Here is a 114,458-nt window from a genome sequence, read left to right as displayed (position 1 = left end):
TCGGCGTACCGGCCTGGCCGATCAGACAACCCGGCCGGGTGGATGCTGCTGGAGCTGATTTCCTAAAAATCCGCCCGGGCTGCGGAAAAACCGCACCCGGGCGCGAGCGCTGACGTCAGGTGAAACGACGCGTCAGTCCCGGATTACTTCACTTCCTTGAAGTCGGCGTCGACCACGTTGTCGTCCTTCGCGGCTGCACCACCGGCACCGGCCGCCCCCCCCTGGGCGCCTGCAGCACCGGCTGCGCCACCGGCGGCAGCGGCTTGCGCCTGCTGGTCGGCGTACATCTTCTCGCCCAGCTTTTGCGCCGCGGTCGACAGGGCAGCGGTCTTGGCATCGATGGAGGCCTTGTCGTCACCCTTCAGGGCCTCTTCCAGCTCCTTGATGGCCGCTTCGATGACTTCCTTCTCGCCGCCTTCGAGCTTGTCGCCGTACTCGCCCAGGGCCTTCCTGGTCGAGTGCACCAGCGCGTCGCCCTGGTTGCGGGTCTCGGCCAGTTCCTTCAGGCGCTTGTCTTCCTCGGCGTTGGCCTCGGCGTCGCGCACCATCTTTTCGATCTCTTCCTCATTGAGGCCAGAGTTGGCCTTGATGGTGATCTTGTTTTCCTTGCCGGTGGCCTTGTCCTTGGCGCCCACGTGCAGGATGCCGTTGGCGTCGATGTCGAAGGTCACTTCGATCTGCGGGGTGCCGCGCGGTGCCGGCGGGATGCCTTCCAGGTTGAATTCACCCAGGGCCTTGTTGCCCACGGCCATTTCACGCTCGCCCTGATAGACCTTGATGGTCACGGCCGGCTGGTTGTCGTCGGCAGTGGAGAACACCTGGCTGAACTTGGTCGGGATGGTGGTGTTCTTCTTGATCATCTTGGTCATGACGCCGCCCATGGTCTCGATACCCAGCGACAGCGGGGTCACGTCCAGCAGCAGCACGTCCTTGCGATCACCCGAGAGGACCGAACCCTGGATCGCGGCGCCCACGGCGACGGCTTCGTCGGGGTTGACGTCACGGCGCGGGTCCTTGCCGAAGAACTCCTTGACCTTCTCGATGACCTTGGGCATGCGGGTCATGCCGCCGACCAGGATCACGTCGTCGATGTCGGAGACCTTCACGCCGGCATCCTTGATGGCGGTGCGGCAGGGTTCGATGGTCTTGGCGATCAGTTCCTCGACCAGGGATTCCAGCTTGGCGCGGGTGATCTTCAGGTTCAGGTGGACCGGCGCGCCATTGGCCATGGCGATGTAGGGCTCGTTGATCTCGGTCTGCTGCGAGGACGACAGCTCGATCTTGGCGCGTTCGGCCGAGGCCTTGATGCGCTGCAGGGCGATGGCGTCCTTGGACAGGTCCAGACCGTTGATCTTCTTGAATTCCTCGATGATGTAGTCGATCAGGCGCTGGTCGAAGTCTTCGCCACCCAGGAAGGTGTCACCGTTGGTGGAGAGCACTTCGAACTGCTTTTCGCCATCGACGTCGGCGATTTCGATGATGGACACGTCGAAGGTGCCGCCACCCAGGTCATACACGGCGATCTTGCGGTCGCCCTTCTCTGCCTTGTCCAGGCCGAAGGCCAGCGCAGCCGCGGTCGGCTCGTTGATGATGCGCTTGACATCCAGACCGGCGATGCGACCGGCATCCTTGGTGGCCTGGCGCTGTGCGTCGTTGAAGTAGGCCGGCACCGTGATGACGGCTTCGGTGACTTCTTCGCCCAGGTAGTCTTCGGCGGTCTTCTTCATCTTGCGCAGGACTTCTGCGGAGATCTGCGGCGGTGCCAGCTTCTTGTCGCGCACGCCGATCCAGGCGTCGCCATTGTCGGCAGCCACGATCTCGTAGGGCATCAGGTTGATGTCCTTCTGCACTTCCTTTTCGGTGAACTTGCGGCCGATCAGACGCTTGGAGGCGTAGATGGTGTTGCGCGGGTTGGTCACCGCCTGACGCTTGGCGGGTGCGCCGACGAGGATTTCGCCGTCTTCCTGGTAAGCAATGATGGAGGGCGTGGTGCGCGCGCCTTCCGAGTTTTCGATCACCTTGGGCTGATTGCCTTCCATGACGGAAACGCAAGAGTTGGTGGTGCCCAGGTCAATGCCAATGATTTTTCCCATGATTTTTCCTTCGATCTTTCAGCCCTGGATGCCGGGCTACAGTAGTTTTGGATGTTTTTAATATGTGGAGAAAAGATGGACTTTCAAGCGTCGAAACCACCGGAACAAGCAAAAATGATGCCTTTGGCGCTGTTCCCCCTTCGACGCCGGTCCGCTTACTTTCCCTGGGCCACCGTCACCAGCGCGGGGCGCAACAGACGGTCGGAAATCATATAGCCTTTTTGCAGCACGGCCACGACGGTATTGGCTTCCTGCTCGGCCGGCACGGCCGAGACGGCCTGGTGTTTCATCGGGTCCAGCTTGTCGCCGGTTTGCGGGCTGACTTCCTGCAGCTTGTTCTTGTCGAAGGCCGAGGTCAGTTGCTTCAAGGTCATGTCCACGCCTTCCTTCAGGGATTCCAGCGAGGCGTTTTCGATCTTCAGGGCCATTTCCAGGCTGTCCTTGACGGCCAGCAGGGATTCGGCAAAACCTTCGATGGCGAACTTGTGGGCCTTGGCGATGTCTTCCTGAGCGCGACGGCGGATGTTCTCGCCTTCGGCACGGGCGCGCAGGAAGGCGTCCTGCATCTCGGCAGCACGGGCTTCCGCGGCGGCCAGCTTGTCTTCCAGGGTGGGCTCGGCCGGAGCAGCCTGCTCGGTGGCATGGGCGGCAGCGGCGGCATCCTGCGACTGCGGATCTTGCTGGGCGGTTTGGGCTTCCTGTTTTTCCATGTCTTGCATTCCTGAATTACCTCCAACGAATCGATTGGTGACGTGCATCCGGCAAATTGCGTGCAGTATCGCCGGCGCAAGATGCGGCTCAAGTAAGGCATATCCCTGCATTTTCAAGGGCTATTTAGCCTTTTTTGAGTGGTTTTTTGCCTGATTCTGCCGTTACCGCGTGAAATCCCGAGCGTTGGATAGCGCTTTGGACAGTGTTTACCAGGCCGGCCTTCATGTTCACTCGATGCCGACCTAATATGAATTTAGCCCCCATAGCGGGCTGCCCTCGGACTTATCGTATCAACAAGGTGACATCATGAAACCGCCACTGATTGCGGCCACCATCCTCATCGCCGCCTACAGCCTCTTGGCCACCGCCTGGATCAGCTATACCCATCTGGTCGGCGAATTCACGCTATGAGACTGCCTCCGGGCTGACATCCTGCTTCTGCCGTCGCGACCGCTGGCAAGCTGTGGCGACCCGCGGAACGGCTGCTTTGTTCTTCTATAGAGCAGGCGATTGCGCAGCAGAGGGTTGCATAATAAACAACAGCGATGCATCCCGTCCGTATTCTAGCAGGCTGCACGCAGCATTCCGTCGATTCCGGGCAACTTGTTGTTGCCCCATGACAATGCATTATTGGGAGGCCCCCAGGGCCTTGGCGCGTTCGACGGAAATGAGCGCTTGCCGGGCGGCCTCGTCGCGGGCCGCCACGTTGCTCATGGTGGGCCAGCCGGCCAGGTGCTGCTCGACGATCTCCACCATGCCACCGATCCAGGCTGGGGCTTCATTCAGACATGGAATAAAGTGAAACTCCTTGCCTCCAGCCTGCAGGAAGTCATGCTTGACCTCCATGGCGATTTCTTCCAGCGTTTCCAGGCAGTCACTGGTGAAACCGGGGCACATCACATCGACCCGGCGCACACCCTGGCGCCCCAGTTCCTGCAGGGTCGGGGCGGTGTAGGGTTGTAGCCATTCCGCCTTGCCAAAGCGCGACTGGAAGGTGACCAGATATTCTCCTTCGGACAAACCCAGCGACTGCGCCAGCAGGCGGGCCGTCTTGTAGCACTCGCAATGATAGGGATCGCCCAGCAGCAGCGTGCGCTTGGGAACACCGTGGAAACTCATGACCAGCTTGTCGGGGCGCCCATTGAGCTCCCAATGATCCAGCACCGACTGGCGCAGGGCCTGGATGTAGCCGTCCTGGTCGTGATAATTGCGGATCAGGCGCAGCTCGGGGATGTTGCGCACCTGGCGGTAGTGCTCGAACACGGCATCGAAGATGGAGGCCGTCGTGGTGCCGGAATATTGCGGATAGGCCGGCAGCACCAGGATGCGGGTGCAGCCCTGTTCCTTCAGCTGGTCCAGCACCTGCGGCAGCGAGGGTGTGCCGTAGCGCATCGCATACGTCACCTGCAATTGATGATGGCCGCGCGCAGCCAGCTGCACGCCCAGTGCGGCCGCCTGGCGCTGCGTATGCACACGTAGCGGCGAGCCCTCCTCGGTCCAGATGCTGGCGTACTTGGCGGCGGATTTGGAAGAACGGAACGGCAGGATGATGCCATTGAGGATGAACCACCAGACCGCCCGCGGGATTTCCACCACGCGCGGGTCCGACAGGAACTGCCTGAGGTAGCGGCGCAATGAGGGGGCATCGGGAGCGTCGGGCGTGCCAAGGTTGACCAGCACCACCGCAGTGGAGGCCGGACTGCCGTGGGTGTAGGGAGGTTCTTTGCGGAAGGCCATGGTCGCTTGATTGGATGTTCTTGTGGTGATCGCGGACGATAAGGGATCTGGGATCAGGAGGCCAGCAGTTCGCGTGCGTGCTTGCGCGTGGTGGCGGTGATTTCCAGGCCACCCAGCATGCGGGCGATTTCCTCGACACGGGCCTTGGCATCCAGGCCGTCGATGTCGGACAGGGTCTTGCCACCCTCGCTGCGTTTCTTGACCTGGTAATGCTGGTTGGCCTGGCTGGCGACCTGCGGCAGGTGGGTCACGCACAGTACCTGGCGTTCCTGTCCCAGGCGCTTGAGCAAGCGCCCCACCACTTCGGCCACGGCGCCGCCGATGCCGCTGTCGACTTCGTCGAAGATCAGGGTCGGCACGGTCGTGGCCGCCGAAGCGATCACCGAGATGGCCAGCGAAATACGCGCCAGCTCACCGCCCGAGGCCACCTTCGCCAGCGCACGCGGTGCCACCCCGGCATGACCGGCGACCAGGAACTCCACCTGTTCCAGGCCGTACGCAGCGGGCTCGCCGACATTGAGCGCGATCTCGAAACGACCGCCGGCCATCGACAGGTCCTGCATGGCCGCCGTGACGGCCTCACCCAGTGCAGTTGCCGCCTTGGCCCGGGCCTTGGACAATTTCTGCGCCTGAGACAGGTAGGCGGCCTGCAGCTTGTCTTCCTGGGCGCGCAGGGCGTCGAGGTCGCTGGCGTCGGCCAGCTGCTTCAATTGTTCGGAGAGCTTGCGATATTCCTCGGGCAGTTCATCGGGCTGCACATGGAATTTGCGGGCGCTGGAATGAATCGCTTCCAGGCGCTCTTCCACTTCCTGCAGACGCGCCGGATCGAGCTCCACCCGCCCCAGGTAATCATTGAGCGCATACACGGCTTCCTGCAGCTGGATCTGGGCCGGCTCCAGGGCGTCGAGCACCGGCTTGAGGGCGGTATCGACATCCACCAGCTTGCCCAGCTTCTGCGTGATCGAGGACAGTTGCGAGAGGATCGGCGACTCCGATTCGGAGATCACGCCCAGCGCTTCCTGCGCGCCGCCGATCAGTGCTGCCGCATGCGAGAGGCGGCTATGCTCGGTGCTGATCTCGGCCCACTCACCGGGCTTGACGGACAGTTTCTGCAACTCCGCCACCTGCCACTCCAGGCGCTCGCGCTCCAGCAGCACATTGCGGGCATCCTGCTCGAACTGTTCGCGTTGACGTGCCAGGGCGCGCCAGGTGCGGTGGGCAGCGGCGACCTCACGCGCCTGGTCCAGCAGGCCGGCCTGGCTATCCAGCAACTGGCGCTGGGCATCGGCCTTCATCAGCGACTGGTGCGCATGCTGGCCGTGGATATCGACCAGCATCTCGCCGACCTCACGCAATTGCCCGGCGGTGGCGGCGCTGCCATTGATGTAGGCCTTGCTGCGACCGGCATTGTCGATCACCCGACGCAGCAGCACACCGCCATGTTCGTCGGCGAACTCATGCTCTTCCAGCCAGGCCTGGACCTCGGGCGTAGCGGTGAAATCGGCGCTGACGTCGGCCTTGGCCGCGCCCTCGCGCACCACGCTGGGATCGCCGCGCCCGCCCAGGGCCAGCGCCAGGGCATCGATCAGGATGGATTTGCCGGCGCCGGTTTCGCCGGTGAAGACGGAAAATCCGCGCGCAAATTCGAGCTCGATGGCATCGACAATCACGAAGTCGCGGATCGTTAAGGTACGCAGCATGGTGGTCTCGCAGCGGGTTGGACGGACAGGCCTGAAGAATGGCGCAAGCCGGCATGCGCCGGCCGCGCTTATTGTAATCGGCCTTCTATCGAGGGGTATTCATTCCAGTGCAGCTTCTCGCGCAGGGTGTCGAAATAGCTCCAGCCCTGGGGATGCAGGAAGGTGATCTTGTGCGCCGAACGGCGGATCACGATGCGGTCGCCATGCAGCACGCTGGTGAGCGACTGCATGTCGAAGTTGGCGCTGACCTCGCGCCCGGAAACCACCTGGATCACGATCTCGCAGGAATCCGACAGCGTGATCGGACGATTGGACAGCGAATGCGGCGAGATCGGCACCATCACGATGCCATGCAGGCTGGGGTGCAGGATGGGTCCGCCGGCCGAGAGCGCATAGGCGGTGGAGCCGGTCGGGGTGGCCACGATCAGGCCGTCGGAGCGCTGGTTGTACATGAAGCGGCCATCGACCTCGACCCGCAGCTCGACCATACCGGAGGTGGAACCCCGCGCCACCACCACATCGTTCAGGGCCAGGGCGCGGAAGATCTCGCCGCCCTCGCGATAGACCCGCGCTTCCAGCAGCGAGCGCGACTCGGCTTCGACATTGCCGTCCAGCATTTCGGCCAGAGCCGGTATCATGCGGTCTTGCGCGATGTCGGTGATGAAGCCCAGGCGTCCCTGGTTGATGCCGATCAGCGGTACGTTGTACGGTGCCAGCTGGCGCGCGATGCCCAGCATGGTACCGTCGCCGCCGACCACGATGGCCACGTCCGCGTGATGACCGATCTGCTCGGGAGTCATGCTGTCATAGCCTTGCAGGGCGATGTTCTCGGCGGTTTCGGTCTCGAAGACCACGGTGTGGCCGTGCGACTCCAGGAACACGGCGATGTCCGACAAGATCTGCGCGATGCCGACGGCCTGGTACTTGCCGACGATGGCGACGGTTTTGGGTACGGCTGCCTGAACGGGTAATTTGATGGGCCACATGCTGCGGATTAGACCATAATTTGAGATGACATTGTAATGAAACCAAGCGCTTCCACCCTGCCTCCCCCGCCTATCGAAGCGGTCCTGTTCGACCTCGACGACACCCTCTGGGCCATCGAGCCGGTGCTGGTGCGCGCCGAAGGCCTGCTCTACGACTGGCTGCGCCAGCACGCACCGGCCGTGGCTGCCGCGCATACCGTGGCCAGTCTGCGCGAGCGCCGCATGGCCCTGATGCAGACCGATCCGATCTACCGCATCGACCTCTGGAAGCTGCGCCACACCGCCTTGACCGAGGTCTTCCGCGAACACGATGTGGACCTGACCCTGGTCGATCCGGCCATGGCCCTGTTCTCCGAAGCACGCAGCACGGTCGCGCTGTTCGACGATGTGGAACCGGCACTGCTGCGCCTGAAAGACAAACTGACGCTGGGCTCGGTCTCCAATGGCTTCGCCGACCTCGAACGCATCGGCCTGGCCGGGCACTTCGGCGTCTCCATCGCGGCCCACCGCTTCGGTCGCGCCAAGCCCGATCCGGCGATCTTCCACGCCGCCTGCGAAGCGCTGCAGGTGGCGCCAGGCGCCACGGTCTATGTCGGCGACGATCCCCTGCTGGATGTGCAGGGCGCACAGCAGGCGGGCCTGCGCGCGGTGTGGATGAACCGCTTTGCGCGGACGCTGCCCGATGGCATCTACCCCGATGCCATCTGCCGCGATCTGCACGAGCTGCACGACTGGCTGGCGGCGCAGGCCTGAAGCGCCGGCTGGCGCCAATTCACCTCCGCCGTCACGTCGCTGTCACTCTTTGCATCATAAGCCGCTAGAATATGCACCATGCAACTCGATAACCGCGCCCGCACACTCCTGAAGGCACTGGTCGAACGGTACATCGCCGACGGCCAGCCGGTGGGCTCGCGCGCCCTGTCGAAACTGTCCGGCCTGGAACTGTCACCAGCGACCATCCGCAACATCATGGCCGATCTGGAAGAGATGGGCTTCGTCGCCAGCCCGCACACCTCGGCCGGCCGGGTGCCGACGCCGCGCGGCTACCGCATGTTCGTCGATACCCTCCTGACGGTCGAGGCGATCGACGAAAGCGCGCTGGAAGGCCGCCTGCAGGCTCGCCTGCAGCACAACACCTCGCCGCAGAAGATCATCACCAACGCCGCCCAGGTGCTGTCGTCGCTATCGCAGTTTGCCGGCGTCGTGATGACGCCCAAGCGTGAATCGGCGTTCCAGCAGATCGAATTCCTGCGGCTGTCGGAAAAGCGCATCCTGCTGGTGATCGTGGATCAGGGTGGCGATGTGCAGAATCGCATGCTGCTCACCGAGGTCGATTACACCCCCAGCCAACTGGTCCAGGCCGCCAACTACATCAACCAGCATTACGCCGGCCAGTCCTTCGACCAGGTGCGGCTGCGCCTGCAGGGCGAGCTGCGCCAGTTGCGCGACGACATGACCGTGCTCATGCAGGCCGCCGTGGAAGCCGGCAGCGACGCCATGAGCGAGGAAGCCGACAACAACGTGGTCATCTCCGGCGAGCGTAACCTGCTGTCGGTGAGCGACCTGTCCTCCAACATGAATTCCCTGCGCCGCCTGTTCGACATGTTCGAGCAGAAGACCGGCCTGCTGCAGTTGCTGGATGTGTCCAGCAAGGCCACGGGCGTGCAGATCTTCATCGGCGGCGAATCGCAACTGGTACCGATGGACGACATGAGCATCGTCACCGCCCCCTACGAAGTCAACGGACGCATCGTCGGCACCCTGGGCGTGATCGGCCCCACCCGCATGGCCTACGAACGCGTCATCCCCATCGTCGACATCACCGCCAAGCTGCTCTCCAGCGCGCTGAGCCAGCACTGAAGACGGATACGGCTTCCGCCGACGGAGCCAACGAAAAAAGCCACGTGGGACATCACGTGGCTTTTTCATCTTCTTTGCAAAGGATTGCCTGCGTAAATATCCGCAAGCAAGGCCCCTGGTTTATTTCTTCAGCTTCTTGCAGTTCTTGCAATGTCCGTACAACGCCAGGGCGTGGTCGGCGATTTCGAAACCGTGTTCCTGGGCAATCTTGAGCTGGCGCTTCTCGATCTCGGCATCGAAGAATTCCTCGACCTTGCCGCAGTCCAGGCAGACCAGGTGGTCGTGGTGCGAGCCTTCGTTCAATTCGAAGACCGCCTTGCCGGTTTCGAAGTGGTTGCGCTGGAGCAGGCCGGCCTGCTCGAACTGCGTCAGCACGCGGTAGACGGTGGCCAGGCCCACGTCCAGATTGTCGGAGAGCAACTGTTTGTAGACGTCTTCGGCGCTCAGGTGGCGCACGGAGGTGTTCTGGAAGATTTCCAGGATCTTCAGGCGTGGCAGGGTGGCCTTCAGGCCGCTGGCCTTCAGTTCGGATGGATTGTTCGGCATGGTAGAGTGGGTTCCCGGTTTTTACTGGTCTCAAACAGGCGCGCTGGTCCGCTGGGAGGGCCTGGGGACCGCTCCGGCCGGGCTGGTGGGGCAGCCTTTTGCGTCCGGAACGCACTCATGCCTATTTAAGAAGTAAGTTCTAGCTTATCATATAGCGCTTTAGGCTCATGGCTCAACCCGGTTGAAAACTTTATGCGCATGCTTTCCCGAATGAAGTCCCGTCATCAAACCGCCGCAATCGGCGTCGTCGCGGTCCTGGCCCTGCTGGCGGGCTGTTCCTCGACCAAGTCGCCCGAGCAGGCGGCCCCGACCGACACCTCGGGCGTGAAGGTAACCGGCAAGAGCAACAGCCTGTTCGGCTTCCTCAAGCCCTACCGCATCGACATCCAGCAAGGCAATTTCGTCTCCAAGGAAATGGTGGCCCAGTTGCGCCCCGGCCTGACCCGCGACCAGGTGCGCTTCGTGCTGGGCACCCCGCTGCTGACCGACATGTTCCACGCCAATCGCTGGGATTACGATTTCCGCCTGGCCAAGGGCAATGGCGAAATCATGACCAGCCGGGTCTCGGTCTTCTTCAAGGATGACCTGCTGGATCACGTCGAAGGCGGCGAGAACCTGCCCACCGAGAGCGAATACCTGACCCTGATCACCGACTCCAAGGTCGGCGCCAAGGCCAGTTTCGGCGCCGACAAGGACAAGGCCGACAGCGAAATCAAACCGGCCTCTCCCGTGGCGCCCTCCTCGGCCACAGGCAAGTAAGCAATACCCGTCTCCCGTCATCCGTCATTCCGAGTTTCCCATGACAGTACTGAATATCGCAGTCGCCGGCGCCTCCGGGCGCATGGGCCGCATGCTGATCGAAGCCATCCTCAACGCCGACGACCTCAAGCTCTCCGGCGCCCTTGACACCCCCAGCGCACCGGCCATCGGCACCGATGCCGGCCTGTTCCTGGGCAAGACCACCGGCGTGCTCATCGAATCCGACCTGGCCCGTGGCCTGGCCGGTGCCGACGTGCTGATCGATTTCACCCGTCCTGAAGGCACGCTGAAGCACCTGGAGTTCTGCGCTGCGCATGGCGTGAAGGTCGTCATCGGCACCACCGGCTTCGACGCCGAGGGCAAGACCGCCATCGCCGAATTCGCCAAAAAGACCGCCGTCATGGCCGCTCCGAACATGAGCGTGGGCGTCAACGTGACCCTCAAGCTGCTGGAACTGGCCGCCAAGAACTTCTCGCACGGCTACGACATCGAGATCATCGAAGCGCACCATCGCCACAAGGTGGACGCCCCCTCCGGCACCGCCCTGAAGATGGGTGAAGTCATCGCCGACGCGCTGGGCAAGAATCTCGACGACGTCGCCGTCTACGCCCGCGAAGGCGTCACCGGCGAGCGCGATCCGTCCTCCATCGGCTTTGCCACCGTGCGCGGTGGTGACATCATCGGCGAGCACACCGTGCTGTTCGCCGGCATCGGCGAACGCATCGAGATTGCGCACAAGTCGTCCAGCCGCGTCTCGTACGCCATGGGCAGCCTGCGCGCCGCGCGCTTCCTGGCCGGCAAGGAGAGCGGTCTGTACGACATGCAGGACGTGCTGGGCTTCAAGTAAGCCTGGCCCGGAACCACAGGAAATGCCCGACGCTGCCGCGCCCCACCAGGTCCGGCAGCGAATTTTTTTGGGGCAGGCCGCTCCAAGCGACAGCCCCCCTTGATTGCTTCCGATTGACCCATCGCCGCGCTGGCGCGGCGCTTTCCCGAAAGAACGCAATATGGAACCGAACGTTGGATTTGCCCACTACTGGGCGCAAGGCGATGCCGTTTCCCACTCCGTCGCCTATCTGCTGCTGATCATGTCGATCGCCAGCTGGTACTACATCCTCTCCAAGGCCTGGGCCGCCTGGCGCATCCGCCGGGGTAGCAACGCGCTGGAACAGTTCTGGCAGGCCCCCACCCTGGCCGACGCCACCGGTGCCATGCAGCGCCTCGACAGCGAGCAGATCTACAGCCCCATGGCCGAGCGCGCCGCCGAAGCCGCCGACATCGGCACCCGCCAGCAAGGCACGCCCTCGCTGAATGCCGCCACCGACCCCGGCGAACTGATCACCCGCACCCTGCGCCGCGAAATCAACCGCGTCTCGGCCCGTCTGGAACGCGGCCTGACCCTGCTGGCGTCGGTGGGCTCCACCGCCCCCTTCGTCGGCCTGTTCGGCACCGTCTGGGGCATCTATCACGCGCTGGTGGCGGTCTCGGCCAGCGGTACGGTACAGATCGACAAGGTCGCCGGCCCCGTCGGCGAGGCCCTGATCATGACTGCGCTGGGCCTGCTGGTGGCGATTCCGGCGGTGCTGGCCTACAACGCCTTCACCCGCATCAACCGCGTGGTGCTGGCCGAACTCGACGGCTTCGCCCACGACCTGCACGCCTATCTCACCACCGGCGAACGCGTCGGCGGCATGCGCAAGCCATGACACCCGGGAGCCCATCATGAGTTTCGGCGGATTCAACGACAACCAGAACTCGGCCCCGATGGCCGACATCAACGTCACCCCGATGGTGGACGTGATGCTGGTACTGCTGGTGATCTTCATCATCACCGCGCCCATGTTCACCCACGCCCTCAAGCTGGACCTGCCCACCGCGCAATCGGCGCCGGCCCCTGAAAAACCGGAAACCATCACCCTCGGCATCGATGCCGCTGGCAAGCTGTACTGGAACGACCAGCCGGTCAGCGAAGAGGAAATGGACAGTCGCCTGGCCGATGCCGCCGGCAAGAAGCCACAGCCCGAGCTGCAGCTGCGCGCCGACAAGTCGACCCGCTACCAGACCATCGCCGAGGTGATGTCGGCCGCGCAGTCTGCCGGCCTGACCAAGCTGGGCTTCGTCACCGACCCCAAGGCCAGCAGCAAGACGCAAGCCAAAGCCAACTGAAAGAGATAGCACATGGCCACCGTAACACTGGCGGGCGACCGCATCACCGACTGGGAGAGCTTCCACACCGAGAGCGCGCAAGCCTTCGGCTTTCCCGATTTCTATGGCCGCAACATGGATGCCTGGGTGGATTGCCTGTCCTACCTGCGCGATGACGAAGGCATGTGCAAGTTCAAGCTCAAGCCCAAGGAAGTGCTGGTCATCGAGATCAGCCACAGCGCCGAGTTGCATCAGCGCCTGCCGGACCTGGTCGAGGATGTGGAATTCTGCTGCACGGCCATCAATGACCGCTGCGAGGATTACGGCGAAGCGCCGGTGATCGAGCTGATCTGGAAGTAGATCGGCGCGGTTGACTTATCTTTCGTATCGCTGCGGCCGGATGAATTGATCTCTATTGCAGATCAATCCATCCGGCCCCTTCAATCACATTCAATCGACTTCAATCGATCAGTTCATCGCCGTCATAGAACGGATACGGCCCATCGAACTCACCGATGAATGCCGTATGGCTCACCAGGCTGCGCGCCTGCGCATCCCACCAATGCAACTGGTAGCCCGGCGGCTCCATCACGAAACAGGATGGCGCCTGCGGATCCAGGTCCAGTTGCACCTGATGTGACACCCCCGGACAGGTGGTGGCCAGCGTGCCCGCGAAACGCCGCTGGATGGAGCGATGCAGGTGACCGCACAGGATGCGCTCCACCTGCGGGTGCTTCTTCACCACCGCTTCCAGCACCTGCGGATTGACCAGCCCCATGTCATCCATGTGTCCGATGCCGGTCGTAAACGGCGGGTGGTGCATGGCGATCACGGTGGGCCGCTCCGGCTGCTGCGCCAGCACCTCATCGAGCCACTGCATGCTCTGCACCGACAACTCGCCACCGCTGGCACGCGGGATCACCGTATCGAGTGCCACGATGCGCACCGGATAATCCTCGACCACATACTCGATGCGTTCACCGCCCTGCTGCAGGTAGGCGTGCCCGGGAAAGGCCGCCCGCAGCGCGTTGCGCTCGTCGTGGTTGCCCGGCAGCAGGTAGTAGGGCATCGTCAGCGGCGCCAGCAGCTCGCGCAGGCAGGCATATTCGGACGGCTTGCCGAAGTCCACCAGGTCGCCGGTGATGACCAGCACATCCGGACGCTGCTTCAGGCCGTTGACCTGCGCCACGCAACGGCGCAGGCTCTCGGCGGTATCTACCACCCGGTACGACTTCTTGCCATCGGTCTTGATGTGCAGGTCGGAAATCTGTCCCAGTATCATGCATTCTCCTTCTCGGCGGCGGGCACCATCTTCACCAGGGCCTCGGCCGGCACCCGCAGCGCGATCTGCTGGCCGGCTTCCCACCAGCCACGGCGGCTGGTCTCGGCGATGACCGGGCGCTCCGCCCCGATCTCGATTTCAAAGCGGGTGCGGTCACCCAGGAAAAAGGTATTGATCAGCTTGCCGCGCAGGCATTGCGCATCGGCTTCGGTGATATCGACCACCTGCACATCCTCGGGACGGAACATGGCCCACACCGGCTGGCCCTGCTGCGTCGCATTCATCGGATTGCCGGCATCGGGCAGCGGCAGGCTGCCATTGGGCAGCAACAACCTATCTCCGGAAACGATACCTTGCACGCGATTCATCGCACCGATGAAATCGGCCACGAAGTCATTGGCAGGATGATAGTAGATCTCCCGGGGCGTGCCGATCTGCGATATCTTGCCGCGCTCCATCACCACGATGCGGTCACCCAGCGCCATCGCCTCACCCTGGTCGTGGGTGACATAGATGGCGGTGATGCCGAGGCTGCGCAAGAGCTTGTTCAGGTCACTGCGCACCGCTTCGCGCAACTTGGCGTCGAGCGCTGTCAGCGGTTCATCCAGCAGCAGCACGCGGGGCTCCATTGCCAGCGCCCGGGCCAGCGCCACACGCTGCTTCTGGCCACCGGAAAGCTGGTCCACGCGACGATGCGACAGCCCCTGCAGATGCACCATCTCCAGCAGCTTTTCCACGCGCTCGGCGCGCTCGCCGGCCGGAATCTTGCGGATCTTCATGCCGTAGGCGATGTTCTCGCCCACGCTCATGTTGGGGAACAGCGCATAGTTCTGGAATACCATCCCCACGCCGCGCTTTTCGATTGGCAGCGCGGTCACGTCATCCTCGCCGAAGAGCACACGACCGCCCTCGTCGGGAAATTCCAGACCGGCAATCATGCGCAGCGTGGTGGTCTTGCCGCAGCCCGACGGGCCCAGCAACACCAGGGTTTCACCGGGATGGATTTCCAGATCCAGCGGCTGCAGTGCCCGCGTACCGTTGGCGAAGGACTTGGCACACTGATGTAGGCGAATGGAAACGGCTTCTTTCTTGGACTTCATAGACTGACTTTCTTGCGTGTTGCCTGGGTCGCCCACTGCATGCCGATCAGGAGCGGAATGATCATGAAAAAGAAGATCAGCGTATAGGCCGATCCCACCTCCAGCCGCATCGATGCATAGGCATCGGCCAGGCCCACCGGCAGGGTCTGGGTCAGCGGCGTGTGCAACATCCAGGTGATATTGAATTCGCCGATCGACAGGGTCACCACCATCAGCGCGCCGGCCAGGATGCCGGAGGCCGCATTGGGGATCACGATGCCGAAGAAGCGACGCAGGCGCCCCGCGCCCAGGCTGGCAGCGGCTTCTTCCAGCTGCGCCAGTTGCGAGGACTGCATCACCGCCAGCACCGGGCGCACCATGAAGGGCAGCGTGAAGAGCACATGCCCCACCAGGATGAAGAGGATGCTGGCGCGGAACTGGCGATACTGCCCATAGGCCATGATCAGCGCCAGCGCAGTGGCCAGGCCCGGCACCGCCACCGGCATCATCAGCAGCTCCTCGATCACCCGTGCCAGGCGGCTATGCCCACCGCGATAGCGCGCCAGCATATAGGCCAGCGGTACCCCCGCCACCAGCGTCACCGCCAGGCAGGCCAACGCAATGAACAGCGAGCGCCAGATGGTGGGCTGGTACATCTCCCACACCTGGGCCACCCAGCGCAGCGTGAGTCCGCTGGACAGGCCCACGAAGAAATTCTCGGTGACGCCGGCCAGCATCGACAGCACCACCGGCACCACCAAGAAAGCGCACACCAGCAGCGTAAAGGCCAGTTGTACGTAAAAACGCAATCGGTTCTGCATCATCGTTCCTTGCGCGCCTTACGCCGCAGCCGCCACGCCGCTGCCGGTGAGCGAGCGCGCCAGGGCCAGCATGGCCCAGGTGATCAGGCCCAGCACGATGGACAGCGAGGCCGCTGTGGCGAAGTTGGCGTAACCGGTAAATTCGTTGTAGATGGTCATGGGCAGCACATCGATATTGGCGGCCAGGGTAAAGGCCGTACCGAAGGCGCCGACGCTGGTGGCAAAGCAGATCGCCCCCGACGAGATCAGGGCCGGCAGCAACGCCGGCAGCACCACATGCAGCAACACCTGCCAGGGTCTCGCGCCCAGCGAACGGGCCGCCTCTTCCAGCGAGGGGTCGAGTTTCTCGGCCGCCGCCACCACCGTCAGGATCACCCGCGGAATGGAGAAGTACAGGTAGCCCAGGAACAGCCCCGCCAGCGAGTACGCAAACACCAGCGATTCCCCGAACAGCCAGTTGGTGAAGCTGCCGATCAGGCCTTGGCGCCCGGCCAGCATGATCACCATGAAGCCGACCACCACGCCGGGAAACGCCAGCGGGAAGGTCAGCATGGCCAGCAATACCGACTGGCCGGCAAAGCGGTTGCGTTGCAGGAACAAGCCCACCATCACCGAGATCGCCAGCGTGGCCAGGGTCACCACCGCCGACAGCGCCAGCGTGGACAAGAGGCTGGCGAAATAATGGCGATTGGTCAGCACCGACAGATAGGCCATGGCACCGTCCGGGCCGGATGCGCCGACCCCGATCAGGCGCGCCATCGGCAACAGCCAGAAGGCGCAGAACAGGGTCAGGCCCGGTGCGGCAAACCACAGCCACACGCCGCTGCCGGCGCTGCGCACACCGGCGCCCGGTTTGCGCTCGGGCTTGAGCACGCCCGGCGCACCTGGCGTAGCGGGGATGGCGTTTTTCATGCTTGCTCCTGCGTCCCGCATTTATCGCACTTCAGCCAGGTAACGCTCGCCGAACTTGCGCTGCGCTTCGGCCATCTTGCCGTAATCGACCGACTTGGCGCGGGCGTATTCCGAGGCCGGCAGGAAGCGCGATTCGGCTTCCTTGGACATGGCCGCAGCACGCAGCGGACGCAGATAGGCGTTGGCCCAGATGGCCTGCCCCTGGTCCGACAACAGGAAGTCCAGCACCTTCTTGGCCTCGGCCTGGTGCGGCGCATTCTTCACCAGCGACACCACGTAGGGCACGGTCACGGTGCCTTCGGTGGGGATCACGAAGGCGACGTTGGCGTGGTCCTTGTACTTGGCGCGATAGGCGTCGAAGTCATAGCCCAGCAGGATGGGAATCTCACCCGAGATCAGGCGCGCATAGGAGGTCTGCTTGGGCACGATGGGCTGGTTCTTCTGCAGGTTCTTGAAGTAGCCGATGGCGGGCGAAAAGTCGTCCAGCGTGCCACCCAGGGCCTGGTTGATCGCCACCGCGCCGACGTAGCCGACGAAGGCCGAGGCCGGATCCAGGTAGCCGATCAGGCCCTTGTATTCCGGCTTCTGCAGGTCAGCCCAGGACTTGGGGACCGGCTTGCCCTTGAGCGCGTCGACGTTGACCATGATGCCCATGGTGCCGGAGTGGATGGTGAACCAGTAACCGTCCGGGTCCTTCAGGCCATTGGGAATGTCGTTCCAATTGGCCGGCTTGTAGGCGGCTACCAAATCCTTGTTCCTGGCTTCGATGCCGAAGGACACACCCAGGTAGGTGAAGTCGGCCACCGGGCTGGCCTTTTCGGCCGTCAGCTGGGCCAGGGCCTGGCCACTGTTCTTGTTGTCGGGCGGCACGGTGATGCCGGTCTTGTCCTTGATCGCCTTGATCTGGGCAGCCCAGTCGGCCCACTCCGGCGGACAGTTGTAGCAGATCGCGGTCTGGGCAGAAGCAGCAACGGAAGCCGACAGCAGCAGTGCGCCGGCAGCGGTTTGAATAACACGTTTCAGGAACATGTCAGATCCTTTCCTAGAGGTTGAACAACGAAAGCACGACAAAATTCAGGACAGCGAATGCGCAGCCGGCGGCGGCGCCACCGACCCGCCCTCGCGCAGTACATGCGGCAGGATGTGACGCAGCGCCGGCTGGGCAGACTGCGGGGACTGCGATGACGGGCCGTCGGCCGCCGCCGGCACGGCACGCTCGATGGCTTCCACCAGCGTGCGCAGGGCGACATCACCGATGCGCTCGGAAGGCTGCACCACGCTGGCCAGCACCGGAGCCATCAGGGCGCCGACCGGGATGCCGTCGAAGCCCATCACCGAGATATCGCCCGGCACCTGCAGACCCAGTGCGCGCAGGTCGCGCATGGCGCTCAGCGCCAGCAGGTCGTTGGAGCAGAACAATGCGGTGGGGCGCTGCAGCGGGTCGGCCATCATCTGCTGGTAGTCGGTGGCGGCGGTGAGGGTATGGCGCTCCACTTCGATGGCCGGCAGCGGCGCCAGGCCGGCCGCCTGCATCGCATCGAGATAGCCGTAATAGCGCTGCATGGCACGGTCGGACGCATTGAAGCGCCCCGACAGCATCTGGATACGCCGATGGCCCAGCCCGATCAGGTGGGCCACCGCATCACAGGCGGCAGCCCGGTTATCCACCGAGACCGAGGCGCGATGGGTGGTCGGGCCGGATGTGGCCAGCTGGTTATAGGTGAGGACGAAAGGGATGCGTTCACGTTCCAGCAGGTCCAGCGTGGCATTGGAGCCGGCATCGGCCACCGTCAGGATCACCCCGTCCACCCGGTGCCCCAGCAACAGCTCGACGGCCGCCGATTCTTCCTCCGGCAAGTATTCGGTGGTGGTAAACATCACCGAGTAATCCAGCGCGCGCGCCGCCAGTTCTATGCCCTGCAGGCACTGGGCGAAGACGGTATTGGACAGCGTCGGCACCACCACCCCCACGGTGCGCGAATTGCCGGCCCGCAGATTGCGACCGGTGAAATTGGGCCGAAAACCCAGTTCGGCGATGCTGCGATGGATCTTCTCGGCCGTTTCCGCGCTCACCGAACCAGGCTTGTTGAGCAGGCGGGACACCGTGGCGATGGACACACCGGCCAGATGGGCAACTTGTTTGATGGAAGGACGCACGGCGGCACCAGGGGGCGAATGAAAACGATTTCATGATGCCGTCCGATTGTTACGACCTCATGACCATGCGCGACCAGCATGCGGTATGCCGCAGGCGGCCGGGGCGCCGGGACGCCGGGACGCCCGGGGGGCGGCCCCAACCAGGGGCGCCAAATTCATCGGCTCTATCGTAAAAAAATAGCTTTTTCGCAATTTTTCGATATTTGATGAGAACAAATTCGAGAATCGACATCGCCCGACGTGAAGATGGTTTCATACGTCTGCTCGATCAACAACACCGCCTACAGCCGCGCGAATCCAGCCGATCCGTCCCCCCTGACCGGCCGGATGCACGTAGCTGCGGTCCCTGTTGCCGCCCTGCTCTGGCACAGGGATCTTTGCCCGCCTCCGGCTTTTTCCAGGGGGGCGGGCTTTTTTTGTTTCCCGTCGGAAAACCCCCATCCAGGCCTGCCCCTGGCCTGAGGGGCGCAGACTGCGTCGACGGGGTGGCGAGCCGGTATAATGCAGGGTTTCGAATCGCATTCCCTTCCCAACCGAATCCCATCCGTATCAGCCCGTCATGCAAGATAAATACAGCCCAGCCGAAGTCGAACAATCCGCGCAGCAGCACTGGAACGCCATCGACGCCTACAAGACCGTCGAAAACGCCCGTGACAAGCAAGGCCGCGACAAGAAGAAGTTCTACGCCTGCTCGATGCTGCCCTACCCCTCCGGCAAGCTGCACATGGGCCACGTGCGCAACTACACCATCAACGATGTGATGTATCGCTACCTGCGCATGAACGGCTACAACGTCCTGATGCCAATGGGATGGGACGCCTTCGGCATGCCCGCCGAGAACGCCGCCATGGCCAATGGCGTGCCACCGGCGCAGTGGACCTATTCCAATATCGACTACATGAAGTCGCAGATGCAGTCCATGGGCCTGGCCATCGACTGGTCGCGCGAGATGACCGCCTGCCGTCCCGAGTATTACAAGTGGAACCAGTGGATGTTCCTGAAGATGCTGGAGAAGGGCATCATCTACAAGAAGACCGGCACCGTGAACTGGGACCCGATCGACCAGACCGTGCTGGCCAACGAGCAGGTCATCGACGGCCGCGGCTGGCGCTCGGGTGCGGTGATCGAAAAGCGTGAAATCCCGATGTACTACGCCCGCATCACCGACTACGCCGACGAGCTGCTGGAACACGTCGAGACCAAGCTGCCCGGCTGGCCCGAGCGCGTGCGCCTGATGCAGGCCAACTGGATCGGCAAGTCCACCGGCGTGCGCTTCGCCTTCCCGCATGAGATCAAGGACGCCAGCGGCCAGCTGATCAACGACGGCAAGCTGTTCGTCTTCACCACCCGCGCCGACACCATCATGGGCGTGACCTTCTGCGCAGTGGCCCCGGAACATCCGCTGGCCACCCTGGCCGCCGAGAACAACCCGGCCCTGCAGACCTTCATCGCCGAATGCAAGCAAGGCAGCGTCATCGAAGCCGACATGGCGACGATGGAAAAGAAGGGCATGCCCACCGGCCTGTACGTCACCCACCCGCTGACCGGCGACAAGGTCGAGGTCTGGGTCGGCAACTACGTGCTCATCACCTACGGCGATGGCGCCGTGATGGGCGTGCCGGCGCACGACGAGCGCGACTTCGCCTTCGCCCGCAAGTACGACCTGCCGATCAGGCAGGTCATCGGCGTGGAAGGCAAGACCTACTCCACCGACGCCTGGGAAGAATGGTACGGCGACAAGGAAGCCGGCAAGACCATCGCCTCCGGCAAGTACGATGGCCTGGGCTACCAGGCGGCCGTCGATGCGGTGGCAGCCGACCTGGCTGCACAGGGCCTGGGCGAAAAGAAGGTCACCTTCCGCCTGCGCGACTGGGGCATCTCGCGCCAGCGCTACTGGGGTACGCCCATCCCCATCATCCACTGCCCGGATTGCGGCGACGTGCCGGTGCCTGAAAAGGACCTGCCGGTGGTGCTGCCGGAAGACTGCGTACCGGACGGCAGCGGCAATCCCCTGAACAAGCATGAGCAATTCCTCAAGGTCGACTGCCCCAAGTGCGGCAAGCCGGCCCGTCGCGAAACCGACACCATGGACACCTTCGTGGACTCGTCCTGGTACTACATGCGCTATACCTCGCCGGGCAGCAACGACGCCATGGTCGATTCCCGCAATGATTACTGGATGCCCATGGATCAGTACATCGGCGGCATCGAGCACGCCGTGCTGCACCTGCTGTACGCGCGCTTCTGGACCAAAGTCATGCGCGACTTCGGCCTGGTCAAGTTCGACGAGCCCTTCACCAACCTGTTGACGCAGGGCATGGTCCTCAACGAGACCTACTATCGCGAAGAAGCCTCGGGCAAGAAGATCTGGATCAACCCGGCCGATGTGGAACTGACCTTCGACGACAAGGGCCGCCCGGTCTCGGCGATCCTCAAGACCGACGGCCAGCCTGTGGAAATCGGCGGCACCGAGAAGATGTCCAAGTCCAAGAACAACGGCATCGACCCGCAAGCCCAGATCGACCAGTACGGCGCCGATACGGCCCGTCTGTTCACCATGTTCGCCTCGCCCCCGGAACAGACGCTGGAATGGTCGGGTGCCGGCGTGGAAGGCGCCAACCGCTTCCTGCGCCGCGTGTGGGCCTTCGGCTACAACAATGCCGCGCGCATCACCGCAGCCGGCGCCATCGCTGCCATCGACGCGACCCAACTCGACGATGGCCTGAAGACCCTGCGCCGTGAAGTCCACAAGGTGCTGCAACAGGCCGACAACGACTTCAAGCGCATCCAGTACAACACCGTGGTCTCGGCCTGCATGAAGATGCTCAACACGCTGGAAGCCGCCAAGCCGGCCGCCGGCGCGGCCGGCGACGCGGTCCTGGCGGAGTGCTTCTCGATCTTCCTGCGCGTGCTCAATCCGGTGGCGCCGCACATCACCCACGTGCTGTGGCAGCAACTGGGCTACGCCGCCGCCCAGGGCGACATCCTCGACGCCGACTGGCCGCAGGTGGATGCTGCCGCCCTGGAACAGAGCGAGCTCAAGCTGGTGGTGCAGGTCAATGGCAAGCTGCGTGGCGAGGTGACGGTTCCCAAGGATGCCGACAAGGCCGCCATCGAAGCCGCTGCCCTGGCCAACGAGGATGTGAAGAAATTCCTCACCGGCGCCCCCAAGAAGGTGATCGTGGTGCCCGGCAAGCTGGTCAACATCGTCGCCTGATCCGGCCCAACCCAACTGACGGAACTCCATGCACGCTCAAGTCCAAATCAAGCGTTTCTCGCAATGGCTGCTGATGGCCCTCGCTGCCGTGATGCTCACGGCCTGCGGCTTCCACATGCGCGGCGCGGCCGATCTGCCCTTCAAGACCATCTACCTCGGCTTTGCGCCCAACTCCGCCGTCGGCGTGGAACTCAAGCGCAACATCGAGGCCAGTGGCGCCAAGGTGGTTGCCGACGCCAAGGATGCCGAAGCCAACCTGAAGGTGTTGGCCGACTCCCGCGACCGCCAGGTGCTGACCTTGAACACCAACGGCCGCGTGCGTGAATATGCGCTGTTCCAGCGCTTCACCTTCTCCGTCACCGACCCCAAGGGTGTGGTGGTGATTCCGCCCACGGCCATCACCCTGCGTCGCGTCATCACCTATGACGAGAACCAGGAACTGGCCAAGCAGGCCGAGGAAGCACTGCTCTACCGCGACATGCAGTCCGACCTGGTGCAGCAGATCCTGCGTCGCCTGGCGGCCTCGAAGTCGGCCATCAGCACCGAGAAGGCGCAGTCGGATTCCTGATCCGGCCACGCACAATCATGCAATTGCGCCACGACTCCCTGGACGCCCATCTCGGCAAATCGCTGGCGCCACTCTATGTGATCGCCAGCGACGAGCACCTGCTGGCACTGGAAGCGGCCGACAAGATCCGCCGCAGCGCCCGCGCCAATGGCTATACCGAGCGCGAAGTGCTGGTGGTGGAACGCAGCTTCAAGTGGGGCGAACTGCTGGCGGCCAACCAGTCGCAATCGCTGTTCGGCGACAAGAAGCTGATCGAACTGCGCATCCCCACCGGCAAGCCCGGCAAGGATGGCGGCCAGGCCCTGCAGGATTACGCCGCCAATCTCTCGCCCGACAACCTCACCATCATCAGCCTGCCCAAGCTGGACTGGGCCACGCAGAAGGCGGCCTGGGTCGGCGCCCTGCAGCAGGCGGCGGTGTACATCGACATCCCGCTGGTGGAACGCGCCCAGTTGCCGGGCTGGATCGGCAACCGCCTGGCTGCCCAGCAGCAGAGCGCTGACCGTCCCTGCCTGGACTTCATCGCCGACCGCGTGGAAGGCAACCTGCTGGCCGCGCACCAGGAAATCCAGAAGCTGGCCCTGCTCTATCCGCCCGGCAAGCTCGGTTTCGAACAGGTGCAGGACGCCGTGCTCAATGTGGCACGCTACGATGTCTTCAAACTCAACGAAGCCATGCTCTCCGGCGACATCGCCCGTCTCACCCGCATGATGGACGGCCTCAAGGGTGAAGGCGAGGCCCTGCCGCTGGTCCTGTGGGCCGTGACCGAGGAAATCCGTACGCTCCTCAAGCTCAAGTCCGGCATGGCCCAGGGCAAGCCGGTAGGCGCGCTGCTCAAGGAATACCGCATCTGGGGTCCGCGCGAACGACTGATGGAACCGGCCCTGCGCCGCATCAGCCTGGCCGCGCTGGAACAGGCCCTGCAGGAAGCCGCCCTGGTGGACCGCATGGTCAAGGGCCTGCGCGCCCGCACCTTTGCCGGCGACCCGTGGGACGCCCTGCTGCAACTGGGACTGAAACTGGCCCGCGGGCGCTGAGCCGCCGGCAGGCCCATCTAGATCGCGCAACACAGACATACCAACACGGCCGCGCCCATCGCGCTGCGGAGGAACCAGAATGGAAAACATCGAACTCTACATGAACCGCATCGGCCAGCAGGCCCGTGCCGCCTCGCGTGCCATGGCGCGTGCCGATACCGCCGCCAAGAACCAGGCGCTGCTGCTGATCGCCGCCGCCATCCGTCGCGATGCGGACGCGCTGCGCGCCGCCAATGCGCTGGACCTGGATGCGGCCCGCGCCAATGGTCTGGCCGAGGCCATGCTGGACCGCCTGACGCTGTCCGACAAGGCCATCGCCACCATGGCCGAAGGCCTGGAGCAGATCGCCTCGCTGCCCGACCCGATCGGCGAGATCAGCAACATGAAATACCGCCCCACCGGCATCCAGGTCGGCCAGATGCGTGTGCCCCTGGGCGTGATCGGCATCATCTACGAGGCCCGTCCCAACGTCACCGTGGACGCCGCCGGACTGTGCATCAAGAGCGGCAATGCCACCATCCTGCGCGGTGGTTCCGAAGCCATCCATTGCAACCAGGCGCTGGCCAGGCTGGTGAAAGAAGGCCTGGCCGGTGCCGGCCTGCCCGAAGATGCGGTGCAGGTGGTCGAGACCACCGACCGCGCCGCCGTCGGTGTGCTCATCACCCTGCAGGAATACGTGGACGTCATCGTGCCGCGTGGCGGCAAGGGCCTGATCGAACGCCTGATCAAGGAAGCCAAGGTCCCCATGATCAAGCACCTCGACGGCATCTGCCACGTCTACATCGACGACAAGGCCGACACCCGCAAGGCGCTGGACGTGGCCTTCAACGCCAAATGCCATCGCTACGGCACCTGCAACACCATGGAGACCCTGCTGGTGTCGCGCAACATCGCCGCAGCCGTGCTGCCCCCGCTGGCCGAACTGTATCGTGTCAAGGAAGTGGAACTGCGCTGCGACCCTGAGGCGGCCGATATCCTGGCCGACTACCCCTTCCTGAAGCCGGCCACGGCTGAAGACTGGGACACCGAATACCTGGCCCCGATCCTGGCCGTGAAGGTGGTGGCCGACATGGATGAGGCCATCGATCACATCAACCGCCATTCCTCCCAGCACACCGACAGCATCATCACCGAGGACTACACCCGCGCCATGCGCTTCCTGCGCGAAGTGGATTCGGCCTCGGTCATGGTCAACGCCTCGACCCGCTTTGCCGATGGTTTCGAATACGGCCTGGGTGCCGAGATCGGCATCTCCAACGACAAGCTGCACGCGCGCGGCCCGGTGGGCCTGGAAGGCCTGACCTCGCTGAAGTATGTGGTGCTGGGCCAGGGCCAGGTACGCCAGTAACCGATCACGTCAACCCGAACGCCAACGCCAAGGACCGTCATGCTCTGGATCAAAGCCCTGCACATCGTCTTCATCGCCTCCTGGTTCGCCGGCCTGTTCTATCTGCCGCGCATCTTCGTGAACCTGGCGCAGGAGACCGACCTGGTCTCCCGCGAACGCCTGCTGGGCATGGCGCGCCGGCTGTACCGCTTCACCGGCATGACCGCGCTGGTGGCGCTGGTGCTGGGCGCATGGCTGCTGGCCATCACCTGGCAATTCTGGAAGGGCCCGGGCAACGGCTGGCTGCATGCCAAGCTGTTCCTGGTGGTGCTGGTGATCGGCTACCACCACGCCTGCGGCGCCCTGCTCAAGAAGTTCGAGCACGGCAAGAATACCCGCAGCCACGTCTGGTTCCGCTGGTTCAATGAAGTTCCGGTGCTGCTGATGCTGGCCATCGTGATCCTGGTCGTCGTCAAGCCGTTCTGATATCCCCAAGCCACGTACCTCTCACCACACACCATCATCCCTTCCGGAGCCGGTCATGAGCAAAGTCTGTGAATACTTTTTCGCCCCGCATTCTCCGTTCGCCTATCTGGGGCACGAACGTTTCGTCGCCCTCGCCGAGAAATACCAGGTGCAGATCCTTCCCAAACCCTTCGACCTGTCGAAGATCTTCGGCGTCTCCGGTGGTCTGCCGCTGGCCAAGCGCGCCCCGCAGCGCCAGGCCTATCGCCTCAAGGAACTGGCGCGCTGGAGCGAATTCCTGGGTAAGCCGATGATCCTGCAACCGACCTATTTCCCGGTCAACAGCGATACCGCCGCCCGCCTGATCATTGCCACCCAGCTCGCGCACGGCACCGCCGCGTCGCTGCGCCTGACCGGGGCCATCATGCGCGCCGTCTGGGAGGAGCAGAAGAACATCGCCGACACCGATACCCTGGTCGCCATTGCCAACGCCCAGGAGCACGATGGTGCGGCCCTGCTGAAATCGGCCGAGACCGCCAGCGTGCAGGCCGAGTTCGACCGTTTCACCGATGAAGCCAATGCCGCCAGCGTGTTCGGCGCCCCCTGGTTCGTCTACGAAGGCGAAGGCTACTGGGGCCAGGACCGCCTCGATTTCGTCGAGCGCGCCTTCGCGAAAGGCTGAGCGGCCAGCGTACAATGACGCCGGGCTGCGCAATGAACAGAAGCGCAGCCCGGCGTTCTGATTTTTGAAGCCCTGTTTTTCAACGGATAAAAGGTACTCCCATGCAACCCCAAGACACCCAATACTCTTACTTCTGCCCCTGCCCGCGTGGCCTGGAAGTGGCACTGGCAGAAGAACTCAACGAGATCGCCGCCCATGCCGGCCCCGCCGCCAATCTCAAGGTGCACAACCAGGTCCCGGGTGGCGTGCATTGCTCCGGCACGCTGCTGGCGGCCTACCAGATGAACCTGCATTCGCGCATCGCCAGCCGCGTGCTGCTGCGCATGGGTCACGGTTCCTACAAGAACGAAAACGACATCTACGACCTCACCCTGGCCCAGGCCTGGGAAGACTGGTTCAAGGTCTCGCACACCATCCGCGTGGACCTCACCGCCGTGAAGTCGCCGCTGCGCAGCCTGGAATTCAGCACGCTCAAGATCAAGGATGCCATCTGCGACCGCTTCCTCGACCAGTTCAAGCTGCGTCCCTCGGTCAATACCCGCACGCCCGACATGCGCATCGCCGGCTTCGTCGATGCCCACAACTTCACGGTCTACCTGGATACCTCCGGCGAAGCGCTGTTCAAGCGCGGCTGGCGCGAAGAGACCGGTGACGCCCCGCTGCGCGAGAACCTGGCGGCAGGTCTCTTGCGCACCTCCGGCTGGAAGCCGGGCGTGCCGCTGTTCGATCCCATGTGCGGCTCCGGCACCATCCTGGCCGAAGCCGCCCAGATGATTGCCGGCGTGCCGCCCGGCGCGCGTCGCCGCTTTGCCTTCGAGAAGTTCAGCAACTTCGACGCCGATGCCTGGTTCGCCATCAAGGGTGACTTCAAACCCAACCCGATACCGACCACGCCGACGCTCTTCGGCAGCGACATTTCCGGTGACATGGTGGAACTGACCCGCAAGAACCTGCTGCGTGCCGGCGTGCATTTCGAGGTACCGCTCAAGCAGATCGAGGCGCAGGAGATCAAGCCACCGCTGGATGCCGATGGCCAGCCGCTGGTCGGCATCATCCTCTCCAACCCGCCCTACGGCGAACGGATCGGCGTGCGTGGTGATCGCGCCCTGCCGACCGAAGAACTGTTCACGCAATTCTTCAGCGCCTTCTCCAGCACCCTGAAGCAGCGCTTTGCCGGCTGGAGCGTGTTCCTGTTCTCGGCCGACCTCGGCCTGCCCAAGCTGATGCGCCTGAAGGAATCGCGCAAGACCCCGTTCTTCAACGGCGCCCTGGAATGCCGCCTGTTCCGCTTCGACATGGTGGCCGGCTACAACCGCCGCGAAGAGGCCAAGCCGCATTCCCGCGACAGCGAGGACTGAAGCAGGACAGGCGGGACCGGATTGTCAACCGCACCAAGACAATCCATCCCGCCGCAGGCGGTTTATCCGGCCCGCATTCTTCCCTACAGTGTGGACATGGCCCATCTCCATCACGCCCGCCAGAGAGCGCGCAGGATAGCTGGCCTGCCTTCATCCACTCCACACTTCCCGGGATCATCATGAGCACCGTCACCGTCAATACCCGCGCCGACTACGCCGCCTTCCTGCTGCGCGTCACCATGGGCATCTTCTTCCTGGTCCACGCCGGACTGAAAATCTTCGTCTTCACCCCGGCTGGCACCGTGGGCTTCTTTGCCTCGCTGGGTGTACCCGGCTGGTTCGCCTATCCCGTGATGGCGCTGGAAGTGGTGGGCGGCATTGCGCTGGTGCTGGGCTACTACGGTCGTTGGCTGGCACTGCCCCTGGCGGCCGACCTGCTGGGCGCCATCGTGCTGGTCCACGGCAAGGCAGGATTCTTCTTCACCAACCCCAAGGGTGGCTGGGAATACCTGGCGCTGTGGATCGTCGGCCTGGTCGCCGTGTTCCTGCTGGGCGACGGCGCCTTTGCCCTCAAGCGTGAAGAGCGCAGTTGATCGCCCTGTTTGCCGAAATCATCCAGCCGGGCCACGCGCCCGGCAAAATTCATCTAGATTCAGTTTGATCGTCGATATCTCTTAGTTCAGTTCTTGCATGCGGGAAATCAAGTTTTCCACAGGCGACTCAAGGAAACCATCATGTCCGATACCCTCCACCTGCCCTCGCTGTTCGTCTCGCACGGCTCGCCCATGCTGGCCGTGGAACCCGGCCGTACCGGTCCGCTGCTGGCCGGCATCGGCGCCGCCCTGCCGCGCCCGCGTGGCATCGTGATGATGTCGCCACACTGGGAGACCTTCACCCCGCGCGTGGGCAACCAGGCCAGGCCGCGCGTGATCCACGATTTCGGCGGTTTCCCGCAGGCGCTCTATGCACTGGACTACCCCGCACCAGGCGCGCCCGCACTGGCCGAACATGTGGCCCAGCGGCTGCGCGATGGCGGCCTGCCGGCCAATACGGATGACGGCTGGGGGCTGGACCACGGTGCCTGGGTACCGCTGCGTTATCTTTATCCACAGGCTGATGTGCCGGTGATCCAGCTGTCGCTGCAATCGCAGCAACCGCCGGCCTATCACTTCCAGGTCGGGCAGTTGCTGGCACCGCTGGCCCGCGAAGGCATCCTGCTGGTCGGCTCGGGCAGCTTCACGCACAATCTGCGCGAACTGCGTCGCAATGATGCCGATGCGGGCGACGCGCCGCATACGCTGGAATTCCTGCAATGGTTCCTGGAGCGCATGCAGGCCGGTGACCTCGAGGCGCTCTTCGGTTACCGGACCACGGCCCCGCACGCGGTGCGCACCCATCCCAGCGACGAACACCTGCTGAGCCTGTTCTTCGCCATGGGCGCGGCCGATGACTGGACCCGGCTGGTTCACCTGGACAGCGGTTCGACGTATCATAGCCTGCGCATGGACGCCTTCGCCTTCGGCACGGCCTCCAGCCTGCTGGCACAACTACCGGCTGCCGCCTGAGCCCCCGTCTCCCTGACGGCGCCGGCGCGGCGCCATCTGGGGGATAGACGGGTTGAACAAACTGCGTGAAATCGAATGCTTCATTGCCGTGGCCGAGCTGGGCAGTTTCGTCAAGGCCGCCGATGCGCTGGGCATCTCCAAGGCGGCCGTCTCGCGCACCGTACTGGAACTGGAAGCCCGCCTGGGCTCCCGCCTCATGCAACGGACCACGCGCCGGCTCTCGCTCACCGAGGCCGGCGGTCTCTACCTCGAACGCTGCAAGCAGATCGTGGCCGACCTGGAAGCCGCCGACGACCTGCTCTCGGCCGGCGCCGCCCGACCGGCCGGCCTGCTGCGCATCAACGCCCCGGTCACCTTCGGCGTGCTGCACCTGGCGCCACTCTGGCCGATGTTCCTGGAGCGTTACCCGGAGGTGGAGCTGGACATCACCTTGTCGGACCGCATCGTCGACATCATCGATGAAGGCTACGACCTGGCCATCCGCATCGCCCGGCTGGCCGATTCCACCCTGATCCACCGCAAGCTCACCAGCACCAGCCTGCCGGTATGCGCCTCGCCCGCCTATCTGGAAAAACACGGCACGCCCCCCCATCCGCACGACCTGGCGCGGCACCAGGTCATCAGCTACAGCTACAACCAGGGCAAGGATGAATGGCAGTTCAGTGGCCCGGAAGGACCGGTCAGCGTGCGCGTGAATTCGCGCATGCACGCCAACAACGGTGACAGCTGCGTGCAGGCGGCGCTGGGCGGCGTGGGCATCACGCGCCAGCCCACTTTCATGATCGACCAGTATCTGCGCAGCGGCCAGCTGGTCCCCATCCTCGCCGACTACGGCACGCCTTCGCTGGGCATCTACGCCGTCTATCCCAGCCGCGCCCACCTGCCAGCCAAGGTCAGGGCGATGCTGGACTTCCTCGCCGAGGCATTCGCCCAGGTCCATTGGGACCACTGACAGCGCCACGCACCCGCTGGCACCCGGCCTCACCTTCCCATCCCCTGCAGCAGCGCTCCCGCCCGATGGCTTGAACGTCATCGGCGCATAAATTTCATCATTCCAGGCCAGCCCCTTGCGCTCGTGTTGCGTGCCTCGGCCTGCCTTTGCCTGCCTGACGCTTGATCGATATCAAGGATGGCGACTCGCTTTTGTGGAAACGGGATCGGGCCACTACGCTGTTGACTTTCACTTTCTGATCATTCAAAGTGACCATATTGCAGACGCATTGTTCATATCATGGACAATAAAAGACAAATATCCCGCCTGGAGACCTCATGAGCACACTCATGCCCGCTGACGCGAAGATGCAGCCCTATCAATTCCCCAACCCCAAGGAAGCCCCGCTGGAAATCGTGGTCAACCCCGCTGTCCCCGAGGACGAGCGCGTCTGGGTACCGCAGGCCGACAACGTCTGGTTCCGCCCGCTCTGCCTCAATGTCTCGCAGGGCTACTGGACCAATCTGCTGCGCGTGCGCAAGTCCGGCGTGCTCTCACGCCACCGCCATCCCGCGCCCGTCCACGGCATGGTGCTCAAGGGGAAATGGCGCTACCTGGAGCATGACTGGATCGCCGAACAAGGTAGCTATGTCTTCGAACCGCCCGGCGAGACCCATACCCTCTACGTACCGGAAGACGTGGAAGAAATGATCACCTACTTCCACATCACCGGCGTGATGTTCTACTGCGACCCCTGGGGCAAGTTCGAAGGCTATGAAGATGTCTTCACCAAGCTCGATATGTGCCGCAAGCATTACGAAGCAGTCGGGCTGGGCAGCGACTACGTCGACCGCTTCGTGCGCTGAGGGCGGAGCGCATGCATTACGACACTGCGAACTACGATTTCCCTGACTGCGTGGCCGTGGTCACCGGCGGCCATGGCGGTATCGGCGCGGCCATCGCGGCGCGCCTGGCCGAGGCCGGCGCACGCGTGGTGGTGTGGGACCTGCACCAGGCTGCCAGCTCCCCCTACCGACAGCAACAGGTGGACATCACCGATGCAGGCTCGGTCGAGGATGCGGTCCATCAGTTGCTGGTGGAGACCGGCCGCATCGACTTCCTGATCAACAATGCCGGTTATGCCGGCCCCACCGTGCCGCTGGACGAATACGACGTGGCCGAATGGCATCGCATCGTGCAAGTCAACCTGCTGGGGGTCTTCCACGCCTGCCGCAGCGTGGTCCCGGCCATGCGTGCGGCCGGACGCGGGCGCATCGTCAACATCGCCTCGCTGGCCGGCAAGGAAGGCACGCCCAATGCGTCAGCCTACAGCGCCGCCAAGGCCGGCGTGCTGGCGCTGACCAAGTCGCTCGGCAAGGAACTGGCCGAGACCGGCATCCTGGTCAATGCCATCGCCCCGGCGGCGGTCAAGACGGCGCTGCTGGAACAGATGTCGCCGGCCCACGTCCAGACCATGATCGCCAAGAGCCCCATGCACCGCCTCGGCAGCGTGGAAGAAGTGGCCGAACTGTGCGCCTGGCTGTGCTCGGGCTCGTGCAGCTTCAATACAGGTGCCGTATTCGACCTCTCCGGTGGCCGCGCCACCTACTGAGCAGAGCAGGAAGGCAGAACCGCAGAATCATCCGGGCAAGCGAGGATCACGGCCAGGGGCGATGCAGACATCACCCCGGCCGTGCCGGAGCAGTAGCAGGGACGGCATCCACAACGTCCTCAAGACCGCGTCCTCGCATGACGCTTTCGCCATGTCACCGACACAGAGCGCCGCAGCAGACGGCGCCGGCAGGAAGCACGCCAATGGCATCAACTCATTCACTCTGGAGACGTAACCCATGGAAGTCCAAAAGGAAAAGAGCCCCCGACTCAAACGCATACAGGTCGTCGCACTGACCTTCCTGATGCTGGCAGGCATCGTCAACTATCTTGACCGCAGCACCCTGTCCATCGCCAATCATTCGGTGAGCCAGGAACTGAACCTGAGCGCCTCGCAGATGGGCCTGCTGCTGTCGGCCTTCTCGCTGGCCTACGCCTTCTCGCAATTGCCCATCGGCGCCATGCTGGACAAGTTCGGCGCGCGCGTGATGCTGGGCGCCGGCATGTTCGTCTGGTCGCTGGCGCAACTGGCCGGCGGCTTCGTCAACACCCTGCAGCAATTCCTGGTGGCCCGCGTGTTCCTGGGCCTGGGCGAGGCACCGCAATTCCCGGCCGGGGCCAAGGTGGTCTCGGAGTGGTTCGCCATGCGCGAACGCGGTGGACCGACCGGCATCTTCGTGGCCTCCTCCACCATCGGCCCCGCCCTGGCGCCGCCCATCCTCACCATCCTGATGCTGTCCTTCGGCTGGCGCATGATGTTCGTCATCATGGGCGTACTGGGCATCGCGGTGTCGGTGGGCTGGTATCTGTTCTACCGCAATCGCAACGAAATCGAACTGACCCCGTCCGAGGTGCTGTACCTGGCCGACGACCACGACACCGATCCCAATGCCAACGCCAAGCTGACCTGGAACGAGTGGAAGAGCCTCTTCAAGTACCGCACCACCTGGGGCATGCTGTTTGGCTTCATGGGCGTGATCTACATGGTCTGGCTGTACCTGACCTGGCTGCCGGCCTATCTGGAGCATGAGCGTCACCTGTCCATCGCACGTACCGGCTGGGTGGTGGTCATCCCCTACATCTTCGGCACCCTCGGCATGCTGTCCTCCGGCTATATCGCCGATGGCCTGATGAAGCGCGGCATGCCCGCCATCCGCAGCCGCAAGTGGCCGATCTGTGCCGGCCTGATCGGCGCCGGCGCATTCACCATCCCGGCCGCCTACACCCCCAGCACCACCCTGGCGATCGTCTATATCTCGCTGGCCATGGCCTTCGTGAACATGGCCTCGGGCGGTGCCTGGGCACTGGTGTCGGTAGCCATCCCGCGCCGTCTGGTGGCTTCGCTGGGCAGCATGCAGAACTTCGGCGGCTACCTCGGTGGCTCGCTGGCGCCGGTCATCACCGGGGTGGTGGTGGACCAGACCCACTCCTTCGTCAACGCCCTGCTGATCAGTGCGGCGGTGGCCTTTGCAGCAGCGCTGGTGTACATGTTCGTGGTCGACAAACCCATCGAATCGCACGCCTGATCCCGTTCTACGCAGTCGCCTGACCCGATGCCGCCGCCCGCGGGTAGCGGCATCCAGCCAGTCCCCTGCCACCCTCGCTATCCACAAGGAACACCATGAGCTTCATTCCCGATCTTCTGCAGGGCAAGACCGCCCTCGTCACCGGCGGCACCCAGGGCATAGGCGGCGCCGTCGCACGCCAGCTGGCAGCACTCGGCGCCCGCGTCGTTGCAGCCGGATTGCCGCCCTTCGCCCACGAGGAATTCACCGGCACCGACATCACCCTGGTGGAAATGAACGTGGCCAGCGAAGAGAGCGTACGCGCTGCCCTGGCCGGCCTCAAGCAACTGGACATCGTGGTCAACTGCGCCGGCATCATCAAGCGCGGCGCGGAACTGGAGACCGAAGTCTTCGAACAGGTGATCGCCGTCAACCTCACCGGCACCATGCGCGTGTGCGCGGCTTCCCGTGAATTGCTGCGACAGTCCGGCGGCTGCATCGTCAACACCGCCTCCATGCTCAGCTTCTTCGGTGGTGGCCTGGTCCCCGGCTATAGCGCCAGCAAGGGCGGCGTAGCGCAGCTGACCAAGTCACTGGCCATTGCCTATGCGGCCGACGGCATCCGCGTCAATGCGGTGGCGCCGGGCTGGATCGCCACCCCGCTCACCCAGGCCCTGCAGGACGACCCGACCCGCGCCGGCCCTATCCTGGCGCGCACTCCCTTGAACCGCTGGGGCCGCCCGGAAGACATCGGCAATGTCGTGGCCTTCCTCTGCTCACCCGCCGCCTCCTTCATGACCGGCACCATCATCCCGGTCGACGGCGGCTATCTGATTGCCTGATCCCCCCATGCCATGCATGCCTTTTCCCGCGTCCGCTGCTCCAGGCGGCGCGGGCTTTTTTGCGCTGGGACGCTACCAGGCTCCGCTATAATCTGCCCGCTCCCGCTCCCGCTCCCGATTCTGCTCCTGTCTCCTTAAGCCTGCGCCCATGCCAGACCACGACAAACATCCCGACGATCCGAACAAGATTGCCGGCACCGCCGCCTTCTCCAAGTTCGTCGCCGTGCTGCAATTGATCGCCGACCAGGACGCGCCGCTGAACATCGCGCAGCTGGCGGCGCTCTCTGGCTATCCGCGCCCCACCGTCTATCGCATCCTGGCCGCCCTGATGGCAGAGGGCATGGTGGTGGAAAACCCACGCAGCAAACAGTTCGAGGTGGGACCGCGCCTGATCAACCTGGCCAGCCGCGCCTGGGACCGCAGCGATATCCGCACCACCGCCATCGAACCGCTGCGCCAGCTGCGCGACATCACCCGCGAGACCATCCACCTGGCCGTCCCCAGCGACGTCAGCATGGTCTACATCGAGAAACTGGAAAGCCCGCAAGCCGTGCGCATGGCCTCGCGCATCGGCACCCGCGTGACGCTCTATTCGAGTTCGGTGGGCAAGGCCTATCTGGCCGGCCTGGAAGAATCGCGCCGCGAAAACCTGATGCGCACGCTGCAGATGGAGCCCTTCACCGAGCATACCCACACCGATCTGTCGGCTCTGCGCCAAGACCTGGAACAGACCCGCGCCCGCGGCTATGCCGAAGACCGTGAAGAGAACGAAGCCCAGATCTTCTGCTACGGTGCCGCCATCGTCGGCGCCGATGGCTTGCCGGTGGCCTGCGTGAGCGTGAGCATCCCGCTGTTCCGGCGCCTGCCCGATCCACAGCAGGCCTATGTGGCGCCGCTGCTGCAAGCCTGCGCCACCATCTCGCGCAAGCTGGCCGGACCGGGCTGAAACCGGTCCGGCCTTCAGCTCAAGGCCGCATCAGGCATTGAACATCAGGCCTCGGGCGGCAGTTCAACCTTGTAGATTTCCTTGCCGTCGGTATTGTGCAGCGTCACGGTGAGCGTCTCCGATTTCGCATCGATCTTGCCGATACCGAAGAACTGCAGCAGCTCCGCCGGGGAGCGGTTCTGCTTCATGTCCGCCGGAATGCTCACGAAACGCACATCCGGACCGAAGGTGCGATCGATCTCGCCCGGGCCGAAGGTACCGGCGTTGATCGGCCCCCCGACGAATTCCCAGAAAGGCTTGAAATCGGTGAACTGCGCGCGTTCGGGCGCATAGTGGGTGGCCGAGGCATAGTGCACATCGGCCGTCACCCACACCACGTTCTTGATGTCGTGCTGCTTGATGAAGCGCAGCAGCTCCGCCACCTCCAGTTCACGCCCCGACGGCTTGCCATTGTCGGCATTGGCCCAGGCCTCGAAGGTGCCGGGCGACACATCGACATTGAGGTCCGGCACCACGATGGACAAGGGCATGTCGCTGGCGATCAGCTTCCAGGTCGAGCGTGAGCGCAGCAGCGCCTGCTTGATCCAGCGCATCTGCTCCGGCCCGAGAAACTCGGCATCGTGACCGCCGCGCTGGCGATTGGGCGAATTGCGACCGCGATAGCTGCGCTCGTCCAGCATGAACACCTCCAGCAGCGGTCCGTGATTGAAGGCGCGATAGATGCGGAAAGGATCGGCCTGGTCGATGCGGAAGGGATTGTGTTCGAACATGGCCTGGCGCGCACGGGCCGCCAGCACATCGATGTTGCGCTCGTCGTAGCGCTTTTCCTGGGCGCCGATCACCTGGCCCGGATACCAGTTGTTGCGCACCTCGTGGTCGTCCCACTGCACCAGGAACGGCACCTCGGCGGCGAAGCGGCGCTTGCTGGCATCCAGCATGTTGTAGGCGAAGTTGCCGCGATAGTCGTCCAGCGTCTGCGCCACCTTGGACTTGGCCTCGGTCACCACATTGCGCCACAGGCTGCCATCGTCCAGCTTCACCTCGGCCTGGATCGGACCGTCCGCATAGATCTGGTCGCCCGAATGGATGAAGAAGTCAGGACGGAAGCGGCGCATGCTCTCGTACACCCGGTAGCCACCCCATTGCTCATTGATGCCCCAGCCCTGGCCGGCTTCGTCCCCCGAGAAGGCGAAGGTGATGTCGCGTGCCTGCCCGCGCGCCGCGGCCGGCACCACCAGGCTGCCGGTCAGCGGCTCGCTCAGGGCCGACTCATGCACCAGGTCCTGGAAACGCACGCGGTAATACACCCGCTGCCCTGCCGGCAAAACCCGCAGGTCCACGCGGGCGGTGTAGTCGTCCCGCGCCAGCGCGGTGGGGCCGGCGATGCGCACCGCATCGGCGAAGTTCTCGCTGGTGGAATACTCCACCAGCATGCGCGCATTGCGGTCGGCGCGCGCCCAGACGATGGCGCTGTCGCGGGTAACGTCGCCGCTCATGATCCCGCCCGGGAACTGCGGGCGCAGACGCTCGGCGGTGACGATGGCCGGCGCGGCAGCCAGGCTGGCGGGGCTGGCGATCACGGCCACGCTGCCGGCGGCGGCGGCAGTGACGGCGCTGTCGCGCAGGAAGCGGCGACGGCTGGGTTCGGCTGGCGAATTCTGGTCTGGCATGGCAACTCCTGAGGGTGAGGAAAAAAGAAGGGAGTTGCAATTTAGCAATCGCGTATGACCGTTCCATGAAAGCACGATGACCAATGCTGACCGGATCCCCCAAAACGGCTAAATGACGTGATTTTCAAAAAAATTCGAGCCGCCCTGCTCTCGCACCAAAACAAACCGCACCACCGTACCGCCCGCCCACATCGCACAATTTTCGTGCGCATCACAAGCTGACAAGCACCTGACGCACCTGAAAAGTCCTTTTGAATCAAGCCACTGCAAAATAATCACCAAAATGGAACGAAAATTGCATCAGTCCGGGCTTTCGACTCTTTCCTTGCACAATTTTTGGGAGATTTTCTGGTGGACGATCACAAAAACGGCGCAGACGCCCTCTTCATCCTGCTGGGGGCGATCATGATCCTGGCCATGCATGCCGGCTTCGCGTTCCTGGAACTGGGGACGGTGCGCAAGAAGAACCAGGTCAATGCCCTGGTGAAGATCCTGGCCGACTTCGCGGTCTCGACCATTGTCTATTTCTTCATCGGCTACTACGTCGCCTATGGCGTGAGCTTCTTTGCCGGTGCCGAAACCCTGGCCGAGCGCAGTGGCTTCGAGCTGGTGAAGTTCTTCTTCCTGCTGACCTTCGCCGCCGCCATTCCAGCCATCATCTCGGGCGGCATCGCCGAGCGCTCCAAATTCAACCCGCAGCTGCTGGCAACAGCCGTACTGGTCGGCCTGGTCTATCCCTTCTTCGAGGGCATCGCCTGGAACCAGCACTTCGGCGTACAGGCCTGGCTGGCGGCCACCTTCGGCGCCGAATTCCACGACTTCGCCGGTTCCATCGTGGTCCACGCCGTCGGCGGCTGGATCGCCTTGCCCGCCGTGCTGCTGCTGGGTGCGCGCCGCGGCCGCTACAGCAAGGAAGGCGCGGTCGCCGCCCATCCCCCCTCCAACATCCCCTTCCTGGCACTGGGCGCATGGATCCTGACGGTGGGCTGGTTCGGCTTCAACGTGATGAGCGCGCAGACCCTGGACAAGATGAACGGCCTGGTCGCGATGAACTCCCTCATGGCCATGGCCGGTGGCACCCTGGTCGCACTGCTGATGGGCCGCAACGACCCCGGCTTCGCCTACAACGGCCCGCTGGCCGGCCTGGTCGCGGTATGTGCCGGCTCCGACCTGATGCACCCCCTGGGCGCGCTGGTCACCGGCGGCATGGCCGGCGCCATCTTCGTGTGGATGTTCACCCGCACCCAGAACAAATGGAAGATCGACGACGTGCTGGGTGTCTGGCCCCTGCATGGGCTATGCGGCCTGTGGGGCGGCCTGGCGGCTGGCATCTTCGGCTTGCAGGCGCTGGGGGGACGCGGTGGCGTGTCGTTCATGTCGCAACTGGTGGGCAGCGTGATGGGCATCGCCATTGCGGCGCTGGGCGGATGGATCGTGTACGGCCTGCTGAAGAAGACGGTCGGCATCCGCCTTGATCCTGAACAGGAATTCGAAGGCGCCGATCTGGCGATCCATAAGATTTCGTCGACGGCGGAGCGGGAGACGAGTTGGTGAAGATGACGGTGGAATGAAAATTACCGCCCTATTTTCACAATAAAGTCGGCTGAGCCCTAACATCCGCCGAGCACCCTGATAGTGGGCTGATAGCGTAGTCAAAGGCGGATCAGCTCCCATGGAAAGACCACCAGTATGGTGGTCTTTCCGCTATTGGAGCACGATAACCGCCACTGTCCACCTTCGAGTAGTCGCGCACTTAGTGCATCGCCTGAACTTTTCAGCCAGTGATTGCGGGTATATGTCGTCGCACAACCGCCAGCGCCAACAACACCAACGTCATCGCGCCAGCCAGCAACACCAGGTAGGAAAACGCGCCACCGCTGGTGATCACTGATGCGCCGGCGAACGCGCTCAAAATGGAGCCCAGGCGGCCGAATGAAAATGCCGAGGCAGTGCCTGTGGCACGCACGCTGGTTGGGTATACATGGGCACACAAGGCAACCATGGTCACCTGCACGGCGTTGACGAACATACCGTGTGCGAACAGACCACTCATGGTCGCGGCGACGTTGCTGCTCAGGTTCAGCCTTGTCAGCAACAATACACTCAGCGTCGCACCCAGGCAGCAGAGCAGCAACGGCACACGTGATCCGAAGCGGGTGATCATCAGGGCACAGAGCAGCGCACCCAGCGCCCCTCCCATGTTGTAGAGCGTCAATCCGAAACCGGCGCTGGTGATCGAAAAGCCTTCGCTACTCAGCATCGTCGGCAGCCAACTGAATGCGGTGTATACCGACAGCAGGCACATAAAGAAGGCGCACCAGATCGCAATGGTATCGAGTGCAAGGCCACCTTTGAATAAGGCCGAGAATCCCGCGTGCTGTTCCGCATTCTGTTCGCGACGGTCGACGAACTGGACATCACCAGCCTCTGCAGAGAGCGGACGGGACATGCGCGCCAGCAGGACTTTCAGTTCGGGCCAGCGCGCGGGACGTCGCGACAGGAAGCGCGGCGACTCCGGCAAGGCCATGATCATCACCACGACCAGCCCCATCGGTAGCACGCCTCCGACCAGGAACAGTGCACGCCATCCAAACATCGGCAACACGAAACTTGCCAGCAAGCCAGCCACCATCCCGCCCAAGGGAATGGAGAGGATAGTGATGGTGATGGCCAGGGTGCGAAAACGTGCTGGAGAAAACTCCGCCGTGAGGGTCGATGCAGTTGGCACTGCGCCGCCTATGCCTAGGCCCGCGATGAAGCGCAGCAGCATGATGGTCGTGGTGTCCGGTGCCATACTGATTGCGGCCGTGGCGACAGAAAACACCACGACACTAACGATGACTGCCCGGCGACGCCCGAATCGGTCCGCCATCAGTCCTGCCGTGGCGGCGCCGATGGCCATGCCGACCAGACCGGCTGCTACGACCGGGGCAAAGGCGGCGCGGGTAAGTCCCCATTCCTTGATAAGGATGGGCATGGCAAAGCCGATCAGCTGGGTATCGCAGCCATCGAAGATGACGGCCAGTGCCGTCAGCAGCACGATGAGTTTCTGAAAGCGAGTGAAGGGACCATCGTCGAGCACCTTGCCGATGTCGATGGTCGTGGTGGGGCTGGTCATGCGTGTCTCCTCATGTGCGGCTTTTTTCCGCTTGTTTTGAGTGCGGTGTGGGAACGACTAGAAGGGGTAGTGCCTGGGAGTTGTTTGCAGGGTGATCCAGCGCAGATCGGTGAATTCAGCAATCCCGGCCTTGCCACCGAAACGGCCGATGCCACTGCCCTTGACGCCACCAAAGGGCATCTGTGCTTCGTCATGCACGGTGGGGCCGTTGATGTGACAGATGCCCGATTCGATGCGACGCGCCAATTGCATCGCCCTGGCAGCATCGCGACTGAAGATGGCGGACGACAATCCGTACTGGTTATCATTGGCCAGCGCAATCGCGTGTTCGTCATCATTGGCGCGGATGATCGGCTTGACAGGTCCGAACGACTCCTCATGGAAGATGTGCATCTCCGGCGTCACATGGTCAAGCAGGGTAGCCGACATCAGCGTGGTATCGGCGCGCCCACCGCATACCAGGGTCGCCCCCTTGACGAGTGCATCCTCGATCAATGCATTACAGCGCTGCACCGTAGCCATATCGCACACCGAACCCAGCACCACGGACCCACGCCGCGGGTCTCCCACGGGCAGCGCCATCGCCTTGAGACGCAGGCGCGCAACGAAGTCGTCGGCGATACGAGCATCAACGATGATGCGCTCGGTCGACATGCAGACTTGACCTGAGTTGATGAACGCGCCGAATGCAGCGCCATCGACGGCGGCATCAAGATCGGCATCATGCAGCACCAGCAGCGGTGCCTTGCCGCCCAGTTCAAGTACGGCCGGCGTCAGGTATTCTGCGCAGCGCCGGGCAATCAGTTTGCCAACCTGAGTCGATCCGGTGAAGTTGACGCGGCGTACAGCCGGTGCGGCGATGATGGCGTCGACGATGGCCGGCGCATCTTGCGGCGCATTGCTCAGGTAATTCAGTACGCCTGGCGGCAGGCCCGCATCGGCGAAGGCCTCCACAATGAGCCCATGGGTGGCCGGGCAGATCTCCGATCCTTTGAAGATCACCGTATTGCCACAGGCCAGTGGCGTGGCCACGGCGCGCACCCCCAGAATCACTGGTGCATTCCATGGTGCGATGCCCAGCACCACGCCGGCGGCCTGGCGCACACCCAATGCCAACGAGCCAGGAATATCGGACGGGATGACTTCACCCGCTATCTGGGTGGTCATGGCTGCGGCTTCGCGCAGGGTTTCCACACCCAGGTGCACATTGAAACGTGCCCAGACTTCGGAGGCGCCGGTCTCGGCCATCATCGCCGCAACCAGGGCATCGGACTTGTCATGCAGTGCACGAGCCGCGCTATCAAGCATGTTGCGGCGGACGCCGGGGCCGGTCTGGGACCAGGCCGGGAAGGCGCGTGCCGCACTGTGGACGGCAGCGAGCGCATCCTCGGTAGTGGCTGCGGCTGCCTCAGTGGCAACGGCGTTGTCGAGAGGATTGCGGCGCTCAAAGCTGGCGCCGGCGGTGGATGGTACACGGGCGCCGTCGATAAACAGTTGAGTCTGGTTCATGTCATGAATCTCCTTTTATGGCGAATGAGCAGGATCAGGCCACCACGATCTCGACCAGGTTCGGCCGGTTCTCGGCCAATGCACGGCGCAGGGTATCCGCCAGCGTAGCGGCGTCCTCGACGCGCGTGGCAGGGCAGCCCATGGAACCGGCGAGGGCGACGAAATCGATGTCAGGCAGTTGCGTCCCTTGCACCGCCTCGTCCTTGCCGAAGCCGAAGTGAAGTGCGAAATCGCATAGCGCTTCATATCGCCGATTGTTGAGGATGATGAAGGTCACCGGCAAACCCAATTGGCTGGCGCTCCACAAGGACTGGATCGAATACATGCTGGAGCCATCGCCGATGAGGCCGATGACCTTGCGCGCAGGATCGGCCAAGGCCACGCCAACGGCGGCGGGCATGCCATAGCCCAGGCCGCCGCTGGCCATCGTAAAGAAGGTGTGCGGCTGCGTGAACGGCAGATAGTGCTGCATGGTGCGACGTGAGCTGGGTGACTCTTCCACCACGATGTGGCTGGCATCGCGCACCTCGGACAATGTCTGCAGGACGAAGGCAGCCGTCATCAGGGGCGATGGCTCGGCATGCGGCACCGGCGCGCGAGGTGCGGGCGTCGGCCGCTGCAGATCGTCCGTACGCGCCAGCAGATCGGCCAGACCCAACTTGATGTTGCCCAGCACAGAGATACCCGCTGGTGCTGACGCGGCGACCGAGATGTCGTCGACCAGTTGGCACAATGTAGCGTCAGGTGGGAGATGCGGACCGCTGCCCTCGACATGGTAGGTGAAGGCAGGCGCGCCGACCACGAAGACCAGATCGTGTCCGCCCAGCGCTTGTACGATGCGCTCGCGCATCGGCGGCAGAAAGCCCGCGAACAAGGCATGGTTTTCAGGGAAGCTGCAGCGTGCCGACATCGGCGCGACAAACACACGCGCCCGGTGACGTTCGGCCAACGCGACGATCTCATCCCAGGCATTGGCCTGATCGATGGCAGCACCGACCACGAAGGCAGGCCGCCGGCACTGCGCCAGCGCCGCAGCCAGCGGTTCGATGGAGTCCGGCGCGGGACGTACCTGGGTCAATACTTGCAGGGGCTGCAGCGGTGTGGTGGAACGATCCCAGTCATCCACCGGGATCGACACGAACACCGGGCCGCGTGGCTCTTGCATGGCCACATGATAAGCGCGCACCAGGGCCAGTGGCACGTCTTCGGCGCGAGCCGGTTCGATGCTCCACTTCACATAGGGCTTGGGTAGTTCGGCCGCGTCACGCGAGCCCAGATAGGGATCGAACGGCAGGATGGAGCGGGCTTGCTGACCGGCGGTGACGATCATGGGCGTGCGGTTCTTGAAGGCGGTGAAGAGGTTGCCCATCGCATTGCCGACACCAGCGGCCGAATGCAGGTTGACGAAGCTGGCCTTACCGGTGGCCTGTGCATAACCGTCCGCCATACCGATCACGACCGCCTCGTGCAAGCCGAGTACATAACGGAAGTCGGAAGGGAAGTCGCGAAGCAGGGGCAACTCGGTCGAACCAGGATTACCGAATATCTTGTCGATGCCGACCTGACGCAGGAAGTCAAATACAGCATCACGTACAGTGAAGGAAGCGGTGGAACTCATCGTGGGTGTCTCCTTGTCGTTATCACTTATGGGATTGGCCGGACGTCAGCCTGGCAGCACATGGCACAGCAGCCGATCAATGATGCGTTCGGCATCACTGCAATCGGCAAGGCTGCCGCGCCAGGCGACGATCTGATCCGGGCGGATCAGGACCAGCGGTACCTCATAGCCGGCGATGACCTCGGGGTCATCGAGGTGCAGCACCGTCAGGCTGCCGCGATAGCGCTGCATGGCATGGCTGAACGGTGTGGTGTCGGCATCCGGCTGGCCCAGGCACAGCAAGGTCCAACCGAAACCAAAGTGGTCATACAGTGAACTGCCGTCCTGCAGCCAGAAATGCGGGGGGCGTCCGCCAGGGCTGGCCGTCGGCGTATAGGTATTGGCCGCATCCGCAGGAGCCGGGCTGCCATCGGCGATGATCGCCGGAGATCCATCGTAGCGACCACCGAAGGTGATACCGGGGATATTGAATTCGGCTCGACCATGTTGTTTCAGGTAGAGGCCTGCTGCGGCACGCGCGGCGGCGCCCTCTGCGCTGTCCTGCTCCAGTTCGGCTACGGGGGTGAACAGCCCCAACGAGTCGGCGAACTTGCGCGCGTAGCTGGTATTGCGCAGCGCCAACGGTCGGCGTTCGGCCTCATAGGTGTCCAGCAACGCCGGACTGGCCTGGCCGTGCAGTACGGCCGCCAGCTTCCAGCCGAGATTGACCGCGTCCTCGACAGCGGTGTTGTAGCCCAGACCGCCGGTGGGGGTGAACAGATGCACCGCATCGCCGCCAAGGAATACACGTCCACGCCGGAAATGATCAGCGACCAGCGAATGCCCTGCAGTCCAGCCGCCCTTAGACAGTATCTCCACCGGCAAGTCACGTCCTACCGCCGCGCAGAACAGTCCGCGCGCATCCGCCTCCGTGATGGCGTCTTCCTTCTCATGAGGCCGCAGCTGCGTATGGAAAGCAAACTCTCCCTTGCCGTCGACAGCAGCCATGAAGGCACGCCGGTCACCGTTGAAGGTGACATTCATCCATGCTGGCGCATGTGGCATCTGTTCGTAGAAAGTCGGACAGCGTAGGTAGACAGCGAACATGCGGCCGCCCATGAAATCGCGCTGCACGCCGGTTTCGCCCGTGTAACTCAATCCCAGCCGCTCTCGCACCGCACTGCGGGGACCGTCGGCGCCCATCAGGTAATGGCTGCGGACCTCAAAGCGTTCACCGGTATGGCGATGCTCGACGGTCGTGATGACGTGGTCTGAATGCTCGGTGAAATTCAGTATCCGATGCGCATAGCGCACGTCTACGCCATCAAGCCGTTCAGCCTGGCGGCGCAGCTCGGCTTCGACATACTTTTGCGACACCCGGTGCGGCAGCTCCGCCGCACTCCACGAGCCCCGCAACTCGCGTGCCCGGGTCTTTGCCTGCTGTGCCGACGGTAGCCGAAAGCGCGCCAGTTCATGCCCGGCATAGCGCGTGAAATAGGCAATGTCGGTGGGGAAATCCGCCGGTAGCCCCTGGGCACGGATCTCATCGGCAAAACCCAGCCGCCGGAAATGTTCCATCGTCCGTGCCTGGGTGGCATTGGCCTGCGGGTTGAATGCCGTGCTGTCCTTTTCATCGGCGAGCAGCACACTCACACCGCGTCTTCCCAGTTCGTTGGCCAGCATGAGGCCGCACGGCCCTCCGCCGCAAATCATTACGTCTACCGCCTTCATCTGCTTTCCTTTGTCTCTTGTTATAGGCGGACTTATAGTAAGGATGCCTTACTATATTCGTCAAGCTGGATTTTGTAAAAGCAAGGGAAAACCGAAGGTGCCGGTATACTTCGCGTAATCTGCCTCATTGACACCACGCCCACCCGGCGGCCAGACGCATGGATGTGACACCCAAGAAGACCCGAAAGCCGGCCAGGCCGGCAGTTCCCGCCAGCAATGATGCCTGGCGTGCAACAAACCTCGGCCGCCTGCTCAACCAGGCCGTGCAGCGTTTTGAAGAGAGTGTGCTGGCCAAGATGGTCGCGGCCGGCCATGGGCAATTCACCCTGAGCCACATCAGCGTTACACGCAACCTCGACGTCCAAGGCACCCGCGCCACCGAGATCGCCAAGCGCGCCTCCATCACCAAGCAGTCCCTGGGAGAACTGGTACTACAGTTGGAGAAGCTGGGCATCGTCATGCGCGAACCCGATCCCAGCGACGGCCGGGCCAAGATCGTGCGCTTTACGCCGCAAGGCATGTTGTGGTTGGAACAGTTCCACCAGGCGGTAGAAGAGACGGAAGCAGAGATCGCGGCGGCCCTTGGACCCACGCTTTACCTGGCCCTCAAGGAAGGGCTACTCGGTTACACCGGACGACATCAGACTTGATATCCACGCCCGACGGCTATCCAGCAGTTTGGCAACACGCTTGCTCAGCCTGATGTGTTGATTGCGATGTATCGATAGTGAAGTCGCGCGCCTGGTCGGCAACTTGCGCGATATGAGAGCGCGCATTGAACAGCGCCAGCGCTACCAGGCGGATCCACCAGCCCCGCAAGACGGTACAGCGACACCCTCGCGACGTTGCGCTTATACGATGGCGCGACCAGACGTATGGCCAGACCCACCCAGAACAGGGTGAAGGCAAAGAACACCGGTATCCCTGCACAGAGACCAAGGGGTGGCTCTTTGGAGTGCTTTGACAGGACTCGCGGCGCGCATAAGCTTGAAAAGTAGCTGTCTGTGCTACAGGCCGTTGGGTGGGCAACAGCGGCAATACGCAAGGCTGCGTGGCTTGCGCGTCACCGATTCCATCCCGGGCGCCGTCCTCCACCCAGAAGCGAGAGACAGCGCCGAACAGGACCGTTCAAGCGTGCGCCGGCTCACGAATGGTCAGGATGGTGATGAAGCACAGCACCGAGCACACCGCCAGAAACACCCAGACAAAGCTCCAGCTGTAGTTGTCCAGCAAGAGACCGGCGATCAGCGGCGCACAGGCCCCCCCCAGTTGCCCGAGTGTATTGACCATCGCACTGGCCATCGGATAGACCTTGCGGGAGGTCATGCCCATCGGATAGACCATGTACGTGGAATAGCCGATGTTGAGCAGGATCCCCGTCAGCAGCAGCAGCGCGCCATACAGGAAGGGATCGGCCGGCGAGTTGATGAGGATGACCATCATGATGGTGGTGGAAAAAGCCGAAATCAGCATGGCCGGCTTGCGACGCTTGTCGAGCAGGCGATCGGTCATCATGCCGCCCAGAAGATTGCCGATCACCGCGCCCACCCAGGGGGCGGCAGCGACCATGCCCATGTTGGTGACGGAGTAGCCCTTGACGCTGATCAGGTAGGTCGGAATCCAGGCGAGCAGAACGTTCACGATCGCGGTCATGAAGAAATAGCCCAGCGCCGCACCCATGATGTTCCATGAACGGAAGATGCCCTTGGTCGTGTCGACCGTGGCGACCTTGCTGGTGCGGATCAGGCGATCCAGCAGGGCGAAATCGCGCTTGCTGCTCGGGGCCTGGGCGGTACCGCTGGCGGCCCGATCATCATTGATGTGCTGTAGCTCTTCCTCGGACACATGACGGCTTTCCGAGGGCCGGTTCTTCACCACCAGCAGCCACACCACCGACAGGACGATGCCGGGCAGCGCGAAGATATAGAAGATATAGCGCCAGCCCCAGTAATGGATGATGACCGCACAGACCGGCGGCACCAGCACCGGGCCGAACTTGGCGGCAGCCAGGAAGATCCCCGTCATGGTGCCTTTTTCGCGCGCCGGAAACCAGTTGTTGATGGTCGAGGTGATACCGATGGGCAGCGGGCCTTCCGCCAATCCCAAGCCGAAGCGGTAGATCTTCAGCATCAGCAGCGATGAGGCCGTGCCGATCAAGCCGGTGAACAGGGAGGTCGCCAACATGGCGAGCGAAAACACGCGGGGAATGCCAAAGCGCGTGTAGGCCAGGCCGGACGGCAGCTGCGCGAGGCTATAGGCGAACAGGAAAATGCTGGCCAGTGCACCGGCTTCGGTGTTGGACATCACGAATTCCTTGCGCAGGAACGGCAAGGCGACGCCCAGGTTGGCACGGTCGGCGGCAGCCACCGTGTACACAATGAAAATCAGTGCGCCGATGACCCATCTGAAATGGCTCTTCGACTTCGTACGTTCCATGGCTACCGCTTCCATTCAAGTCTCCTTCAGCGATTGAAGCATTTTCTGTTTTTCGTCTGCGCCGCCCGGCGCCAACAGGCCAGGGGCAGGCAGGAAGATGGAGTCCGGTCTTGCGCCGGCTCTCCCTTTCGGCGGCTTACACCAGACCGTAATTCTTGAGGATGTCCTGCAACTTCATGAGCTCGACGGTGGAGGCGCCGTCCTCGATGGCGCGACGCATCTTTTCTTCCTTTTCTTCGCGCGCGATGCTGCTGGCGATGGTCGCTTCGACTTCATCTTTTGCTACCACTGCCAGGCCGTCGCGATCGCCCACGATGATGTCACCGGGATGGATGACGACATCGCCAATGACCACCGGAACGTTGACCCGGCCCGGCTGGTGCTTGCCGGTGCCCTTGATGGACAGGCCGCGGCAGAAGACCGGGAATCCCAGATCGATGATGGTGTTCGCATCGCGTACGCAGCCATTGACCACCAACCCTGCGATGCCGCGCTTCATTGCCAGCACGGTCAGCACGTCACCCCACGGACCGGCTTCCATGAAGGCCTTGGCATCGACCACCAGCACGTCGCCCGGTTTGGCCTGCAGGACCGCGTAGTGCAGCACCAGGTTGTCGCCCGGGCGGGCATCCACCGTCAGGGCCGGACCGGCCAGGCGAGAGGTGGGATCGATTGGTTTCATGCCGTGGTCCAGGGCGCCCTTGGCACCCTGTGCTTCGTAGACCGTGGCCGAACCGAGCTCACGTAACTGGGTAATCTGTTCTTTGGTGGTCATGATGGATATGTCCTGGGTTGGAAGTTGAAGTCAGGTTGCATCGCCAGCGGCGAGCAACCAGGTAAGAGCCTGTCCGACGTCGGGGTTGTCCACGTCCAGTGGACGTCGCTCCAGCAGCGCCGCGGTGGTATTGAAACGCTCCTCCACACCCGGCAGCACCAGCGACGGCAGCCCCTGGCCGTCGAGTTCCCGGCGCGCATCGTGGACTTCATGGGCACGGCGTTTTGCATGGATCACGTGAGTGCGCACCAGCATGTCGATGAAGCTGCGCAGTGGGGTCTCGTCGATATCCTTCAACTGGTGATATAGCTCTTCGCGTACGCCCTGCTTCTCGGCGCTCATCAACAGCTCGACCGCCAGCGCTTCCATACCTTTGGTGAAAATGCTGCGCAGGATCTTCAGCGAAATCGCAGCGCCCGGACTGGCGCCCTCGATGACCTGCACCCGGCCGTTGGCGGTGAGCAGCACCTCCCTGAAATCGGCGGCCTTGCGCCCGGCCGCCAGCAGTGGGGTCTTTTCCCAGTTGAGCGAAATGGCGCCCATGATGGCCACATCCACGTATTCGAATCCGGCCGCACGGGCGGTGGCGAAGGCTTGCTTCTTGGTCTCCGGGCTGGCGGTGGTCAGATCGGCAAATCCGGTCCCCGCGTCCAGGAACGCTGCCACCTGTTCGACCACGGCCAGGGCCTGTGTCCCGGTCACGCAGGAAAACACCCAATGTACATTTTCGAAGCAAACGCCTGGCTGCTGGTGTAGCTCCAGGCTCCATTGGCTGGCCAGCTCCCGGGCCGCCGGGGAAGGAAAGGCTTCGCAGAGGATCAGTTCATGTCCTGCTGCATAGAGGGCTTTGGCATAGCAGCGACCAACTTCGCCCATGCCGACGATTGCAATGCGCATCGATGTCTCCGGTTTGAATATTTTTACGAAGAATACAAAAAAAGTACAATTAAGGCAAATCAGTTTCTTGCCTGACCTAAAAAAACCACAAAAAGAACAATATTGGGACATTCAAGCCGAATGCGCCGCCCTGTTGGACGAGGTCGGGATGGCGCATATAGAATCCGCCATCGGCAATGGAAACGGGAGCATCGAAGGTGGAACGCGGCAAGGACAAGGTCTACGAAGTACTCCGTCAGCGTGTTGTCGGAGGACGATACAAGCCAGGCACCCAGCTCAAGGAAGAACCGCTTGCGCGTGAATTGGGAGTCAGCCGTACGCCTGTGCGGACCGCCCTGAGACGTCTTGTCGAGGAGGGCCTGGCCACTGCCGACGCCGGCCAGGGTATCCACGTGGCGGCCTGGAGCGAGTGGGATATCGAAGAAACCTTCCAGCTGCGCATGTTGCTGGAGCCCTATGCAGCCAGCCTGGCTGCCGAGCGTGGCGACGAGGAAATGCTGAAGATCCTGAAGGACAGCAATGAAAGGATGGCCTCTGCCATCCGCGATGGCGGCCCCCATTCAGTCGAAAAGATCCAGGCGGCCAACAGCACCTTCCACCGGACCATCCTCGATTATTCCGCTTCGCCGCGCTTGCGTGCGATGCTGGAGACCATCATCGACATGCCCATCATCGTCCGTTCCTTCCACCTCTATGAACCGGCACAACTGGAGCAAAGCCTGCATCACCATCAGGACCTGGTCCTGGCAATGGAAGCAAAAGATGGCGAACTGGCACGCCAGGTCATGCGCCTGCACCTGCGAATGTCCTACCACCGCTTCATGAAGCGACGCAGTGAGTATCAGGGGCTAGGCGCGCCCGGATGACTGCTCGCGGACAGGTCCGCAGCATGACACCTTGAGGGCTTCCGCATGGATTGAGGAGGGAGTCTGGGCGATACAGGAAGGGGGCTACGAGAAGGCGCCGGCCCGCAGACGGCCGGCCGCCCTGTTGTTCTTACATCGACGTCGCCGACCGCGCCGCCTGCTCATACAAGCCAGACAGCACGCGCAGGAACCGGGCCAGCTCTTCCAGTTCGTAGCTCTCGGTGTTGTCGCCGGTGAGGCTGGAGACCAGCAGCTGTTCCCTGATTTCGTAGTACCGCTTGCAAAGATCCTGCCCGGCCTCGTTGGTCGAATACAGCACTTCCTTGCCGCGCCGCTCGGTGCTCACCAGGCCCAGGGCGTGCAGTTTCTTGAGCGAGTAGTTGACCACATGCGTGTCCTCGATATTGAGGATGAAGGCGATGTCGGCCAGCTTCTTTTCGCGTGCGCGGTGGTTGATATGGTGCAATACCAGGACGTCGGTGGCCGTCATGTCCTTCATGCCGGCCGCCGAGATGCAGCGGATCATCCATCGGTTGAAGGCATTGCTGGCGATGATCATGCCGAACTCGAATTCGCTCAACTCCTTGCTCCTTCCTGAAGCCAGATGCAGTGACGATACGATCGGCACCTTGCCTGGGGTGTTGGGCTGGGCGAAATTGGCTTTTGGGGTTTTCTTTTCGGTTGGCATAAAGGTCTTTGGAAAGCAGACAAGATCACTGACCGCCACAGGAAATATCGTCGAGCGATTTTTCCCGCCGCCGGCGGTCAGTCGAGAAACCCCGATTTTAAACCCCAATTTCCTCGGCAAGGTGAGCCAGATTGGGCTCTGTTGAATCTACAGTTCACTTTTCCACCAGCAACTTCCTGCCTTCCGGCGTCCATGCCAATGGCGCCTCGGCATGCTCGCCTGACAATTCCCAGTCCGCCGCGCCAGGTTCGTGCGTCGTCTGGCTTGCCTGCGCACCCTGTGTCTTGAAGATCGATACCGCGCGCCCCAGCGCCAGCGAGCGGTCATGCATCTGCTGCGCAGCCGCGGCCGCCTGTTCCACCAGGGCCGAGTTCTGCTGCGTCATGTCGTCGATCTGCTCGACCGCCTGGTTGATCTGGCGGATGCCTTCGCTCTGTTCGTCGCTGGCGGCCGATATCTCGATCATGATGTCGGCCACGTGTTTCACGCTGGAGACGATCTCCTGCATGGTCTGCCCGGCCTGATCCACCAGCGCGCCACCGGCATCGACCTTCTTCACCGAGCTCTGGATCAGCCCGGCGATCTCCTTGGCAGCAGCGGCGCTGCGCTGGGCCAGGGCGCGCACTTCGGCGGCGACCACGGCAAACCCGCGCCCCTGCTCACCGGCGCGGGCTGCCTCCACGGCGGCGTTCAACGCCAGGATATTGGTCTGGAAGGCGATGCCATCGATCACCCCGATGATGTCGACGATCTGGCGCGAGCTCTCCTTGATTTCCTTCATCGTGCTGACCACCTGGGTGACCACGTCGCCCCCTTGCGTGGCGACCTGCGACGCATTGAGCACCAGATGATTGGCTTCGCGGGCGTTCTCGGCATTCTGGTTGACGGCATTGGTCAGCTCCAGCATGGAACTGGCGGTTTCTTCCAGCGTGCTGGCCTGCAGTTCGGTACGGGCCGACAGGTTGGCATTGCCTTCGGCGATCTCGCGCGCCGCCACGGAAATGGCGTCGGACCCCTCGCGTACCTGCGTCACCGCGCCTACCAGGCCGTCGCGCATGTGTTCCAGTGCCGCCAGCAGCTTGGCCGTTTCGTCCGAGCCGGTGGCCTCGACCTGGACCGCCAGATCGCCACCGGCCACGCGCTCGGCAATATTGATGGCGGCATTGAGCGGGCGTGTGATGCCGCGCATGACGGAATAGCCCACCAGCGCGGCCAGCAGCGTGGCAATGCTGGCCATGGCAATCATCAGCATGCTGGCCGAGGTGGCCACCTGTTCGGCGTCGCGCCCGCCCTCTTCCATGCGGCTGCCTTGGTAGGCGATCAGATTGTCGAGGGCCTTGAAATAGGCGCTCTGGTAGGGGGCGATCTCGGGCAGGATCAGGTCCCGCGCCTGCTCGACCTGTCCATCCTTGACGGCGGCGATGAAATTGTTCAGCACCGGCGTGTACTGCGCACGCGCCGCATTGACCGCCTTGAGCATGCGCAGCCCGTCTTCCGAACTGGTATTGGCGGCAAACTGCTTGAGCGTGCTGTCGATGGTCTTGCCGGCCCGATCGATGGCGTCGAGCTCGCCCTTGATCTCGTCGACCGTGCTCATGAAGAGCAGGTTGCGCATGCTGCGCGCCGTCTCGTCCAGCGCACTCTTGACCGAGTTGGCCATCACGGTGCGCGGATAGTAATCCTTGGCGATCATGGCGATGCTGCCGTTGATCTGGTTCAGGCGCAGTACGCCAATGGCCGTCAGCGCCAGCATCAGGAAAATCACAATGCCGAAACCTGCGCTCAGGCGTTGTCCGATGTTCAGATTCTTCAACTTCATGTGGATGCTCCTTGCAAGTCGAAATGCGGTAACGACGATGGTGTCAGCCTGCATCTCCTCCGCACCTGGCCGACGACTCCCCTCAAGACATGGAGCCGTCGGCAATCAGGCCCGGCGTCACGCACAGTAAGAAACTGCCTGCCCGGAAAACACGGGCACTACTTACCTTTCCCCCTCAAGACTGCATGCGCCGGAAAAAGCCGTTAAAACGTATGGCGGATGCCAAAGTTCCAGGCGCTGTTACCGGAGCCGGTTTCGATGGAGCTACCCACGGTGTAGGGTGCGCCATTCTTGTTGCTGATGTGTGCATACATCGCATACAGGTCGGTGCGCTTGGACATGGAGTAGCGATACCCCAGCGCGACCTGGTTGGCGTCCTGGTTGCGGGCGGTCTTGTCGTTCTTGTGGATGTACGAGGCCAGCACGGTGTGCTGCACGCCGAACGGTACGGTCACGCCGATGAGCATGTCGGCGCTGTCGGTGGAAGCGAACACGGGACCGGTGCCATAGGAATTGACGGCGCTGCGCAGCGGCGAGCTGTTGACGCCCTTGTTGATGCCATAGGCGCCGTGCAGCTTGAGCACGCCGAAGTCGTACACCGCGCCCAGCAAGGTGCTGCGTCCGCTGCTGGTCTCGGCGGTGGTGGTGTCGTTGTTGCGACCATGGAAGCCCAGGCGCACATTGAGCGGACCGTTGCTGTACTGCACGGCAGCGCCGATCTGGCTGGCGGCCTTGGTGGAGCCGGCCGTTTCGCCGAAGCCGTAGGCCAGTTCACCGGTGAAACCGGCCACCTTGGGCGAGATGTACTTGACGGTGTTGTCCATGCGGCTGGAGCTGTTGCCGGTGTTGGGCATCAGGTTGGCGGCATCACCGGCATAACCGGTGCCGAACGGATCGACCATGGCCAGCGTCATGTATTGAGGCGTGTACTGACGTCCCACCAACACCGAACCCATGCCGCCATTGAGGCCGACATAGCTTTGGCGACCGAACAGCAGACCGCCCTGGCCCAGTGCACCGGTGTCGTTCTGGAAGCCCGACTCCAGCAGGAACACCGCCGACATGCCGCCGCCGAGATCTTCCGTACCCTTGAAGCCGATGCGCGAACCGCCGCTGATGCCGCTGGTCAGCTTGTTCACCTTGCCTGCAGCGCCACCGGTTTCGATGACGTAACCGGTATCGATCAGACCGTAGATGGTCACCGACGATTGCGCCGATGCCGGCAGAGCGTAGATACCTGCCGCAGCCATGATCGACGCAGCCAAAATCCTTTGTTTCATTGTGATTCCCCGTAAATGATTTCCAAAAAATCGCGTATCGGCATGATCGTGCGCGCCCTTCCATGCCGATACGCGCCAGCCCGCCGCACACCGGAAGCAATTGGCCTTTTTGCCTCCAGCGCTTGAACGGGAACTGCAAAACCACTGCTATCACGACCCTCTTCGGGGTCCTCGTTCACGCCGGAGCGAACACGCCCTGCTCCGGCCTTTCAAATTTTTCGGACAGGAATTCCGTCACGAAGCCAAGCGCCGGATTGCAGCGGGCCAGCGGCGCCAGCGCCTCGTCCAGCGCGGCCAGCCGCAACCACGGGTATGGCAGGAAGGACTGCAGCGTCGTCACCAGACCGCCCGCCCGGTCGGGCAGGCTATCCATGCGATCGATGCGGATATGCATTTCCGAGATACGCCAGCCTTCACCCTCCGGAACGAATGACCAGCGATAGCTGCCGCGTCCGATGCGCAGCTTGGCCTGGACCTTGTCGCGCATGATGACCAGCCACGGCAGGTGATCGATCTGGGTACTCGCACCGGCTGGCACGTCGGCCAGGTAATAGGTGCGGCATTGCGAGAACTGACGACCAAAATCGGTCACCAGCGTCTGCGCGATCCCTTCGCTGCCCACCACCAGCGGCGGAAACGAAATGCCGTCATCGCACACGGCAATGGTCAACATGGCATTGGGCGCGAAGATGTCGTGGATCAGCCCGGGACTGCCTTTGTCTTTTGCATGGACGTACGCTTCCAGCAGGGATTTATGCGTCAACATAAAAGTCCTTGGTTCATGACGGCCACAGCCGTCGCTCGCGATGTGGAGAGAAGCGGCGTCCCGGGAACGGGGCGCCGGATCGGTCCCGATGGGCTACTCGTTCAGGCGGTCTGTCACGGCTGTCCTCTCGGGCATGGGATAGGTCTGCATGTCACAGGCCGCCCAGATAGGCCTTCTTGATGTCTTCGTTGTGCAGCAGTTCGTCGCCGCTGCCTTCCATGACGATGCGCCCGGTCTGGATCACATAGCCGTAGTGGGCGATGTCCAGCGCCTTGTGCAGGTTCTGCTCCACCAGCAGGATGGACACGCCCTTGGCGTTGATCTGCTGGATGGTGTCCAACACCTTGGTCACGAACTTGGGTGCGATGCCCCAGGACGGCTCGTCCAGCAGCAACAGCCTTGGCTTGGCCATCAGGCCACGACCGATGGCCAGCATCTGCTGTTCGCCGCCGCTCATGGTGCCGGCCAGCTGATGGCGCCGTTCCTTGAGGATGGGGAAGGTGGCATACATCTCGTCCAGGGAGGCCGCCACTTCGGTGCTGTCGGTACGGGTGTACGCGCCCAGCTCCAGGTTGCGTTCCACCGTCAGGCGCGGGAACAGGCGACGCCCTTCCGGCACCAGCGACAGGCCCAGCTTGACGCGGTCGAAGGAAGGGATCTTGCCGATATCCTGGCGCTCGAAGCTGATCTGGCCGGCATCCGGCTTGTTCAGCCCGGCGATGGCGCGCAGCGTGGTGGACTTGCCGTTGCCGTTGCCACCGACCAGCGCCACGATGCTGCCGGCTTTGACTTCCAGGTCGACCTTGGACAAGGCCAGCACGCCGTCATAGCTGGCGCGCAGATTGGTTACTTGCAACATCATTCATCTCCCAGGTAGGCGGCAATCACGTGCGGGTCGTTGGAAACCTCGGTGGGGCTTCCATCGGCGATCTTCTTGCCGTAGTCCAGCACCACGATCTGGTTGGCGATGGGCATGATGCCTTCCAGCACGTGCTCCACGATCAGGCAGGAGATGCCACGGTCGCGGATCTTCAGCACCACCTCCACGGTTTCCTTCACCTCGGTGGGATTGAGGCCGGCCATCACTTCATCCATCAGCAGCAGCTTGGGCTTGACCGCCAGGGCGCGGGCCACTGCCAGGCGACGTTGTTCGCTGATGGTCATGCTGCCGGCCGGCTTGTCAGCGAAACGTCCGAGGTTGACGAACTCCAGCAGCTGACGCGCCGTGTCCCGCACCTTGGCGACGCTATGCTCGTTGAGGAAGGCGCCGACCATCACGTTCTCCAGCGCGGTCATGCTGGTGAAGGTGCGCGCCACCTGGAAGGTACGGCCGATACCGATGCGGGCGCACTGCTCCGGGTTCATGCCGGAGATCTTCACGTCTTCCAGCCAGATGTCACCGGTGGTCGGCGGCGAATAGCCGGCGATGCAATTGAACATGGTGGTCTTGCCGGCGCCGTTGGGCCCGATCAGGCCAACGATCTCGCCGACCTGGACATTGAAGGAGATATCCTGGTTGGCGGTCAGGCCGCCGAATTTCTTGTAGACGTTCTCGACACGAAGCAGGCTCATTTGCTGCCCTCCTGATGTTGCTTGTTGGCTTTGCGGCGGGCCAGATAGGTCCGCACGTAACCGACGATGCCGTTCGGGTAATAGACTGCGATGGCGATGATCAGCGCGGCGTAGATGATCAGGTCGGTACCACGACCGGTGCCGCCGAAGAGGGTACGCGTGCCTTCCTCGATGGCCGTCAGCAGACCGGCACCGACGATGGGGCCGAACAGGGTGCCGATACCACCCAGGATGGAGACCAGCGCCATCTTGATCGAAATGCCGGTACCGAGTACCGATGCAGGATCGATATAGAGTTCCTTCTGGGCATACAGGCTGCCTCCCATGGCGGTGAAGAAGCTGCTCACGGCAAAGGCGATCTGCTTGTACTTGGACAGGCTCACCCCCAGGCTGCGGGCGGCATCCGGTTCATCCTTGATGGCCCGGAAGTAATAGCCCAGATAGCTGCGCTCGATCCAGACATTGGCCAGCAAGGTCACCAGCAACAGACCCAGCGCGATGTAGTAATAGGGCTCCTTGCCGCTGAAGATCATCTTGGACCAGCCCTCGTCGCTCATGGGAATGGTCAGGCCCACGGCGGCGCCGGCGAAGTCCCAGTTGGTGAAGACGATCTGGATGATCTCGGCCACCGCAATGGTGGCCATCGCGAAGTAGTGGCCCTTGAGGCGGAAGCAGGACCAGCCGATCACCAGACTGGTGGCGGCGGCGATCAGTCCGCCGGCCAGCATGGCGATCCAGGGACTGATGCCCCAGATCGAGAACATGATGGCCGAGGTGTAGGCGCCGATACCGTAGAACGCCACGTGGCCCAGCGAGACCTGGCCGGCATAGCCGCCGACGATATTCCAGGACACGCCGATCTGGGCCGCCATCAGGATCAGGATCGCCAGGTTGAGGTGGGTGGGAGAGGTGACGAACGTGGGCAGGGCCACCGCCACCACCAGCAGGATCGCCAGGGCGATGCGCATCTTGTTGGCCAGCGCGCCCGACGGCGGCGCTGTGATGATCAGGCCGGAGGTATTCTTGGACATGGATTTTCCTTCTTGACTGTATCGGTGGCGTACTCAGGCTTTGCCCATCAGGCCCTGCGGACGGAACATCAGCATCCCCAGGAACAAGGCCAGCACGATCAGCATCTTGTATTGCGGTCCCAGGAGGAAACCGCCCATCACTTCGATCAGGCCTACCAGCACGCCGGCGATGAGGGCACCGACCACGCTGCCGAAGCCACCCAGGTTGACCACCACGAAGGCGATCAGGATGAAGTTGGCGCCCACTTCCGGGAAGATCGGGAAGAAGGTCGACAGCAGCACGCCGGCCACGCCCGCGCAGGCCGCGCCGATACCCCAGGCCAGGGCAAACATCTTCTGCGAATCGATGCCCATCAGCTGGGCGGCTTCCTTGTCGGCGGCAGTCGCCTCCAGGGCCGCACCCAGACGGGTACGGGTGAGGAAGGTATAGATCACGCCGGTGACGATGATGGCGCCCAGGCCTGCGGTCAGCTGGGGCGTGCCGATCTGAATGCCGGCGATGGATACCTGGCCGCTGACCATTGAGTTTTCGATGGTGCGGAAGTCGGCCTTCCAGAAGAATTGCGCGATACCACGGAACAGGATCATCAGACCAAAGGTCGTAAAGATCTGCGACACCATCGGTGCATTGGTGATCTTGCGGATCACCAGTTTGTAGAGCAGTGCACCCAGCGCAAAGAGGAACAATGCCGTCAGCGGCAGGGTGAAGATGGGGTCGAGCGCGAACAGGGCGAACAACCAGAAACTGGAGTACATCCCGAACATCAGGAATTCGCCATGCGAGAAGTTGACGATATCCATGACGCCAAAGATCAGGGTCAGGCCGATAGCAACGAGCGCATAGATCAGTCCGATCAGCAAACCGGACGCAAGGGTCTGCGCCAAAATATCCCAAGACATAATTTTTCCCTCCAACGAACTATTCACGCACCGTCTTATCAGCCGCCTGCGATGAAGATTTTTCCGCGGGGAGGCCGGCCCGGCCTACGTCGCCGGCCTGCCGCCCCGTGGCACCATGAGTGCTATCGCCTGCTTACTTGCGTTGATCCCACTTCGGCATCGGCCAGACCACGTCGCGGGTGGCCATGTCGAACGGCCACACGGTGTAGTACTTGCCGTTGATGATCTGCAGCAGGATGCCCGAGCTCAGGGTGTTCTGGCCGTGCTCGTCGAACTTGATGCCCTTCCACGGCATGATCAGCTTGTCGCCCGGGATGTTGGTCTCGGCCAGTGCCTTGCGGATGGCTTCGGCATCGGTCGAACCGGCGCGGTTGATGGCATCGGCCAGGGTCATGAGACCCGTGAAGGTGCGCGAGGAGTTGCCGGTGAAGTTGATCTTGTAGCGGTTGTAGAACAGATCGTTGACCTGCTTGATCAGCGGGTTCTTGGCAGCCAGGTCGAGCGACCAGACATCGCGGGTGATGATGTAGTCGGCGTCCTTGCCCAGGGTCTTGATGAACTCGGTATCGATGAAGCCGGCGTCGTTGGCCAGGATCATGTCGGGGTTGAAGCCCAGTTCCTTGTAGGTCTTCATCGACAGGATGGCGTCACCCAGGTAGGACGACTGCAGCACCACCTGCGGTGCGGCTGCCTTGAGCTGCTGCACTTCCGAGGTCAGCTGTGTGCTCTTGGCCGGGTAGACCACGGTCTTGACCAGGTCGAAGCCACGGTCCTTGGACAGCTTGGTCTCCAGCTTGGTGGTCTCGTTGCCCCACAGGGTGTTCTCGTTGAAGGCGCCGAGCTTGTTGACCTTGATGCCCTTCTTGGCTTCCAGCTCCTTGAAGAACTCATAGAAGTTGGTCACGAACAGGTCATCGTGGGCGGTGGTGCGGAAGAACCACTTGAAGCCGCGCTGGGTCAGCGACGCCGAGGACGATTCCGGGTTCAGGTAAGGCACCTTGTAGCGTTCTGCCACCTGGCTGGTGGTGGCGGTGACGTTGCTGAAATAGCTGCCGACCAGGGCCACGACCTTCTCCTGGCTGATCAGGCGTTCGGCTTCGGTAGCACCGACCTGCGGGTTGCCCTGGGAGTCGGCGAACACCAGCTTGATCTTGGCGCCCTTCAGGTTGGGCAGGCCGCCACCAGCCGAAAACGGCAGGTTGGGTACGCCCTTGGCGCCGTTGTTGATGATGTCGGCAGCCAGTTCCAGCGCGTCCTTCATCTCGGCGCCGGTAGAGGCGGCAGCACCGCTCAGAGGATAGATGACACCGATCTTGATTTCTTGCTGTTGCGCGTGTGCCGCAAACGCGACCAGGGAAAACGAGACCGCTACCCCTGCCGTGCGGACCGCTTTGACGCTGTTGGAGATGAGACCTAGCATGATGAGACGCTCCTTGTTGTATTGAATGACACCCAAAATCCCCCACCGCATGAAGCCTTTAGCGGGAGCTACCCCAAATAACCGGCGCACATTGCACGCTCTTCCCTGAAGAAGCTTGCACGACGCCCTCCTCCCCGGCGGACCGGCAAGGCTTACTGCCATCTTCGGAACCTGCGCGACATGGCTGCCCTGGCGGAACAGCCCGGCCATCGCGGCCCAGGTGATGCGTTTCGTACTGTTGACTATCGACTGACGGATTCGGACTGCGGGAATGTCGCTGTGCTGGTTGACAGGACTCCCCGTCAACAAAGCGTCACTCCCCAAATGGCGACGTGCATTGATGCCACGTCCTTATTGCTTTGCTTCTTTTTCCATTTTTTGTCTCTGCTTGTTTTTTTTGTTGAATCCTATATTTTTCATCGATATTATGTCAATAAATTATTTTTAAATAAAAAACTAAATACCGACATTTTCCTCGTCGTGTTATTAGCAAAGCGCGTGCCAGAATTTGTAGTCGAGTGGGGACAAGGTAGGAAACACAGGCGCAGCAAGGGTTTCAAGCCTGTTCATGATTTTCGGCGAGGGATCGGCCGACTCAGGAAGCAGCATTTAATCGCACGTTTTGAGTGCACTATCTCAATAATTCATCAATAAACTGCACTAATAAAGTTAATTCAGAAAGGTTGGGCGTCCATGGAACAAGGTCAGAATTTGTTGGGGGAGCAGCGTTGGCAGTTTTGGATCGACCGCGGTGGCACCTTCACCGACATCGTCGCGCGCAAGCCGGATGGCACGCTGTTGACGCACAAGCTGCTGTCGGAAAATCCCGAGCAATACAAGGATGCGGCCGTGGCCGGCATCAAGCGTCTGCTGGGGCTCAAACCCGGTGAGGCGATTTCGCCACAGGTAGTCGAAGCGGTGAAGATGGGCACCACCGTCGCCACCAATGCCCTGCTGGAACGCAAGGGTGATCCGACCGTGCTGTTGATCACCCGGGGCTTCCGCGATGCCTTGCGCATCGCCTACCAGAACCGCCCGCGCCTGTTCGATCGCCACATCGTCCTGCCTGAACTGCTGTTTGAAAAAGTCGTGGAAGTCGATGAGCGCCTGGGCGCCCACGGCGAAGTGATCACGCCCCTGGACACCACTTCGGTGCGCCAGCAACTGGCGGCGCTGCACCAGGAGGGCTATCGCGCCGTGGCCATCGTGCTGATGCACGGCTATCGCTTCACCGAACACGAAAAGAAGCTGGCCGACATCGCCACCGAGCTGGGCTACACCCAGGTCTCGGTCTCCCACGAGGTGAGCCCGATGATGAAGCTGGTCTCGCGCGGCGACACCACCGTGGTCGATGCTTACCTTTCCCCCATCCTGCGCCGCTACGTGGACCAGGTCGCCAGCGAGATGGATGGCGTGCGCCTGCTCTTCATGCAGAGCAACGGCGGCCTGACCGACGCCCACCGCTTCCAGGGCAAGGACTCCATCCTCTCCGGCCCGGCCGGCGGCATCGTCGGCATGGTGCGTACCGCCGAGACGGCCGGCTTCAACAAGATCATCGGCTTCGACATGGGCGGCACCTCTACCGACGTGTCGCACTATGCCGGTGAATTCGAGCGCGAGTTCGAAACCCAGGTCGCCGGCGTACGCATGCGCGCCCCCATGATGAGCATCCACACCGTGGCTGCCGGCGGTGGCTCCATCCTGCATTTCGACGGCACCCGTTATCGCGTCGGCCCGGACAGTGCCGGCGCCAATCCCGGCCCGACCAGCTATCGCCGTGGCGGCCAGCTGGCGGTCACCGACTGCAACGTCATGCTGGGCAAGATCCAGCCGGCCTACTTCCCCAAGGTCTTTGGCCCCGCTGCCGACGAAGCCCTGGATCGCGACGCCGTGGTTACCAAGTTCAGCGAACTGGCTGAACAGATCCATCAACAGACCGGCAATCGCCGTACGCCGGAAGAAGTGGCCGAAGGCTTCATCGAGATCGCCGTCGGCAACATGGCCAACGCCATCAAGTTCATCTCGGTGCAGCGCGGTCACGACGTCACCGACTACACCCTCACCACCTTCGGCGGCGCCGGTGGCCAGCACGCCTGCCTGGTGGCCGATGCGCTGGGCATGACACGCGTCTTCGCGCACCCCTTCGCCGGCGTGCTGTCGGCCTACGGCATGGGTCTGGCCGACCAGACCGCCATGCGCGAACAGGCCATGGAACTGCCCCTGTCCGCGCAGTCGCTGGGCCAACTCGACGCCGAACTCGGCAAGCTCTCCGACGAGGCCAGGAACGACCTCCTCACCCAGGGCGTGGCAGCACAGCAGATCAACGTCATCCAGCGCGCCCACCTGCGCTATGACGGCACCGATTCGGTGATCGTGGTCAACTTCGGCGATCTGGCCGGCATGGTCGAGCAGTTCGAGTCCGCCTACAAGAAGCGCTATTCCTTCCTGATGCCGGAAAAGACCATGATCGTCGAGGCCATCTCGGTGGAAGCCATCGGCATCTCCACCGACCGCGAAGAAAAGCCCGAACACCTGCCCCCGCGCCAGGGACCGTTGACCGTCACCGAAACGGTGCGCCTGTTCTCCGGCGGCCAGTGGCACGACACCGCCCTGTACCGTCGCGAAGACATGCGCCCCGGCGATATCGTCCACGGCCCGGCCATCGTGGCCGAGAAGAACGCGACCAACATCGTCGAACCCGGCTGGCTGGCCGAAGTCACGCCGCTGAACCATCTGATGATGCAACGCTACCAGGCCCGCCCGCAACGCAAGGCCATCGGCACCGACGCCGACCCGGTCATGCTGGAGGTGTTCAACAATCTCTTCATGAGCATTGCCGAACAGATGGGCCTGCGCCTGCAGAACACTGCCTTCTCGGTCAACATCAAGGAACGCCTGGACTTCTCCTGCGCCCTCTTCGATGCCCAGGGCAACCTCATCGCCAATGCGCCGCACATCCCGGTACACCTGGGTTCCATGGGCGAGAGCATCCGCACCATCATCCGCGAGAACGCCGGCAAGATGCGGCCGGGCGATGTGTTCATGCTCAACGACCCCTACCACGGCGGCACCCACCTGCCCGACATCACCGTGATCACGCCGGCCTTCGACAAGGATGGCCGCGAGATCCTGTTCTATGTCGGCTCGCGCGGCCACCACTCCGATATCGGCGGCATCACCCCCGGCTCCATGCCGGCCAACAGCACCGTGGTGGAAGAAGAAGGCATCCTCATCAACAACTTCCAGCTGGTGCGCGGCGGCCGCTTCCTGGAACAGGAAACCGTGGCCCTGCTCGGCTCCGGCCCCTACCCGGCGCGCAACATCGCCCAGAACCTGGCCGACCTGCAAGCCCAGATCGCGGCCAACCAGAAGGGTGTGGAAGAACTGCTGAAGATGGTGGATCACTTCGGCCTGGACGTGGTGAAGGCCTACATGGATCACGTCCAGAACAATGCGGAAGAAGCGGTGCGGCGCGTCATCACCCTGTTGAAGGACGGCAGCTACGACTATCCGCTGGACAATGGCGCCGTCATCAAGGTCGCCATCCGCGTGAACCACGAACAGCGTACCGCCGACATCGATTTCACCGGCACCTCGCCGCAGCTGAACAACAACTTCAACGCGCCCAGCGCCATCTGCATGGCCGCGGTGCTGTATGTCTTCCGCACGCTGGTGGATGACGAGATTCCGCTCAATGCCGGTTGCCTGAAGCCCCTGAACGTCATCATCCCGGAAGGCTCCATGCTCAATCCGCGCTATCCCGCAGCCGTGGTCTCGGGCAACGTGGAAACCTCCAGCTGCATCACCAATGCCCTGTACGGCGCACTTGGCGTGCTGGCGTCGGCACCGGGCACGATGAACAACTTCACCTTCGGCAACGGCCGTTACCAGTATTACGAAACCATTTCCGGTGGCTCGGGGGCCGGCAAGGGTTTCAACGGTACCGACGTGGTGCAGACCCACATGACCAATTCACGCCTGACCGATCCGGAAATCCTGGAATGGCGTTATCCGGTCCGTCTGGAGAGCTATGAAATCCGTGATGGCTCCGGTGGTGCAGGCGCCTGGCACGGCGGCAACGGCGGCATCCGCAAGATCCGCTTCCTGGAGCCGATGACGGCATCGATCCTCTCCAACAACCGCATCGTGCCGCCTTTCGGTGCCGATGGTGGCGATCCTGGCAAATGCGGCCGCAACTATGTGATCCGTAACGATGGTCGGGAAGAGGATGTCGGCTTTGTCGCCAGCACCGAGATGCAGGCCGGCGAAGTGTTTGTCATCGAGACGCCGGGTGGCGGCGGTTATGGAAAGCCCGTCTGATACTGCCTCGGGCGAGGAGAAGTAGAGAGTAGTGGGTTGTAAGTGCAGTAGCAGTACCGAGTAGTACCGAGCAGTACCGTGTAGTGCCGTAGTAAGTAGTACTTCTGGTGGTAGTGTGTCTCTTTGCGGCGTCCTCTTCGATATCGAAGGCGACGCCGCTTTTTTCTGAAGCTGCCGATCCCTCGGGCTTCAGATTCGTTGGCCACCCTGCTTAGCTATTCTTGTGGCTTTGCTGGCCGGCCTTGACGTGTTGCTCGTGTGAGCCACCACGCGACGAATCACCTTGCTGCTGACCCGAACCGCTGCTGCTCTGGTTCTGCTGATCGTTCTTGTGGCTCTGCTGACCGGCTTGCGAGTGCTGCTCGCTCGAACCGCCCCGCGTGCCACCGCCTTGCTGCTGTCCCGCCTGGTTGCTGCTCTGGTTCTGTTGATCGTTCTTGTGACTCTGCTGACCGGCTTGCACATGCTGCTCGTGGGAACCGCCGCGGGTTCCGCCTTGATTCTGGTTCGACATGTCTTCGCTCCTGGTTTGATGCTGCGCTCATGCGCAGTAACTGCATAATCAATCTGCAGCCTCTTCGCGCGTATCGGTCAATGGCTTCTGCTGGCGTAGGCGCTCGCTGTCGGAGACGTCATCGAATTCCGCATGCTTGCACGCGCTACCGGCCATTGCGCGGCAGGCGAAGGGCAAACGTCGTGCCCTCGCCAGCCGATGAGCTGGCCGTGGCAGAGCCGCCGTGTGCGATCGCCACCTCGCGCACGATGTAGAGACCCAGCCCCATGCTGCCGGGCCGGTCCCCCTCCTTGCTGTCGGAGGCCACCAGACGCACCAATGGCTCGAAGATGGCCTGGCGCTGCTCTTCCGGAATCACAGGTCCGCGGTTATTGACGGAAACGACCACCTCCTCATCGCCGGCGTCGATCGCGATGAGGATGCGTTCAGCAGGCAGACCGTGTTGTATGGCGTTGCCAAGCAGATTGGACAAGGCCTGTGCAATACGGCCAGCGTCCCAATGACCGTCCAGCCTTCCCGAACTCTTCAATACGATCTCCCGGTCCGGGTAGGCGCTGCCGATTTCGTCGATCACCCGTCTTGCGATTTCGCCCATGTTGGCGGACTTCACGTCCAGCGGCAGGCCGGCTCCGAGGTGGGTCCTGGTATAGTCGAGCAGGTCACTGACGAGCTTGCTCATGCGGTGGCCGCTGTTGTAGATGCGCGCGGCGATCTTGCGGTGCTGGTCGTTGATATCGTCCGCCAGCAGCAATATCTGCGCCCCCTGGATGGTCGCACCCAGCGGATTGCGCAGATCGTGGCCCAGGATGGCCAGGAACAGGTTGCGCGACTGGTCGAACAGTTTGGTGTAGCGTGCCAGCGATTCGGCCAGCGCCTGATCAATGGCCTCGTTGAAGCGTGTGATGTCGTCCACGTTGGTTTCATACCCCTCCTTCCATTCCCGCGCCCAGCGCCGCAAAACACTGGAGCGCAGGGCACGGTATTCGGAAGCCAGCTGCTCCACGTTGAAACCCGACAAGAGCCGGGCAATGGCGTGGGTCTCGGCCGCGGTGTCATCGGCGGCGCGTGGCGCACGCCCTTCCGATTTGACGATGCCCTCGGCCTCGGTCTGGGTATTGTCCAGATCATCGGCAATGGCCCGCAGCATCACCGAGGCGTGGTTCCTCAGTGCTTTCGAATCCATGGTCAAGGCGGGTGGGGTGATCGTTTTGGCAAATTGCTCCCAGGCTTCCAGGATCAGCTCCATGCGGGAGCGGATGAAGTCGGACAAGCGCAGCACAGGTCTGTTTGACATTTTTTTTCTTCCTCCGGATCAGACTTCCATTGGTTGGAGCTTAGGAAAATGAGAACGGAAAAGCCAACACATTGTTCCTGATGAGCGGAAAGATTCCTCGCAGAAACCAAGGATCATGCGTCGATGCCGCGTCGGTGGACAAACCTTTCCCCGAAGCAAGCAGATATCCGGACAGCCTGTTCCCTTACAGGACAGCCTCAATGGTGGAGAGCATCAAGGTAAAGGCACACGGCTTGGTGAGCAGGGCCGCAAAGTTTTCGCGTGCCTGCCAGGAGTTCTTCATCGGCGTGGCACTCAGCAGCACCACGGGAATGGCCGCGAATTGGGACTCAGATTTAAGTTTGGTCGCCAGCTCCAACCCATCCATGACGGGCATGCGCAGGTCGGTAAGGACGACATCCACCCGCTGCGGTGGGTCAAGCAGCAACTCATAGGCCTGCGCGCCGTTGGCAGCCTCCAGAACCAGATAGCCTTCAGTGCGCAGCACTTCGCAAAAAAGTGCGCGGACGTCGGTGTTGTCTTCCACCACCAGAATGGTGCGGGCAATTTCCGTTCGTTGCATGGATGAGTCCGCTCTCTCGTACAGCGCCCGAGGTGGGCGTCAATATCGATTATGAGGCGCCCTGATCGCCACCGGGATCAGGGAATCACTCAAAACTCGCAAAAAATCGCCTACGTCGACGTAGGAAAAATCGCACAAAGCGCGATCATGGCACTGCCTGCCGTGCACAAGGATCAGAAACGCCAGTTCGCAGAGACGGCCGCCGTCAGCTCTGCATCACCGCCGCGCCAGAGCGTACTGGACAAGGATGCGTCGACCACCATGTCCTGCCGCACCCGGTAGGAGGCGCCGGCCTGCAGGTCCAGGCTGTCGCGCTGGATCACTTCACTGCTTGCCGCAAATGCGACGTCGGGATATCCCGCCAGGCGCGCTGTCTGCGTGGTCGTGCGCGCCAGCATGTCGCGGCTGACGCCAGCACGCAGATTGGCACGGACCTGCCGCCCCGAGGCCAATGCCAGGTCGCTGCGCCATTCGCCCCCCAGGCGTGCACGCATGGAACGCAAGGAATTGCTGTCCAGTTGCAGGCCCGGCCCGTCCGTATTGTTTTCCGTGATCGCAGGCCGCGACAGCACCGTATAGTCGAGACCGGCCAGCGGCCCGGCGCTGCTGCCCTCGCCGATGCGCCAGCGCCAGCCACCACCCAGCGTGGCGCTGGCGACGGTGCCGGTCCAGGTGCCACGCGGCGCGCTCTGATATCCGTTGAAACCGATCTTGCGTTCCAGGCGCCCGTCTTCCACGCCCACGCGGGCCTGGGCGAAGGCATGCGGTCCGGCCAGGGGATCGGCGGCATAGGCCAGGTGTGCGCCCACGTCCAGCGCCGAGGTCTCGCCGGATGCCGGGGTGCGGCCATCGACCCGGGTCGACTGCCCACTGACCGCGCCATGCAGGCCCACCGTCCAGCCATCCATGGCCAGGCCACTGCGCTCCACCCCCAGCACCACACCATAGGTATTGCCGTTGGCGCCCACGGCACGCCCGGACCGGTCGCGCCAGTAGGCACTACCGAAAGGCATGGCGAACGCCGTCCAGTCGCTGCCCGCCGGCACCTGTCCGTCCAGCATCGTTACGGCCGGTGCGCGGGCGGCCACCAGATCACCGATGTGCCGCTCACGCAGCAAGGCGCCCGAAAACATTTCGCCATAGGCCACCGGCGACAGCTGCCGCAATGCCGGTGCGATGCCACTGCCGTCGGCCGCCGAAAAGTCCAGCGCGGCCACCAGCGAACGCATGTCGCCCCGGGCATTGCCCGCTGCCACGTCAAGCGAACGCGCGACCTGCAGCGTCACGTCATCGTTGGCGTAGCGCGAATAGGCTGCATCGCGGCGCTGCACCGAAACGGTATAGCTCAGGCCGCCTGCTGCGGTGACATCGGCCACCAGGGTGGGCGAAGCCAGCAGGGCGCTGGCCGACGCAAACGCGCCGCTGATGCTGCCGGCCTGCAGCCATTGATCGCTGGTGAGCGCGAAACGGTTCGCGTACCAGCTGCGTTGCGGCGCGATGGTCAGGCTGCCATCCAGCGCCGCGTTGCCGCTGACGACCAGGGAACTGATATTGCCGCTGCCGTCCACGCTGGTCTGCAACCGACCGTCGGCCCCCTGCGCGTAATTGCCGACCACCGTGATGTTGCTGCCCAGCGTGGGGGCCAGCGTGCCATGGTTGGTGAACAGGCCGGCGCTATTCAAGGTATAGCGGCTGCTGCCACCCAGCAGGGCGCCCTGGGCGATATTGACCTGGTAGATCTGGTGGTTACCGGTCAGGAAGGTGGTGCCGCCCTCGAAGGCCAGTGACAGATTGTTGATGCCGACGATATTGCCGTCATAGCGCAATGCGAAGCCAGGATCGGCTGAAGCGGCGGCGCGTCCCTCGGCGTCCGGCAGGTAACCGAAGCTCAGGGTGGTCAGGCGTGGCGCACTGCCATCGAGCTCGGCATAGTCGGAACGGATATCGCCCTGCAGCGAAGCGCCGCGCATGACGTTGATCTGGCCCACATAGGCGTTGCTGGAGATATAGATGGCCGCACTGCGGCCGGCCAGGCGCCCGGTCAGGTCGAAGCGGCTGACCAGCGGGCCATCCAGCTCCGCCAGCAGGGAGCCGGTGGCCTTCGATCCCCGGTAGATGTAGGAGCCACGGTAGTCGCTGTCATTGCCCAGCATATTGTTGCCGAAGTCGAAGCTCACTGCGATGCCGTCCTCGCCCAGGGCCTGTACGTCACCGCGCTGGGTGAAGGTGTGGTCCTTGCCGTAGGTGAACATCACCCCGCGCCCGTAGGGGCCATCGGCATAGACCCGGGTACCGGGCAGGATGACGATATGGTTGGCGGCGCCGTCGATGCGCATGCCCGCGCCACCTGCGCCGGCCGAGAGCAGGTCGGCGCGCTGGTAGATGGTATTGTTGCTGCCGTAGACATGCAGGCCCAGGCCCAGCGTGGCCAGGTTATAGGTATTGGGCAGGTAGGCGCTGCCCTCTGCATTGCGCTGGAAAAAACCGTCGTCGTTGAGGATCACCTGGCCGTCGGCGTAGACGGAACGCCCGAAGAAATTGCGACGGTCGATGTCATAGCCCAGGTCCTGCAGGATCGCCAGTTCGGCTTCCATGAAGGTGGTGTAGTTGCGGTAGCTCTGATGGCTCATCAGGCTGTTCTTGAGCTCCACGTGCGACATGAAGGGCGGATCGGAATCGGTCGCGGTGCCGGTACTGAGCGGTATGCCGCGCATGCCGGAGCCGGCCAGCACCTGCGCCACGTTCGGACCGATGAAATACCCCGAGTTCTTGCTCAGGTCGAACACATCGGCAGCGGCCACCTTGCTGCATGTCATGCACCAGATCACCTGGCCGGGCTGGGCTGCCTTGCCGTTGTCGTCGCGCAGGTAGGAGGTCCACTGGTTGATTCCGTCGCTGAAGCGATACACGGAAGGGCCGGAGGGCTGCTCGGTTTCGTCAATAGAAGAGCCGATCCCCAGTGCATGCCCGATCTCGTGAAAGGCGACCGCCGGCAGATCCCAGCCGGTGACATTGCGTGGCAGCTGTGAAGGGATGTAGACATTGGTGCTCACCGGGATGTCCTGAATCCCCACGAAGCCATGCGCGCCCAGTGTCAACGGGCCGGCCTGCAGATTCTGCAGCGCCGCCTGCACCTGGGTCGGTGCAACGATCAGACCTGGCACCGACGGACTGTAGGCATGGGCGTTGTCGTTGCCAGGCTCGCTGCCGATATTGATCACCGCCGGGGACGTACCGGGGATCACCTTGATATAGTTGGCCCACTGTCGAAGCCCCGCCAGGGTCTGCTGCTTGAACATGTCCGAGAGCGCAAACGGCGAGGATTGGAACGTGTCGCCCTCTTTCTGGAAGGCGCCGTCAGCAGGCCCGTAGAAACGGGCCTCGAAGATCGGCACCTGATTGCTGTCGAGAATCGTGTGTGATTCATAGGTCTGCGCCTGTGTCTGCGCTTGTGTCTGCGCGCAGGCCAACATCGCCGCTGCGGCGACGGCCTTCAATACCAAGCCCTTCATGCTACCCCCCTGATGGCGCCGGCCGTCTCGGCCTCTGGCGCGTTTCTTAACGTTTTACGTGTTTTTGTTAAGGCGCCACCGTACAGCAGCCAGAGAAGGGGCAAAGCCGGCAAATAGGACGGTTTTCCACCCCTGATTGCACAGTTCACCACCAGCCTTGCCTTCAGCCCGATCTATGGGCTGCAGGCAATTACTGCTGAGCATCATTTTTGCGACAGTGGCGATGAATGGTCAGCGATCACCACTGCGCTTACTTCCTTGTGACGTCGTTTTTACGTCCAGTGGACGTCGCTGTTACGCGTCTGTCACAGGCCTGTCATGCGCCTGTCACATGCCTGTCCCGGCAGGCGGGAACACGCTTCCGAGCAGACGAAAAGCGTTCTCATTGGCGCGCAACTTGCTTAGTGTCAATGGGGGTTTCAATGGGTAGTTCACAAGATCATGCATGACAATCAACAGACCGAAGAATTTTTGCGGCATATGCCTGCCGTCGTCGACTGCGAACGTTCGCTCAGGGAGCTCAGCGTTGCCTGGCGCCTGATCGAGTCGACTGCCAAGATGGTATGTCCCACCGAAGCCAAGAGCATCCTGCCCACCATCAAGGTGACGCGCGAGGGCTTCAACCAGTTGGAAAAGAGGCTCATCGCCAATCTGGTGCAACAGAACGTGTCGAAAGTGGTGCAGGAGTTCGATTTCAAGGCCCGGGTCATCATCGACATCGTGGTCCGCAACCTGTTCGAGCGCACCGCCGATGTTGGCTTCCTGGCCATGGACGAGGCCATCCGCCAGTTCATCCTGGCCGGAGCGGACGGCGAGCGCCACCAGATCGTGGCGCGACTTAATGCCTACCGGCAAAAGTACACGGTCTATGACGAGATCTTCATTCTCGATCCACAGGGACAGGTGCTGGCCAATCTCGACCCTGCCAATACCGTCACGCAATCGCGCGACCCGCTGGTAGCGCGCACCCTGGCCGCCAACGGATATCTGGAGACCTTTGCCGTCACCGATCTGCGCGGCGGCAGCGAACGCTCCCTGATCTACTCCCACAAGATCGTCAACCCCGAGGACGGCAAGACCATCGGCGTGCTGTGCCTGTGCTTCCCGGTGGCGGTGGAGATGGACGACGTCTTCGGCGGACTGCGCAAGCCCAACGACCGCAGCGTCATGCTCATGCTGGACCAGGACGGACGCGTCATCGCCAGCAGCGATGCCGAACACGTGCCGGTCGGTCGCACCGTGCCGCTGGCGCTGGAAGGCCCCTACCAGTTGGTGACCCATGCCGGACGCGACTACCTGGCGCGTACCTGCGCCGCGCGCAACTACCAGGGCTACAGTGGCCCCGGCTGGTACGGCCATGTGATGGTGGCCTGCGATGTGGCCTTCCGCCAGCCGGGCCAGGACATGCTCTCGCAATACGACGCGGACCTGCTGGCCGGCGTGATGTCACACGCCCGCTCCTTCTGCCCGCCCCTGCATGACGTCACGCTGCTGGCCGACTCCATCAACCACTCGCTGCGGCGCGTGGTGTGGAACGGCAAGATCATGGCCTCGGGCGACGCCGGCGACCTGCTGCGGCTCAAGGCCATCCTGCAGGAAATCAGCCAGACCGGTGACGAGACCAACGAAGTCTTCCGCGAATCCATCCTCGACCTGTACGCCACTGCGCTGTCGTCTAGCCTGCAGGACCTGCAGTACATCTCGCGCCTGATGGTCGACATCATGGACCGCAACCTCTACGAGCGCGCCAACGATTGCCGCTGGTGGGCACTGACCCCGCGCCTGCGCCAGCTCCTGGCCCAGGAAACGCGTCGGCCCGCCGAACTGGCCGAGCTCCAGAAAATCCTGGCCTCCATCAATGCGCTCTACACCGTCTACACCAGGCTGGTGGTATTCGACAGCCACGGCCACATCGTCGCGATGAGCAAGCCCCTGGCCGAAGCCAGCGAGGGCAGCAATGCCGGCGCCTCCGGCGGCAGCCTGCGGGTGGACGAACAGCTGCTGCGCAATACCATGCGCCTGAGCGATCCGAGCCAATACTGCGTGTCGCCCTTCGAAGCGACGGCACTCTACGATGGTGCGGCCACCTATCTCTACAGCGCGGCCATCTTCCATCCTGAGCGCAGTGGTCCGCCGGTCGGCGGCATCGCCATCGTGTTCGACGCCACGCCCGAGTTCGCCAACATGCTGGGCTCTGCCCTGCCCGAGCAGCAAGGCGCCTTCGCCGCCTATACCGACCGCCAGGGGCAGGTCATCTCCAGCACCCACCCGGATTACCCACCCGGCAGCGTGCTGCCGCTGGGCGCGGCCACCAGCAGCAGTGCCAATGGCAGCAGCGCAGCGGAAATCCGCCTCCATGACGGCCACTACATGGTGGTCGGCCACACCACCTCATTTGGCTATCGTGAGTACAAGAACAGCGACGATTACGTCAACGACGTGATTGCCATGGTCTACACCCCCATCGGCCAACAGAGCGACGCCGTGCGTGCGCTGGACGGCGCCGACATCGAAGTCGCCAGCAGCAGCGGCAAGCTGCGCGAATTCGCCACCATCACCATCGACGGCGCTGTCTTCGCACTGCCGGCCGGTAATGTGATCGAAGCCATCGAAGCCTCGCGCATGCTGTCCACCTCCACCTTCAAACCGGTGCTGGCGGGCGCGCTGGACTATCACGAAGGGGGCGCGGCGAAATCGGTGTTCGTACCGGTGGTGGATATGCGCCAGCTGTTGCTGTCGACCGCATCGACCACCGCCGACAGCCGCGAGATCGTCATCGTGCGCCATGCCGGGCGCCTGGTCGGACTGCTGGTCGATGGTCTGCATGACGTACTGGAATTCGGCGAGAGTCACATCGATGCGCCGCTGATCATGTTCGGCGGTGGCGTCAATTACATCGGCAACCTGATCCGGACCGCCAAGCCTGGCGACACCATCCAGGTGGTGGATGTGGAACGCATCGTCATGAATTTCTTCGGGCCGCGCAAGGAGGCCTACCTGGCCGCGTCCTGAGGCGGGGGTGACGGACAGCAGCGGGTGACGGACAGCCGCCCTCGCTTGCCCGCCCTCAGCCGTCACCGCCGGATAGACCCGCGGCATTCCTGACGGCTGTCATCTGCGCCAGGATAGAGACGGCGATTTCAGCCGGCCTGTGACTATCGATAGGCAGACCGATCGGCGCATGCAGCCGTGCAATCTGCGCCGCGCAGAGATCGAACAAGGCCAGCCGCTCGCGACGGCGCTGGCTGCTGGCACGCGAACCCAGGGCGCCGACATAGAAGGCTGAAGAAGTCAGCGCCTCCAGTAGTGCCATGTCATCCAGCTTGGGATCGTGGGTCAGTGCCACGATGGCAGTGTGGGAATCCGGCTTCATCTCCAGCGCCACCTCGTCGGGCATGCCTACGACCAGCCGGGTACCGGCGATATGCCAGCCCGCCGCATACTCTTCGCGCGGATCGCAGACCAGGACCTCGTAGTCGAGCATCATCGCCATCCTGGCCAGCGCCTGTGACAGCTGTCCGGCGCCGATGATCAAGAGGCGCCAGCGCGGCCCGTAGCATACGGTGAAGTCAGGCTGCGCCAGCAGTGGCCCGGGCAAGGCACCGTCGGCATGGCCCAGCCGCGTGCAGCGGGACAGGCCGCTGGCCAGATCGAGCTGGCGCCGGATGCGCCCCTGCGCGGCGGTGACCTCCAGCACTTCGTCGAGCCAGCCGGAGCCCGGCAGCGATTCGCGTATCAGGACCAGGGTTCCGCCACAGGGCAAGCCAAAACGTGCGGCCTGCTCCCGCGTGGTGCCATATTCCAGAACAGCGGGGCGCACAGACGTCGCCCCCTCCTGACGCACGCGCTCGATGAGATCATCCTCGACGCATCCGCCGGAGACCGATCCGACCACGCGACCATCGTCCCGGATGGCCAGCATCGCCCCGGGACTGCGGGGCGCGCTGCCCCAGGTACGCGCCACCGTGAACAGGTGTACCTGGTATGCTTGCCGCCGCCAGTCGCGGGCCGTGCGCAAGACCTCCAGATCCAGGCTTTCCATGTCTGTCCGCCCAGCCTCAGACCGCGACCAGACGAAATACGCCCATCGACAGCTTCACCGCCCCGGCCTGCTCCACCAGCAACGCCGACGAGGCCGCAACCTGCTCCACCAACGCCGCATTCTGCTGGGTAATGCGATCCAGCGAAGACAATGCCGCCGCCACCTGCTGCACGCCCTCGCGCTGCTCGATGCTGGCGCGGGAGATCTCGTCGATCAGGCCGCTCACGCCACCGATGGATGAGACAACCTCCGTGATGGTGGTCGCCGAGGTCTTCACCTGCGCCTGTCCCTGGCTCACGCTGCGTAGCGATGCGGTGATCAGCTCGGCGATTTCGCGTGCTGCCGTAGTGCTGCGCTGGGCCAGCGTACGCACCTCGCTGGCCACCACGGCGAAGCCACGTCCGTTCTCACCGGCGCGGGCCGCCTCCACTGCAGCATTGAGCGCCAGGATATTGGTCTGGAAGGCGATGGCCTCGACCACCTTGACGATCTGTCCGATCTGCGCGGCATCGTCGGCCATCGCCTGCATGGTCTGAACGATGCGATCGAAGGCCTGCCCGCCGCGTTGCGCCACGTCCGCAGCCGCCACCGCATTGGCCGCCGCAGAGACGGCGTGATCGGCATTGTTCTGGATGGTGGCGGCCAGTTCCTCCATGCTGGAGGCAATCTCCTGCAGCGACGATGCCTGGCTCTCGGTGCGCTGCGACAGGTCCATGTTGCCGGCCGCGATGTCCGAACAGGCCCGCGTCACACCATGCACATCACGACCGACTTCGCCGATCAGGCTGACCAGGCTGCTCCTCATCAGCAGAAGCGCCCGTACCAGATCGGCGGCATGTGGCTGGGCGGTCTGATCAAGGGGCGCATCGAGATCACCGGCGGCCATCCGATATGCGAAGTCGGTGGCCTGCTCCAGCGGCTGCATCAACTGTCGTCGCTGCCAGAGACTGCCCAGCACCAGCATGGCTAACGCCACCGCCAGCATGACCAGTGCCGCCGCCCGGCTTGCTGCGGACCACAGCAGGCCGGCTGCCAGTGCGCTCGCCAACGGCAAGGCCTGCCACAGCACGATCCGCTTGAGCAGCCCCGGTCGCCACAGCCGCTGCACCATCCCCGGCAGACCGGTGCGCAGGAACTGGCCGCCGCGCACGGTCCAGCCACGGGCGCGCCGTTCCTTGAAGCGGCGCAACATGGCAGCGGCAAAGCCGACCTGCTCCGCTGGCGCATGGGTGCGCACCGAGGTCGATCCGATCACGCGCCCGCCTTCCCGCACCAGCGAGACATTGGTCATGGCCCAGATACGCTGCCCATCGCTGCCCCGGATGCAGGTCAGTCCGGCCCACCGGCGCCCCTGCTCGATCGTGGTACGGCGCATGTCCTTGACGGCTTCGGCCGGCACGTCCGGATCGATCAGGCGCGTATAGGGCATGCCCACCAGCTCCTGCATGGGAATGCCCACCTCGTCGGCGAACGCCTGGTTGGCATAGGTGATGATGCCCTCCGAGCTGGTCCGGCTGATCAGATACTGTCCAGGCCGCAGTGCGCGACCATCTTGCTGCTGGCTCACCATCCCCCTCCTCCGCACCGTCCGGCCAACCCTCCGGCGGCGATAGTTTCCCGCGATTAATAACGAACATCATTCTGTTATTTTGCATCCTTCGATGTCAAGAAAAATTCCGCGATCGAGATCATCATCAGGCGGAGAAACTGCGCTTCGATAGGCCAGCGTCACGGCATCGGCAACGCAGCGTCGTACACGAACAACGACGGAGCGCAGAGGTGTGCGATAGCGAGCATTTCCTCACATCGCCCCATAATCCAGTACGCATAGGGCTTCCATGAGCACGAAGAATAAAAAACGCACCAAAAATGCGAATATGGGGAGCTGAGCTTCTTTTTTAAGTGCATGTGACGGAACGGCTGCACCATTTGTTTCCCCTGCCATCCTGCCCTGCCTTCCCCGGCAAGAACGCGTGGCAAAAAAACTTATCCCGCAAGCGACAATAACGATTGACATTCATTTTATTGAGATTAAATAATGTCATTCATTATTTGACGCACATCAAAGCAGCATCAAAGCAGGCGCCGCGCCGCCCACTCGTTCAGATCCATTGCAGTCCGATTCATCCGTAGCGCCACCGCCAGCGGTGGTTTTCAACGCTGTCTTGATTGTTCAACCTGAAGGGGAAATAAAAGTGAAGAAACGTCTGTTAGCCGCCGTCTCCGCCGGCCTGTGCCTGGGGGGGCTGGGTACCGAAGCGATGGCCCAGAGCAGTGTCACCATCTACGGCATCATCGATACCGGGGTCGAATATCTCAATCACACCAATGCCGCCGGCCAGGGCAAGCTGCGTACGCTGCCGCTGACCGGACTGCTGCCCTCGCGCATCGGCTTCAAAGGGGTCGAGGACCTGGGTGGTGGCATGCGCGCCTTCTTCAATCTGGAAAGCGGCTTCGTGCCGACCACCGGCGGCATGGGCCAGGGCAACCGCCTGTTCGGACGACAATCCAATGTCGGCCTGATGGATCCGACCTGGGGTACCTTCACGCTGGGTCGCCAGTACAACATGACGGCCATCTCGCTGATCGCCGCCGACATCATGGGTCCGGCCAACCACGGCCTGTCCAACATGGACTCCTACCTGCCCAACACGCGCAGCGACAATGCGCTGGGCTACATGAACAAGATCGGCAACACCACCGTGGGCGCCACCTATAGCTTCGGTCGCGATACTTCCGCGGCGGGCGGGCCTGCCGCCACCAATTGCGCTGGCGAGAACGCCGCCGATGCGCAAGCCTGTCGCCAGTGGACGGCGTTGATCAAGTACGACACCGCCACCTGGGGCGTGGCCACTGCCTACGATACCCTGCGCGGCGGCGCCGGGGCGGGCAACCTGCTCACCAGCAGCAACTACAAGGACAACCGCGCCTCCTTCAATGGCTGGTTCAAGGTCGGCGATCTGAAGATCGGTGGTGGCCTGATTGCCCGCCACCTGCAACGTGCGGTCGACATCAACTACAACCTCTGGTATCTCGGCGCCAGCTACGCGCTCACGCCACAGTGGCAGGTCGAAGGCCAGGTGGCCCATCTGGATACCCGTAACTCACCCGACGACAGCACACTGGGCACGGCGCGCGCGATCTACTTCCTGTCCAAGCGCACCAGCCTCTACGCGTCGTATGCGTACATCAAGAATCGCGGCAATGCCGCCATTGCCGTCAGCTCCGGCAGCACGGTCGGTGTCGGCCAGAACCAGTCCAGCGTGATGGCCGGCATCCGGCATACCTTCTGAAGCAGCTTTACTCCTGAGGATCCCTTTGTAGGACTTGGCGGAACGCATCGAGGCGTTCCGTTTTTTTTGGGCGTTCCGGAGGGGCCGGAGAGGGACGAAAAAAAGGCGCCGTCGCGACGGCGCCTGCTCCTCCATCTGGCCAGCCTCAGAAGGGAGGCAGTCTTGCCTCGCCCTGACGCATCTCGGGATGATGCAGTACGTCCAGCACATGTGCCGGCGTAAACGGCTGCTGCCATACACCCTGCCCAAGGGGGCGCAAGGCGTCGTTGACGGCGCACCAGATGGCGCCAATGGCCCCCACCGTCCCGGCCTCGCCCACCCCCTTGGCACCGAGACTGGTTTCGCGCTCGGGCGTGGTCACATGGCCCACATGGATCTGGGGCATCTCCGAGGCCATCGGAATCAGATAGTCCGCCAGCGAGGCATTGCTCATCTGCCCGTTCTCGGAATAGATGCACTGCTCGAACAGGGCCGCGCCTATCCCCTGCACCACGCCACCGCGGATCTGCTCATCGGTCAGCAGCGGGTTGACGATACGTCCGCAGTCTTCCACCACCCATACGTCCAGCACGCGGATCATCCCGGTCTCGATATCGACCTCGACCTGCGCCGCCTGCACCCCATTGGCGGCGAAGTAGGGCTTGCCGGTCGGCGCATAGCTGCGCTCCACCGTCAGTTCCGGGATGACGTCCAGCTTGATGGCGGTCGAATCGTAATGCGCCTTGAGCGCCACCTCCGCCAGGCTCATCAAGGCCTCGCCGTCACGGCCGGTGATCATGCCATCGACGATATCGAGCCCGTCCTGCGATTGCTCTCCGAGGGCCGCTGCGATCGACAGGATATTGGCGCGCAGCTGCGCTGCGGCCAGCAGGGCAGCTTCCCCGGCCAGGGAGATGCCGCGCGAGGCCCAGGCACCGCCCCCCAGTGGATCGCGGGAGGTGTCGCCGGCCGCCACCGCCACCGTCTCCAGCGGACTACCCATGGCGTGGGCCACGATCTGGGCCAGGCCAGTGCGCGTGCCCTGCCCCTGGTCGGTCGCACTCGTGCGGCACTGGATGTGACCGGAGGGCAGCAGGCTCAGGCGCACTCCCTCCTTGCCGGCCACCCTGACCTGATTGGGTCCATAAAGGCCCGCGCCCACGCCGGTCAGCTCGACGAAGGTGCACAACCCGATGCCACGATAGACGCCGCGCTGGCGCAGCGCATCCTGCGTGGCGCGCAGCTGGCGGTAATCCATGTTCTCCAGCAACTGATCCATGCAGGCGTCCAATGACAGCGGGCCCAGTGGGATGCCGCCGGCAGCAGGCAGCATCGGCGCCTCGGCCGGACGCGCCGGCAGATGATTGCGGCGGCGCATGGTGACCGGATCCATGCCGATGGCCGCTGCCGCGTCATCGATCAGTTGTTCGATGACGGCGCAGGCGATGGGCTGGCCCACGGCACGATATGCACCGGTCGGTACCTTGTTGACGAAGGCCCCGCGCACCCGCCCGCGGAAGGCGTCGATGCGGTAGGCCGAGCCGCACAGGTCGAGCGCCTGCAAGGCTTCGCCGATACTGGAACGCGGGTAGGCGGACACCGCCCCGAAGCAGAACAGCAGATCCACGTCCAGCCCCAGCAGGTGTCCTTCGGCATCCACCGCCAGTTGCGCCTCGACGCTGGCGTCCCGGGCGTGGACATCGGAGACGAAGGATTCCAGGCGGTCCGCCTGGAATTTGACCGGCCGGCCCAGCAGCATCGCAATGGCGACCACCGCGATCTCGTCGGCATAGGCGTGCAGCTTGATGCCGAAAGCGCCACCCACGTCGGGGCTGGCGACCCTGACCCGCTCCAGCGGCAGGCCCAGCAGACTGGCGTAGATCTCCTGCATCTGGAAGGGCGCCTGATGGGATTGCTGGATGTCCAGCTCACCGGTGCGCCGGTCGAAGCTGGCCAGGATGCCACGTGGCTCCAGCGGCACACCGGTCTGGCGACCGAAGCTGAAACGGCGTCGTACCACCTGGGCAGCACCGGCAAATGCGGCGGCCACATCACCCTTGCCGATCTTGCGCTCCAGCGCCAGGTTGTGCTCGATGGCCGGGTGGCAGGGTGGACAGCCGGCTTCCAGTGCGGCGCTCGGGTCCACCACGGGCTCGCCCTCCTCCCAGTAGATCTCGATCAGTTCGAGCGCGTCCTCGGCCTGCGCGCGCGTAGCGGCCACCACCGCCGCCACCGCTTCGCCCTGCCAGAACACTTCATCGATGGCCAGCGGATTCTGCGGGGCCGAGACATGCTCCGGCCACATGGCAAAGCGGGTGGTCCAGCCAGCGCAGACGGTGGCCAGGTCGGCGCCGGTGACGACCGCACTCACCCCGGGCATGGCCGCAGCGGCGTCGACATTGATCGCGTGCAAGCGCGCACGCGCGAACGGACTGCGATAGAACACTACATGCTGCATATCGGCCAGCACCAGGTCGTCGAGATAGCGTCCGCGTCCGGCCACGAAACGCTCGGCATCCGCGCGGGCGACGCTGCGGCCGATCAGGCCAGCGGCCGCGGTCTGGGCGGCGGCGCTCATGCATCCTCCCCGGCGGCCATTTCGATGGCATCGACGATGGCCTGGTAACCGGTACAACGGCAGTAATTGCCCGAGATGGCATCGCGGATCTCCAGGCGGCTGGGGCAGGCCTTGGCCTGCAGCAGTTCGTTGGCCGTCATCAGCATGCCCGGCGTACAGAATCCGCATTGCATGGCATTGCGCGTCACGAAGGCGCGTTGCAGGGCGGCGATCTCGCCGCTTTCGGCCAGCCCCTCCAGGGTCTCCACGCTCAGGCCGTCGACCTGCACCGCCAGCATCAGGCAGCCGCGCACCACCGCGCCATCGACGCGCACATTGCAGGCACCGCAGACGCCGACCTCGCAGCCGACGTGGGCGGCCGTCAATCCCATGTCCTGGCGCAGGAAATCCACCAGGTTGCGGCGCACCGGCACCAGGCAATTGACGTCCTTGCCATTGAGGGTGAATTGGATGTTGGCGTGTTCCACGCAACGGACGGACAGATCATCCATGGCTGGCTCCGTAAGGAATGGTTGAATCGGCCGGCGCGCCGAAGGTCGCCGCCAGCACGCGACGTATCAGGGCGGCCGCCTGCAGGCGCTTGACCTCGGGGCTGCCGAAGTGGTTGTGATCGGGATTGAGCTCGGCCACGGCAGCCCTGGCGATCTCCTCGCCCAGCGCAACGGACCACGCCTGCCCCTGCGCCAGTGCAGCGGCCGCGGTGGACAGGATGGGCATGGGATCGGTGCCGAAGGTGGTCAAGCGCAGGTCGCTGATGATGCCCCCGGCATAGCTGGCCCGCAGCGCGACGCCGACCATCGCGAAGTCCCCATGGCGGCGCGCCAGCTCGTCGAAGCCGAAGACCTCCTGCGGCTGGCAGGCCGGGTAGAGTGCTTCGATCAGGATTTCGTCATCCTGGCGGGCCGTCTCGTACAGACCGAAGAAATAATCCACCGCCGGCACCTCGCGCACGCCGCCGTCACGGCTCTGCAGCACCAGCAAGGCATCCAGGGTGATGGCGCAGGCCGGCATCTCCGCCGACGGATCGGCCAGCGCCAGACTGCCGCAGGTGGTACCGCGATTGCGCACTGCCGGATGGGCCACATGGCGCATGGCCATGTGCAGCAAGGGCAGATGTTGTTCCACCAGCGGTGAGCTGGCGGTCTCGGCATGACGCACCAGGGCGCCGATGCGCACATGGCTGGCATCCTCGGCCAGCACGATGCCCTTGAGCGCCTCGATGCGATTGATGTCGATGAGCAGGCTCGGCGCCGACAGGCGCAGATTGAGGGTGGCGAACATGCTCTGGCCGCCGGCCAGGACGCGCGCATCGCTGCCGTGTTCAGCCAGCAGCGCGCACGCCTCTTCCAGCGAACTCGGGCGGGCGTATTGGAAACCTGATGCCTTCATGCAATATCCGATAAGTTGTGACAGGCCGGGTGGGCGCAGCCGGGATGCACACGCTCACACGCCCATGTAACGATGCACCAGGGATGGGTCCTGCTGCAACTGCTGTGAGCTTCCACTCCAGGCGATACGTCCCTTCTCGACCACATAGTGGCGGTCAGCCAGTCCCATGAGCGACTGGATGTTCTTGTCGATGACGATCATCGACAACCCTTCCTTCTTCAGTTCGTGCAGGGCGCGCCAGATATCGGCACGCGCCACCGGCGCCAGGCCTTCGGTGGCCTCGTCCAGCACCAGCAGGGAGGGATTGGTCATCAGCGCACGCGAGATGGCCAGCATCTGCTGCTCGCCGCCGGACAACTGCGAACCCATGTTCTGACGCCGCTCCGCCAGCCGTGGAAAGAATTCATAGGCGCGTCGCAAGGTCCAGGGCCGACTGTCGGCCTGCCCTGCGCGCGCCGGGCGGGCGGTGGCGATCAGGTTTTCTTCCACGGTCAGGTCGGCGAAGATCTGGCGCCCTTCGGGCACCAGCCCCAGGCCACGGCACGCCACTTCGTGACAAGGCAGGGTATCGATGCGCTGGCCGCCAAAGCTGATGCTGCCGGCACTCGGACGCAGCAGACCGAACAGGCATTTGACGGTGGTGGATCGACCCATGCCATTGCGACCGAGCAAGGTGATCACCTCACCGCGCTGCAGGTCCAGCGAGATGTCGAACAGGGCCTGCGCCCGACCGTAGGAGGCCTGCAGCCCGCGGATGGATAACTGTTCAGCCATGAGCGGCTCCGGAAAAAGTCCCTGCCTCATCACCCAGGTAGATGGCGCGGACCTCGGGGTGATTGCGAATTTCATCGGGCGTGCCACAGAAGGCGGCACGACCCGACACCAGCACCGTGATGCGATCGGCCAGGGCGAAGACCGCATCCATATCGTGTTCGATGAGCAGCATCGAGTAACGGCCCTTGAGGGATTGCAAGAGTTGTACCACCGATGCCGATTCTTCGATGCTCATGCCGGCCATGGGCTCGTCGAGCAATAGCAGGCGCGGCTGCGCGGCCAAGGCCATGGCCAGCTCAAGCTGGCGTCGCTCGCCGTAGCCCAGTTCTCCTGCCAGCGTATCGCGGCGGGCTTCCAGGCGGGTGGCAAGCAGCGCCTGCTGCGCGTCCTGGCAGGCTTGCTCACGGGCCATCATCGGACGCCAGAAACCGTAGCCGCCAGTGGCGCCGACCGCCGCCAGCACGGCGTTTTCCATCACGGTGAACTCTTCGAAGATGGAGGTGATCTGGTAGGAGCGCAGCAAGCCCCGGCAGGCGCGCTGATGCAGCGGCAGCGTGGTCACCTCCTCATCGCCGAACCAGACCTGGCCGCTGTCGGGCCGCAGCTCTCCGGACAGCTGGTTGATCAGGGTGGTCTTGCCGGCACCATTGGGGCCGATGATGGCGTGCAGTTCGCCGGGACGGATGTCCAGGCTGACGTCGTCGGTCACCAGCAGGCCACCGAAGCGCTTGGTCAATCCCTGGGTACGCAGGCCGTTCATTGCTTGGCTCCATTGGCCACGATGGCAGTCGCATCGATACGGCCGGATGCGCCGCGTTGGCAGCACCGCACATCCAGCCAGTGCAAGGCACCCATGAGTCCGTCACGACCGGTGAGCGCAATGAGGATGATCATCGGCCCGAAGATGAGCATCCAGTGCTCGGTATAGGACTTCATCACCTCCTCCAGGCAGATAAACGCCAGTGCGCCGAGCAACGGACCGAATACGCTGCCCATGCCGCCCAGCACGACCATGACGATCAGCTCGCCGGACACCTGCCAGCTCATCAGTCCCGGCGAGGCATAGGCATTCAGATTGGCCAGCAGGAAACCAGCCAGGCCGCACAGGATGGCGGAGAGCACATAGGCGATCAGCTGCAGACGGCGGGCCGGGAAGCCCAGTGCGCTGATGCGCGCGAGGTTCTGGCGCGAGCCGCGCAGGGCCATGCCGAAGGGCGCGTGCCGCAACCGGTGCATCCACAGCAGGGTCACCGCCAGTACGCCCCAGGCGGCATAAAACAAGGGCAGCACCGAGCCGAGGTCGATCCCCGCGCCCAGCCGGCTGGTGGCGATGATGGACATGCCATCGTCACCCCCATACTGCTTGAGGCTGACGAAGACGAAATAGCCCATCTGGGAAAACGCCAGGGTGATCATGATGAAGCCGATGCCACGGGTGCGCAGGCTGATGGCACCGGTGAGCGCCCCGATACAGCCGCACGAAACCAGCACCAGCAGCAGCTGCGGCCACGCCGATTCCAGCCCGGCCAGCGAGGACAGGGAGACGCAATACGCCCCCAGGCCAATGAAGAGTGCGTGTCCGAAGCCGATCAGGCCGGCATAGCCCAGCACCAGGTTGAGCGCACTGGCGGCCAGCGCATAGATCAGCACACGCGCCAGAAAGCCCACGTAGAACTGCGCACCTAGTGCAGCGGCCACCGGTGGCACGGCCAGCAGCGCCAGCAACAGCAGCAGGGGAATGCCCAGGCTGGGACGGAACAGGGAGGAAGTCGTCTTCATCGTCTTGCCACGAAAAGGCCTTGCGGACGCAGCGCCAGGACGGCCGCCATCAGCAGGTAGATCAATAGGGAAGCCAGTGCCGGACCAGCCGCATCGGCCAGCTGGCGGCTGACCATCTCACGCAACAGCATGGGCAGGAAGGCCCGTCCCATGGTATCGACGACACCGACGATCAGGGCCGAATAGAACGCGCCCTTGACCGAACCGATGCCGCCGATGACGATCACCACGAAGGTGGCGATCAGGACCGGCTCACCCATGCCGGCCTGGACCGAGAGGATGGGGCCGGCCACGGCACCCGCCAGTCCGGCCAGGGCAGCACCGACGGCAAACAGCAGGGCATTGAGGAAGCGGATGTTGATCCCCAGCGCGCCCACCATGGCCGCATTGTTGGCGCCGGCACGGATGAGCATGCCCAGGCGGGTGCGGTGGATCATCCAGTAGCATCCGACGGCCACGGCCAGACCGACCACGATGACCGCAAAGCGGTACAGCGGATAGGGCAGGCCGAACAGGTCGATGACACCGTCCAGCATCGGTGGCACCGAGACGAACAGGGGCTGCTTGCCCCACAACATCGAGGCCAGTTCATTGAAGAACATGATCATGCCGAACGTGGCCAGGACATGGTTCAGGTGGTTCTTGTCGTACAGCCGCGCCACCGCCACCCGCTCCAGCAGCACACCGATGGCCAGGCAGCCCAGCAGTGCGGCCAGCAGCCCCAGCAGGAAGCTGCCGGTGGCATTGGCGACCGAGGCCGCAATGTAGGCCCCCATCATGTACAGCGAACCGTGCGCCAGGTTGACGAAGCTCATGATGCCGAACACCAGGGTCAGGCCGGCCGCCAGCAGGAACAGCAAGACCCCGTACTGGAGACCGTTGAGCAGTTGCGCAAACAGTAGCATGATGGCCTCGCTCACTTCAGGGGACAGGCCGCCACGTAGGCGTCCTTGTGGTCCACCAGCGGGGTGGCGACCAGCTTGCCCTTGATCTGATCGCCTTCCTTGACGATCTCGAAGGCATAGTAGTTCTGGATCGGCATGTTGTTGGTGTTGAAGCGGAAGGGACCGCGTACCGATTTGAACTCCGCACCGGCCGCCTTGACGGCAGCGGCGAAGGCCACCTTGTTGGAGGTGTCGCCCTTGAGCTTGCGCACTGCCGTATCGAGCAGGAAGGCCGCGTCATAGGCATTGGCGGCATAGGTACTCGGAACACGCTTGTAGCGGGCTTCGAAGGCTTTGACGAACTTCTGGTTTTCCGGATTCTCCAGCGCCGGATTCCAGGTATTGCCGCTGATCACGCCCACGGCGGCCTCGCGCAGGGCCGGCAGATTGGTACCATCGACGGTGAAGGTGGAATACACCGGTACCTTGCCGATCACCCCGGCCTGCTTGAGCTGCTTGGTAAAGTTCACCCCCATGCTGCCCGGGTAGAACATGAAGACCGCATCCATCTTGCTCAGCTGCAGCTGGGTGATCTCGGCCGAATAGTCGGTCTGGTTGATCTGCGTATAGACCTCGGCGGCCACGCCTCCCTTGTACCAGCGCTTGAAGCCGGCCAGCATGTCCTTGCCGGCCTGGTAGTTGGGAGCCATCAGATAGACATTCTTGTAGCCCTTGTCCTGCACCAGCTTGCCGATGGCTTCGCCCGAACCGTCATTGGGGTAGGCGATGGAAAACACATTGGCGCCGCACTCCGCACCGGCCATCGGCGAGGGGCCGCCGGCCACGGCGATGGAAACCACACCGGATTCCTTGAGTCGTCGCAGATTGGCCATGATGATGTTGGAGTAGCCCAGGCCGACGATGGCATCGACCTTGTCCAGCTCGATGAACTTGCGCATGACCTGCGAGCCCACATCCGGCTTCATCTGGTCATCCCCCTGCAGCACCTGCACCTTCTGTCCGCCAAGCTGGTTGCCAAGCTGCTCCAGGGCCAGGCCGAAGCCGTCGATATATTCCTGGCCGTCGGCGGCCATCGGTCCGGAGAACGGGCCGGACAGGCCAATCTTGATATCGGCCATGGCCTGCTGCGGAAACGCCAGCACGGCCAGCCCCGCCAACGCCCCCAGGGCACTCACCATCGACTTCACTACCGCAGATCTTTTCATTTTCATTCCTGTTCGTGGCTAAGGTTGAACTACGAATGCTGCTTGCTGCGTGCGGGAAAACTTGAATGTGGGCGACCGTCCTGCGCCACTAGCGCGCTACGCGTGACCACATGCTGCGCAGGGCGCCCTGGCGCGGCTGCTCCTGCGCCGGCTGTTCGCCGGGGCCTTCGGCGGCGGGCGCGGCGGTGGCCGCCGGTTCGAACAGCTTGACGAAGCGTGCAAAGAAATCATCGGCCATCTTGCGGGCCGAACTGTCGATCAGGCGTGCACCGAGCTGCGCCAGCTTGCCGCCGACCTGGGCGTGTACCTCGTATTGCAGCAGCGTGCCCTCGCCTTCTTCGGGTGCCACCAGCCGCACTGCGGCGCGGCCCTTGGCAAAGCCGGCCATGCCGCCCTGGCCTTCGAAGGTAATCGCATAGGACTGCGGCGCCACGATGTCGGTCAGGCTCATGCGTCCCTTGAACTTGGCCGACACCGGGCCGATCTTGATCGACATGCCCACTTCGTACTCATGCTCGCCGACCTGCTCCAGTCGGTCGCAGCCGGCGATGCAATCGCGCAGACTGGCCGGATCGTTGAGGGCTTCCCATACCGCCTGCCGGGAGGCGGGTACCAGACGTTCGCTGATCATTTCCATGCTTGATTCGCTCCTCTTTCAATTGCCTGTCATTCGTATAGTCCGCCCAGTCTGTGGGGGCTGCGCTGCGCGCGGCGTGCTCCTGACTGCTGGCTGCCTTCAATGCGCCAGCAGCAGCGCCTGTATCGCGGCCGCATCCGGCAATGGCGACTGCGCCAGAATCAGCATGAGCAGGATGCGCAGTTTGGGGGCGGCCAGATCGCCTCCCGCCAGCACCCCGTCACGTTGCAGGAAGGCCTGCGGCGGCACCACGCCACGCGCAGCGCGTGCGGCCTGCACCACCACCACACCCTGCGCCACTGCGCGCTGCAGGGCAGCGCGTTCACCATTGGCCGGGCGGCCGGGCGCCAGTCCGATGCTGATGATTCCTCGGGCACCTGCTGCCAGCACGCCATCGATGGCCGCACCGTCAGCACCGGCATAGGACACCACCATATCCACGCGTGGCAGGGTCCGGCTCGACGACATGTCGAGCGCCGGCAGCATGCTGTGCGATATCGATGAAGTCACGCGGCGGCGCAGCACCACGCTGCCATCAGCGTCCACCCGACCGAGCGGGCCATAGGGCGTGGCCTCGAATGCGTGCAGCTCGAAACTGGCGGCCTTGCTGACATCGCGTGCCGCAAAAACCATGCCATCCATCACGACCAGAACGCCCTGCCCCTGGGCCTGTGGGGCAGCCGCCACCGCCAGCGCTGCGCGCAGATTGGCCATGGCATCGCTGCCCGACGTGTTCAGCGGACGCTGTGCTCCGGTGAGCACGACCGGTTGGCGGATATCGGTGGCCAGCTGCAGAAACCATGCGGTCTCTTCCATCGTCGCCGTGCCATGGGTAACGACAATGCCGGTCAGACCGGGGTCGTCCTGCACGGTGCGCCTGATCAGCTGCGCCAGCTCCATCCAGTCCTGCGGCAGGATGCCGGTGCTGCCGATCATGCGGAAGGACTGCGGCAGGATCTCGATATCCAGGTCGACCTGGTCCAGTTGTTCCACCAGATCGTCGATGGGATGCACCACGCCGCTCTCGCTGTACTCGACCCAGTCGAAGGCATGCCGCGCATGCATGGCGAAGGTGCCACCGGTGCCGATGACGGCAACCCGTGGCTTGCCCGATGCGCGGGACAGGCCGCTCATGCAGCCACCAGACGCAGGTGCAGCACACCCTCTTCGAGACGGATCTCGTGGCTGCGTACATCACGTGTCAAGGGCGCCGACAAGGCCTTGCCGGAACGCATGTCGAACAGTCCGGCATGCAGGGGGCATTCGACCTCGAAGCCGTCGATTTCGCCTTCCGACAAGCGCGCATTGCCATGGCTGCAGATGTCGTCGATGGCATAGACCTCGCCATCCACCAGGAACAGGCCGACCTGCACACCGCCCAGCTTCAGCGAGCGACACGCACGATCACCAAACACCTCGGCCAGCGGCCCCAGCGTCAGCCAGCCCTGGGCATCGGGCAACGACGGCAACGCCTGGGCGTCTGCCGCCACGATAGGCAGGATGCCAGTCACAGGCCGGCCCTCGCTTCCAGCAATTTGGCCTCATGCACCTTCATCGCGCCGACCAGGTCGCGGATGCGGGTGATGCCACGACGTACGCAATAGGCCTGGAGGTCGTCGATGACGCGCGGCATGGCGCTGGTGCTGATGAAATTGGCCGTGCCCACCTGTACTGCCGTGCAACCGGCCAGCAGGTATTCAATGGCGTCCTCGGCGGTGGCGATGCCGCCGCAACCGATGACCGGAATGCTGACCGCCTGCGCCGCCTGGTAAGCCATGCGCAACAGGATGGGCTTGGTGGCACTGCCGGTGATCCCGCCCATCAGGTTGGCGACCTTGGGTTGATGACTTTCGATATCGATGGCCATGGCCAGGATGGCGTTGGAACTGACCAGAGCGTCTGCGCCCCCCTGCTCTGCAGCTCGGGCAATCACGGCGATGCTGCCGACATTGGGCGAGAGCTTGGCCCAGACCTGCAGGTCGGTATTGCGCTTCATCGCCTTGATCACCGCTTCGGTGGCCTGTGGGTCCATGCCGAAGGCCTGGCCATCCTTCTTCAGGTTGGGACAGGAGATATTGGCCTCGATGGCGGCCACGCCCGGCACGCTCAGGCGTGCGGCCAGCTCGCCGAACTCTTCCACGGTATTGGCTGAAATGCTGGCCACCAGAGGGGGGGTGTAATTCCGGTAGAACGGCACCAGCTCTTCCAGATAGTGCTCCGGCCCCTTGCTGGGAATACCGATGGAGAACAAGGTTGAATTGCGCAGCTCGGCCACGCGTGGCGGGGTGTTGCCCTCGCGCAGATCGCTGGTGATGGTCTTGGTGACGATGGCACCCAGACCATTGAGATCGATCACCTTGGCCATGCCCTCGGCAAAGGTCCCGGAGCCTGGCATGACCGGATTCTGCAAGGTCAGCTTACCGATGGATACGCTCATGTCTACCATGTCACTGTCTCCTGCGCGTCGAACACCGGGCCATCCCAGCACACGCGTCTGTAACTCATCGTTTCCGAACCAGGGCTCTTGCGGAACGGCCGCACGCAGGCAAAGCACATGCCCAGCGCACATCCCATCAATTGCTCCAACGCCACCTGGGCCGGCACGTCCAGCTCCTGGCCCAGTCGCTGCAACGCCAGCAGGAAGCGGTTGGAGCCGCAGGTGGTCAGCAGGTCGAAGGGCAGCTGCGCATGCCGTTCACGTACCAGCTTTTCGATGTGGGCGATGTCGCTGCTGCCATCCTGGTCATGCACCACGATGACATCTGCCCCCACCGAGCGCAGGTATTGCTCCGACATCACCAGGGCCGGCGAACGCGCCGAGAGGATGGCCGTCACCCTTGCCCCGCGCTGCACCGCGTGCTGGGCCAGCGGGGCCATGGTGGCCAGGCCCACGCCGCGCGCCAGCACCAGCACATGGCGGGCCTGCGGCGGCAGAGTGAAGCCCTGGCCGACCGGCCCGAAGGCGTCCAGCGTGGCGCCCGGCTCCAGGGTGGCCAGGCCACGGGTACCGGCGCCCTGTACCTTGTAGAGGAATTCGATGGTGCAGTCCTGCGGCGAAACCCGGTACAGGCTCATCGGCCGGCGCAGGTAAGGCACGTCGTTGCCGGAGGGCGGGCAGTTGAGGTGGAAGAACTGACCCGGCAGCACCGCCAGCGCAATCGGCGGCGCCTTCAGGACCAGGTGCTTGTACTCGGCGTTGACCCACGCATTGCTCAGTACCTGGCACAGGTTCTCGGCGATGGTGAAATCTGCGCAGTGGCCGCCGCAGGACGAGGCCGCTGTACTCGGCGCTGGCTGCAGCGGGATAGGGACGCTGTTGGTCATGATCTCTAGAGGTGGGTGGAAGAGGATGCACGCACGGCGGCATCGGTAATCTGCTCGAAGGACGTCACCAGCGGGAAGGCTCCTGCATCGATGGGCAGCATCTGGGTCTGCTCGAAGCGCATGCGTGAACAGAGCCACTGTCCCTGCTGGTCGCGGGCATATTCTTCGTAGGTCAGCGCGCCCAGCAGCACCGCCTTCTTGGTCTGCTCACGCAGTGCGATCTGCCACAGTCGCCAGCGTGCCGAGGCGACGTCGCCTTCCACGCTGATCTCCGGACTGCCGTAGTAATGCAGCGCATAGCACCAGGGCGAGCGCATGAACCACTGCGCCAGCGCATCGCGCCCGACCAGGCTGGCACCGAACTCGGCGCCGCCTTCCCAGATGGCGTCCTCGGTAAAACAGGCGGCCTGGGCAAGCGCGATCTTTTCCATGCGCAGCGGCGGCTGCCGCTGATAGTTCGTCGTGTATTTCTGATCGGCCAGGCTGGCATAGCGTGCCTTGAGCTGGCGGATCGCTTCGGCTGCTTCCAGTGCGGCCACACGTTGTTCCAGGTTGCTCATGAGCGCACCAGTTCCTTGAGCGAAATGGCAGGATCGCGCAGCACCGCTGCATCGATGGTGGAGCCGCGTCGTACCAGTTCTTCAAGCTGACGGCGCTCCCGGCCACTGTCGACCAGCATGCCGCCGGCCACCCTGCCCTCATGCAGCCAGAGCAGCACGCCGGCCCGCTCCCCCGGCGGAATGCGCGATATCACCAGGTCGCCCGGCGTATAGATGCCGACCACCTGGATATTGCGATCGAGCTGATCGGTCCACATCCACGGTACTTCGATATACGGCTCCGGCCGGCCGACGATGGCGGCCGAAACCGCACGCGCCTGATTCTCGGCATTGCGCCAGGTCTCCTGGCGCAATGCCCGCCCATACAAGGGGCTGAAGCTGTTGGCCACGTCGCCCACGGCATAGCACCATGGCGCATCCGGATTGCGGCACCAGGCATCGGTCAGCACGCCGTTATCGAGGCGCACCGGGCTGCCTTCCAGGAAGGCCGTGTTGAGCGAAATGCCCACCGCCACCAGCACCAGGTCGGCCTCCAGCGCCATTTCCTGTCCGGCGCACTGGGCGTCGATGCGCAATCCTTCGGCCGTCTTCGCGATGCCCGATACGCTCACGCCGGTCAGCACCTTGATGCCGCGCTGTTCGTGCAGCGCCTGCAGCCACTGCGACCCTTCCGGCGGCAGGCAACGCGCCATCACCCGGGCGCCGCCTTCGACCACGGTCACTTCCATGCCCAGGGCGGCCGCCGAGGACGCCGCCTCCATACCGATCACGCCGCCGCCGATCACCAGCAGGCGACGCTGCTGGGCCATGGCCGGCCGCAACGCAAGGCAGTCTTCGATGGTGCGCAGGACCCTGACTTCGGGCAGATCCGCTCCGGGGATCGTCAGACCACGGGCCTGACCACCGGATGCCACGACCAGAATGTCGAAGGGGATGACCTCGCCGCTCTCCAGATGGGCCTGACGCAAGTCGTCGATACGGGCGACCACACCCTGGCGATGCTCGACCATGGCGGGGTCTTCCCAGAAGCTGCGTGGCCCCAGCATCAGTTCGTCGACGGTCTTGCTGCCCAGCAGCAGTTCCTTGGACAAGCCCGGCCGTTCATAGGGGGTGTGCGGCTCCGCACCCAGCAGCAGGATGCGGCCACCGAACCCATCCGAGCGCAAGGCTTGCGCCACGCGCCCACCGGCATGCCCGGCGCCGACGATCAACACACGCTGATCCTGCGGTGCGCCCTGCGCTTGCGGCTGATGGTGGTTCATGACACCGACTCCTCGACCGGCGGCAGCTGGTCCAGGCGGGTGATGACGCGATAGAGCGCGCCTCGCTCACTCTGACAGGTCCAGCGCCGCGGCTCATTGGGTGGAATGATGATGCCCTCGCCGGGGGACAGCTCGTAGCGCTCGCCAGCGGCTTCGACCAGGAACATGCCCTCCAGTACGGTTGCCACTTCCTCGCCTTGCGGTTGTTGCGGCACCTCGCTGTGCTGGCCACGACGAAAGACGCCGATGCCGATGTTCAGGTGCTGGCCCTCGACGGTATGCATGCCGGGCGCTGCCTGCGGATTCTGCCAGTCGGTTTGCAACGGCTGGCAATGCGGATCGGTCGGGTTCGACAGGCTGGACATCTCAGCGACTCCTGTTCTTGAGGGGGTAATACGGCGTCGAATCCTCCGGGCCGTACTCCTTGCGCGCCGGGGTCACCACGTTCAGGCGCAGCGACACGCCCTCGGCACCGAAGCGGTTGCTGCCGTAGTGCAAAACCCCGGCAGGAATGATGAGCGCATCACCGCTATCCATCACCGATTCGAGGTCGGTCTCTTCGCTGTCACTGCTTTCGAAAACGGAGCAGCCACCCAGCAGCTGCAAGGACGCTTCCTCGCCGTGGCTATGCGACTTGGCAGGCAGGTCATGCCCCTGCGCGGCGACGAACTTGACCACCGCCACGCTGACGGACGCGCCGAACATGTGCTTGCCATACAAGCCATCGGCCACGATCTCCTTGAGGTTATCGTCGATGGCGAACACTCTGCATTTGGGCATGAAAGCTCCTTGGTTGATGACAGCGTCGGCTCAGATCGGCGGACGCATGACGAACTTCTCATCGGCCACGAAGCGCGAGAACTCGTAGCCATCGATCACGCCCGGCTGCTGGTAGGCCTCCACCGCCGGCGCCACCTCGGCCAGGGACAGCAGCATGTACATCAGCGCTGCTTCCGGCGGCGGCATGGCATCCAGTTCGAAGCCGTTGAGGTAGGCGACGATGGCATCGACATCGGCCAGCATGGCGTCCTTGAAGGCCACGATGTCGGCGAACGCGCTGGTATTGCGCATGCGGGTGCGCTCGGTCTCGGTGGCCAGGCTCCAATGGCTGAACGGCATCAGATGGGCAAAACCGGCCGGAAGGGTGATGGCACTTTGCGGGCTTGCTGGTTGCGGCGAATTCATGGCGGGCGACTCCTCAGGCCTTGGTTTCTTCATTGACGATGCGATCGACCACGTGGGCGCCGTGGCGCACCAGCAGCTCGTAGTCCTGCAGGATCATTTCCTTCTTCACGCCGGTCTGCACCGCGCTCTGGGTGCGTTCCAAGGTGCTCAAGTCTTCCAGCAGGACATCGCGCAGGGCGACCTTCATGTATTCGAGATAGAAGCGACCGCCGGCGGTCTTCATTTCCGGGTAGTACACGCGCGCCTCCAGCAGGGTCTTGCCCTGGGAGATCGGCCGGAAGTTGTAGGCCTGGAAGTAGTTCGGACGCAGCGACAGGTAGAAGTCCGGAAACACGACATTGATGTCGAAGAGCCAGTTCTCGTGGCCGGTCCAGTTCATGCCTTTGGGCAGATCTTCCTTGCGGAAGTGGTAGCTGGCCGCCCCCATGCCGGCGCGCAGTGCAGCGGCAGCAATGGGCTTCTTCACGGCCGAGTCGGCGATGGCCTTGCTGGCCTCCGCGCCACCTGCGGTCACTGCATTGGGGTTGCCGTAGACCGACCTGGGATTGCCGGCGATGGACAGGCGTCGATGGAATTGTCCGCACAGTGCATCCAGGGGCGGCATGGCGCCGTCTTCGGCGGTATCGATGGCATCGGCGATCGAATGGCCGTGCACATAGGCCACGTGGTAGGCCTCCTGGAATGCGTCCAGCGCCAGCTTCCAGTTGCAATTGACCACCGTGGTCCACTGGAAACCGGTGGTGATCTTGTCGAAGGGATAGCCTTCGATATCACCGAACATGGGTTGCAGGAACTGCGCCAGCGACAGTTCCGGGGCGGGATCGAGGTTGATGAAGATGAAGCCTTGCCAGACTTCGCAGGCCACGCGCGACAGACCGTGGTCGCACTTGTCCAGATCGAAGAAGGAGCCCTCTTCCGGCACGCCGGTCAGGTTGCCCTGCAGATCATAGGCCCAGCCGTGGAACTTGCAGAAGAACTTGCGCGCCTGGCCACGCTTCTCGTAGACGATCTGGTTCATGCGGTGCGAGCAGACGTTATGCATGGCATTGATTGCGCCCTGCTTGTCGCGTACCACGATGATGGAAGCTTCGCAGGCTTCCAGGTCCTTGACGAAGTAGTCGCCGGCGGCGGGAATCTCTTCCACGCGCCCCACGTGCAGCCAGGTCTTCTTGAAGATCCTGGCCTGCTCCTTGTCGTAGTAGGCGGTGGAGATGTACGGCTCGACAGGAACAGGCCCCTTGCCCAGTTCCGGATAGCGATCGTGCAGATGCAGCTTGATGACCTTGTTCATGAGCTCCCTCACTCGTGGATGGCAGGCCCGATCAGAGAGGGGCCTGAGAACCGATGCGTCCTAATAACGAATGTCATTCTGTATTCCGCAAAAATGAATGTCAAGCGTTTTTGATCGATTTCAAGGACAGGTGAAAAAGGGCCTGGCGACACGTCATCAGCATGCTGCACCACAACACGACAGCGGGCTGCAGCGACGCACGCCGGGGTAGCGGATTCGCCCTCTTGCCGCACCGGCATCGCACCAATACCGCACCAATATCGCGCTCAAAAGCGAATATTGTTTAAAGGATTCACCGTTGTGGGGAAGAGAGAAGATCGGGGGACAGGGACAGCAGGAAAGGGCTTGCGTGCTAGAATCCACGCCATTCATTACCAGCACGCAAGAGGAATCGTGGCGCAAATCAAGAAGAGCGGCATGCGCGAGGCCATCCTGGAGTCGGCCTTCGATCTTTTTTCCCGCAAGGGCTATACGCCGACCACCATGGCCGAGATCGCACGGGCGTCGAACATGACCGTGGCCAATCTCTATGTGTACTTCGATTCCAAGCTGGCCATCCTCTATGAGATCTACCAGCCCTGGCTGGAACAGCAGCTGCAGGCGCTGGCCGAATCGGTCCGCAAGTTCCGCACGCCGCGCTCACGCCTGCGCCGGGTCTTCACGGGGATCTGGGGCGACATACCAGCCAGCGATCATTCCTTCGCCAACGCGCTGATCGAAGCCCTGGCCGTGTCACCCCAGGGCATGACCAAGCCCAATACGCTGCTGATGGATGTGGAAACCTTCCTGACGGCCCTCATCAGCGAGTCCCTCCCCCCGGAGCGTGCTCACCTGGTGCGCAACGACCTGCTGGCCCATGTCATCTGGATGGCGTTCGATGGCTTCACCATCAACCAGCATCTCGGCGACGTGCGCGATGTCAGTGCCATCGCCGACATCATGACCAATCTGCTGCTGGGCGAGACAGAGGCACCGGTAGCGGCCCCGGAAACTCCGGCAGCCCCCAAGCGAACCGCCCGCAAGGCACGGGCGGAATAACAAGACAAAGCGGAATGCGCGCCCCATGGGCGCACCCACCCGGCATTCAGGCCACCAGCACCACCTTGCGGCATTCCTCGCGCTTTTCATTGAAGATACGGTAGCCCTCGGCCGCCTGTTCCAGCGGGAGGCGATGGGTGATCAGCGCTTCCGGGCGCAGCCAGCCATCCTCGATGCTGTTGAGCAGTTCCGGCATGTACTGTTGTACGTGGGTCTGGCCGGTCTTGACGGTGACGCCTTTCTCGAAGATGTCGCCGAACAGGAAGCCATGGATGAAGCCGGCGTAGACGCCAGGCACGCTCAGCGTCCCGCCCCGTCGTACCGAAGCGATGCAGTGGCGCAGGGCCTGACCGCTGCTGCCTTCCAGCTTGAGGGTGGTCAACGCCGTCTCCAGCACACTGCCCTTGGCCTCGAAACCGACCGCGTCGATCACCCCGTCCACCCCACGCCCGGCGGTATTGGCGATGATGTATTCGCCAGGATCGACATGATCGAAGTTCACCGGAATGACGTCGTACTGCTCCACCGCGAAGCGCAGACGATAGTCATGATGGTCCACCATGAAAATCTTTTCCGCCCCCAGCATGCGTGCACACGCGGCGGCCATCTGGCCGACCGGGCCGGCGCCGTAGATGGCCACGCTGCTGCCCTCGCGCACACCGGCATTCTTCACCGCCTGATAACCGGTGGGCAGGATATCGCTCAGGAATAGCACCTGCTCATCGGCCAGGGCGGAGTCGATGCGGATCGGACCGACGTCGGCCTTCGGGACCCGCACATATTCCGCCTGTCCGCCCGGCATGCCGCCATACAGATGGCTGTAGCCGAACAGCGCGGCTCCCGGGCGTATGCCCTTGGCATTCATGATGGCGCCACGGTCGGGGTTGGTGGTCTCGCAGGCGGCGTAGAGATGCTGGTCGCAGAAAAAACATTGTCCGCAGGCGATCACGAAGGGCACCACCACGCGGTCGCCCTTCTTGAGTCGCTGTACGGCCGGCCCCGCTTCCACCACCACGCCCATGAATTCATGGCCGAGGATGTCGCCGGACTTCATGGCCGGTATCTTGCCGCGATAGAGGTGCAGGTCGGAGCCGCAGATGGCGGTGGCAGTGACCTTGAGGATGATGTCATCGGCTTCCTGGATGATGGGGTCGGCGACCGTCTCCACTCGTACGTCGTGGGCCGCGTGATAAAGCAATGCGCGCATGGGATCTCCTTGTTCTGGTGGGCTGGTCTGGAGCGGGCTCAGCGCGGTGCGCGGGCGTCGTCCTGCACGATGTCGAACTCGGGCTTGGCGATTTCCTTGTTGGCGTTGTCGGTGCTGGTCTCACGGTTCTCGATGTGATCGCCACGCGCCGGCTGCGCAGTGGCCTGGTCACTGGATTGGGCGGGGCTGGGATTGGCGCGGGTGGGCAATTTCGATTCGATGGCCATGGCGTTCTCCTCAAAAGTGATGGGGGGGGGATGGTCCCTGATATCTCGACGAATGGTCTGCCGGACTGGAACCCAGACTAGGCCAAGCCACTCGAACGGGGCCATCAGCGCGACTCGCCAAGGCTTGTGGGCGGCTGCTGTCGGACATGTCGGCCGCGCTTGATGAGTCGGCTGCGGGAGCAGCACCCTCGCTGATTCCGTCGCGCCTGTCGGCGCGAGAGTGCGCGTAATCGCGGCGTGCGCCGACATACGCCACGGCGTGGCTCGGCTAGGATCAACACTCCCTAAAGCACCCGCCTGCACGACGTCCGCAAAGGAAAAGGAGACGCATCATGACCGACGCCCTGAACAAGCACCACCATCCGGCCGACACCTCTGGCCCCAAGGATCTGGAACAGAAAGGCAATCCCCCTACCGGGACCAACGAGCGCGACATGCTCGATGGTGGCGAGCGCCACGTGCCGGGGGACAGCGACAAATATGGTTCCAAAAACAAACCGGAGGGCGGCAACTATTCCGACCAGGACATGCGGGAAAACAGCCCGCAACTGTAATCTGGCAAGTCAGCCGATGAGTCCAGGCCACCATGGCGTGGCGCTGTGAGCGGCGGAGCCCGCATTACAGGCATTACAGCGCTGACAGGTCGGGCCGGGACGGTGCTCACTCGTCCCGATCAAATTCCGCCAGCACCATTTCCACCTGCAGACACTGCAGCTTGAGGTCCTTGATCGCCCGCCGGTAACGGCGAAAATCCTTCCGGTCGGGGAGCTCATCCCCGCCTTTGCTCATCCTTACCGCATCATGCACGATGCCCTGGAGGATGCCCGCCGCATGCTCGTGCGAGGCCTTGAGCCGATTCACGCTTTCGATCAGTGCCTGTCTTTTCTTCATTTCGTGTTCCTGTTACTTGCTTGTACTTGCTAGCGCTTGCTCGTCGTCCGTGCAGGTCTCCCCTGACTGGACAGGCAATGGAGTTTGCCGTCCGGCAGTTTGTTCCACGAAGGTCCAAGCCAATGCTCATCCATAGTGGATCGCGCCGCCCATGGGCCTGCTACTACGGCCCATGGGCGCTACGGCCGGGCATCTGCTCTTCTTCAATTCCGCTGGCATTACTGACAGTCCATACCGACCTCTCATCGTCCGGTACGCCGATATCACCGATAAAGCCCGCGACCTAAGATGAGGACTCGTAGGGAAGCAAAGCCCTGCGATTCATCCCCCTCATCATCATAAGGAGATACATCATGGCAAATCAGAACCAAGGATCGACCAGCAACCGTGGCTTCGCTTCGATGGATGAAAGCAAGCAGCGCGAGATCGCCAGCCAGGGCGGCAAGGCTGCCCATGAAAAGGGAACCGCGCATGAATTCAGTTCCGATGAAGCACGCGAAGCGGGCCGCAAGGGTGGTCAGAACAGCCACAGCGGCGGTAACCAGAGCAACAATCGTTAGTCGTAGCGACTCCCGGGAGTCATACGACTGCGGCTGTGCTCGCTAGTACCGCCAGGGCAGTACCAGCAGCATAGGCAGCGGGCCTTCCTCGGGCCCGCTGTCCTGCCTTGCCGTCTTGCCTTGCTTTCCCGCCGGGGTCACACAATGCTCGCTTTCACCCTACCTTCAACCAGGAGACCAGCATGACCGTCAAGACCTTGAAAGACCTGTTCATCCACGGCCTCTCCGACGTCTATAGCGCGGAAAAGCAACTGACCCGCGCGCTCCCCCGGCTGGCCCGGGCAGCTACTACGCCCGAGCTGCGCCAGGCCTTCGAACAACATCTGGAAGAGACTCAGGGACAGATCGAACGTATCGACAGGCTGGTGGAAAACAGCGAATTGCGGCTCAAGCGCGTGAAGTGCGTGGCCATGGAAGGGCTGGTGGAAGAAGGTCGCGAGCAGATCGATGAAATCGAAAAAGGAGCAGTGCTCGACGCCGCTCTGATCGGCGCTGCGCAAAAGGTGGAGCATTACGAGATCGCCACCTATGGGACCTTGTGCGCCCTGGCCAAGCAACTCGGGCTGGACGAGGCCGCCAAGTTGCTCGACGAAACCCTGCAGGAAGAAAAGGCGACCGACCAGAAGCTCAGCAAGCTCGCGCTGCAGCAGGTCAACGAGAAACTGGCCGCGTGATCGACCCATAAGGCGTCCGCCGGGGTCACCTCCCGGCCCGGAGCGCGGACCGCCTTCCGAGCCGATTCAACAGGTCGCTTCCGAAAGGGAGCGACCTGTTTTTTCTGTGCGCCCAGATCAGGGTGCCTTGACGGTGATGTTGATTCCATGGGCCATCATGTGACCGTAGGAATGGTCTTCTCCATCGGCGAACTGGGCGGTGAGCTTGTATTTGCCGGGCGGGAGGGTGAGCATGGTTTCGGTCTGCCCCTGGTCCAGATGCAGATGGGTGTCGTCATGCGGGATGGTCTCGCCCTTGCCGATGGGCGAATGGTTGATCAGGATGTGGTGATGACCGGTACCCTCGACCAGCTTGCCGGCCGGACGGGTAGTCATCGAATGTGCTGCCAGGCGGACGCGGAAGGGACTGGTGACCGTCTGACCGCTCTTGGGTTCGAGAATGCTGAGGGTAGGTTCATCGGCGTGGGCCATCTGGCCCCCGAGCGAAAACAGGAGAACGGCCAGGCAGGGAGCAGTGAAGAACCGGCCTTTGTGGTGCGAGGATTTACGTACAGATAGAAACATAGCGGGCTCCTTGATGAGTTGAAATTGTCGAGTTCGGGACCAGCCGTTGCTCACCGTAGCCGTACTGCACAGCTCACAGCGAGAGCGGCCCGCGCTCGGCCGCCGGCAGGCCGGCGTGCAGCTTGCCGAGCAGGATGCGCAGCTGCGCGCGATAGTCGAGCACCACATTGCGCCGGCAATACGGCGCCCATGCCGGGTAGGGCGGCGCCTCCCTTCTGGCCGGCTGCGATTGCGGCATGCGCATCTGGGTGGCCTGTGCCAGGCTGGCGCGCAGTTCCAGCAAGGTCATCGCCACCGTGCGATAGGTATGGCGGGCTTCTAGCTGAACGCCACAGGCCGCGCAGACCAATGCCAGCCTGCGCTTGACGTCCTGCCCTGCATGCGGCGCGTCCCCCTCGCGCCAGGCCGCCCCGAAGAGCAGCGAACCGGCGTAATCGAGATAGGCCTCCAGACAGAACGACAACATCACCAGTGCCGAGAGGAACACCCAGCGCGAGCCGGCGACCTCTTCACCGGCTTTCCGGATCAGGAGGTCGGCGCCGTTCCAGAGTTCGACGTAGGTCAAGGTCTGCGCATCCTGCGGCAGCGGGGGCGGTCTGGCATCGGCAGGATCCCGGGAAGCGTTCATGGCTGGCCTGTTCAGGAAAGCGCGGTGTCCATCACCATCATCAGCACGAAACCGACGAGCAGGCAGCAGGTCGCCGGCAAGGCATCATGACGTCGATGTGGATCGGGAATCACCTCGTGCGCCAGGACGAACAGCATGGCCCCTGCCGCGCAGCCCAACGCCCAGGGCAGCATTACCGAAGACCAGGCCACCACCGCTGCGCCGGCGACCGCCGCCAGCGGTTCCACCAGCCCCGAGAGGATGCCGCAACCGATAGCGTCGGCGCGGGAATAACCAATGCCGCGCAGGGCGGTCGCAACGATCATGCCCTCCGGAATATCCTGTAGTGCAATGCCAAAGGTCAGCACTGATGCCTGCTCCGGCGCGACACCACCGTAAGCCACGCCGACCGCCAGGCCTTCCGGCAGGTTGTGCAGCCCGACAGTGAGCACGAACAGCCACACCCGGCGCAGCGCCGCCTGCCGTGCCAACTCGTCATGTCCCTGCCCGGCTCGTTGCAGTGCCAGCACCAGCACGGCACCGGCCAGCACGCTGGCACCGATCACCAGGCTGCCAGTGGACTTGCCCACCCCGCCCTGCTCCAGCGCCTGCATGGCCGGCAGGATCAGGGAAAACACCGACGCCGCCAGCATGACACCGGCACCGAATCCCGTGCAGCAGTCCGCCACACGGGCAGAAAAGCGGCGTGAAAAAAACAGCGGCAGTGTGCCGGCGGCGGTTGCAGCAGCTGCGGCCATGCCACCGCAATAGGCGCGCCAGACGCGCTCATCCTGTGCGCTCCACCAGCCCAGGGCGACGGCCACCACGATGACGCCCACCATCACCAACGGCCAGCTCAGGCGCATGAGCTGTGGCTGCGCGGGCAGGTCGCATGACGCAGGCGACTCTGACTGCAGCGCTGCCTGAGGATCAGGCGCGGGGGTCAGGGAATACTCCACTTTCTTGAGCATGCATGTCCTTCTGTTTCCGTAATGCGGGGATGCCGGTCCTGCGGCGGGATGATCTGACTGCCTGAGGTCATGGTGATCAGCGTGATCACGGTGATCAGGAGGTGACGCGACATCGGCAGTGCGTCACGATCAGGCAAGTCTATCGGGTGCGCACGATCCTCCCCATCGGACGAACACTGAATCTGGGCGCTGTGCTCGTCCGACGCCAGCCTGAAAATTCTGGCTGATCAGCCTGGGGGCTGCTGTTGCGCTAAGGATGTCCGACACCGGTCGGCGTGAGCGATCACCGCATGTTTTCCGCTATCGCCGATGGTATGGCTGAGCACCCGCGACTTAGGATCAAGGCTCTGTCTATCGCTAAATGCGATTGACCGATCAAGTCTGTGTGCTTTGTTTTCAACCCTCGCTTCGACCCTGAAACCGCCAAGGAGACCCTCACCATGTTTGCCCACAACAAACGACTGCAATACACCGTACGCGTTGCCGGCCCCAATCCCGGGCTGGCCAACCTGATGCTGGAACAGTTCGGCGGCCCGCAAGGCGAACTCGCCGCTGCCTGCCGCTACTTCACCCAGGCCATCGCCGAGGATGATCCCGGCCGCAAGGACATGCTCTTCGACATCGCCACCGAAGAACTGAGCCACCTCGAAGTGATCGGCAATATCGTGGTGATGCTCAACAAGGGCGCCAAGGGCAAGCTGGCCGAAGGCGTGGAAGAAGAAGGGACGCTCTACAAGGAGATCACCGGGGCCGGTAACGACAGCCACATCACCCAGGTGTTGTATGGCGCCGGCGCGCCACTGGTCAATTCGGCCGGGGTACCGTGGACGTCCGCTTATGTGGACACCATCGGCGAACCTACGGCCGACCTGCGTTCCAACATCGCGGCCGAAGCACGGGCCAAGATCGTCTATGAACGACTCATCAATCTGACCGATGATCCAGGCGTGAAGGAAGCGCTGGGCTTCCTGATGACGCGTGAAATCGCGCACCAGAAATCCTTTGAAAAGGCGCTCTATTCCATTCGCCCAAACTTCCCGCCCGGAAAGCTGCCTGGCGATCCGCGCTTCTCCAAGGTCTACGTCAATCTTTCGCAGGGCTTGGGTGAGCAGACCGGACCGTGGAACGATGGCGAGCAGTGGGAGCGACTCGATGGCGCCGACGCCCTCACCCCGGTCGACGGTGGCGACGGACAGGCGAGCGTGGAACTGAGCGATGACGATCAGGCCGTGCTGGATCAACTGGCGGCGCGTACCGCATCCGCGCAGGATGGCGAGCCGCTGACCGGGGCTGAAATCGGTTCTGCCGATGCTGACCTGAAGGCCAAGCGGCCCTGAGGACTGACTTTCTACTTCATGATGATCTGCCTCGCACCGGCCCGCTGCCGGCTGCGAGGCAGTTTCGTCTGCAAAGAGGATATTCCATGACTAGCATACAGCCGACCGTGGCAGTCTTTCCCTTTCCCAGTCTGACGATGGCGCAGCGCGCCTATGATGCCCTGCGCGATCGGGGCGTGACGCCGCAACAGATGGAGCTGCGGGTGATGGATGATGAGGCAGGGCCCTCCAGCGGCAACTTCATCCTTGAGTACAAGGAGACCGATGTCCACTTCGACAGCAGTTGGATGGACATGCTCAGCAACCGGGATGATCCCAATGTGGGTGCCGGCCGGCAGGAAGTGTTCTGGTCCTGCGAAGCGCTGCTGCTGGTGACCACCGAGGACCCGCATCTGCTCAATGCCTTGCGTGAAGTCTATCGCGCCAGCGGCATGGACTTCGATGCCTTGCACTGATTCCCCGCACTGATTCCCTGTGGTGATTCCCTAACCGGCGACTAGGTCGCCTGCGACTGCAACCAAGTTTGGACCTGATCGCTGGCCAGCGGCATGGCGAACAGGTAGCCCTGGCCATGCGTGGCACCCAGTTCGCGCAGGCGTTGCAGATGCTGCGGGGTTTCCACCCCTTCCACTACGCAGGCCAGCTCCATGTCGTGGGTCAGCGCCAGCAAGGACTTGACGATCTTGTAGCTGACTTCGTTGTGTTCGATATCGGCCACGAAGCTCTTGTCGATCTTGATGCGGGTCAGCGGCAGGGCATGCAGGTGACTGAGGCTGGCATAGCCGGTACCGAAGTCATCCAGTGTGATGCCACAGCCGAGCTCGCGCAGGGCTGAGACCAGCCGGCGCGATTTCTCCAGATCCTGCAGCACGGCGGTCTCGGTGATTTCCAGGTCCAGGCGCGAGGGGCTGAAGCCTGAAGTGGTGATGACCTTGACGATCTCGGCCATCCCCTCGCTGGTGTTGATGTCGTTGGCCGACAGGTTGAACGACAGGCGCAGCGACGGCGGCCACGTTGCAGCCGCCTGCAATGCCTTCTTCAGCAGAATCACGCTCAGCTGGTTGATGATACCCATGCGCTCGGCAGCGGGGATGAATTCGATCGGCGCAACGGCGCCCTTGCTGGCGCTGTGCCAGCGCGCAAGGGCTTCGAAGCCGATGGGCTGGCAATCATCCAGGCGCACGATGGGCTGGAAGAACACCGACAGCTCGCGCTCGAAATCAGCCAGCCGCAAGGCCTGTTCGATATTGGCGTTGCGCTGGATCTGTGCCTTGTCGCGCTCGGAAAATAGCGTGATGGTGCCGCGTCGCTCGCGCTTGCCCTGGTAGAGCGCGTAGTCCGCATGCTCGTAGAGGGAGGTGGCATCGACCGCCATGTCCGGAAAGGTGGCCACGCCTACCGAGGCTGCAATCTGCACGGTGGCCTTGTAGAGCATGAAAGGCCGGCGCAAGGCGGCGCAGATGCGCGTGCCGAAGGCCTGCAGGGCGGCGTCGCCGAGGTCGTCATCGATGATGACGGCGAATTCGTCGCCGCCCAGGCGCGCCAGGTGGAAACGCTCGTCCTGGCACAGCGCCCAGAGGCGTTGCCCCACCTCCCTCAACAACTGGTCACCATGGGTATGGCCGTACAGATCGTTGACCGCCTTGAAGCCGTCGAGGTCCAGGATGACCACCGCGAAACGCTGGCCGGAGGCGGTGGCGCGGCTACAGATGTGGTCCAGCTGGAAGAAGAACTTGCGGCGGTTGGGGATGTCGGTGAGTGAATCCAGATTGGCCAGGCGCAGGTTTTCGTCGCTCAGCAATGCGGTCTTGACCTGGGCATCGATGAGGCGGGTGAAGTCACTGTAGTGGCTGTTGACGATGGCCAGCATGCCTATGGTCACCAGCACCACGTTGAGGGCCGCCGCCACGAACACGGGCACATGGGTGGAGATGAAAAAGACGGTGAAGATGCCGTTGACGATCAGGGCCACCGACAGCGCCGCCGAACGCAGATACATCAGGCAGAAGATGCAGCAGATGACGGTGATGCCCATGTAGAACGCCACATGCGCCTGGGCATAGATGTCGCCGTAGGGGAACAGCATCACCGACCACAAGGAAAAGCCCAGGGCGATGGGGGCCGCCAGGAAATTGGTACGTTTGAGCGCCCGGGCGGCCATGCCCGGTGTCGGGTCGACGTGGCGGCCACGCCACCAGAAACTCAGCCGGGTGGCGCACAGCACCGTCAGCAGGGCCGGGAAATAGAGCCCCAGCCAGTGCGGTGCCAGATCCAGATAGGTATAGGCCAGCGCCCAGCTGTTGATCAGCAGGATCAGGTACATCATGGGCATCTTCCCGGAGAAGGCCCGGTACTGCGCGATCAGCAGTTCCGGCTGATCGTAGTTCACGCGCCAATAGCGGCGCACCATGCTCATCAATGCGGAGGGAGCCATCCTGTACCCCGTGCCGTGTCATCGTGCGCTTCAGCCCGCACAGCGGGCGGGATGGGTAGCGAGATGGCGGCCATCGTTATGTTGTCATTCGGTCAGCTATTATAGCCGCGACCGGCCATCGCCAAGATCAGGAAATGCCTGATACCGTGCGGCTTTCCGGCTCACAACAATACCCGCAGGAAAGCCTGTTGCCCGCCCTGGTGCCGTCATCCATGCAGCAGCGCAAGTTTTCTGGCCGCCCGCGTCGGGCTGCAAGTTGCGGGGTTGTCCTACATCGTCCGGCCAAAGGCTCATCTACAATCTGGCGTAACCAGAAATCAAGGTGTGCCATGTCCATGCTCCCCTCCCATGCCGCTCCACAGACGCCCATTGCCCGATCGCCGGTACCGTCGGCCGCCGTGCCGGCAGCGTTTCTGGCGGTCGACGCGCAGTGGCGGGTGGTCTTCATGGACGAAGCCGCCATGACATTGCTGGCGGCGCCGGCAGGGACGGTGACGGGGGAGTTGATCTGGCAGGTCTGCCCGGCGCTGGTGGGCAGCGCACTGGAAGCGCCATTGCGCGCTAGCCTGGCCGATGGCCAGAGCCGGCAATTCCTGTTCACCCCACCGGGCCAGGCGCAATCCTACGAAGTGATCTGCAGTGCCGGCACGCAGGGCCTTTCAGTGAGCCTGCGCGCCGGTGCCCGCCAGCAACAGCAGCAGCAACAGCAACAATCCGAGCGCCGCCTGCATGAGAGCGAGACCCGCTTCCAGCTGATGACCAGCGCCATCCCGCAGATCGTGTGGATCACCAATGCCCTGGGCGATCTGGAATTCGTCAATGACCAGTGGCACGCCCATGTCGGCGACACGGTTGCCGAGGACAGCCTGGGCAGCTTCGATGCGCTGGTGGCACGCCACGTCCATCCCGATGATCGCGTACTGACCGCGCAGGCCTGGCAGCACGCCCGTCATACCTGCTGCGAACTGTCGGTGGAACACCGCATCGGCAATGCGCAGGGCCAGTATCGCTGGTTCCTCACACGCGGCAAGCCGCAGCTGGCCGCTGACGGCACGGCCATCCTGCACTGGTATGGCACCTCCACCGATATCCACGCGCAGAAGGAAGCGGTGGCCGAACTGGCGCGCCTGACCGATGATTCCGAACGACGCCGGCGCTTCTACGAAAGCTTCCTGTCCACCACGCCCGACCTGGCCTATGCCTGGGACCTGAATCACCGCTTCACCTACGCCAACCGGGTGCTGTTGCAGATGTGGGGCAAGAGTTGGGACGAGGCCATCGGCAAGACCTGCCTGGAGCTGGGCTACGAGCCCTGGCATGCCGAGATGCACAGCCGCGAGATCGAGCAGGTGCGCGCCACCAAGCGCCCGGTGCGCGGCGATGTGCCCTTCAACGGCACCTTCGGACGCCGCATCTACGACTACATCATCTTCCCCGTGCTGGGTCCGGATGGCGAAGTCGAGGCCGTGGCCGGCACCACCCGTGACGTCACCGACCGCAAGAACAGCGAAGCCCGCCAGCATGCACTGTTCCGTCTGGCCGAAGCGATCCGCGCCGCCGAATCACTGCCGGCCATCGCTACGGCTGCCGCCCACATCATCGGCGAGACGCTCAGCGCCCGCTGGGTCAGCTACCGTTCGCTGGGGCCCCAACAGCAAGCCCAGGTCGAAGGCGACTGGTGCTTCCAGGAAACGACCGACAATTGCGAGGCGCTGGCCCTGCATGACCAGCAGCGCATCAGCCACGCCCTGCGCAGCGGCAGCGTGGTGCTGGTGGGCGACGTCGCCCGCGACGCCCGCACCGCCGCCATCGCGCAGCAGCACCTGGCGCTGGGGGTGGCGGCCTTCATGGATGTTCCCATCATCGAACAGGGCGAGCTGGTGGGCATCGTCTACGTCAGCAGTCATGTGCCGCGCACCTGGACCGACAACGAACTGGCCATCGTGCGGGAAGTCAGCCAGCAGACCCGCGCCGCCTTCGAACGCATCCACAACCAGCAGGCCCTGGCGGCCAGCGAGGCACGGCTGCGCGAAATCAATGAATCGCTGGAAGCCCAGGTCAGCGCCCGCACCCAGGAACTGATGGCGACCGAAGAGGCGCTGCGCCACTCGCAGAAGATCGAGGCCATCGGGCAGCTTACTGGCGGCCTGGCCCACGATTTCAACAACCTGCTGGGTGGCATCACCGGCAGCCTGGACCTGATGCGCGTGCGCCTGGTGCAGGGGCGCGGTGATGAATTGTTCCGCTACATCGACCTGGCGGCACGCAGCGCACAACGCGCCGCTTCGCTGACGCAACGCTTGCTGGCGTTCGCGCGCCGGCAGACGCTGGCGCCACGGCCCACCAACGTCAATACCCTGGTGGCGGGGATGGAAGACCTGATCCGCCGCACCATCGGCCCGGCCATCACGCTGGAAGTGGTCGGCGCAGTCGGCCTGTGGCCGACCTTCGTCGATGGCCCGCAACTGGAAAGCGCGCTGCTGAACCTGTGCATCAACGCACGCGACGCCATGCCCGCCGGTGGGCGCCTGACCATCGAGACTGCCAACAAGTGGCTGGAGGACAAATGGGCGCAGGAACGTGACCTGCCGCCGGGCCAGTATGTCTGCATCGCCGTGACCGACACCGGAACCGGCATGCCGCCGGATGTGCTGGCGCGGGCTTTCGATCCCTTCTTCACCACCAAACCCATCGGCGAGGGTACCGGCCTGGGACTGTCGATGGTGTATGGCTTTGCGCGCCAGTCGGGCGGGCAGGTGCGTCTGTACTCGGAAGTGGGCCAGGGCAGCACGGTCTCGCTCTACCTGCCGCGCCATGATCTGGAAGCCGAGGGCGAAGAGCCTGAGACCAGCGAGGCGCCCCAGGCCGCAGGCAGTGGCGAGGTGGTGCTGGTGGTGGATGACGAGGCCTCGATCCGCATGCTCACAGCCGAGGTCCTCAATGACGCCGGCTATGCCACTCTGCAGGCCGAGGATGGTCCGGCGGCACTACGCATCCTGCAGTCATCGGCCCGCATCGACCTGCTGATCACCGACGTCGGCTTGCCGGGTGGTCTCAACGGTCGCCAGGTGGCCGATGCGGCGCGGGAGGCGCGCCCTGGCCTGCAGGTGCTGTTCATCACCGGTTATGCGGAAAATGCGGCCTTCGGCAATGGCCATCTGCAGCCGGGCATGCAGTTGCTGACCAAGCCCTTCAAGCTGGAAACGCTGGCACGACGGGTCGAGGCCATCCTGGAAAACCGCAGCACCAGCGCCTGAGAGCCGCCGGCGTCAACGGCCGGCCCCCTCCCCTGCTCCGGCGTCGATCGCGCCCAGGCGCCACGACACCCGGCGCGCCGAGGCCGCCAGCAGTTGCCCCACCTCGCCTGCAAAGTCCGTATCGTAGCTGCCGCTGCTGCCCATCACCGCCATCACCAGCGCCAGTTGGCCGGCATGGTTGAAGACTGGTGCGGCCAGTGTATTGATGCCCGGCACCGGTCGCCCCAGGGCCTGGTCCATGCCGTCCGCCCGGATCTGGCGCAGGCGCGCTGCGTAGTCATGGCGCAGTGCGCCGTCGCCATGAAGGACGGTGTCGGCCTGCGCGCCTTCCATGCGGATCGCATCCATCGCCAGCGCGCCGGCCAGCGTGTCGGCCGGCTGATGGGCTGCGCAGACGCGACCGATGGCGGTATGCACCATCGACAGCACGGTACCGATGCGCAGGCTGACGTGCTGCGGGCGCGAGGATTCTTCCAGCCGCACCACGGTCGGCCCCAGCGGGCCGAATACCGCCAGCGCCACCGACAGGCCGGTCGCCTCGACCAGCGGCGCCACTTCGGCCTCGGCCTCGCGCAACGGTGAGAGTCGCTGCAGGGCCGCCAGTCCCAGTTCCAGGCTCAATGGCCCGGGGAAGAAATTGCCCTGGGCATCACGCGCCAGCAGGCCGATCTTCTGCAGGCTCACCAGATGCGGGAAGGCCTTGGCCGCGGGCATGCCGGCCAGTCGCGCCAGGTCGCCCAGTGGCAGCGGACGGGCCGCTTCCAGCAGGGCTTCCAGCAGGGCGCCGGTGCTGTCCAGCGACTGGATGCCGCGCTGGGCCTGCGCTTTGGCGCCGTCATCGGCTTCATCGGCTTCATCGGGCATGTCGTGCAGGCGCGTCATGCGGTGCACTCCCCGCCGGCGCCGGCCAGCGTGTGACCGATGGCCTCGATGCAGGTGCGCAACTGACGCGCCACGGCACCACGCCAGCCGGCATCGATGACGCCGCTCGTGCCGATCACGGTCACCAGCAGCTGCAATTGGCCGGCGGCATCCAGCAAGGGCATGCACAGGCTGGTCACGCCCGGACTGGGGACATCGACGGCGCGTTCCATGCCGCGCTTGCGGATGGCATCCAGCGTTTCAAGGAATTGCTTCAATTGCGACCTGGGCGCGCCGGGGTGCTGGGCCTCCCATTGCGCCTGCCATGCGGTCACCGGCTGGAAGGCACAGCAGGTGCGGCCGGTGGCGGTGTCGGCCAGCGCCATCACGGTGCCCACATGCAGGTTCACGTGCAACGGCTTGCCGGCATGGGCGTAGTGGACGATGGTCGGGCCTTCCGGCGTAGGCAGGGTGAGCGCCACGCTCAAACCGGTGTCTTCGCTCAGTTGCTGCACCTGCGGCAAGGCCAGCTGGTAGGCCGGCTCCTGGGCCAGGCGCGCCATGCCCAGACGCAGCGCCAGCGGGCCGGCCTCGTAACGACCATCTGCCGGGGTGCGCTTGATCAAGCCGAGCCGCAACAGGCTGACCAAGTAGGTGTGGGCTTGTGCCGAGGACAGCGCAGCCGCGCTCGCCAGTTCGACCAGCGGCATGGGCTGGCGGGTCTGGGCCAGGGCCTGCAACAGCCGACCGGCCACTTCCACGCTCTGGATGCCGCGCTGGGGCTTGACGGGGCTTGCACTCATCGGGGATTCCGTTGGGTCATGGAGAAAATCGAACACTGAAAAAGCAGAAGGGCACAGTAGCAGGCAGGCCCAATTGGCACGGGACATCAGCGCCCACGCCACACTGCGCCAGGTCGGGATTCTAATCCATGTCGCCATGGCAAGAACGCGGGATGTCGGCGAGCAAACAAAACTGTCGTTAGTGCATAACAAGCAGATTTGACATTGACTAATTAAATTCTGCTGACTAAGATGCCATCACCCTGCTCACTCCAGGCAACAACAAGAACGTTTGACCCCCATTGACCCATGACGGCGTGGACGGAGACATCCCCTGATGGCGCAAGCCATGTCCATGCACGTCCCACCTATTTGAACGAGGCAGACATGGCCAAGGCATTTGCATCCCAGGCGGATCTTGACGCCAAGAAAATCACCTTTGAACGCATCTCGGAAAACGCCTACGCGTACACCGCCGAGGGCGATCCCAACTCCGGCGTCATCATCGGCGACGACAGCGTCATGGTCATCGACACCACCGCCACGCCGGCCATGGCGCAGGACCTGATCGCGCGCATCCGCAGCATCACCGACCTGCCCATCAAGTACGTGGTGCTGTCGCACTACCACGCGGTGCGGGTGCTGGGCGCGTCGGCCTATCTGAAGGAAGGTTGCGAGCAGGTCATCGCCAGCCGCGGCACCTTCGAAATGATCGCCGAACGCGGCGAGGCCGACATGAAGTCCGAGATCGAACGCTTCCCGCGCCTGTTCGCCGGGGTGGAGACGGTACCCGGCCTGACCTGGCCGACCATGGTGTTCGAACGCGAGATGACCCTCTTCATGGGCAAGCTGGAAGTGAAGATCGCCCACCTCGGCGCGGGCCATACCAAGGGCGATACGGTGGTCTGGATTCCCGGGCAGAAGGTGTTGTTCTCGGGCGACCTGGTGGAGTACGACGCCGCCTGCTATTGCGGCGACGCCCAGCTGGAACAATGGCCGGCCACCCTCGATGCCCTCTCGGCGCTACAGGCCGAGGCACTAGTGCCGGGACGCGGCCCCGCACTGCGCGGGCGTGAACAGGTCGAGCAGGGCATCGCCTATACCCGCGACTTCGTCTCCACCCTGTTGCGCGCCGGGCGCGAAGCAGTGGCCGCGAAGATGGGCCTGAAGGAAGCCATGGCCCATGCCCGCACGCTGATGGACCCCAAGTTCGCCCAGGTCTTCATCTACGAGCACTGCCTGCCCTTCGATGTCACCCGGGCCTATGACGAAGCCTCCGGCATCCATCACCCGCGCATCTGGACCGCTGCGCGCGACAAGGAGATGTGGACGGCGCTGCAGGCCTGAGCAAAGGGAGAGAGGAGACCGACATGAACAATATCCCTAGCCTCGACACTGCGGCCATCGACTACCAGCAACAACGCTTCCCCTATCGGCCCTGCGCCGAACAGACCCGGCCCGGCCATGCGCCGATCCATCCGGTGGTGGTAGTGGGAGCCGGCCCGGTCGGCCTGGCCACCGCAATCGATCTGGCCCGCCAGGGCATCAAGGTGGTGCTGGTGGACGACGACAATACGCTCTCCACCGGTTCAAGGGCGATCTGCTTCGCCCAGCGCACGCTGGATATCTTCGACCGCCTCGGCTGCGGTCAGCGCATGGTGGACAAGGGCGTGGGCTGGAATCGCGGCAAGGTCTTCCTGCGCGACCAGCCGGTCTATGAGTTCGACCTGCTGCCCGAACGCGGCCACGCCCGCCCGGCCTTCATCAATCTGCAACAGTATTACGTCGAGGGCTATCTGCTGGAGCAGGCACAAACCCTGCCCGACATCGACATCCGCTGGAGCAGCAAGGTCAGCGCCATCGAACACCATGCCGACCACGAAACCCTGACCGTGGACAGCCCCGAGGGCAGCTACCGCCTCAAGGCGCACTACGTGGTGGCCGCCGATGGCGCACGCAGCCCATTGCGCAGGATGATGGGCCTGGAAAGCGTGGGCCACACCTTCCGCGACCGCTTCCTGATCGCCGACGTCCGGATGGACGCGCCCTTCCCGGCCGAACGCTGGTTCTGGTTCGACCCGCCCTTCCATCCCAACCAGTCGGTATTGCTGCACCGCCAGCCGGATGAGGTCTGGCGTATCGACTTCCAGCTCGGCTGGAATGCCGACCCGGTGCTGGAGAAGACGCCGGAAAAAGTGATCCCCCGGGTGCGTGCCCTGCTGGGGCCGGAGGTACAGTTCTCGCTGGAATGGGTGAGCGTCTATACCTTTGCCTGCGTGCGCATGGCGCGCTTTCGCCATGGTCGCGTGCTGTTCGTGGGCGACGCCGCGCATTGCGTCTCGCCCTTCGGCGCGCGTGGTGCCAACAGCGGCATCCAGGATGCCGAGAACCTGGCCTGGAAGCTGGCCTGCGTGCTGCAGGGCCAGGCGCCGGAGAGCCTGCTGGACAGCTATGCCGACGAACGCGAATTCGCGGCCGATGAAAACCTGCTCAATTCCACCCGCTCCACCGATTTCATCACGCCCAAGAGCGGTGTCAGCCGGTGCTTCCGAGACGCCGTGCTGGACCTGGCGCGCGAGCACGGCTTTGCGTGCAGGCTGGTCAACAGCGGCCGGCTGTCACTGCCGGCCACGCTGCACGCCTCGCCGCTCAACACCGGAGACCACGCATCCTTCAGCGCCGGCATGCAGCCCGGGGCAGCCTGCTGTGATGCGCCGCTGGGTGGCACCAATGCTACCGACAGCACCGACGGCCGCGACTGGCTGTTGCGACATCTGGGCGACAGCTTCGTGTTGATGATCTTCGCCCCTGCTGCCAGCCTGGCGCCTTCACAGTTGCAGGAACTGGCCGGCATGACGCAGGCCCGACTGCCGCTGCGCCTGCTGTTCATCAGCACGGCACCCGCCACGCCATCGGATTGCCAGGCCCTCGACAACATGGGCGCGGCGGCCAGCCAGGTCCACGACATCGAAGGCCTGGCCGCCCGGCGCTACGACATGCCCGCGCATGCCAGCGCGCCCGGCTGCTACCTGATCCGCCCCGACCAGCACGTCTGCGCGCGCTGGCGCGACCTCGATGCGCTCGCCATCCTGCAGGCCCTGTGGCGGGCGACCGGTCATGCCGGCAGCGGCGATGCCATCGCCATCAAGGATGCCGCCTGAGAGTCCACGTCCCGATCTCCCCCTCTGAGACCTTTGATCCCAACCCCGAGCCTACATCGACCAAGGAGAACACCATGATCCTGAATACCTCGCCCAACCTGGCGCGACCGGACGATTTCTATGAAGCCCTGATCGCCATGCACCGTGACCTGGATGACGACGCCAGCCAGGCCGTCAATGCCCGCCTGATCCTGCTGCTGTGCAATCACATCGGCGGCCACGACGTCCTGCTGGAAGCCATGCAACGCGCCCGCGCCAGCGTGACCCCGGCCACCGTCGCGGCAGCCTGAGCACTCACCCCTTCCACATCCCCAAGAGCGCCGGCACAGGCGCCTGACAACGGAGACAACCATGATCCACCCATCCCAGGGCGCCGGCACGCTGGCCGCCCAGCCCGCTGACGACCTCGGCGGCAGCACCGAAGACGCCGTCTACCGCAAGGTCTGGCTACGCATCATTCCCTTCCTGTTCATCTGCTATGTCGTTTCCTTCCTGGACCGCATCAACATCGGCTTCGCGCAATTGCAGATGAAGCAGGACCTGGGCTTCAGCGACGCCATGTATGGCCTGGGCGCGGCCGTGTTCTACGTCGGCTATGTGCTGTGCGAAGTCCCCAGCAACATGGCGCTGGCGCGCTTCGGCGCACGGCGTACCTTCAGCCGCATCATGATCCTGTGGGGACTGGCCTCGGTGGGCATGATGGCGGTCACCGATGCCAGCCACTTCTATGCGCTGCGCTTCCTGCTGGGGGTGTTCGAGGCCGGCTTCTTCCCGGGCATCGTGCTGTACCTGAGCTACTGGTTCCCGGCGCAACGACGCGCGGCGGTGATGGCGATCTTCTTTGCCGGGGTGGCGGTGGCCGGGGTCCTGGGCGGGCTGGTCTCGGGCTGGATCATGCGCGACATGGCCGGCGTCATGGGCCTGTATGGCTGGCAGTGGATGTTTGCCATCGAGGGTGCACCGGCGGTGGTACTGGGCCTGCTGGCCATCTTCTGGCTGGCCGACGGCCCGGCGCAGGCGGCCTGGCTCAGTGTGGAGGAACGTCGTTTCCTGCTGGCCCGGCACAGCCAGGAAGTGCATCGCAGCCAGCACGTCAGCGCCCATTCGCTGCTGGCATTGCGGCAGGCGCTGGCGCACCCGCCGACCTACCTGTTCGCCTTCATCTACTTCGCCCTGACCTGCGGCTCGCTGACGCTGAACTTCTGGATGCCGCTGATGATCCGTGACTTCGGCATCAAGGACGTGGTGCAGGTCTCGCTCTACAGCGTGATCCCCAATGCCATCGGCGCGGTCGGCCTGCTGTTGATCGCGCGCCATTCGGACCGGCGCAACGAGCGGCACGGCCACTTCCTGGTCTGCACCACCGGCGGCGCGCTGGCGCTGGTGGCGCTGACTCTGCATCCGTCCAGCCTGGCGGTCTCGCTGGCGCTGCTGTCGCTGGCGGCGGTCCTGATCTTCGCGGCCCTGCCGATCTTCTGGTCGTTGCCCCCGGGCCTGTTGCCGGCCCAGGCCATCGCCCCGGGCATTGCGTTCATCTCCAGCGTGGGCATCACCAGCGGCATTGTCAGCCCCTGGCTGATCGGCCTGGTCAAGACCCGCACCGGCAACATGGATATCGCCCTCTATATCCTGGCGGGCTTGCTGTTGCTCAGCGGTTTGACGATGTGGAGCCTGATTCCGAGGAAGCCGGCAGCCGCAGAGCAGGATTGAGGTGCAGGCCGATATCGTCGTGCGGACGTAGTTCGAAGACGTGGCAGGAACCGGCGCCGGAGCGGATTGCTCCGGTGCCGGTTGTCGTTTGTGCATGTGAGCATTTGCACGATCGTTGGCAAGCTGGTCAAGAAACTGTCAGACTCCTTTGCTAAAGTGGCGCCGCCCGTCCTGGGGGCGTTTGATCGAATCTGATCGCGCACGACCGGCATCCGCGAACCCGACCACGCCTTGCAGCGCTATTGCACCTCATCGCCATGAAAATGAAGACCACCTCGCCGCAACTGACGGCCTATGAAGAAGTCAAGCCTGGCTTCGGCTGGATTGATGCGCTGGTGCTGGCGGTGCTGTTCGGGCTGTTGTGGAGCGCCTTGCACTTCGGCAAGGGGATGCTGGTGCATTTCGACCCGTCCGACCAGCTGGAAGTCGACAGCTCGCCGGCCATGATCCCCTATTACGCCGGCCGCACCCTGTTGCGCATGTGGATCGCCTTCGCCTTTTCCCTGTTCTTCGCCATCGGCACCGGCTACCTGGCCGCCAAGAGCCGCCGGGCGCGGGCGTTGATCCTGCCGGCGCTGGACATCCTGCAGTCGGTGCCGGTGCTGGGCTTCCTCTCGGCCACGGTGGCCGGCTTCATGGCGCTGTTCCCGGGCAGCCTGATGGGGGTGGAGTGCGCTGCCATCTTCGCCATCTTCACCGGCCAGGTATGGAACATGGCCTTCGGCTTCTACCATTCCATGGTCACCATCCCGACCGACATGCAGGAAGCCGCCACCACCTACCGCCTCACCGCCTGGCAGCGCTTTCGCACCGTGGAGTTGCCGGCCTCGGCCCACAGCCTGATCTGGAACTCGA

The 114,458-nt window shown here is 63.5% G+C and carries 105 protein-coding genes (1 of these 105 running past the window's edge); 42 read left to right on the top strand and 63 right to left on the bottom strand.

The window, feature by feature from the left end:
* Nucleotides 1-143: 143 nt before the first annotated feature.
* From dnaK to HBH1_RS03950, 5 genes are all read right to left on the bottom strand, one after another.
* On the bottom strand, nt 144-2,093 hold the full coding sequence (dnaK, locus tag HBH1_RS03970) for a molecular chaperone DnaK (protein WP_102661671.1): 1,950 nt from the start codon (nt 2,091-2,093) through the stop codon (nt 144-146).
* 155 nt (nt 2,094-2,248) lie between these two features.
* Nucleotides 2,249-2,812, bottom strand: a complete 564-nt coding sequence (gene grpE / locus HBH1_RS03965) for a nucleotide exchange factor GrpE (protein ID WP_039874169.1) — start codon at nt 2,810-2,812, stop codon at nt 2,249-2,251.
* Between the two features lie 619 nt (nt 2,813-3,431).
* Entirely contained in the window at nt 3,432-4,541 is a 1,110-nt protein-coding gene (gene hemH / locus HBH1_RS03960; RefSeq protein WP_006461794.1) for a ferrochelatase, read from the bottom strand.
* A gap of 53 nt (nt 4,542-4,594) precedes the next feature.
* Nucleotides 4,595-6,241, bottom strand: a complete 1,647-nt coding sequence (gene recN, locus HBH1_RS03955) for a DNA repair protein RecN (protein WP_102661670.1) — start codon at nt 6,239-6,241, stop codon at nt 4,595-4,597.
* A gap of 68 nt (nt 6,242-6,309) precedes the next feature.
* Nucleotides 6,310-7,227: an NAD kinase gene (locus HBH1_RS03950; RefSeq protein ID WP_006461796.1), complete on the bottom strand. Its 918-nt coding sequence runs from the start codon at nt 7,225-7,227 to the stop codon at nt 6,310-6,312.
* A gap of 36 nt (nt 7,228-7,263) precedes the next feature.
* Here HBH1_RS03950 and HBH1_RS03945 point away from each other — a divergent pair, with 36 nt between their 5' ends.
* Nucleotides 7,264-7,980, top strand: coding sequence for an HAD family hydrolase (locus tag HBH1_RS03945; RefSeq protein WP_102661669.1), 717 nt, complete (start codon nt 7,264-7,266; stop codon nt 7,978-7,980).
* Nucleotides 7,981-8,058: 78 nt separating this feature from the next.
* Entirely contained in the window at nt 8,059-9,087 is a 1,029-nt protein-coding gene (gene hrcA, locus HBH1_RS03940; RefSeq protein WP_006461798.1) for a heat-inducible transcriptional repressor HrcA, read from the top strand.
* Nucleotides 9,088-9,207: 120 nt separating this feature from the next.
* Here the strand turns inward: hrcA and fur are convergent, their stop codons facing one another.
* Nucleotides 9,208-9,633, bottom strand: a complete 426-nt coding sequence (gene fur / locus HBH1_RS03935; protein WP_013232645.1) for a ferric iron uptake transcriptional regulator — start codon at nt 9,631-9,633, stop codon at nt 9,208-9,210.
* 210 nt (nt 9,634-9,843) lie between these two features.
* Here fur and HBH1_RS03930 point away from each other — a divergent pair, with 210 nt between their 5' ends.
* The 5 genes from HBH1_RS03930 to HBH1_RS03910 all read left to right on the top strand — a co-directional run bounded on the left by HBH1_RS03930 (nt 9,844) and on the right by HBH1_RS03910 (nt 12,897).
* Nucleotides 9,844-10,392: an outer membrane protein assembly factor BamE gene (locus tag HBH1_RS03930; protein WP_102661668.1), complete on the top strand. Its 549-nt coding sequence runs from the start codon at nt 9,844-9,846 to the stop codon at nt 10,390-10,392.
* A 40-nt stretch (nt 10,393-10,432) separates the two neighbouring features.
* Nucleotides 10,433-11,239, top strand: a complete 807-nt coding sequence (dapB, locus tag HBH1_RS03925; protein ID WP_102661667.1) for a 4-hydroxy-tetrahydrodipicolinate reductase — start codon at nt 10,433-10,435, stop codon at nt 11,237-11,239.
* Nucleotides 11,240-11,399: 160 nt separating this feature from the next.
* Entirely contained in the window at nt 11,400-12,098 is a 699-nt protein-coding gene (locus HBH1_RS03920) for a MotA/TolQ/ExbB proton channel family protein (protein ID WP_006461802.1), read from the top strand.
* 16 nt (nt 12,099-12,114) lie between these two features.
* A complete protein-coding gene (locus HBH1_RS03915; RefSeq protein WP_006461803.1) occupies nt 12,115-12,558 on the top strand; it encodes an ExbD/TolR family protein in 444 nt (147 codons plus the stop codon).
* A 12-nt stretch (nt 12,559-12,570) separates the two neighbouring features.
* Nucleotides 12,571-12,897 carry a barstar family protein gene (locus HBH1_RS03910; RefSeq protein WP_102661666.1) on the top strand — a complete coding sequence of 109 codons (327 nt, stop codon included), beginning with the start codon at nt 12,571-12,573 and terminating at the stop codon, nt 12,895-12,897.
* A 100-nt stretch (nt 12,898-12,997) separates the two neighbouring features.
* Here HBH1_RS03910 and HBH1_RS03905 read toward each other — a convergent pair whose 3' ends face one another.
* From HBH1_RS03905 to HBH1_RS03880, 6 genes are read right to left on the bottom strand one after another with little or no spacing between them, the layout of a single operon-like run.
* A complete protein-coding gene (locus HBH1_RS03905) occupies nt 12,998-13,819 on the bottom strand; it encodes a phosphodiesterase (protein ID WP_102661665.1) in 822 nt (273 codons plus the stop codon).
* A complete protein-coding gene (locus HBH1_RS03900; RefSeq protein WP_102661664.1) occupies nt 13,816-14,919 on the bottom strand; it encodes an ABC transporter ATP-binding protein in 1,104 nt (367 codons plus the stop codon). Before HBH1_RS03900 ends, HBH1_RS03905 begins: the two co-directional genes overlap by 4 nt.
* Entirely contained in the window at nt 14,916-15,719 is an 804-nt protein-coding gene (locus HBH1_RS03895; RefSeq protein ID WP_077237442.1) for an ABC transporter permease, read from the bottom strand. Before HBH1_RS03895 ends, HBH1_RS03900 begins: the two co-directional genes overlap by 4 nt.
* Before the next feature lie 18 nt (nt 15,720-15,737).
* The gene (locus tag HBH1_RS03890; protein ID WP_233207506.1) at nt 15,738-16,631 is read right to left on the bottom strand and encodes an ABC transporter permease; all 894 of its coding nucleotides are present in this window, start codon (nt 16,629-16,631) and stop codon (nt 15,738-15,740) included.
* A 21-nt stretch (nt 16,632-16,652) separates the two neighbouring features.
* Complete coding sequence (locus HBH1_RS03885; RefSeq protein ID WP_102661663.1) at nt 16,653-17,660, bottom strand: ABC transporter substrate-binding protein; 1,008 nt, start codon at nt 17,658-17,660, stop codon at nt 16,653-16,655.
* Nucleotides 17,661-17,705: 45 nt separating this feature from the next.
* Complete coding sequence (locus tag HBH1_RS03880) at nt 17,706-18,788, bottom strand: LacI family DNA-binding transcriptional regulator (RefSeq protein ID WP_102661662.1); 1,083 nt, start codon at nt 18,786-18,788, stop codon at nt 17,706-17,708.
* A 559-nt stretch (nt 18,789-19,347) separates the two neighbouring features.
* Between HBH1_RS03880 and leuS the strand changes: the two genes are divergently transcribed.
* From leuS to HBH1_RS03805, 15 genes are all read left to right on the top strand, one after another.
* Nucleotides 19,348-22,005 (top strand): leucine--tRNA ligase, encoded by a 2,658-nt coding sequence (leuS, locus tag HBH1_RS03875; RefSeq protein WP_102661661.1) that lies wholly within the window; start codon nt 19,348-19,350, stop codon nt 22,003-22,005.
* A gap of 28 nt (nt 22,006-22,033) precedes the next feature.
* A complete protein-coding gene (lptE, locus tag HBH1_RS03870; RefSeq protein ID WP_077237445.1) occupies nt 22,034-22,573 on the top strand; it encodes an LPS-assembly lipoprotein LptE in 540 nt (179 codons plus the stop codon).
* Nucleotides 22,574-22,590: 17 nt separating this feature from the next.
* Nucleotides 22,591-23,610, top strand: coding sequence for a DNA polymerase III subunit delta (gene holA, locus HBH1_RS03865; RefSeq protein ID WP_077237446.1), 1,020 nt, complete (start codon nt 22,591-22,593; stop codon nt 23,608-23,610).
* 79 nt (nt 23,611-23,689) lie between these two features.
* Complete coding sequence (locus HBH1_RS03860; protein WP_006461814.1) at nt 23,690-24,958, top strand: glutamate-5-semialdehyde dehydrogenase; 1,269 nt, start codon at nt 23,690-23,692, stop codon at nt 24,956-24,958.
* Between the two features lie 39 nt (nt 24,959-24,997).
* On the top strand, nt 24,998-25,423 hold the full coding sequence (locus tag HBH1_RS03855; RefSeq protein WP_102661660.1) for a CopD family protein: 426 nt from the start codon (nt 24,998-25,000) through the stop codon (nt 25,421-25,423).
* 55 nt (nt 25,424-25,478) lie between these two features.
* Nucleotides 25,479-26,084, top strand: coding sequence for a 2-hydroxychromene-2-carboxylate isomerase (locus tag HBH1_RS03850; protein ID WP_102661659.1), 606 nt, complete (start codon nt 25,479-25,481; stop codon nt 26,082-26,084).
* A 101-nt stretch (nt 26,085-26,185) separates the two neighbouring features.
* A complete protein-coding gene (locus tag HBH1_RS03845) occupies nt 26,186-27,442 on the top strand; it encodes a THUMP domain-containing class I SAM-dependent RNA methyltransferase (RefSeq protein ID WP_102661658.1) in 1,257 nt (418 codons plus the stop codon).
* Nucleotides 27,443-27,621: 179 nt separating this feature from the next.
* Nucleotides 27,622-28,035: a DoxX family protein gene (locus HBH1_RS03840; RefSeq protein ID WP_102661657.1), complete on the top strand. Its 414-nt coding sequence runs from the start codon at nt 27,622-27,624 to the stop codon at nt 28,033-28,035.
* Nucleotides 28,036-28,176: 141 nt separating this feature from the next.
* Nucleotides 28,177-29,007 carry a dioxygenase family protein gene (locus HBH1_RS03835; RefSeq protein ID WP_102661656.1) on the top strand — a complete coding sequence of 277 codons (831 nt, stop codon included), beginning with the start codon at nt 28,177-28,179 and terminating at the stop codon, nt 29,005-29,007.
* A gap of 52 nt (nt 29,008-29,059) precedes the next feature.
* The gene (locus tag HBH1_RS03830; protein WP_102661655.1) at nt 29,060-29,959 is read left to right on the top strand and encodes a LysR family transcriptional regulator; all 900 of its coding nucleotides are present in this window, start codon (nt 29,060-29,062) and stop codon (nt 29,957-29,959) included.
* 317 nt (nt 29,960-30,276) lie between these two features.
* Nucleotides 30,277-30,804 carry a 2,4'-dihydroxyacetophenone dioxygenase family protein gene (locus HBH1_RS03825; protein WP_102661654.1) on the top strand — a complete coding sequence of 176 codons (528 nt, stop codon included), beginning with the start codon at nt 30,277-30,279 and terminating at the stop codon, nt 30,802-30,804.
* Between the two features lie 11 nt (nt 30,805-30,815).
* A complete protein-coding gene (locus tag HBH1_RS03820; protein ID WP_102661653.1) occupies nt 30,816-31,550 on the top strand; it encodes an SDR family NAD(P)-dependent oxidoreductase in 735 nt (244 codons plus the stop codon).
* A 238-nt stretch (nt 31,551-31,788) separates the two neighbouring features.
* Nucleotides 31,789-33,075, top strand: a complete 1,287-nt coding sequence (locus HBH1_RS03815; protein ID WP_102661652.1) for an MFS transporter — start codon at nt 31,789-31,791, stop codon at nt 33,073-33,075.
* 95 nt (nt 33,076-33,170) lie between these two features.
* Nucleotides 33,171-33,896 (top strand): SDR family NAD(P)-dependent oxidoreductase, encoded by a 726-nt coding sequence (locus tag HBH1_RS03810; protein ID WP_102661651.1) that lies wholly within the window; start codon nt 33,171-33,173, stop codon nt 33,894-33,896.
* 148 nt (nt 33,897-34,044) lie between these two features.
* Entirely contained in the window at nt 34,045-34,842 is a 798-nt protein-coding gene (locus HBH1_RS03805) for an IclR family transcriptional regulator (RefSeq protein ID WP_077237456.1), read from the top strand.
* 44 nt (nt 34,843-34,886) lie between these two features.
* On the opposite strand, the gene HBH1_RS03800 is transcribed toward HBH1_RS03805, so the two are convergent.
* Nucleotides 34,887-36,512, bottom strand: a complete 1,626-nt coding sequence (locus HBH1_RS03800; RefSeq protein ID WP_102661650.1) for an alkaline phosphatase D family protein — start codon at nt 36,510-36,512, stop codon at nt 34,887-34,889.
* A 351-nt stretch (nt 36,513-36,863) separates the two neighbouring features.
* Here HBH1_RS03800 and HBH1_RS03795 point away from each other — a divergent pair, with 351 nt between their 5' ends.
* On the top strand, nt 36,864-38,066 hold the full coding sequence (locus tag HBH1_RS03795) for an ammonium transporter (protein WP_102661812.1): 1,203 nt from the start codon (nt 36,864-36,866) through the stop codon (nt 38,064-38,066).
* Between the two features lie 220 nt (nt 38,067-38,286).
* Here the strand turns inward: HBH1_RS03795 and HBH1_RS03790 are convergent, their stop codons facing one another.
* From HBH1_RS03790 to HBH1_RS03775, 4 genes are read right to left on the bottom strand one after another with little or no spacing between them, the layout of a single operon-like run.
* Complete coding sequence (locus HBH1_RS03790; RefSeq protein ID WP_102661649.1) at nt 38,287-39,630, bottom strand: MFS transporter; 1,344 nt, start codon at nt 39,628-39,630, stop codon at nt 38,287-38,289.
* Between the two features lie 57 nt (nt 39,631-39,687).
* Nucleotides 39,688-41,139, bottom strand: coding sequence for an aldehyde dehydrogenase (locus HBH1_RS03785; RefSeq protein WP_102661648.1), 1,452 nt, complete (start codon nt 41,137-41,139; stop codon nt 39,688-39,690).
* Nucleotides 41,140-41,173: 34 nt separating this feature from the next.
* Nucleotides 41,174-42,757, bottom strand: coding sequence for a benzoylformate decarboxylase (gene mdlC, locus HBH1_RS03780; RefSeq protein ID WP_102661647.1), 1,584 nt, complete (start codon nt 42,755-42,757; stop codon nt 41,174-41,176).
* A gap of 45 nt (nt 42,758-42,802) precedes the next feature.
* Entirely contained in the window at nt 42,803-44,467 is a 1,665-nt protein-coding gene (locus tag HBH1_RS03775; RefSeq protein ID WP_102661646.1) for an FAD-dependent oxidoreductase, read from the bottom strand.
* Nucleotides 44,468-44,625: 158 nt separating this feature from the next.
* Here HBH1_RS03775 and HBH1_RS03770 point away from each other — a divergent pair, with 158 nt between their 5' ends.
* The gene (locus HBH1_RS03770; protein WP_102661645.1) at nt 44,626-45,117 is read left to right on the top strand and encodes a MarR family winged helix-turn-helix transcriptional regulator; all 492 of its coding nucleotides are present in this window, start codon (nt 44,626-44,628) and stop codon (nt 45,115-45,117) included.
* 478 nt (nt 45,118-45,595) lie between these two features.
* Here HBH1_RS03770 and HBH1_RS03765 read toward each other — a convergent pair whose 3' ends face one another.
* From HBH1_RS03765 to HBH1_RS03755, 3 genes are all read right to left on the bottom strand, one after another.
* Nucleotides 45,596-46,918 (bottom strand): MFS transporter, encoded by a 1,323-nt coding sequence (locus HBH1_RS03765; RefSeq protein WP_102661644.1) that lies wholly within the window; start codon nt 46,916-46,918, stop codon nt 45,596-45,598.
* Between the two features lie 121 nt (nt 46,919-47,039).
* Complete coding sequence (locus tag HBH1_RS03760) at nt 47,040-47,678, bottom strand: 4-carboxy-4-hydroxy-2-oxoadipate aldolase/oxaloacetate decarboxylase (protein WP_006461835.1); 639 nt, start codon at nt 47,676-47,678, stop codon at nt 47,040-47,042.
* 30 nt (nt 47,679-47,708) lie between these two features.
* On the bottom strand, nt 47,709-48,575 hold the full coding sequence (locus HBH1_RS03755) for an NAD(P)-dependent oxidoreductase (protein ID WP_102661643.1): 867 nt from the start codon (nt 48,573-48,575) through the stop codon (nt 47,709-47,711).
* Between the two features lie 176 nt (nt 48,576-48,751).
* Here HBH1_RS03755 and HBH1_RS03750 point away from each other — a divergent pair, with 176 nt between their 5' ends.
* Nucleotides 48,752-49,441, top strand: a complete 690-nt coding sequence (locus tag HBH1_RS03750; RefSeq protein WP_208399292.1) for a GntR family transcriptional regulator — start codon at nt 48,752-48,754, stop codon at nt 49,439-49,441.
* A 130-nt stretch (nt 49,442-49,571) separates the two neighbouring features.
* Here the strand turns inward: HBH1_RS03750 and HBH1_RS03745 are convergent, their stop codons facing one another.
* The gene (locus HBH1_RS03745) at nt 49,572-50,069 is read right to left on the bottom strand and encodes a winged helix DNA-binding protein (RefSeq protein WP_233207520.1); all 498 of its coding nucleotides are present in this window, start codon (nt 50,067-50,069) and stop codon (nt 49,572-49,574) included.
* Here HBH1_RS03745 and HBH1_RS25330 point away from each other — a divergent pair.
* Entirely contained in the window at nt 49,999-50,274 is a 276-nt protein-coding gene (locus HBH1_RS25330; protein ID WP_233207524.1) for a hypothetical protein, read from the top strand. The two genes, HBH1_RS03745 and HBH1_RS25330, sit on opposite strands and share 71 nt — an antisense overlap.
* Nucleotides 50,275-50,283: 9 nt before the next feature.
* Here the strand turns inward: HBH1_RS25330 and HBH1_RS03740 are convergent, their stop codons facing one another.
* From HBH1_RS03740 to HBH1_RS03705, 8 genes are all read right to left on the bottom strand, one after another.
* Nucleotides 50,284-51,948, bottom strand: a complete 1,665-nt coding sequence (locus tag HBH1_RS03740; protein WP_102661641.1) for a methyl-accepting chemotaxis protein — start codon at nt 51,946-51,948, stop codon at nt 50,284-50,286.
* A 203-nt stretch (nt 51,949-52,151) separates the two neighbouring features.
* Nucleotides 52,152-53,228: a porin gene (locus HBH1_RS03735; protein WP_102661640.1), complete on the bottom strand. Its 1,077-nt coding sequence runs from the start codon at nt 53,226-53,228 to the stop codon at nt 52,152-52,154.
* A 175-nt stretch (nt 53,229-53,403) separates the two neighbouring features.
* Nucleotides 53,404-53,994 carry a nuclear transport factor 2 family protein gene (locus HBH1_RS03730; protein ID WP_102661639.1) on the bottom strand — a complete coding sequence of 197 codons (591 nt, stop codon included), beginning with the start codon at nt 53,992-53,994 and terminating at the stop codon, nt 53,404-53,406.
* Between the two features lie 151 nt (nt 53,995-54,145).
* A complete protein-coding gene (locus HBH1_RS03725; RefSeq protein WP_006461842.1) occupies nt 54,146-54,853 on the bottom strand; it encodes an ABC transporter ATP-binding protein in 708 nt (235 codons plus the stop codon).
* A complete protein-coding gene (locus tag HBH1_RS03720; RefSeq protein ID WP_006461843.1) occupies nt 54,853-55,566 on the bottom strand; it encodes an ABC transporter ATP-binding protein in 714 nt (237 codons plus the stop codon). Before HBH1_RS03720 ends, HBH1_RS03725 begins: the two co-directional genes overlap by 1 nt.
* Nucleotides 55,563-56,597: a branched-chain amino acid ABC transporter permease gene (locus HBH1_RS03715; protein ID WP_102661638.1), complete on the bottom strand. Its 1,035-nt coding sequence runs from the start codon at nt 56,595-56,597 to the stop codon at nt 55,563-55,565. The genes HBH1_RS03720 and HBH1_RS03715 overlap by 4 nt, the downstream gene beginning before the upstream one ends.
* 33 nt (nt 56,598-56,630) lie before the next feature.
* Nucleotides 56,631-57,497, bottom strand: coding sequence for a branched-chain amino acid ABC transporter permease (locus tag HBH1_RS03710; RefSeq protein WP_006461845.1), 867 nt, complete (start codon nt 57,495-57,497; stop codon nt 56,631-56,633).
* Nucleotides 57,498-57,630: 133 nt separating this feature from the next.
* A complete protein-coding gene (locus tag HBH1_RS03705; protein ID WP_006461846.1) occupies nt 57,631-58,917 on the bottom strand; it encodes an ABC transporter substrate-binding protein in 1,287 nt (428 codons plus the stop codon).
* A 180-nt stretch (nt 58,918-59,097) separates the two neighbouring features.
* Here HBH1_RS03705 and HBH1_RS24780 point away from each other — a divergent pair, with 180 nt between their 5' ends.
* Nucleotides 59,098-59,571, top strand: a complete 474-nt coding sequence (locus HBH1_RS24780) for a hypothetical protein (RefSeq protein ID WP_146012812.1) — start codon at nt 59,098-59,100, stop codon at nt 59,569-59,571.
* Nucleotides 59,572-59,610: 39 nt separating this feature from the next.
* The gene (locus tag HBH1_RS03700) at nt 59,611-63,237 is read left to right on the top strand and encodes a hydantoinase B/oxoprolinase family protein (RefSeq protein ID WP_102661637.1); all 3,627 of its coding nucleotides are present in this window, start codon (nt 59,611-59,613) and stop codon (nt 63,235-63,237) included.
* Between the two features lie 211 nt (nt 63,238-63,448).
* Here HBH1_RS03700 and HBH1_RS03695 read toward each other — a convergent pair whose 3' ends face one another.
* The 4 genes from HBH1_RS03695 to HBH1_RS03680 all read right to left on the bottom strand — a co-directional run bounded on the left by HBH1_RS03695 (nt 63,449) and on the right by HBH1_RS03680 (nt 69,119).
* On the bottom strand, nt 63,449-63,751 hold the full coding sequence (locus tag HBH1_RS03695; RefSeq protein WP_006461848.1) for a hypothetical protein: 303 nt from the start codon (nt 63,749-63,751) through the stop codon (nt 63,449-63,451).
* 145 nt (nt 63,752-63,896) lie between these two features.
* Nucleotides 63,897-65,045: a sensor histidine kinase gene (locus HBH1_RS03690; RefSeq protein WP_166758397.1), complete on the bottom strand. Its 1,149-nt coding sequence runs from the start codon at nt 65,043-65,045 to the stop codon at nt 63,897-63,899.
* Nucleotides 65,046-65,229: 184 nt separating this feature from the next.
* Nucleotides 65,230-65,607: a response regulator gene (locus HBH1_RS03685; RefSeq protein ID WP_102661635.1), complete on the bottom strand. Its 378-nt coding sequence runs from the start codon at nt 65,605-65,607 to the stop codon at nt 65,230-65,232.
* A 173-nt stretch (nt 65,608-65,780) separates the two neighbouring features.
* Nucleotides 65,781-69,119 carry an autotransporter outer membrane beta-barrel domain-containing protein gene (locus tag HBH1_RS03680; protein WP_102661634.1) on the bottom strand — a complete coding sequence of 1,113 codons (3,339 nt, stop codon included), beginning with the start codon at nt 69,117-69,119 and terminating at the stop codon, nt 65,781-65,783.
* 480 nt (nt 69,120-69,599) lie between these two features.
* Here HBH1_RS03680 and HBH1_RS03675 point away from each other — a divergent pair, with 480 nt between their 5' ends.
* Entirely contained in the window at nt 69,600-72,131 is a 2,532-nt protein-coding gene (locus tag HBH1_RS03675) for a chemotaxis protein CheW (protein ID WP_102661811.1), read from the top strand.
* A gap of 55 nt (nt 72,132-72,186) precedes the next feature.
* On the opposite strand, the gene HBH1_RS03670 is transcribed toward HBH1_RS03675, so the two are convergent.
* Entirely contained in the window at nt 72,187-73,161 is a 975-nt protein-coding gene (locus HBH1_RS03670; protein ID WP_102661633.1) for an XdhC family protein, read from the bottom strand.
* A gap of 16 nt (nt 73,162-73,177) precedes the next feature.
* Nucleotides 73,178-74,728 carry a methyl-accepting chemotaxis protein gene (locus HBH1_RS03665; RefSeq protein ID WP_158243272.1) on the bottom strand — a complete coding sequence of 517 codons (1,551 nt, stop codon included), beginning with the start codon at nt 74,726-74,728 and terminating at the stop codon, nt 73,178-73,180.
* A gap of 628 nt (nt 74,729-75,356) precedes the next feature.
* On the opposite strand from HBH1_RS03665, the gene HBH1_RS03660 reads away from it, so the two are divergent.
* Nucleotides 75,357-76,454: a porin gene (locus HBH1_RS03660; RefSeq protein WP_102661631.1), complete on the top strand. Its 1,098-nt coding sequence runs from the start codon at nt 75,357-75,359 to the stop codon at nt 76,452-76,454.
* Nucleotides 76,455-76,599: 145 nt separating this feature from the next.
* Here HBH1_RS03660 and HBH1_RS03655 read toward each other — a convergent pair whose 3' ends face one another.
* The 19 genes from HBH1_RS03655 to HBH1_RS03565 all read right to left on the bottom strand — a co-directional run bounded on the left by HBH1_RS03655 (nt 76,600) and on the right by HBH1_RS03565 (nt 93,322).
* Nucleotides 76,600-79,011 (bottom strand): xanthine dehydrogenase family protein molybdopterin-binding subunit, encoded by a 2,412-nt coding sequence (locus HBH1_RS03655; protein WP_102661630.1) that lies wholly within the window; start codon nt 79,009-79,011, stop codon nt 76,600-76,602.
* On the bottom strand, nt 79,008-79,502 hold the full coding sequence (locus tag HBH1_RS03650; protein ID WP_006461857.1) for a (2Fe-2S)-binding protein: 495 nt from the start codon (nt 79,500-79,502) through the stop codon (nt 79,008-79,010). Before HBH1_RS03650 ends, HBH1_RS03655 begins: the two co-directional genes overlap by 4 nt.
* Nucleotides 79,495-80,400: an FAD binding domain-containing protein gene (locus tag HBH1_RS03645; RefSeq protein ID WP_102661629.1), complete on the bottom strand. Its 906-nt coding sequence runs from the start codon at nt 80,398-80,400 to the stop codon at nt 79,495-79,497. Before HBH1_RS03645 ends, HBH1_RS03650 begins: the two co-directional genes overlap by 8 nt.
* Before the next feature lie 54 nt (nt 80,401-80,454).
* Entirely contained in the window at nt 80,455-81,174 is a 720-nt protein-coding gene (locus HBH1_RS03640) for an ABC transporter ATP-binding protein (protein WP_102661628.1), read from the bottom strand.
* Complete coding sequence (locus tag HBH1_RS03635; protein WP_006461860.1) at nt 81,167-81,934, bottom strand: ABC transporter ATP-binding protein; 768 nt, start codon at nt 81,932-81,934, stop codon at nt 81,167-81,169. Before HBH1_RS03635 ends, HBH1_RS03640 begins: the two co-directional genes overlap by 8 nt.
* Complete coding sequence (locus HBH1_RS03630) at nt 81,931-82,953, bottom strand: branched-chain amino acid ABC transporter permease (protein WP_006461861.1); 1,023 nt, start codon at nt 82,951-82,953, stop codon at nt 81,931-81,933. Before HBH1_RS03630 ends, HBH1_RS03635 begins: the two co-directional genes overlap by 4 nt.
* A complete protein-coding gene (locus tag HBH1_RS03625; RefSeq protein ID WP_102661810.1) occupies nt 82,950-83,858 on the bottom strand; it encodes a branched-chain amino acid ABC transporter permease in 909 nt (302 codons plus the stop codon). The genes HBH1_RS03630 and HBH1_RS03625 overlap by 4 nt, the downstream gene beginning before the upstream one ends.
* Before the next feature lie 11 nt (nt 83,859-83,869).
* Entirely contained in the window at nt 83,870-85,063 is a 1,194-nt protein-coding gene (locus HBH1_RS03620; RefSeq protein ID WP_233207504.1) for an ABC transporter substrate-binding protein, read from the bottom strand.
* Nucleotides 85,064-85,151: 88 nt separating this feature from the next.
* A complete protein-coding gene (locus HBH1_RS03615; protein WP_102661626.1) occupies nt 85,152-85,700 on the bottom strand; it encodes a CoxG family protein in 549 nt (182 codons plus the stop codon).
* Between the two features lie 99 nt (nt 85,701-85,799).
* Nucleotides 85,800-86,834, bottom strand: a complete 1,035-nt coding sequence (locus HBH1_RS03610; protein WP_102661625.1) for an asparaginase domain-containing protein — start codon at nt 86,832-86,834, stop codon at nt 85,800-85,802.
* Nucleotides 86,831-87,211 carry a non-heme iron oxygenase ferredoxin subunit gene (locus tag HBH1_RS03605; protein WP_199181518.1) on the bottom strand — a complete coding sequence of 127 codons (381 nt, stop codon included), beginning with the start codon at nt 87,209-87,211 and terminating at the stop codon, nt 86,831-86,833. The genes HBH1_RS03610 and HBH1_RS03605 overlap by 4 nt, the downstream gene beginning before the upstream one ends.
* Nucleotides 87,208-88,146 (bottom strand): dihydroorotate dehydrogenase, encoded by a 939-nt coding sequence (locus tag HBH1_RS03600; RefSeq protein WP_077236933.1) that lies wholly within the window; start codon nt 88,144-88,146, stop codon nt 87,208-87,210. The genes HBH1_RS03605 and HBH1_RS03600 overlap by 4 nt, the downstream gene beginning before the upstream one ends.
* Nucleotides 88,140-89,024, bottom strand: coding sequence for a dihydroorotate dehydrogenase electron transfer subunit (locus HBH1_RS03595; protein WP_102661624.1), 885 nt, complete (start codon nt 89,022-89,024; stop codon nt 88,140-88,142). Before HBH1_RS03595 ends, HBH1_RS03600 begins: the two co-directional genes overlap by 7 nt.
* 5 nt (nt 89,025-89,029) lie before the next feature.
* Entirely contained in the window at nt 89,030-89,584 is a 555-nt protein-coding gene (locus HBH1_RS03590) for a nuclear transport factor 2 family protein (RefSeq protein WP_006461869.1), read from the bottom strand.
* On the bottom strand, nt 89,581-90,846 hold the full coding sequence (locus HBH1_RS03585) for an NAD(P)/FAD-dependent oxidoreductase (protein WP_102661623.1): 1,266 nt from the start codon (nt 90,844-90,846) through the stop codon (nt 89,581-89,583). The genes HBH1_RS03590 and HBH1_RS03585 overlap by 4 nt, the downstream gene beginning before the upstream one ends.
* The gene (locus tag HBH1_RS03580) at nt 90,843-91,211 is read right to left on the bottom strand and encodes a cupin domain-containing protein (protein WP_102661622.1); all 369 of its coding nucleotides are present in this window, start codon (nt 91,209-91,211) and stop codon (nt 90,843-90,845) included. The genes HBH1_RS03585 and HBH1_RS03580 overlap by 4 nt, the downstream gene beginning before the upstream one ends.
* 1 nt (nt 91,212) lies before the next feature.
* Nucleotides 91,213-91,626, bottom strand: a complete 414-nt coding sequence (locus tag HBH1_RS03575; protein WP_077236929.1) for a cupin domain-containing protein — start codon at nt 91,624-91,626, stop codon at nt 91,213-91,215.
* Between the two features lie 30 nt (nt 91,627-91,656).
* Nucleotides 91,657-92,031, bottom strand: a complete 375-nt coding sequence (locus HBH1_RS03570; RefSeq protein WP_006461873.1) for a hypothetical protein — start codon at nt 92,029-92,031, stop codon at nt 91,657-91,659.
* A 13-nt stretch (nt 92,032-92,044) separates the two neighbouring features.
* Nucleotides 92,045-93,322: an aromatic ring-hydroxylating oxygenase subunit alpha gene (locus HBH1_RS03565; RefSeq protein ID WP_102661621.1), complete on the bottom strand. Its 1,278-nt coding sequence runs from the start codon at nt 93,320-93,322 to the stop codon at nt 92,045-92,047.
* A 345-nt stretch (nt 93,323-93,667) separates the two neighbouring features.
* Here HBH1_RS03565 and HBH1_RS03560 point away from each other — a divergent pair, with 345 nt between their 5' ends.
* On the top strand, nt 93,668-94,360 hold the full coding sequence (locus HBH1_RS03560; RefSeq protein ID WP_369878593.1) for a TetR/AcrR family transcriptional regulator: 693 nt from the start codon (nt 93,668-93,670) through the stop codon (nt 94,358-94,360).
* A 46-nt stretch (nt 94,361-94,406) separates the two neighbouring features.
* On the opposite strand, the gene HBH1_RS03555 is transcribed toward HBH1_RS03560, so the two are convergent.
* Entirely contained in the window at nt 94,407-95,567 is a 1,161-nt protein-coding gene (locus tag HBH1_RS03555; protein WP_102661620.1) for a zinc-dependent alcohol dehydrogenase, read from the bottom strand.
* 38 nt (nt 95,568-95,605) lie between these two features.
* Nucleotides 95,606-95,794: a hypothetical protein gene (locus tag HBH1_RS03550; protein WP_006461877.1), complete on the bottom strand. Its 189-nt coding sequence runs from the start codon at nt 95,792-95,794 to the stop codon at nt 95,606-95,608.
* Nucleotides 95,795-96,126: 332 nt separating this feature from the next.
* Between HBH1_RS03550 and HBH1_RS03545 the strand changes: the two genes are divergently transcribed.
* Nucleotides 96,127-96,348, top strand: a complete 222-nt coding sequence (locus tag HBH1_RS03545) for a hypothetical protein (RefSeq protein ID WP_006461878.1) — start codon at nt 96,127-96,129, stop codon at nt 96,346-96,348.
* Between the two features lie 106 nt (nt 96,349-96,454).
* Here the strand turns inward: HBH1_RS03545 and HBH1_RS03540 are convergent, their stop codons facing one another.
* A complete protein-coding gene (locus HBH1_RS03540; RefSeq protein WP_102661619.1) occupies nt 96,455-96,685 on the bottom strand; it encodes a hypothetical protein in 231 nt (76 codons plus the stop codon).
* 353 nt (nt 96,686-97,038) lie between these two features.
* On the opposite strand from HBH1_RS03540, the gene HBH1_RS03535 reads away from it, so the two are divergent.
* Together HBH1_RS03535 and HBH1_RS03530 are read left to right on the top strand one after the other, a co-directional pair.
* Entirely contained in the window at nt 97,039-97,245 is a 207-nt protein-coding gene (locus HBH1_RS03535) for a KGG domain-containing protein (protein ID WP_006461880.1), read from the top strand.
* 182 nt (nt 97,246-97,427) lie between these two features.
* Entirely contained in the window at nt 97,428-97,919 is a 492-nt protein-coding gene (locus HBH1_RS03530) for a YciE/YciF ferroxidase family protein (protein ID WP_102661618.1), read from the top strand.
* A 117-nt stretch (nt 97,920-98,036) separates the two neighbouring features.
* On the opposite strand, the gene HBH1_RS03525 is transcribed toward HBH1_RS03530, so the two are convergent.
* From HBH1_RS03525 to HBH1_RS03515, 3 genes are all read right to left on the bottom strand, one after another.
* Entirely contained in the window at nt 98,037-98,390 is a 354-nt protein-coding gene (locus HBH1_RS03525; protein ID WP_102661617.1) for a DUF4399 domain-containing protein, read from the bottom strand.
* Between the two features lie 166 nt (nt 98,391-98,556).
* On the bottom strand, nt 98,557-99,111 hold the full coding sequence (locus HBH1_RS03520; protein WP_102661616.1) for a hypothetical protein: 555 nt from the start codon (nt 99,109-99,111) through the stop codon (nt 98,557-98,559).
* A gap of 11 nt (nt 99,112-99,122) precedes the next feature.
* Nucleotides 99,123-99,932, bottom strand: a complete 810-nt coding sequence (locus HBH1_RS03515; protein ID WP_102661807.1) for a ZIP family metal transporter — start codon at nt 99,930-99,932, stop codon at nt 99,123-99,125.
* A 569-nt stretch (nt 99,933-100,501) separates the two neighbouring features.
* Between HBH1_RS03515 and HBH1_RS03510 the strand changes: the two genes are divergently transcribed.
* Entirely contained in the window at nt 100,502-101,398 is an 897-nt protein-coding gene (locus tag HBH1_RS03510) for a manganese catalase family protein (RefSeq protein ID WP_077236921.1), read from the top strand.
* Nucleotides 101,399-101,484: 86 nt separating this feature from the next.
* Nucleotides 101,485-101,853 carry a hypothetical protein gene (locus tag HBH1_RS03505; protein WP_102661615.1) on the top strand — a complete coding sequence of 123 codons (369 nt, stop codon included), beginning with the start codon at nt 101,485-101,487 and terminating at the stop codon, nt 101,851-101,853.
* Between the two features lie 41 nt (nt 101,854-101,894).
* Here HBH1_RS03505 and HBH1_RS03500 read toward each other — a convergent pair whose 3' ends face one another.
* On the bottom strand, nt 101,895-103,832 hold the full coding sequence (locus tag HBH1_RS03500; protein WP_102661614.1) for a putative bifunctional diguanylate cyclase/phosphodiesterase: 1,938 nt from the start codon (nt 103,830-103,832) through the stop codon (nt 101,895-101,897).
* 329 nt (nt 103,833-104,161) lie between these two features.
* Between HBH1_RS03500 and HBH1_RS03495 the strand changes: the two genes are divergently transcribed.
* Nucleotides 104,162-107,089, top strand: a complete 2,928-nt coding sequence (locus HBH1_RS03495) for a PAS domain-containing protein (protein ID WP_102661613.1) — start codon at nt 104,162-104,164, stop codon at nt 107,087-107,089.
* 12 nt (nt 107,090-107,101) lie between these two features.
* Here HBH1_RS03495 and HBH1_RS03490 read toward each other — a convergent pair whose 3' ends face one another.
* Nucleotides 107,102-107,971 (bottom strand): IclR family transcriptional regulator, encoded by an 870-nt coding sequence (locus tag HBH1_RS03490; protein ID WP_102661612.1) that lies wholly within the window; start codon nt 107,969-107,971, stop codon nt 107,102-107,104.
* On the bottom strand, nt 107,968-108,753 hold the full coding sequence (locus HBH1_RS03485) for an IclR family transcriptional regulator (protein ID WP_102661611.1): 786 nt from the start codon (nt 108,751-108,753) through the stop codon (nt 107,968-107,970). Before HBH1_RS03485 ends, HBH1_RS03490 begins: the two co-directional genes overlap by 4 nt.
* 366 nt (nt 108,754-109,119) lie before the next feature.
* Between HBH1_RS03485 and HBH1_RS03480 the strand changes: the two genes are divergently transcribed.
* From HBH1_RS03480 to HBH1_RS03460, 5 genes are all read left to right on the top strand, one after another.
* Nucleotides 109,120-110,079: an MBL fold metallo-hydrolase gene (locus tag HBH1_RS03480; RefSeq protein WP_102661610.1), complete on the top strand. Its 960-nt coding sequence runs from the start codon at nt 109,120-109,122 to the stop codon at nt 110,077-110,079.
* A 23-nt stretch (nt 110,080-110,102) separates the two neighbouring features.
* Nucleotides 110,103-111,893 carry an FAD-dependent oxidoreductase gene (locus tag HBH1_RS03475; RefSeq protein WP_102661609.1) on the top strand — a complete coding sequence of 597 codons (1,791 nt, stop codon included), beginning with the start codon at nt 110,103-110,105 and terminating at the stop codon, nt 111,891-111,893.
* A gap of 74 nt (nt 111,894-111,967) precedes the next feature.
* Nucleotides 111,968-112,183, top strand: a complete 216-nt coding sequence (locus HBH1_RS03470; RefSeq protein ID WP_006461893.1) for a DUF2783 domain-containing protein — start codon at nt 111,968-111,970, stop codon at nt 112,181-112,183.
* 61 nt (nt 112,184-112,244) lie between these two features.
* A complete protein-coding gene (locus HBH1_RS03465; RefSeq protein WP_102661608.1) occupies nt 112,245-113,603 on the top strand; it encodes an MFS transporter in 1,359 nt (452 codons plus the stop codon).
* A gap of 263 nt (nt 113,604-113,866) precedes the next feature.
* Nucleotides 113,867-114,458 carry the 5' end (the start) of an ABC transporter permease gene (locus tag HBH1_RS03460; protein WP_102661607.1) on the top strand. The gene runs 1,154 nt beyond the window's last position, so only the first 592 of its 1,746 coding nucleotides appear in the window; its start codon is at nt 113,867-113,869; its stop codon lies beyond the right edge, outside the window.

Origin of the sequence: Herbaspirillum sp. BH-1, assembly GCF_002870055.1 — a bacterium.
In the GTDB taxonomy this organism is placed as follows: domain Bacteria; phylum Pseudomonadota; class Gammaproteobacteria; order Burkholderiales; family Burkholderiaceae_D; genus Herbaspirillum; species Herbaspirillum frisingense.
The sequence above is the reverse complement of the archived record's forward strand: the minus strand, read 5'-3'. Positions and strand labels throughout refer to the sequence as shown.

Excerpts from the sequence above, each read along its gene's own strand:
- HBH1_RS03790 (WP_102661649.1), bottom strand. The coding sequence starts at position 39,630 with ATGACCAGCCCCACCACGACCATCGACATCGGCAAGGTGCTCGACGAT.
- HBH1_RS03700 (WP_102661637.1), top strand. The coding sequence starts at position 59,611 with ATGGAACAAGGTCAGAATTTGTTGGGGGAGCAGCGTTGGCAGTTTTGG.
- HBH1_RS03525 (WP_102661617.1), bottom strand. The coding sequence starts at position 98,390 with ATGGCCCACGCCGATGAACCTACCCTCAGCATTCTCGAACCCAAGAGC.
- HBH1_RS03625 (WP_102661810.1), bottom strand. The coding sequence starts at position 83,858 with ATGCTACTGTTTGCGCAACTGCTCAACGGTCTCCAGTACGGGGTCTTG.
- HBH1_RS03465 (WP_102661608.1), top strand. The coding sequence starts at position 112,245 with ATGATCCACCCATCCCAGGGCGCCGGCACGCTGGCCGCCCAGCCCGCT.
- HBH1_RS03490 (WP_102661612.1), bottom strand. The coding sequence starts at position 107,971 with ATGACGCGCCTGCACGACATGCCCGATGAAGCCGATGAAGCCGATGAC.
- mdlC (WP_102661647.1), bottom strand. The coding sequence starts at position 42,757 with ATGAGTTCCACCGCTTCCTTCACTGTACGTGATGCTGTATTTGACTTC.
- grpE (WP_039874169.1), bottom strand. The coding sequence starts at position 2,812 with ATGCAAGACATGGAAAAACAGGAAGCCCAAACCGCCCAGCAAGATCCG.
- HBH1_RS03580 (WP_102661622.1), bottom strand. The coding sequence starts at position 91,211 with ATGTCCAGCCTGTCGAACCCGACCGATCCGCATTGCCAGCCGTTGCAA.
- HBH1_RS25330 (WP_233207524.1), top strand. The coding sequence starts at position 49,999 with ATGCCGAACTCGAATTCGCTCAACTCCTTGCTCCTTCCTGAAGCCAGA.
- HBH1_RS03720 (WP_006461843.1), bottom strand. The coding sequence starts at position 55,566 with ATGAGCCTGCTTCGTGTCGAGAACGTCTACAAGAAATTCGGCGGCCTG.
- HBH1_RS03930 (WP_102661668.1), top strand. The coding sequence starts at position 9,844 with ATGAAGTCCCGTCATCAAACCGCCGCAATCGGCGTCGTCGCGGTCCTG.
- HBH1_RS03675 (WP_102661811.1), top strand. The coding sequence starts at position 69,600 with ATGCCTGCCGTCGTCGACTGCGAACGTTCGCTCAGGGAGCTCAGCGTT.
- HBH1_RS03805 (WP_077237456.1), top strand. The coding sequence starts at position 34,045 with ATGCCAGACCACGACAAACATCCCGACGATCCGAACAAGATTGCCGGC.
- HBH1_RS03645 (WP_102661629.1), bottom strand. The coding sequence starts at position 80,400 with ATGAAGGCATCAGGTTTCCAATACGCCCGCCCGAGTTCGCTGGAAGAG.
- HBH1_RS03695 (WP_006461848.1), bottom strand. The coding sequence starts at position 63,751 with ATGTCGAACCAGAATCAAGGCGGAACCCGCGGCGGTTCCCACGAGCAG.
- HBH1_RS03565 (WP_102661621.1), bottom strand. The coding sequence starts at position 93,322 with ATGAACAAGGTCATCAAGCTGCATCTGCACGATCGCTATCCGGAACTG.
- HBH1_RS03825 (WP_102661654.1), top strand. The coding sequence starts at position 30,277 with ATGAGCACACTCATGCCCGCTGACGCGAAGATGCAGCCCTATCAATTC.
- HBH1_RS03515 (WP_102661807.1), bottom strand. The coding sequence starts at position 99,932 with ATGGTGGGCGTCATCGTGGTGGCCGTCGCCCTGGGCTGGTGGAGCGCA.
- HBH1_RS03705 (WP_006461846.1), bottom strand. The coding sequence starts at position 58,917 with ATGCTAGGTCTCATCTCCAACAGCGTCAAAGCGGTCCGCACGGCAGGG.
- HBH1_RS03545 (WP_006461878.1), top strand. The coding sequence starts at position 96,127 with ATGACCGACGCCCTGAACAAGCACCACCATCCGGCCGACACCTCTGGC.
- dapB (WP_102661667.1), top strand. The coding sequence starts at position 10,433 with ATGACAGTACTGAATATCGCAGTCGCCGGCGCCTCCGGGCGCATGGGC.
- HBH1_RS03860 (WP_006461814.1), top strand. The coding sequence starts at position 23,690 with ATGGAAAACATCGAACTCTACATGAACCGCATCGGCCAGCAGGCCCGT.
- HBH1_RS03785 (WP_102661648.1), bottom strand. The coding sequence starts at position 41,139 with ATGAACCAGACTCAACTGTTTATCGACGGCGCCCGTGTACCATCCACC.
- HBH1_RS03740 (WP_102661641.1), bottom strand. The coding sequence starts at position 51,948 with ATGAAGTTGAAGAATCTGAACATCGGACAACGCCTGAGCGCAGGTTTC.
- HBH1_RS03950 (WP_006461796.1), bottom strand. The coding sequence starts at position 7,227 with ATGTGGCCCATCAAATTACCCGTTCAGGCAGCCGTACCCAAAACCGTC.
- HBH1_RS03840 (WP_102661657.1), top strand. The coding sequence starts at position 27,622 with ATGAGCACCGTCACCGTCAATACCCGCGCCGACTACGCCGCCTTCCTG.
- leuS (WP_102661661.1), top strand. The coding sequence starts at position 19,348 with ATGCAAGATAAATACAGCCCAGCCGAAGTCGAACAATCCGCGCAGCAG.
- HBH1_RS03915 (WP_006461803.1), top strand. The coding sequence starts at position 12,115 with ATGAGTTTCGGCGGATTCAACGACAACCAGAACTCGGCCCCGATGGCC.
- HBH1_RS03570 (WP_006461873.1), bottom strand. The coding sequence starts at position 92,031 with ATGAATTCGCCGCAACCAGCAAGCCCGCAAAGTGCCATCACCCTTCCG.
- HBH1_RS03500 (WP_102661614.1), bottom strand. The coding sequence starts at position 103,832 with ATGGCTCCCTCCGCATTGATGAGCATGGTGCGCCGCTATTGGCGCGTG.
- holA (WP_077237446.1), top strand. The coding sequence starts at position 22,591 with ATGCAATTGCGCCACGACTCCCTGGACGCCCATCTCGGCAAATCGCTG.
- HBH1_RS03470 (WP_006461893.1), top strand. The coding sequence starts at position 111,968 with ATGATCCTGAATACCTCGCCCAACCTGGCGCGACCGGACGATTTCTAT.
- HBH1_RS03770 (WP_102661645.1), top strand. The coding sequence starts at position 44,626 with ATGGATGTGACACCCAAGAAGACCCGAAAGCCGGCCAGGCCGGCAGTT.
- HBH1_RS03905 (WP_102661665.1), bottom strand. The coding sequence starts at position 13,819 with ATGATACTGGGACAGATTTCCGACCTGCACATCAAGACCGATGGCAAG.
- HBH1_RS03575 (WP_077236929.1), bottom strand. The coding sequence starts at position 91,626 with ATGCCCAAATGCAGAGTGTTCGCCATCGACGATAACCTCAAGGAGATC.
- recN (WP_102661670.1), bottom strand. The coding sequence starts at position 6,241 with ATGCTGCGTACCTTAACGATCCGCGACTTCGTGATTGTCGATGCCATC.
- HBH1_RS03765 (WP_102661644.1), bottom strand. The coding sequence starts at position 46,918 with ATGGAAGCGGTAGCCATGGAACGTACGAAGTCGAAGAGCCATTTCAGA.
- HBH1_RS03510 (WP_077236921.1), top strand. The coding sequence starts at position 100,502 with ATGTTTGCCCACAACAAACGACTGCAATACACCGTACGCGTTGCCGGC.
- HBH1_RS03505 (WP_102661615.1), top strand. The coding sequence starts at position 101,485 with ATGACTAGCATACAGCCGACCGTGGCAGTCTTTCCCTTTCCCAGTCTG.
- HBH1_RS03520 (WP_102661616.1), bottom strand. The coding sequence starts at position 99,111 with ATGAACGCTTCCCGGGATCCTGCCGATGCCAGACCGCCCCCGCTGCCG.
- HBH1_RS03535 (WP_006461880.1), top strand. The coding sequence starts at position 97,039 with ATGGCAAATCAGAACCAAGGATCGACCAGCAACCGTGGCTTCGCTTCG.
- HBH1_RS03480 (WP_102661610.1), top strand. The coding sequence starts at position 109,120 with ATGGCCAAGGCATTTGCATCCCAGGCGGATCTTGACGCCAAGAAAATC.
- dnaK (WP_102661671.1), bottom strand. The coding sequence starts at position 2,093 with ATGGGAAAAATCATTGGCATTGACCTGGGCACCACCAACTCTTGCGTT.
- HBH1_RS03920 (WP_006461802.1), top strand. The coding sequence starts at position 11,400 with ATGGAACCGAACGTTGGATTTGCCCACTACTGGGCGCAAGGCGATGCC.
- HBH1_RS03615 (WP_102661626.1), bottom strand. The coding sequence starts at position 85,700 with ATGGAAATGATCAGCGAACGTCTGGTACCCGCCTCCCGGCAGGCGGTA.
- HBH1_RS03475 (WP_102661609.1), top strand. The coding sequence starts at position 110,103 with ATGAACAATATCCCTAGCCTCGACACTGCGGCCATCGACTACCAGCAA.
- HBH1_RS03910 (WP_102661666.1), top strand. The coding sequence starts at position 12,571 with ATGGCCACCGTAACACTGGCGGGCGACCGCATCACCGACTGGGAGAGC.
- HBH1_RS24780 (WP_146012812.1), top strand. The coding sequence starts at position 59,098 with ATGGCTGCCCTGGCGGAACAGCCCGGCCATCGCGGCCCAGGTGATGCG.
- HBH1_RS03895 (WP_077237442.1), bottom strand. The coding sequence starts at position 15,719 with ATGCAGAACCGATTGCGTTTTTACGTACAACTGGCCTTTACGCTGCTG.
- HBH1_RS03530 (WP_102661618.1), top strand. The coding sequence starts at position 97,428 with ATGACCGTCAAGACCTTGAAAGACCTGTTCATCCACGGCCTCTCCGAC.
- HBH1_RS03595 (WP_102661624.1), bottom strand. The coding sequence starts at position 89,024 with ATGACCAACAGCGTCCCTATCCCGCTGCAGCCAGCGCCGAGTACAGCG.
- lptE (WP_077237445.1), top strand. The coding sequence starts at position 22,034 with ATGCACGCTCAAGTCCAAATCAAGCGTTTCTCGCAATGGCTGCTGATG.
- HBH1_RS03485 (WP_102661611.1), bottom strand. The coding sequence starts at position 108,753 with ATGAGTGCAAGCCCCGTCAAGCCCCAGCGCGGCATCCAGAGCGTGGAA.
- HBH1_RS03755 (WP_102661643.1), bottom strand. The coding sequence starts at position 48,575 with ATGCGCATTGCAATCGTCGGCATGGGCGAAGTTGGTCGCTGCTATGCC.
- HBH1_RS03640 (WP_102661628.1), bottom strand. The coding sequence starts at position 81,174 with ATGGCTGAACAGTTATCCATCCGCGGGCTGCAGGCCTCCTACGGTCGG.
- HBH1_RS03815 (WP_102661652.1), top strand. The coding sequence starts at position 31,789 with ATGGAAGTCCAAAAGGAAAAGAGCCCCCGACTCAAACGCATACAGGTC.
- HBH1_RS03590 (WP_006461869.1), bottom strand. The coding sequence starts at position 89,584 with ATGAGCAACCTGGAACAACGTGTGGCCGCACTGGAAGCAGCCGAAGCG.
- HBH1_RS03855 (WP_102661660.1), top strand. The coding sequence starts at position 24,998 with ATGCTCTGGATCAAAGCCCTGCACATCGTCTTCATCGCCTCCTGGTTC.
- HBH1_RS03750 (WP_208399292.1), top strand. The coding sequence starts at position 48,752 with ATGGAAACGGGAGCATCGAAGGTGGAACGCGGCAAGGACAAGGTCTAC.
- HBH1_RS03945 (WP_102661669.1), top strand. The coding sequence starts at position 7,264 with ATGAAACCAAGCGCTTCCACCCTGCCTCCCCCGCCTATCGAAGCGGTC.
- HBH1_RS03680 (WP_102661634.1), bottom strand. The coding sequence starts at position 69,119 with ATGAAGGGCTTGGTATTGAAGGCCGTCGCCGCAGCGGCGATGTTGGCC.
- HBH1_RS03725 (WP_006461842.1), bottom strand. The coding sequence starts at position 54,853 with ATGTTGCAAGTAACCAATCTGCGCGCCAGCTATGACGGCGTGCTGGCC.
- HBH1_RS03850 (WP_102661659.1), top strand. The coding sequence starts at position 25,479 with ATGAGCAAAGTCTGTGAATACTTTTTCGCCCCGCATTCTCCGTTCGCC.
- fur (WP_013232645.1), bottom strand. The coding sequence starts at position 9,633 with ATGCCGAACAATCCATCCGAACTGAAGGCCAGCGGCCTGAAGGCCACC.
- HBH1_RS03820 (WP_102661653.1), top strand. The coding sequence starts at position 30,816 with ATGCATTACGACACTGCGAACTACGATTTCCCTGACTGCGTGGCCGTG.
- HBH1_RS03760 (WP_006461835.1), bottom strand. The coding sequence starts at position 47,678 with ATGACCACCAAAGAACAGATTACCCAGTTACGTGAGCTCGGTTCGGCC.
- HBH1_RS03670 (WP_102661633.1), bottom strand. The coding sequence starts at position 73,161 with ATGGAAAGCCTGGATCTGGAGGTCTTGCGCACGGCCCGCGACTGGCGG.
- HBH1_RS03685 (WP_102661635.1), bottom strand. The coding sequence starts at position 65,607 with ATGCAACGAACGGAAATTGCCCGCACCATTCTGGTGGTGGAAGACAAC.
- HBH1_RS03555 (WP_102661620.1), bottom strand. The coding sequence starts at position 95,567 with ATGCGCGCATTGCTTTATCACGCGGCCCACGACGTACGAGTGGAGACG.
- HBH1_RS03610 (WP_102661625.1), bottom strand. The coding sequence starts at position 86,834 with ATGAGCGGCCTGTCCCGCGCATCGGGCAAGCCACGGGTTGCCGTCATC.
- HBH1_RS03900 (WP_102661664.1), bottom strand. The coding sequence starts at position 14,919 with ATGAAGTCCAAGAAAGAAGCCGTTTCCATTCGCCTACATCAGTGTGCC.
- HBH1_RS03650 (WP_006461857.1), bottom strand. The coding sequence starts at position 79,502 with ATGGATGATCTGTCCGTCCGTTGCGTGGAACACGCCAACATCCAATTC.
- HBH1_RS03890 (WP_233207506.1), bottom strand. The coding sequence starts at position 16,631 with ATGAAAAACGCCATCCCCGCTACGCCAGGTGCGCCGGGCGTGCTCAAG.
- HBH1_RS03715 (WP_102661638.1), bottom strand. The coding sequence starts at position 56,597 with ATGTCCAAGAATACCTCCGGCCTGATCATCACAGCGCCGCCGTCGGGC.
- HBH1_RS03600 (WP_077236933.1), bottom strand. The coding sequence starts at position 88,146 with ATGGTAGACATGAGCGTATCCATCGGTAAGCTGACCTTGCAGAATCCG.
- HBH1_RS03550 (WP_006461877.1), bottom strand. The coding sequence starts at position 95,794 with ATGGCCATCGAATCGAAATTGCCCACCCGCGCCAATCCCAGCCCCGCC.
- HBH1_RS03835 (WP_102661656.1), top strand. The coding sequence starts at position 28,177 with ATGTCCGATACCCTCCACCTGCCCTCGCTGTTCGTCTCGCACGGCTCG.
- HBH1_RS03885 (WP_102661663.1), bottom strand. The coding sequence starts at position 17,660 with ATGTTCCTGAAACGTGTTATTCAAACCGCTGCCGGCGCACTGCTGCTG.
- HBH1_RS03635 (WP_006461860.1), bottom strand. The coding sequence starts at position 81,934 with ATGAACGGCCTGCGTACCCAGGGATTGACCAAGCGCTTCGGTGGCCTG.
- HBH1_RS03845 (WP_102661658.1), top strand. The coding sequence starts at position 26,186 with ATGCAACCCCAAGACACCCAATACTCTTACTTCTGCCCCTGCCCGCGT.
- HBH1_RS03690 (WP_166758397.1), bottom strand. The coding sequence starts at position 65,045 with ATGTCAAACAGACCTGTGCTGCGCTTGTCCGACTTCATCCGCTCCCGC.
- HBH1_RS03735 (WP_102661640.1), bottom strand. The coding sequence starts at position 53,228 with ATGAAACAAAGGATTTTGGCTGCGTCGATCATGGCTGCGGCAGGTATC.
- hrcA (WP_006461798.1), top strand. The coding sequence starts at position 8,059 with ATGCAACTCGATAACCGCGCCCGCACACTCCTGAAGGCACTGGTCGAA.
- hemH (WP_006461794.1), bottom strand. The coding sequence starts at position 4,541 with ATGGCCTTCCGCAAAGAACCTCCCTACACCCACGGCAGTCCGGCCTCC.
- HBH1_RS03800 (WP_102661650.1), bottom strand. The coding sequence starts at position 36,512 with ATGCCAGACCAGAATTCGCCAGCCGAACCCAGCCGTCGCCGCTTCCTG.
- HBH1_RS03620 (WP_233207504.1), bottom strand. The coding sequence starts at position 85,063 with ATGAAAAGATCTGCGGTAGTGAAGTCGATGGTGAGTGCCCTGGGGGCG.
- HBH1_RS03730 (WP_102661639.1), bottom strand. The coding sequence starts at position 53,994 with ATGTTGACGCATAAATCCCTGCTGGAAGCGTACGTCCATGCAAAAGAC.
- HBH1_RS03495 (WP_102661613.1), top strand. The coding sequence starts at position 104,162 with ATGTCCATGCTCCCCTCCCATGCCGCTCCACAGACGCCCATTGCCCGA.
- HBH1_RS03585 (WP_102661623.1), bottom strand. The coding sequence starts at position 90,846 with ATGAACCACCATCAGCCGCAAGCGCAGGGCGCACCGCAGGATCAGCGT.
- HBH1_RS03655 (WP_102661630.1), bottom strand. The coding sequence starts at position 79,011 with ATGAGCGCCGCCGCCCAGACCGCGGCCGCTGGCCTGATCGGCCGCAGC.
- HBH1_RS03540 (WP_102661619.1), bottom strand. The coding sequence starts at position 96,685 with ATGAAGAAAAGACAGGCACTGATCGAAAGCGTGAATCGGCTCAAGGCC.
- HBH1_RS03775 (WP_102661646.1), bottom strand. The coding sequence starts at position 44,467 with ATGAAGGCGGTAGACGTAATGATTTGCGGCGGAGGGCCGTGCGGCCTC.
- HBH1_RS03810 (WP_102661651.1), top strand. The coding sequence starts at position 33,171 with ATGAGCTTCATTCCCGATCTTCTGCAGGGCAAGACCGCCCTCGTCACC.
- HBH1_RS03630 (WP_006461861.1), bottom strand. The coding sequence starts at position 82,953 with ATGAAGACGACTTCCTCCCTGTTCCGTCCCAGCCTGGGCATTCCCCTG.
- HBH1_RS03710 (WP_006461845.1), bottom strand. The coding sequence starts at position 57,497 with ATGTCTTGGGATATTTTGGCGCAGACCCTTGCGTCCGGTTTGCTGATC.